The sequence below is a fragment of the Luteococcus japonicus genome, from assembly GCF_003752415.1.
Classification (GTDB): domain Bacteria; phylum Actinomycetota; class Actinomycetes; order Propionibacteriales; family Propionibacteriaceae; genus Luteococcus; species Luteococcus japonicus.
The window spans coordinates 2,546,434-2,660,524 of record NZ_RKHG01000001.1; the positions used below are offsets into that span (position 1 = coordinate 2,546,434).

105 protein-coding genes, 1 tRNA gene and 3 pseudogenes (2 of these 109 running past the window's edge) are annotated in these 114,091 nt (G+C 68.2%); 40 read left to right on the forward strand and 69 right to left on the reverse strand.

Annotated features, from left to right (window positions below; translation table 11 throughout):
- Positions 1–1,573, reverse strand: partial view of a DEAD/DEAH box helicase gene (locus tag EDD41_RS12125; protein WP_123576075.1) — the 5' portion only. The gene continues 980 nt to the left of window position 1, outside the view; only the first 1,573 of its 2,553 coding nucleotides appear in the window; the start codon lies at positions 1,571–1,573; the stop codon falls past the left edge of the window.
- A 42-nt stretch (positions 1,574–1,615) separates the two neighbouring features.
- On the opposite strand from EDD41_RS12125, the gene EDD41_RS12130 reads away from it, so the two are divergent.
- Positions 1,616–2,434: a cytochrome c biogenesis CcdA family protein gene (locus EDD41_RS12130; protein WP_123576076.1), complete on the forward strand. Its 819-nt coding sequence runs from the start codon at positions 1,616–1,618 to the stop codon at positions 2,432–2,434.
- Positions 2,435–2,438: 4 nt separating this feature from the next.
- Complete coding sequence (locus EDD41_RS12135) at positions 2,439–3,089, forward strand: beta/alpha barrel domain-containing protein (RefSeq protein ID WP_123576077.1); 651 nt, start codon at positions 2,439–2,441, stop codon at positions 3,087–3,089.
- Positions 3,090–3,104: 15 nt separating this feature from the next.
- Here EDD41_RS12135 and EDD41_RS12140 read toward each other — a convergent pair whose 3' ends face one another.
- Together EDD41_RS12140 and EDD41_RS12145 are read right to left on the reverse strand one after the other, a co-directional pair.
- The gene (locus EDD41_RS12140; protein ID WP_123577089.1) at positions 3,105–3,971 is read right to left on the reverse strand and encodes a DsbA family protein; all 867 of its coding nucleotides are present in this window, start codon (positions 3,969–3,971) and stop codon (positions 3,105–3,107) included.
- 10 nt (positions 3,972–3,981) lie between these two features.
- Positions 3,982–4,293 carry a hypothetical protein gene (locus tag EDD41_RS12145; RefSeq protein ID WP_123576078.1) on the reverse strand — a complete coding sequence of 104 codons (312 nt, stop codon included), beginning with the start codon at positions 4,291–4,293 and terminating at the stop codon, positions 3,982–3,984.
- Between the two features lie 203 nt (positions 4,294–4,496).
- Here EDD41_RS12145 and EDD41_RS12150 point away from each other — a divergent pair, with 203 nt between their 5' ends.
- Positions 4,497–5,078, forward strand: a complete 582-nt coding sequence (locus EDD41_RS12150; RefSeq protein ID WP_123576079.1) for a TetR/AcrR family transcriptional regulator — start codon at positions 4,497–4,499, stop codon at positions 5,076–5,078.
- A 127-nt stretch (positions 5,079–5,205) separates the two neighbouring features.
- On the forward strand, positions 5,206–6,444 hold the full coding sequence (locus tag EDD41_RS12155) for a VldE C-terminal domain-containing protein (protein ID WP_123576080.1): 1,239 nt from the start codon (positions 5,206–5,208) through the stop codon (positions 6,442–6,444).
- Positions 6,445–6,717: 273 nt separating this feature from the next.
- On the opposite strand, the gene EDD41_RS16610 is transcribed toward EDD41_RS12155, so the two are convergent.
- Entirely contained in the window at positions 6,718–7,074 is a 357-nt protein-coding gene (locus tag EDD41_RS16610; RefSeq protein ID WP_148060552.1) for a hypothetical protein, read from the reverse strand.
- Between the two features lie 82 nt (positions 7,075–7,156).
- On the opposite strand from EDD41_RS16610, the gene pgi reads away from it, so the two are divergent.
- The 3 genes from pgi to EDD41_RS12175 all read left to right on the forward strand — a co-directional run bounded on the left by pgi (position 7,157) and on the right by EDD41_RS12175 (position 12,729).
- Positions 7,157–8,830: a glucose-6-phosphate isomerase gene (gene pgi / locus EDD41_RS12165; RefSeq protein WP_123576082.1), complete on the forward strand. Its 1,674-nt coding sequence runs from the start codon at positions 7,157–7,159 to the stop codon at positions 8,828–8,830.
- Positions 8,831–9,076: 246 nt separating this feature from the next.
- Positions 9,077–12,031, forward strand: coding sequence for a sucrose phosphorylase (locus tag EDD41_RS12170; RefSeq protein ID WP_245995642.1), 2,955 nt, complete (start codon positions 9,077–9,079; stop codon positions 12,029–12,031).
- The gene (locus EDD41_RS12175; RefSeq protein WP_123576083.1) at positions 12,031–12,729 is read left to right on the forward strand and encodes a SanA/YdcF family protein; all 699 of its coding nucleotides are present in this window, start codon (positions 12,031–12,033) and stop codon (positions 12,727–12,729) included. Before EDD41_RS12170 ends, EDD41_RS12175 begins: the two co-directional genes overlap by 1 nt.
- 114 nt (positions 12,730–12,843) lie before the next feature.
- Here the strand turns inward: EDD41_RS12175 and EDD41_RS12180 are convergent, their stop codons facing one another.
- The 7 genes from EDD41_RS12180 to EDD41_RS12210 all read right to left on the reverse strand — a co-directional run bounded on the left by EDD41_RS12180 (position 12,844) and on the right by EDD41_RS12210 (position 20,171).
- Positions 12,844–14,250, reverse strand: coding sequence for a sugar transferase (locus tag EDD41_RS12180; protein ID WP_211336655.1), 1,407 nt, complete (start codon positions 14,248–14,250; stop codon positions 12,844–12,846).
- A 447-nt stretch (positions 14,251–14,697) separates the two neighbouring features.
- Positions 14,698–16,038, reverse strand: a complete 1,341-nt coding sequence (locus tag EDD41_RS12185; RefSeq protein ID WP_094765944.1) for a UDP-glucose dehydrogenase family protein — start codon at positions 16,036–16,038, stop codon at positions 14,698–14,700.
- 133 nt (positions 16,039–16,171) lie between these two features.
- The gene (locus EDD41_RS12190) at positions 16,172–16,993 is read right to left on the reverse strand and encodes an aldo/keto reductase (RefSeq protein WP_123576084.1); all 822 of its coding nucleotides are present in this window, start codon (positions 16,991–16,993) and stop codon (positions 16,172–16,174) included.
- Between the two features lie 64 nt (positions 16,994–17,057).
- On the reverse strand, positions 17,058–17,969 hold the full coding sequence (locus EDD41_RS12195) for an ABC transporter substrate-binding protein (protein WP_245995643.1): 912 nt from the start codon (positions 17,967–17,969) through the stop codon (positions 17,058–17,060).
- Positions 17,966–18,646, reverse strand: a complete 681-nt coding sequence (locus tag EDD41_RS12200; protein ID WP_211336656.1) for an ABC transporter permease — start codon at positions 18,644–18,646, stop codon at positions 17,966–17,968. Before EDD41_RS12200 ends, EDD41_RS12195 begins: the two co-directional genes overlap by 4 nt.
- A complete protein-coding gene (locus EDD41_RS12205) occupies positions 18,643–19,293 on the reverse strand; it encodes an ABC transporter permease (RefSeq protein WP_123576085.1) in 651 nt (216 codons plus the stop codon). The genes EDD41_RS12200 and EDD41_RS12205 overlap by 4 nt, the downstream gene beginning before the upstream one ends.
- On the reverse strand, positions 19,290–20,171 hold the full coding sequence (locus EDD41_RS12210; RefSeq protein ID WP_245995644.1) for an ABC transporter ATP-binding protein: 882 nt from the start codon (positions 20,169–20,171) through the stop codon (positions 19,290–19,292). The genes EDD41_RS12205 and EDD41_RS12210 overlap by 4 nt, the downstream gene beginning before the upstream one ends.
- A 199-nt stretch (positions 20,172–20,370) precedes the next feature.
- Between EDD41_RS12210 and EDD41_RS12215 the strand changes: the two genes are divergently transcribed.
- The 6 genes from EDD41_RS12215 to EDD41_RS12240 all read left to right on the forward strand — a co-directional run bounded on the left by EDD41_RS12215 (position 20,371) and on the right by EDD41_RS12240 (position 27,160).
- Positions 20,371–20,598, forward strand: coding sequence for a hypothetical protein (locus EDD41_RS12215; RefSeq protein ID WP_123576087.1), 228 nt, complete (start codon positions 20,371–20,373; stop codon positions 20,596–20,598).
- Between the two features lie 142 nt (positions 20,599–20,740).
- Entirely contained in the window at positions 20,741–22,378 is a 1,638-nt protein-coding gene (gene argS / locus EDD41_RS12220) for an arginine--tRNA ligase (RefSeq protein ID WP_123576088.1), read from the forward strand.
- 157 nt (positions 22,379–22,535) lie between these two features.
- Positions 22,536–23,555: a 2,3-diaminopropionate biosynthesis protein SbnA gene (sbnA, locus tag EDD41_RS12225; protein WP_245995645.1), complete on the forward strand. Its 1,020-nt coding sequence runs from the start codon at positions 22,536–22,538 to the stop codon at positions 23,553–23,555.
- Positions 23,549–25,111 (forward strand): FAD/NAD(P)-binding protein, encoded by a 1,563-nt coding sequence (locus tag EDD41_RS12230; RefSeq protein ID WP_170165365.1) that lies wholly within the window; start codon positions 23,549–23,551, stop codon positions 25,109–25,111. Before sbnA ends, EDD41_RS12230 begins: the two co-directional genes overlap by 7 nt.
- Entirely contained in the window at positions 25,108–26,481 is a 1,374-nt protein-coding gene (locus EDD41_RS12235; RefSeq protein ID WP_211336657.1) for an alanine racemase, read from the forward strand. The genes EDD41_RS12230 and EDD41_RS12235 overlap by 4 nt, the downstream gene beginning before the upstream one ends.
- Positions 26,482–26,551: 70 nt before the next feature.
- The gene (locus tag EDD41_RS12240; protein ID WP_148060553.1) at positions 26,552–27,160 is read left to right on the forward strand and encodes a YdcF family protein; all 609 of its coding nucleotides are present in this window, start codon (positions 26,552–26,554) and stop codon (positions 27,158–27,160) included.
- Between the two features lie 27 nt (positions 27,161–27,187).
- Here the strand turns inward: EDD41_RS12240 and ppgK are convergent, their stop codons facing one another.
- The 9 genes from ppgK to EDD41_RS12285 all read right to left on the reverse strand — a co-directional run bounded on the left by ppgK (position 27,188) and on the right by EDD41_RS12285 (position 36,793).
- A complete protein-coding gene (gene ppgK / locus EDD41_RS12245; RefSeq protein ID WP_123576091.1) occupies positions 27,188–27,940 on the reverse strand; it encodes a polyphosphate--glucose phosphotransferase in 753 nt (250 codons plus the stop codon).
- A gap of 64 nt (positions 27,941–28,004) precedes the next feature.
- Entirely contained in the window at positions 28,005–29,114 is a 1,110-nt protein-coding gene (locus EDD41_RS12250; protein WP_170165366.1) for a glycosyltransferase family 2 protein, read from the reverse strand.
- Between the two features lie 200 nt (positions 29,115–29,314).
- Positions 29,315–30,193: a class I SAM-dependent methyltransferase gene (locus tag EDD41_RS12255; RefSeq protein ID WP_123576093.1), complete on the reverse strand. Its 879-nt coding sequence runs from the start codon at positions 30,191–30,193 to the stop codon at positions 29,315–29,317.
- A 74-nt stretch (positions 30,194–30,267) separates the two neighbouring features.
- On the reverse strand, positions 30,268–31,062 hold the full coding sequence (locus EDD41_RS12260) for a hypothetical protein (protein ID WP_123576094.1): 795 nt from the start codon (positions 31,060–31,062) through the stop codon (positions 30,268–30,270).
- A complete protein-coding gene (wecB, locus tag EDD41_RS12265) occupies positions 31,059–32,186 on the reverse strand; it encodes a non-hydrolyzing UDP-N-acetylglucosamine 2-epimerase (RefSeq protein WP_123576095.1) in 1,128 nt (375 codons plus the stop codon). Before wecB ends, EDD41_RS12260 begins: the two co-directional genes overlap by 4 nt.
- A 13-nt stretch (positions 32,187–32,199) precedes the next feature.
- Positions 32,200–33,234, reverse strand: a complete 1,035-nt coding sequence (locus tag EDD41_RS12270) for a polysaccharide deacetylase family protein (RefSeq protein ID WP_123576096.1) — start codon at positions 33,232–33,234, stop codon at positions 32,200–32,202.
- Positions 33,231–34,538 (reverse strand): FAD-dependent oxidoreductase, encoded by a 1,308-nt coding sequence (locus EDD41_RS12275; protein WP_123576097.1) that lies wholly within the window; start codon positions 34,536–34,538, stop codon positions 33,231–33,233. Before EDD41_RS12275 ends, EDD41_RS12270 begins: the two co-directional genes overlap by 4 nt.
- Positions 34,539–34,571: 33 nt before the next feature.
- On the reverse strand, positions 34,572–35,834 hold the full coding sequence (locus EDD41_RS12280; RefSeq protein WP_123576098.1) for a glycosyltransferase family 87 protein: 1,263 nt from the start codon (positions 35,832–35,834) through the stop codon (positions 34,572–34,574).
- Positions 35,835–35,908: 74 nt separating this feature from the next.
- Positions 35,909–36,793, reverse strand: coding sequence for a glycoside hydrolase family 16 protein (locus EDD41_RS12285; RefSeq protein WP_123576099.1), 885 nt, complete (start codon positions 36,791–36,793; stop codon positions 35,909–35,911).
- A 312-nt stretch (positions 36,794–37,105) separates the two neighbouring features.
- Between EDD41_RS12285 and EDD41_RS12290 the strand changes: the two genes are divergently transcribed.
- From EDD41_RS12290 to EDD41_RS12305, 4 genes are all read left to right on the forward strand, one after another.
- Entirely contained in the window at positions 37,106–38,509 is a 1,404-nt protein-coding gene (locus tag EDD41_RS12290) for a glycoside hydrolase family 16 protein (RefSeq protein ID WP_170165367.1), read from the forward strand.
- Between the two features lie 248 nt (positions 38,510–38,757).
- Complete coding sequence (locus tag EDD41_RS12295) at positions 38,758–40,077, forward strand: nucleotide-binding protein (protein WP_170165368.1); 1,320 nt, start codon at positions 38,758–38,760, stop codon at positions 40,075–40,077.
- Positions 40,078–40,085: 8 nt separating this feature from the next.
- Positions 40,086–41,327: an O-antigen ligase family protein gene (locus tag EDD41_RS12300; protein WP_123576102.1), complete on the forward strand. Its 1,242-nt coding sequence runs from the start codon at positions 40,086–40,088 to the stop codon at positions 41,325–41,327.
- On the forward strand, positions 41,324–42,076 hold the full coding sequence (locus EDD41_RS12305) for a glycosyltransferase (RefSeq protein ID WP_123576103.1): 753 nt from the start codon (positions 41,324–41,326) through the stop codon (positions 42,074–42,076). The genes EDD41_RS12300 and EDD41_RS12305 overlap by 4 nt, the downstream gene beginning before the upstream one ends.
- Positions 42,077–42,212: 136 nt before the next feature.
- Here the strand turns inward: EDD41_RS12305 and EDD41_RS12310 are convergent, their stop codons facing one another.
- Positions 42,213–43,691, reverse strand: coding sequence for an oligosaccharide flippase family protein (locus tag EDD41_RS12310; RefSeq protein ID WP_123576104.1), 1,479 nt, complete (start codon positions 43,689–43,691; stop codon positions 42,213–42,215).
- A gap of 361 nt (positions 43,692–44,052) precedes the next feature.
- Between EDD41_RS12310 and EDD41_RS17220 the strand changes: the two genes are divergently transcribed.
- The 6 genes and pseudogenes from EDD41_RS17220 to EDD41_RS12340 all read left to right on the forward strand — a co-directional run.
- Entirely contained in the window at positions 44,053–44,388 is a 336-nt protein-coding gene (locus EDD41_RS17220; RefSeq protein WP_211336658.1) for a DapH/DapD/GlmU-related protein, read from the forward strand.
- 126 nt (positions 44,389–44,514) lie between these two features.
- Positions 44,515–45,771 (forward strand): glycosyltransferase family 4 protein, encoded by a 1,257-nt coding sequence (locus tag EDD41_RS12320; RefSeq protein WP_170165370.1) that lies wholly within the window; start codon positions 44,515–44,517, stop codon positions 45,769–45,771.
- A 3-nt stretch (positions 45,772–45,774) separates the two neighbouring features.
- Positions 45,775–46,827 carry a GDP-mannose 4,6-dehydratase gene (gmd, locus tag EDD41_RS12325; protein ID WP_123576107.1) on the forward strand — a complete coding sequence of 351 codons (1,053 nt, stop codon included), beginning with the start codon at positions 45,775–45,777 and terminating at the stop codon, positions 46,825–46,827.
- Between the two features lie 84 nt (positions 46,828–46,911).
- Positions 46,912–47,883: a GDP-L-fucose synthase family protein gene (locus EDD41_RS12330; RefSeq protein WP_123576108.1), complete on the forward strand. Its 972-nt coding sequence runs from the start codon at positions 46,912–46,914 to the stop codon at positions 47,881–47,883.
- Positions 47,884–48,083: 200 nt separating this feature from the next.
- Positions 48,084–49,433 (forward strand): glycosyltransferase 87 family protein, encoded by a 1,350-nt coding sequence (locus EDD41_RS12335; protein ID WP_123576109.1) that lies wholly within the window; start codon positions 48,084–48,086, stop codon positions 49,431–49,433.
- Between the two features lie 176 nt (positions 49,434–49,609).
- Positions 49,610–50,135, forward strand: a pseudogene (locus EDD41_RS12340) (IS110 family transposase); the annotation flags it as partial.
- Positions 50,136–50,247: 112 nt separating this feature from the next.
- Here EDD41_RS12340 and EDD41_RS12345 read toward each other — a convergent pair.
- From EDD41_RS12345 to EDD41_RS12370, 6 genes are all read right to left on the reverse strand, one after another.
- Entirely contained in the window at positions 50,248–51,639 is a 1,392-nt protein-coding gene (locus EDD41_RS12345; protein ID WP_094765885.1) for an MFS transporter, read from the reverse strand.
- 134 nt (positions 51,640–51,773) lie between these two features.
- A complete protein-coding gene (locus tag EDD41_RS12350; protein ID WP_170165371.1) occupies positions 51,774–52,907 on the reverse strand; it encodes an ABC transporter ATP-binding protein in 1,134 nt (377 codons plus the stop codon).
- The gene (locus tag EDD41_RS12355) at positions 52,907–54,514 is read right to left on the reverse strand and encodes an ABC transporter permease (protein WP_094765887.1); all 1,608 of its coding nucleotides are present in this window, start codon (positions 54,512–54,514) and stop codon (positions 52,907–52,909) included. The genes EDD41_RS12350 and EDD41_RS12355 overlap by 1 nt, the downstream gene beginning before the upstream one ends.
- Positions 54,511–55,542, reverse strand: a complete 1,032-nt coding sequence (locus tag EDD41_RS12360; RefSeq protein WP_094765888.1) for an extracellular solute-binding protein — start codon at positions 55,540–55,542, stop codon at positions 54,511–54,513. The genes EDD41_RS12355 and EDD41_RS12360 overlap by 4 nt, the downstream gene beginning before the upstream one ends.
- Positions 55,539–56,255, reverse strand: coding sequence for a response regulator transcription factor (locus EDD41_RS12365; protein WP_123576110.1), 717 nt, complete (start codon positions 56,253–56,255; stop codon positions 55,539–55,541). Before EDD41_RS12365 ends, EDD41_RS12360 begins: the two co-directional genes overlap by 4 nt.
- Positions 56,215–57,060 (reverse strand): sensor histidine kinase, encoded by an 846-nt coding sequence (locus tag EDD41_RS12370; RefSeq protein WP_148060556.1) that lies wholly within the window; start codon positions 57,058–57,060, stop codon positions 56,215–56,217. Before EDD41_RS12370 ends, EDD41_RS12365 begins: the two co-directional genes overlap by 41 nt.
- Positions 57,061–57,174: 114 nt before the next feature.
- Here EDD41_RS12370 and EDD41_RS12375 point away from each other — a divergent pair.
- Positions 57,175–57,524, forward strand: a pseudogene (locus EDD41_RS12375) (transposase); the annotation flags it as partial.
- 328 nt (positions 57,525–57,852) lie between these two features.
- Here the strand turns inward: EDD41_RS12375 and EDD41_RS12380 are convergent.
- From EDD41_RS12380 to EDD41_RS12405, 6 genes are read right to left on the reverse strand one after another with little or no spacing between them, the layout of a single operon-like run.
- Positions 57,853–58,770: a class-II aminoacyl-tRNA synthetase family protein gene (locus EDD41_RS12380; RefSeq protein ID WP_123576113.1), complete on the reverse strand. Its 918-nt coding sequence runs from the start codon at positions 58,768–58,770 to the stop codon at positions 57,853–57,855.
- A gap of 31 nt (positions 58,771–58,801) precedes the next feature.
- Positions 58,802–59,041, reverse strand: a complete 240-nt coding sequence (locus EDD41_RS12385) for an acyl carrier protein (protein ID WP_123576114.1) — start codon at positions 59,039–59,041, stop codon at positions 58,802–58,804.
- Positions 59,042–59,053: 12 nt separating this feature from the next.
- Complete coding sequence (locus tag EDD41_RS12390; RefSeq protein WP_123576115.1) at positions 59,054–59,428, reverse strand: holo-ACP synthase; 375 nt, start codon at positions 59,426–59,428, stop codon at positions 59,054–59,056.
- A 43-nt stretch (positions 59,429–59,471) separates the two neighbouring features.
- Positions 59,472–61,169 (reverse strand): alpha/beta fold hydrolase, encoded by a 1,698-nt coding sequence (locus tag EDD41_RS12395; protein WP_123576116.1) that lies wholly within the window; start codon positions 61,167–61,169, stop codon positions 59,472–59,474.
- 23 nt (positions 61,170–61,192) lie between these two features.
- The gene (locus EDD41_RS12400; RefSeq protein ID WP_123576117.1) at positions 61,193–62,545 is read right to left on the reverse strand and encodes an O-antigen ligase family protein; all 1,353 of its coding nucleotides are present in this window, start codon (positions 62,543–62,545) and stop codon (positions 61,193–61,195) included.
- Positions 62,542–63,273, reverse strand: a complete 732-nt coding sequence (locus tag EDD41_RS12405; protein WP_123576118.1) for a hypothetical protein — start codon at positions 63,271–63,273, stop codon at positions 62,542–62,544. Before EDD41_RS12405 ends, EDD41_RS12400 begins: the two co-directional genes overlap by 4 nt.
- Positions 63,274–63,425: 152 nt before the next feature.
- On the opposite strand from EDD41_RS12405, the gene EDD41_RS16615 reads away from it, so the two are divergent.
- Positions 63,426–64,121, forward strand: a complete 696-nt coding sequence (locus EDD41_RS16615) for a hypothetical protein (protein ID WP_148060557.1) — start codon at positions 63,426–63,428, stop codon at positions 64,119–64,121.
- A complete protein-coding gene (locus tag EDD41_RS12415; protein WP_123576120.1) occupies positions 64,118–65,080 on the forward strand; it encodes a glycosyltransferase in 963 nt (320 codons plus the stop codon). The genes EDD41_RS16615 and EDD41_RS12415 overlap by 4 nt, the downstream gene beginning before the upstream one ends.
- 177 nt (positions 65,081–65,257) lie before the next feature.
- On the opposite strand, the gene EDD41_RS12420 is transcribed toward EDD41_RS12415, so the two are convergent.
- From EDD41_RS12420 to EDD41_RS12435, 4 genes are all read right to left on the reverse strand, one after another.
- Entirely contained in the window at positions 65,258–67,210 is a 1,953-nt protein-coding gene (locus tag EDD41_RS12420) for a hypothetical protein (protein WP_123576121.1), read from the reverse strand.
- Between the two features lie 115 nt (positions 67,211–67,325).
- Positions 67,326–68,192, reverse strand: coding sequence for a glycosyltransferase family 2 protein (locus tag EDD41_RS12425; protein ID WP_094765901.1), 867 nt, complete (start codon positions 68,190–68,192; stop codon positions 67,326–67,328).
- A gap of 2 nt (positions 68,193–68,194) precedes the next feature.
- Positions 68,195–69,148 (reverse strand): glycosyltransferase family 2 protein, encoded by a 954-nt coding sequence (locus EDD41_RS12430; RefSeq protein WP_123576122.1) that lies wholly within the window; start codon positions 69,146–69,148, stop codon positions 68,195–68,197.
- A 15-nt stretch (positions 69,149–69,163) separates the two neighbouring features.
- Positions 69,164–70,348 carry an acyltransferase family protein gene (locus tag EDD41_RS12435; RefSeq protein ID WP_123576123.1) on the reverse strand — a complete coding sequence of 395 codons (1,185 nt, stop codon included), beginning with the start codon at positions 70,346–70,348 and terminating at the stop codon, positions 69,164–69,166.
- Positions 70,349–70,486: 138 nt separating this feature from the next.
- Here EDD41_RS12435 and EDD41_RS12440 point away from each other — a divergent pair, with 138 nt between their 5' ends.
- The gene (locus tag EDD41_RS12440) at positions 70,487–71,599 is read left to right on the forward strand and encodes a glycosyltransferase family protein (protein WP_148060558.1); all 1,113 of its coding nucleotides are present in this window, start codon (positions 70,487–70,489) and stop codon (positions 71,597–71,599) included.
- A 76-nt stretch (positions 71,600–71,675) separates the two neighbouring features.
- Here the strand turns inward: EDD41_RS12440 and EDD41_RS12445 are convergent, their stop codons facing one another.
- From EDD41_RS12445 to EDD41_RS12485, 9 genes are all read right to left on the reverse strand, one after another.
- Positions 71,676–73,220 (reverse strand): PH domain-containing protein, encoded by a 1,545-nt coding sequence (locus EDD41_RS12445; RefSeq protein ID WP_123576125.1) that lies wholly within the window; start codon positions 73,218–73,220, stop codon positions 71,676–71,678.
- Entirely contained in the window at positions 73,217–73,702 is a 486-nt protein-coding gene (locus tag EDD41_RS12450; protein WP_245995646.1) for a PH domain-containing protein, read from the reverse strand. The genes EDD41_RS12445 and EDD41_RS12450 overlap by 4 nt, the downstream gene beginning before the upstream one ends.
- A 77-nt stretch (positions 73,703–73,779) precedes the next feature.
- Entirely contained in the window at positions 73,780–74,439 is a 660-nt protein-coding gene (locus tag EDD41_RS12455; protein ID WP_123576126.1) for a DUF1707 SHOCT-like domain-containing protein, read from the reverse strand.
- 68 nt (positions 74,440–74,507) lie between these two features.
- The gene (locus tag EDD41_RS12460; RefSeq protein ID WP_281273183.1) at positions 74,508–75,116 is read right to left on the reverse strand and encodes a DUF2207 domain-containing protein; all 609 of its coding nucleotides are present in this window, start codon (positions 75,114–75,116) and stop codon (positions 74,508–74,510) included.
- A gap of 76 nt (positions 75,117–75,192) precedes the next feature.
- Positions 75,193–75,266, reverse strand: a tRNA-Gly gene (locus EDD41_RS12465).
- A gap of 66 nt (positions 75,267–75,332) precedes the next feature.
- Positions 75,333–75,866 (reverse strand): type II toxin-antitoxin system PemK/MazF family toxin, encoded by a 534-nt coding sequence (locus EDD41_RS12470; protein ID WP_123576128.1) that lies wholly within the window; start codon positions 75,864–75,866, stop codon positions 75,333–75,335.
- Positions 75,867–75,895: 29 nt separating this feature from the next.
- The gene (locus EDD41_RS12475; protein WP_123576129.1) at positions 75,896–76,468 is read right to left on the reverse strand and encodes a YccS family putative transporter; all 573 of its coding nucleotides are present in this window, start codon (positions 76,466–76,468) and stop codon (positions 75,896–75,898) included.
- A 62-nt stretch (positions 76,469–76,530) separates the two neighbouring features.
- Complete coding sequence (locus tag EDD41_RS12480) at positions 76,531–77,253, reverse strand: TetR/AcrR family transcriptional regulator (RefSeq protein ID WP_094765910.1); 723 nt, start codon at positions 77,251–77,253, stop codon at positions 76,531–76,533.
- Between the two features lie 93 nt (positions 77,254–77,346).
- Positions 77,347–77,907 carry an NUDIX hydrolase gene (locus EDD41_RS12485; protein WP_123576130.1) on the reverse strand — a complete coding sequence of 187 codons (561 nt, stop codon included), beginning with the start codon at positions 77,905–77,907 and terminating at the stop codon, positions 77,347–77,349.
- 63 nt (positions 77,908–77,970) lie between these two features.
- Between EDD41_RS12485 and EDD41_RS12490 the strand changes: the two genes are divergently transcribed.
- A complete protein-coding gene (locus tag EDD41_RS12490; RefSeq protein ID WP_123576131.1) occupies positions 77,971–78,618 on the forward strand; it encodes an HAD family hydrolase in 648 nt (215 codons plus the stop codon).
- Between the two features lie 87 nt (positions 78,619–78,705).
- On the opposite strand, the gene scpC is transcribed toward EDD41_RS12490, so the two are convergent.
- The 6 genes from scpC to EDD41_RS12520 all read right to left on the reverse strand — a co-directional run bounded on the left by scpC (position 78,706) and on the right by EDD41_RS12520 (position 84,026).
- A complete protein-coding gene (scpC, locus tag EDD41_RS12495) occupies positions 78,706–80,220 on the reverse strand; it encodes a succinyl-CoA:acetate CoA-transferase ScpC (RefSeq protein WP_094765913.1) in 1,515 nt (504 codons plus the stop codon).
- 144 nt (positions 80,221–80,364) lie between these two features.
- Positions 80,365–81,237: a phosphoserine phosphatase SerB gene (gene serB / locus EDD41_RS12500; protein ID WP_245995647.1), complete on the reverse strand. Its 873-nt coding sequence runs from the start codon at positions 81,235–81,237 to the stop codon at positions 80,365–80,367.
- A gap of 25 nt (positions 81,238–81,262) precedes the next feature.
- A complete protein-coding gene (locus EDD41_RS12505; protein WP_123576132.1) occupies positions 81,263–81,568 on the reverse strand; it encodes a hypothetical protein in 306 nt (101 codons plus the stop codon).
- Between the two features lie 93 nt (positions 81,569–81,661).
- A complete protein-coding gene (locus EDD41_RS12510; RefSeq protein ID WP_094765914.1) occupies positions 81,662–82,030 on the reverse strand; it encodes a hypothetical protein in 369 nt (122 codons plus the stop codon).
- Positions 82,031–82,139: 109 nt separating this feature from the next.
- Positions 82,140–82,922: a YwiC-like family protein gene (locus EDD41_RS12515; RefSeq protein ID WP_148060559.1), complete on the reverse strand. Its 783-nt coding sequence runs from the start codon at positions 82,920–82,922 to the stop codon at positions 82,140–82,142.
- 48 nt (positions 82,923–82,970) lie between these two features.
- Positions 82,971–84,026: a class I SAM-dependent methyltransferase gene (locus EDD41_RS12520; RefSeq protein ID WP_245995648.1), complete on the reverse strand. Its 1,056-nt coding sequence runs from the start codon at positions 84,024–84,026 to the stop codon at positions 82,971–82,973.
- 199 nt (positions 84,027–84,225) lie between these two features.
- Here EDD41_RS12520 and EDD41_RS12525 point away from each other — a divergent pair, with 199 nt between their 5' ends.
- The 4 genes and pseudogenes from EDD41_RS12525 (at position 84,226) to EDD41_RS12540 (ending at position 88,736) form a co-directional block, all read left to right on the forward strand.
- Positions 84,226–85,116, forward strand: a complete 891-nt coding sequence (locus EDD41_RS12525; RefSeq protein WP_094765408.1) for a pyruvate, water dikinase regulatory protein — start codon at positions 84,226–84,228, stop codon at positions 85,114–85,116.
- A 98-nt stretch (positions 85,117–85,214) separates the two neighbouring features.
- Positions 85,215–87,248: pseudogene (ppdK, locus tag EDD41_RS12530) on the forward strand (pyruvate, phosphate dikinase); the annotation flags it as partial.
- Positions 87,249–87,597: 349 nt separating this feature from the next.
- Positions 87,598–88,104: a hypothetical protein gene (locus EDD41_RS16620; RefSeq protein WP_148060560.1), complete on the forward strand. Its 507-nt coding sequence runs from the start codon at positions 87,598–87,600 to the stop codon at positions 88,102–88,104.
- The gene (locus tag EDD41_RS12540) at positions 88,101–88,736 is read left to right on the forward strand and encodes a hypothetical protein (RefSeq protein ID WP_123576136.1); all 636 of its coding nucleotides are present in this window, start codon (positions 88,101–88,103) and stop codon (positions 88,734–88,736) included. Before EDD41_RS16620 ends, EDD41_RS12540 begins: the two co-directional genes overlap by 4 nt.
- Positions 88,737–88,820: 84 nt before the next feature.
- Here the strand turns inward: EDD41_RS12540 and EDD41_RS12545 are convergent, their stop codons facing one another.
- Both EDD41_RS12545 and EDD41_RS12550 read right to left on the reverse strand, forming a co-directional pair.
- Complete coding sequence (locus EDD41_RS12545; protein ID WP_123576137.1) at positions 88,821–90,083, reverse strand: bifunctional glycosyltransferase family 2/GtrA family protein; 1,263 nt, start codon at positions 90,081–90,083, stop codon at positions 88,821–88,823.
- Between the two features lie 268 nt (positions 90,084–90,351).
- The gene (locus EDD41_RS12550; protein WP_123576138.1) at positions 90,352–92,337 is read right to left on the reverse strand and encodes an ArnT family glycosyltransferase; all 1,986 of its coding nucleotides are present in this window, start codon (positions 92,335–92,337) and stop codon (positions 90,352–90,354) included.
- A 209-nt stretch (positions 92,338–92,546) separates the two neighbouring features.
- On the opposite strand from EDD41_RS12550, the gene EDD41_RS12555 reads away from it, so the two are divergent.
- Positions 92,547–93,734 (forward strand): hypothetical protein, encoded by a 1,188-nt coding sequence (locus EDD41_RS12555; RefSeq protein ID WP_123576139.1) that lies wholly within the window; start codon positions 92,547–92,549, stop codon positions 93,732–93,734.
- Positions 93,735–93,742: 8 nt separating this feature from the next.
- Here EDD41_RS12555 and EDD41_RS12560 read toward each other — a convergent pair whose 3' ends face one another.
- The 3 genes from EDD41_RS12560 to EDD41_RS12570 form a co-directional block, all read right to left on the reverse strand.
- Positions 93,743–95,215, reverse strand: a complete 1,473-nt coding sequence (locus tag EDD41_RS12560) for a sensor histidine kinase (RefSeq protein ID WP_123576140.1) — start codon at positions 95,213–95,215, stop codon at positions 93,743–93,745.
- A complete protein-coding gene (locus EDD41_RS12565; RefSeq protein WP_123576141.1) occupies positions 95,215–95,949 on the reverse strand; it encodes a response regulator transcription factor in 735 nt (244 codons plus the stop codon). The genes EDD41_RS12560 and EDD41_RS12565 overlap by 1 nt, the downstream gene beginning before the upstream one ends.
- A gap of 81 nt (positions 95,950–96,030) precedes the next feature.
- Entirely contained in the window at positions 96,031–96,486 is a 456-nt protein-coding gene (locus EDD41_RS12570) for a DoxX family protein (protein WP_170165373.1), read from the reverse strand.
- Positions 96,487–96,598: 112 nt separating this feature from the next.
- Here EDD41_RS12570 and EDD41_RS12575 point away from each other — a divergent pair, with 112 nt between their 5' ends.
- Positions 96,599–97,741 (forward strand): iron-containing alcohol dehydrogenase, encoded by a 1,143-nt coding sequence (locus tag EDD41_RS12575; protein WP_123576143.1) that lies wholly within the window; start codon positions 96,599–96,601, stop codon positions 97,739–97,741.
- Entirely contained in the window at positions 97,741–98,484 is a 744-nt protein-coding gene (locus EDD41_RS12580; RefSeq protein WP_123576144.1) for a YaaA family protein, read from the forward strand. The genes EDD41_RS12575 and EDD41_RS12580 overlap by 1 nt, the downstream gene beginning before the upstream one ends.
- Here EDD41_RS12580 and EDD41_RS12585 read toward each other — a convergent pair.
- The 7 genes from EDD41_RS12585 to EDD41_RS16940 form a co-directional block, all read right to left on the reverse strand.
- Positions 98,471–99,253, reverse strand: coding sequence for a hypothetical protein (locus tag EDD41_RS12585; protein WP_123576145.1), 783 nt, complete (start codon positions 99,251–99,253; stop codon positions 98,471–98,473). The two genes, EDD41_RS12580 and EDD41_RS12585, sit on opposite strands and share 14 nt — an antisense overlap.
- A gap of 117 nt (positions 99,254–99,370) precedes the next feature.
- Positions 99,371–100,048 (reverse strand): hypothetical protein, encoded by a 678-nt coding sequence (locus EDD41_RS12590; protein ID WP_123576146.1) that lies wholly within the window; start codon positions 100,046–100,048, stop codon positions 99,371–99,373.
- A 123-nt stretch (positions 100,049–100,171) separates the two neighbouring features.
- A complete protein-coding gene (locus EDD41_RS12595; RefSeq protein WP_123576147.1) occupies positions 100,172–101,569 on the reverse strand; it encodes a threonine/serine exporter family protein in 1,398 nt (465 codons plus the stop codon).
- Between the two features lie 96 nt (positions 101,570–101,665).
- Positions 101,666–103,147, reverse strand: coding sequence for a threonine/serine exporter family protein (locus EDD41_RS12600; protein ID WP_123576148.1), 1,482 nt, complete (start codon positions 103,145–103,147; stop codon positions 101,666–101,668).
- Between the two features lie 133 nt (positions 103,148–103,280).
- Positions 103,281–104,666 carry an amino acid permease gene (locus tag EDD41_RS12605; protein ID WP_123576149.1) on the reverse strand — a complete coding sequence of 462 codons (1,386 nt, stop codon included), beginning with the start codon at positions 104,664–104,666 and terminating at the stop codon, positions 103,281–103,283.
- 37 nt (positions 104,667–104,703) lie between these two features.
- Complete coding sequence (locus EDD41_RS12610) at positions 104,704–104,967, reverse strand: metal-sensitive transcriptional regulator (RefSeq protein ID WP_123576150.1); 264 nt, start codon at positions 104,965–104,967, stop codon at positions 104,704–104,706.
- A gap of 51 nt (positions 104,968–105,018) precedes the next feature.
- On the reverse strand, positions 105,019–105,183 hold the full coding sequence (locus EDD41_RS16940) for a hypothetical protein (protein ID WP_170165374.1): 165 nt from the start codon (positions 105,181–105,183) through the stop codon (positions 105,019–105,021).
- A 139-nt stretch (positions 105,184–105,322) separates the two neighbouring features.
- Here EDD41_RS16940 and EDD41_RS12615 point away from each other — a divergent pair, with 139 nt between their 5' ends.
- From EDD41_RS12615 to EDD41_RS12625, 3 genes are all read left to right on the forward strand, one after another.
- A complete protein-coding gene (locus EDD41_RS12615) occupies positions 105,323–106,945 on the forward strand; it encodes an FAD-dependent oxidoreductase (protein WP_123576151.1) in 1,623 nt (540 codons plus the stop codon).
- A gap of 200 nt (positions 106,946–107,145) precedes the next feature.
- On the forward strand, positions 107,146–107,943 hold the full coding sequence (gene nagB, locus EDD41_RS12620) for a glucosamine-6-phosphate deaminase (protein WP_094763255.1): 798 nt from the start codon (positions 107,146–107,148) through the stop codon (positions 107,941–107,943).
- Positions 107,940–109,064, forward strand: coding sequence for an N-acetylglucosamine-6-phosphate deacetylase (locus EDD41_RS12625; RefSeq protein ID WP_123576152.1), 1,125 nt, complete (start codon positions 107,940–107,942; stop codon positions 109,062–109,064). The genes nagB and EDD41_RS12625 overlap by 4 nt, the downstream gene beginning before the upstream one ends.
- Positions 109,065–109,077: 13 nt before the next feature.
- On the opposite strand, the gene EDD41_RS12630 is transcribed toward EDD41_RS12625, so the two are convergent.
- Positions 109,078–109,881: a polysaccharide deacetylase family protein gene (locus EDD41_RS12630; RefSeq protein ID WP_123576153.1), complete on the reverse strand. Its 804-nt coding sequence runs from the start codon at positions 109,879–109,881 to the stop codon at positions 109,078–109,080.
- Positions 109,882–109,990: 109 nt separating this feature from the next.
- A complete protein-coding gene (locus EDD41_RS12635; protein ID WP_148060561.1) occupies positions 109,991–110,578 on the reverse strand; it encodes a hypothetical protein in 588 nt (195 codons plus the stop codon).
- Positions 110,579–110,745: 167 nt separating this feature from the next.
- On the opposite strand from EDD41_RS12635, the gene EDD41_RS12640 reads away from it, so the two are divergent.
- On the forward strand, positions 110,746–111,603 hold the full coding sequence (locus EDD41_RS12640) for an L-cysteine desulfidase family protein (RefSeq protein ID WP_123576155.1): 858 nt from the start codon (positions 110,746–110,748) through the stop codon (positions 111,601–111,603).
- Positions 111,604–111,643: 40 nt separating this feature from the next.
- Positions 111,644–112,192: a hypothetical protein gene (locus EDD41_RS12645; protein ID WP_148060562.1), complete on the forward strand. Its 549-nt coding sequence runs from the start codon at positions 111,644–111,646 to the stop codon at positions 112,190–112,192.
- Here the strand turns inward: EDD41_RS12645 and EDD41_RS12650 are convergent.
- The 3 genes in view from EDD41_RS12650 to EDD41_RS12660 are tightly spaced (at most 59 nt apart) and all read right to left on the reverse strand, a layout consistent with a single transcriptional unit that may run on beyond the window.
- The gene (locus EDD41_RS12650; RefSeq protein WP_245995649.1) at positions 112,182–113,273 is read right to left on the reverse strand and encodes a sensor histidine kinase; all 1,092 of its coding nucleotides are present in this window, start codon (positions 113,271–113,273) and stop codon (positions 112,182–112,184) included. The two genes, EDD41_RS12645 and EDD41_RS12650, sit on opposite strands and share 11 nt — an antisense overlap.
- Complete coding sequence (locus EDD41_RS12655; RefSeq protein WP_123576157.1) at positions 113,270–113,974, reverse strand: response regulator transcription factor; 705 nt, start codon at positions 113,972–113,974, stop codon at positions 113,270–113,272. The genes EDD41_RS12650 and EDD41_RS12655 overlap by 4 nt, the downstream gene beginning before the upstream one ends.
- 59 nt (positions 113,975–114,033) lie before the next feature.
- On the reverse strand, positions 114,034–114,091 hold the final stretch of the coding sequence (locus EDD41_RS12660; protein WP_211336659.1) for a DUF6803 family protein. It continues 599 nt past the right edge of the window; 58 of the gene's 657 nt are visible here — the last part of the coding sequence; the start codon falls outside the window, past its right edge; its stop codon occupies positions 114,034–114,036.

The window sequence follows — 114,091 nt, forward strand, 5'->3', positions numbered from 1 at the left end:
AGGCGGCCATCGCGAAGGCGCTCAGCGGCTGGTTCAGCGCGAAATTGTCCTGCAGGCTGTCCGCCAGCTCGTAACGGCGCCCCGACGGCTCCGGCGGATCCAGCCGGGTCACCACATCGGCCTGGATCAGGGAACGTCCCAGGGCGACGGCGCGGCGCTTCAGCTGCTTCTGGGTGCGCTCGTCCTTCACGGACTCCTCCACCAGGTGCACAACGGCCTGGGCCGTGTCCTGGTCGCGCTCGACGAGGTTCAGCAGCATGGCATTGGTGATCTTCATCCGGGCATGCAGCGTCTCCGGCACCGAGTCGATGAGCTTCTGGAAGCCCTCCTCGGTGTAGTTGATGAAGCCCTCCGGTGGCTTCTTGCGCTGCACCTTGCGCTGCTTCTTCACGTCGTCACCGGCCCTTGCCAGGTTCCGGGTGTTCTCCACGACGTGCTCGGGGGCCTGTGCGACGACGTAGCCGACGGTGTCGAAGCCGGCGCGCCCGGCCCGGCCGGCGATCTGGTGGAATTCGCGGCTGCGCAGGGTGCGCATCCGTCGTCCGTCGAACTTGGTCAGGGCGGTGAACAGGACGGTGCGGATCGGCACGTTGATCCCTACGCCAAGGGTGTCGGTGCCGCAGATCACCTTGAGCAGTCCCTGCTGGGCAAGGGTTTCCACCAGCCGTCGGTAGCGGGGGAGCATGCCGGCGTGGTGCACGCCGATGCCGGCCTTGACCAGCTTCTCCAGGGTCTTGCCGAAGCCGCCGGCGAAGCGGAAGTGGCCCATCGCCTCCACGATCCGGTGCCGGTCCTCGGTGCTGACCAGCTTCACGCTGAGCAGGGCCTGCGCCCGCTCCAGGGCGGCGGCCTGCGTCGAGTGCACGATGTAGACCGGCGCCTCGCCGTCGCGCACGATCTCCTCGACGGTCTCGTGGATGGGCGTCAGCGCCCAGCGGTAGACCAGCGGGACCGGCCGCACGGCGTCGGAGATCACCGCGGTCTCCCGGCCGCTGCGACGCGTCAGGTCGCGGCTCAGGTCCGTCACGTCGCCCAGCGTCGCGCTCATCAGGATCTGCTGCGCCTGCGGCAGCTCGGTGACGCCCACCTGCCAGGCCCAGCCGCGGTCGGGATCCGCGACGAAGTGGTACTCGTCCATCACCACCTGGGTGACGTCGGCGGTGCGGCCCTCGCGCAGGGCGATGTTGGCCAGGATCTCCGCCGTGCAGCAGATGATCGGTGCGTCCGCGTTCACCGAGGCGTCACCGGTGACCATGCCCACATTGGTGGCGCCGAAGACCTCGCACAGCGCGAAGAACTTCTCGCTCACCAGGGCCTTGATGGGCGCGGTGTAGAAACTGACCCCGTTGGTGGCCAAGGCGTGGAAGTGCGCTGCCAGGGCAATCAGGCTCTTGCCGGAGCCCGTCGGCGTCATCACGATGGCGTTGTTGCCGCTCAGGATCTCCAGGATCGCCTCCTCCTGGTGCGGGTAGAGCGTGATGCCGGTGGACGTCGCCCACGTGGTGAAGGCTTCGTAGATGGCGTCGGGGCCCGGGTTCGAGCCCAGGGTGGGCAACTGGTCGATGAGGCGCATGGTGGTCCCATCCTTCCACGCCCGACGGGTAGCCTTCGGGCCATGGGCCAGACCAGCTTCGCCGTCGCCTTCCTGGGCGGACTCGCCGCACTGTTCAGTCCGTGTGCTGCCATGCTGCTGCCCAGCTTCTTCGCCTTCGCCTTCACCCGCACGGGGACCATGGTGGGCCGCCTGTTGCTCTTCCTCGTCGGGCTGTTGGCCGCGATGGTCCCCCTGGGCCTGGCCGCGGGTTCCCTGGGGCAGGCGCTGCTGGCGGACACCGCGACCATGCTCCGCATCGGGGCGGTCCTGCTGCTGGTCCTCGGGCTGGTGACGGCCGCCGGTCTGAGCCTGCCGATGCCCGGACTGTCCCGCTCCGGCCGCGGGAACCCCGCCACACCCCTGGCGATCCTCGCCCTGGGCGCCAGTTACGGGCTGGCCAGCGGGTGCACCGGCCCCATCCTGGGATCGGTGCTCACTCTCGCAGCGATGGGTGGCAGCCCGGTGCTGGCCGGCGCGATGATGGCGGTCTACGCACTGGGCATGGCTCTTCCCCTGGTGCTTGTCAGCCTGTTGTGGGAGCGCCTGCGGCTGGGGGAGCGGAACTGGTTCAAGCCACGCCCCGTCACCCTCGGTCCGGTGCACACCACGCTGACCCAGCTTGTCAGCGGGATCGTCTTTGCCGCCCTGGGCCTCTTCCTGCTGGTCACCGGCGGTCAGGCCGGTGGCCTGCTGGATGCCACCACCCAGTACCGCTTGGAGAACCGGCTGGCCGCATGGGGACGGGCCGTGGGCAACATTCCGGTCCTGGTGCTGGTGGTGCTGCTGGTTGGTGGCCTGACCTGGCTGTGGCTGGCCGAACGCGAACGTGCGGCAAGATGAAGCCATGAGCACGCAGAGCCCGGATTCGCACACCCCGCTTCCGTCCCGGATGACCGACGGCAGGCTCGTCGCAACGCTGCCGGACCGGGCGATGCCGTCGCTGGTGGCCGCCGTGGAGGTGATGGTGCAGGAGGGTGTCGACGTCGTCAGCCTTCCCGTGGCGCAGGCAGAGCAGGTGGCCCGGCTGCGGGGCATCTTCGGCCCGCGGGCCTGTTTCGGCATCCATGACGTCGACGACGACGGCCAGCTGCGCGAGGCATTGGAGGCCGGTGCCGAGTTCGTGTCCCTGAGTGGCCCGGACCAGGAGCTGCTGGACCACTGTCACCAGGCGGGCATCCCGGCCCTCGTCGCGGCACTGACTCCCACGGAGATCCGGGGCGCGTGGCGGATGGGGCCCGCTGCGGTGGTGGTGGTCCCGGCAGAGGTGATGGGATCCGGCTATCCGGAGGCCGTGCTGCCGTTGGCTCCGGGCGCGGTGGTGACGGCACGCGGTGGGCTGGGCGCCTATGCCGCCCGGCGCTGGGCCGAGGCCGGGGCCGTGGCCCTGTGGCTCGACGAGGCACTGATCGGTGACGCCTTCAGGGGCGGGCCGCTCGGCAGTCTGCGGGAGCGTTGCCAGACCTTCCGGGCCGCCGTCGACGAGCCGCGGGACTGACCCTTCGACGAGTGCCTACTTCTTGCCGCCGTTGGACTCGATCACCTGGGCGAAGACCTCCGCCGGCTGGGCGCCGGACAGGGGTGTGGTGTTGACCACGAAGAAGGGGGTTCCACTGATTCCCAGGCTGCGGGCCTCGGTGTTGTCCTTGGCGACGGCCTCGCGGACGGCGGCGCTCTTGGAGTCCTTGGTGAACTTGGCGAGGTCCGGGACGCCGGCCTTCTTCGCGAAGGCCTGCAGGTCGGTGTCCTTGATCTCGGGGTGACCGTTGGTGGGCGCCGCTTGGTGCACTGCGTCGTAGAACTCCCAGTACTTGCCCTGCAGGCCGGCAGCCCGGGCCGCCAGGGACGCGTTCAGGGACTGGTCCCCGAAGAGCACCAGGTCACGGTGCTCGATGCGCAGGCTGCCGTTGTCGATGTAGGGCTGCAACTTCGGCCTGGTCTCGCGGGACCACACGGAGCAGAAGGGGCACCGGTAGTCCGACCACTCGATCATCACCACGGGTGCATCGACCCCACCCTGGGCGGTCGGGTCATTCGCGTCGCGTCGAGGCAGCTTCTTCATGGCCGCGACGGCCTCCGGGTTCTGCGACGGGGGCGCGACGCTGGCGGCCGGAGCGCTCGTGGCGCCCGCGGGCTGGGCGGAGGCCTGTGTACGCAGCCGCTTCAACTCGCTGCTCTGTGCCCCCAACATCGCCCCGAGGCCGAGGCACAGCGCGGTCAGCATCGCGACCAGTACCCACGGCAATTTCGGGGAGCCAGTGGAGGGCGCCGACGCGCTGCTGCCGTGCTGCCAGCCGGAACCGGCGGTGCTGCCGTCGGACGTCGTGGCGACGCCGTGCTGGCGGTCCTGGGGCGGCTGGGGTGCGGAGTGGCTGGCCATGACGCCCACCCTATCTGGGGGCTCCTTCGATGAACCGGTCAAAGGTCTCGTCCTCACGTTCCCGCAGGCTGGAGCTCGCCGCGCCGAGCCCGACCAGGGCACCCGTCCCGGCCAGGCCGGCGAGCCCGATCAGCAGCCCCCGTGGCAAGGGCGTGCGCTGGGCGGCGGGCAGCCGGTGGTCGGACGCCGGGAGGGGTGTGGGGGTGGGTGTGGGGGTTGGGTCAGCGGCCAGGGCGGTCGGTGCGAGACCGAGCAGCATGAGGGTCAGCAGGCCCACGGTGGCCAGGATGCGGTGGAAACCGTGGAAGGAGGCCTGGGTCATCGTCGTCGTGCTCCTGGGGTCGAGGCCGAGAGGTGTGGGTCAACCCTAGGCATCCGCCGGTCAAAGTCGCGGACGGCCGCGCCACGATGCAACACTGGATCGACTTCAGCTGTCGGCGCGGGGGCGTCGGGCGGATCGTGGCGTGCTTGGGAAGGCGTGGGCGGCCGGGCCAGGGCTGGGGTTGAACGTGGAGGATTCGGGGAATGACCAGGATGGCGCTGGCGGAACGCCGCCAGAAGTTGATCGAGGCGGCCCTGGCCGTGATCGGCCAGCAGGGCGTGTCTGCTGCAACCACGCGTGCGATCGCGTCGGAGGCCGAGATGCCGCTGGCCAGCTTCCATTACGCCTTCGAGTCCCATCAGGCCCTGATGTCCGAGGCCATGGAGGTGCTGGACAGGCTGGAACGGGAGCACTGTGAGGGGCTGGTCATCTCCGGGGCGACGCTCCCCGAGATGGTCACGGGCATGCTCGAGAACCACCTGGATGACCTCGTGGAGCGGCGTTCCGCCTACCTGAGCCGGTGGGAGTTGGCGGACCACGCCCTGCGCACTGACGCCATGCAGGAACGGCCGGCACAGTGGCGTCAACGCCGTCGCGAGCTCGTCGCCGGCAAGGTGGCGGCGCACCTGGCGTCCCACCCGGAGCTTGGAGGCCACGACGCGCGCGCCGTCACCGAGGCCATGTTGGTGATGTGCGACGGGATCGAGGCCCGCTACCTGGTCACGGCAGACGAGGCCGGGACTCGGCAGGCGATTGCGGCGTTGGCTTCGACCTTCACCCGCTGACGCGCTGGTGCGGCGGGGTGCGGGCGCGCCCCCTGGTGGCCGGTCGCTGAGAGCGTTTGGCTAATTCCTAAGAATTTCCTTACAGTTGTCTCAGGAATTGCCCAGCCACCAGTGAGGACAGATCGACGTGAGCGACCCGCGCCATGCCCAGCTCGACAGCGATGCCAACGCTACCGAGACGGATCCCGTGGTCGATGAACGCGTCGTCGAACAGGCCGAGCCCCTGGCTGTGACCGACGAGCTGCACTTCGAGGCCGAGCCCTTCTCCCTGCGTCGGGCTCTGGCGCCCCTGGCCCTGGTCGCCGGGCTCGCCGTCGCGGCCGGAGGCGCTGTGCTGCTGCCCAGCTCCGCGAACGAGGACGTGGTGGAGACCGCCACCACCACCATCACGAGCACCGAGTCGCCCGCGGCGGACGCCAAGGCGATCAGCCGCTCCACGGCGCGCCCGGCCGTTGCGACGCCGAAGCCGAGCGCATCCGTGCGTGCCAGCAGCCCCGCAGCCCGGCCCAGCACTCCCGCAGCCTCCGTCACGCCGACGAAGAAGGCCACGCCCAGCCGCACCGCGACACCCAGCGTGAGGCCTTCCGTCACCCCGTCCCGGTCGGCCAGTGCAAGCCCCTCGCCCACGACGACGGTCCCGGCGCTGGGGAAGATCACCGGGACCCGGTATGCCACCGCCACCGTCAATGTGCGTCAGGCGCCCGATCTCGAGGCCGACCGCATCGGCAGCCTGGTCGAGGGCGACGCGGTCAAGGTGACGGCGCTGCGTCAGGACGGGTGGCGTCAGGTCTCCCTCGACGGCAGGGCGGGATGGGTGCGTGCGGACTACCTGAGCCTCGCCAAGCCGAAGTCCACCGTGCGGGCCGCGACCTCCGAGGGAGCGGGGAGCTCCACCAAGAGGACCACTTCCGGCAAGCCGCAGAGCACGCAGTCCCCGAGGTCGCAGTCCTCGAGCAACCCGACCCAGAACAGGCAGACCTCCGGCGCGACGCGTCAGAGCGGCAGCGGCACGCGGAGCGGTACCTGTGCCTCGGATGCCGTGGAGTCAGGCCTGACCGCCAATGCCGTCAACGTGCACCGCGCCGTCTGTGGCAGCTTCCCGTCGATCACCAACTTCGGCGGGGCGCGCGGCAGCGACGACGCCCACGGCTCGGGCCGGGCGCTGGACATCATGGTCTCGGGCGAGACCGGCTGGCAGGTGGCCCGCTGGGCCCGTGCCAACGCGTCGAGCCTGGGGATCACCGAGGTGATCTACTCCCAGCAGATCTGGACCACGCAGCGTTCGAGCGAGGGATGGCGCTCCATGAGCGACCGCGGATCCGCCACCGCGAACCACTACGACCACGTGCACGTGACGGTGCGCTGAGGCCTCCGGCCGCCCCGTTCAGCGGTGGCGGATGCGCAGCTCGGGTGTGGCGCGGTCCGGCTCGTCCGGCGGCCGTGCGATAGGCGGCGTCGGATGCGGGCCGGGCGATGGTGCGGCCGAGGCAGTCCATTTCGTCGGGCTGCCAACCGGCCTCCCGCAGTTCCTGGGCGACCTCGTCCGGCAGGCTGTCCGTGGTGTGCAGCAGCAGGTCGTCCCCCTCGGCAGGGATGGCTGCCTGGAACCACACCTTCGGGTCGTCTGTCACCTGCACCGTCAGGTAGACGAGGTCCTCGGAGGGCGCAGGACGCTGGCGAGGCGATCGGTGAAGTCTTTCCAGGTCATGATGACCAGCTGGGCGCTCTCGAGGTAGTGCAGCACCCGAGGCTTGATCTCGGCCCCGTCGTCGGGGTGAGGCGCCGGGTCTCGTGGCGTGGCGGAGGATGAGTCGGACGCGGCCGCCGTTGGGAAGCATCCAGGTGATGGTGGGAGGCTGCGGCGGGTCTTTGTGGTGGGTTTGCCCAGCAGTTCGGTAAGCCGGGCGGCTTGTTCGGCGAAGGCGTCCTCAAGGGGCAGGACGGCCACGCCGTCGGGCCAGGTTCCCGGGCAGTATTCCACGCGCGCGGTCCGCACGAACGGACTGGGGTTCACGAGTGGACCGGCAATTGGTCTGGGGCCCCTGCGGGTGGCGGTGCAGCGCGTCTAGGGTGGAGTCATGCAGACTCCGGTTGATCCCACGTCCACGGCCGCCTGGGCCGAACTGACCAAGCTCCATGGGGGGTTCACCCCCGATCTCAAGGGCGCCTTCGCCTCCGATCCCGAGCGCGCCGCGCGCTTCACCTTCGACGCAGCCGACCTGCACGTCGACCTGTCCAAGAACTTCCTCGACGACGAGGTCCTCGCTGCCCTGGTCAAGCTCGCCGACGAGGTGAACATCCCCGAGCTCCGTGAGGCCATGTTCACCGGCGAGCACATCAATGTCACCGAGGACCGGGCCGTGCTGCACACCGCGCTGCGGCTGCCCATGGCGGAGGAGCTCACCGTCGACGGTCAGGACGTCGTCGCCGACGTGCACGAGGTGCTGGACAAGATCTACGCCTGGGCCGAGCAGATCCGCAGCGGCGAGTGGAAGGGCGTGACCGGCAAGCCGATCACCACCGTGGTCAACATCGGCATCGGCGGTTCCGACCTGGGCCCCGTCATGGTCTACGAGGCGCTCAAGCCCTACAAGACCGGCCCCGACGCCCGCTTCATCTCCAACATCGACCCCAATGACTGCGCGGAGAAGGTCGCTGACCTGGACCCCGAGCAGACCCTGTTCATCGTCGCCTCCAAGACCTTCACCACGCTGGAGACCCTCACCAATGCCCGGATGGCCCGCGACTGGCTGCTGGGCAAGCTCCAGGAGTCCGGCGCCATCGACGGTTCCGACGAGCAGGCCAAGGCTGCCATCGCCAAGCACTTCGTCGCCGTGTCCACCGCGCTCGACAAGGTGGAGGCCTTCGGGATCGACCCGAACAATGCCTTCGGCTTCTGGAACTGGGTGGGGGGCCGCTATTCGGTCAGCTCCGCCGTCGGCACCGCGGTGATCGTCGCCATCGGCAAGGAGAACTGGCAGGACTTCCTGGCCGGCATGCACGCCATGGACCTGCACTTCCGCGAGACCGAGGCCGAGCGCAATGTGCCGCTGCTGATGGGTCTGCTGAATGTCTGGTACACCAACTTCTTCAAGGCCGAGAGCCACGCCGTGCTGCCCTATGCGCAGTACCTGCACCGCTTCGCCGCCTACCTGCAGCAGCTCACCATGGAGTCCAATGGCAAGTCCGTGCGCTGGGACGGCACGCCGGTCACCACCGGCACCGGCGAGATCTTCTGGGGCGAGCCCGGCACCAATGGCCAGCACGCCTTCTACCAGCTGATCCACCAGGGCACGAAGCTCATCCCGGCAGACTTCATCGCCGTCGCCAACCCGGCGCACGCCACCAAGGACGGCGAGGTGGACGTGCACGAGCTCTTCCTGAGCAACTTCTTCGCCCAGACCGCGGCGCTGGCCTTCGGCAAGACCGCCGACGAGGTCCGCGCCGAGGGTACGGCCGAGCACATCGTCCCGGCCCGCGTCTTCGCCGGCAACAAGCCCACCACGTCGATCATGGCCCCGGCCCTGACCCCGGCCGTGGTCGGTCAGCTGATCGCGCTGTACGAGCACATCACCTTCGTGCAGGGCATCGTCTGGGGCATTGACTCCTTCGACCAGTGGGGCGTCGAACTGGGCAAGCAGCTCGCCATGAAGATCGCCCCCGCCGTCCAGGGCGACGAGGAGGCCAAGAAGCAGCAGGACGCCTCCACCCAGGCCCTGATCGACTACTACTTGGCCAAGCGCGAGAAGTAACCACGGCCCCCGCGCTTGTCGAGGGGTCCCTGCGCCCCGTCCTCCACCTGGAGGACGGGGCGCCGTCGTGTCCCCGGGCCCCGTACAAGCCACGTACCATGGGGTGCGCTCCCGGAACTGCGGGAGCCCGTCGATGGCCCGCCGCTGCCGCTCAAAAGGCGCCCCTACCTTGGCTGACTGCCCTGATCATCCCCTGTTGATCTTCCTTCCCCGCTGGGAATACCAGTGCTGTGGTGACCCCTTCGTGTGGGCGACGAGGTTCCGCTCTGCCTGCTGCCCATCTCGCCGGACCGGGTCTGGGCTCGTCGTCTTCCCACCCCCTTCGAATGGATCGGGGCGCGCCACGGGCCTTCCCAGGAGGCTGGGCGGCACGTCTTGGCGCAGGTCTTCCGCCTCTGGGAGGCCTTCGCCGACGCGGAGTACGTCGGCGGTGAGTGGCGGCTGGCCCCGTCGTCGGGCAGTCTGCGGCCCATCCTCGTGATGGACCCCCACAGGGAGACCTGGGAGGGACACCCGGTGAGGGCGCAAGAGGGCCTCCCCAAGACCAGCAGCTGGCTAGGCTGGTGGCCACAGCACCACAGAACGGGGATCCTCATGACCGCCGCCGGCTTCAGCCTGCCCACCATCACCGACGCCTCCACCATTCCCACCGGGGACATGCCCGGTGACAAGGTGCAGATCGGGCAGGACCACCTGTCCAAGGCAGCCACCATCTTCCCCGTCCTGTGGCCGCAGCTGCAGGAGGTCCTCGCCGCGTCGCCGCACCGTCGCGCCATCATCTCCGTGCACGGGGGTTCCGGCGTCGGCAAGTCCGAGACCGCCTCGGTGCTCGCCGCCTTCCTGCGCCACAACGGCCTGGGCGCCTATGTGATGAGCGGCGACAACTATCCCCGTCGCATCCCGCGTGACAACGACGCCGAGCGCCTGCGCACCTTCCGCAGCGAGGGACTCAAGGCCCTGGTGGCCTCCGGCGGCTACGACGAGGGCGTGAAGGCGACGCTGGCCGAGCTGCAGGCCGCGGACCGCGATGCCGATCCCGCTGTGTGCGTCGAGCACCCGTGGCTGGCCGCCTACCAGGCCGGTGGGGCGGTTGCCCTGGAGCGGTACCTGGGCAGCCCGCAGGAGATCGACTTCGACGAGGTCAGTGCCATCCTCGCCGCCTTCCACGACGGCGCCGAGACGCTGCGACTGAAGCGGATGGGTCGTGAGCTGGACGAGCTCTGGTATGCCGACGTCGACATGCGCGATGTCCAGGTGCTGGTCATCGAGTGGACCCACGGCAATTCCGGGAACCTGCGCGGCGTCGACATCCCGATCCTGCTGAACTCCACCCCGGAGGAGACGCTGGCCCACCGTCGCTCCCGGGCCCGCGACGGCGCCACCGACAGCCCCTTCACCACCATGGTGCTGGGCATCGAGCAGGCCCACCTCCACGAGCAGGCGCACCGGGCCAAGATCATCGTCAACAAGGCCGGGCAGATCATCAGCCACGCGGACTACCTGAAGAGCATGGGGGCTGACCTGCCTGAGCCCGGTGCCATGATCAACTTCTACCCGGACAGCATGGGCGGCAGCCTGGGCGACGAGGTGGACTTCCTCACCTCACCCGAGGTGGCCGGTGCCTTCACCAGCGCCTACGTGCTCCCCAGCATCTTCAACACCGACCTCGACCGCGGCTTCTCCGTGATCGACTACGACCTGTCCACCACCTACACCCGTCCCGGTGACCTGGAGGCGCTGCGCGCGGCCGGCATCAAGCTGAAGTTCGACTTCATCCTCAACCACGCCTCCGTGCTCAGCCCGCAGTTCCAGGACCTGCTCGCCAAGGGCGCGCGCAGTGAGTACGCCGACTTCTTCATCGACTGGAATGCCTTCTGGGAAGGGCATGGCGAGATGACCCCCGAGGGGTACGTCCAGCCCGACGCAGAGCTTGTCAAGGACATGTTCTTCCGCAAGCCGGGCCTGCCGATCCTGATGGTCCGGATGCCCGACGGTACGGAGAAGCCCTACTGGAACACCTTCTACCAGGAGGTTCGCTACACCGCTCCGGATGCGCAGACGCTGATGGAGGTGGCCGGGCTGCAGTACCAGACCGCGGTGCGGCTGGCCGAGAGCATCAAGGGAGCCCTAGACGAAGGGATGACCCCGTCGGAGATGGCATTTGATCTTGGTGCCGATGTTGATCTTGAGCAGTGGAATGCGGTCGTCGAGCACCTCGAGGCCGGCCGACGCTACCTGGGCCAGATGGACCTCAACATCAAGAGCGACCTGGTCTGGGACTTCTACGCCGACGTGCTGGACAAGCTGTCGGGCTACGGGGCGGAGATCGTGCGGCTGGACGCCTTCGCCTATGCCCCCAAGGAGCCGGGCGAGAAGAACTTCCTCAATGATCCCGGCACCTGGGATCTGCTGGACCAGGTCAACCAGCTGGCCACCGAGCGCGGCCTCAAGCTGCTGCCGGAGATCCACTCCCGCTATGAGGAGAAGATCCACGAGCTGATCAGCTCCAAGGGCTACCTCACCTACGACTTCTTCCTGCCCGGCCTGGTGATCGACGCCTTCGAGAGCAAGGACGCCGGCCACCTCAAGGCCTGGATTGCAGACATCCTGGCCAAGCAGCTGCGCACCGTGAACATGCTCGGCTGTCACGACGGCATCCCGCTGCTCGACCTCAAGGGCCTGCTCTCCGATGAGCAGATCGACGCCCTGATCGAGACCGTGAAGGGGCGCGGCGGCTACGTGAAGGACCTGCACGGCGAGAAGAAGATGTACTACCAGGTCAACGCCACCTACTACTCGGCACTGGGGGAGAGCGACGACGCGATGCTGCTGGCACGCGCCATCCAGCTCTTCATGCCCGGCAAGCCGCAGGTCTGGTACCTGGACCTGTTCGGTGGGCGCAATGACCATGCCGCCGTCGAGCGTGCCGGCGCCGGCGGCCACAAGGAGATCAACCGCACCAACCTGACCGTCGACGAGCTGCGCGACGGGCTGGCGACGCCGCTGGTGCAGCGCCAGCTCGAACTGCTCCGCTTCCGCAACAGCTTCGGCGCCTTCGGCTGGGATGCCGAGTGCACCGTCGCCGAGACACCCGCCAGCCAGCTGCAGATCACCTGGCGCAAGGGCGAGCACGTCGCGGAGCTGGTGGCAGACCTGGCCAGCAAGCAGTTCACGATCACCGCGGACGGCCAGGCAGTCTGATGCACCGGCCCGGCTGGAAGACCCTCACCGCAGTGGCCGTCGGCGCCGTGATCGTCGGCGTTGGGGCGCCACTGGCTGTCACGAGTGTCGGTTCGGCCGGGCGGGTGCACACCGTCGACGAGTTCGCAGAGCAGGGCAACGCCGCCGACGTGGCCGTGGTGCTGGGGGCGCAGGTGTATCCCGACGGCCGCCCGTCGCGCTATCTGCGTGCTCGGCTGGACCGGGCGGTGGAGTTGCAGCGTCGCGGCCTGGTGAAGGTGATCCTGGTCAGCGGCGACAACAGCACCAGCCACTACGACGAGCCCACCGCCATGAAGCGATATCTGGTGGAAGCAGGCATGCCCGAGGGCAAGGTGGTCATCGACTACGCCGGCTTCGACACCTATGACACCTGCGTGCGGGCCAAGCGCATCTTCGGCCTCGAGCGAGTGGTCCTGGTGAGCCAGGGCTACCACCTGCCCCGCGCGGTGACGACCTGCCGCATGGTGGGCGTCGACGCCGTGGGAGTGGGCGACTGGAGCGTGCAGCGGATCGGGCCCATGGATGGGGTTCCCGTGCTCTGGCGGCTGGGCTGGAGCCGTTTCGCCGGCCGCGAGCTGCCCGCCAACGTCAAGATGCTGTGGGACGTGGCGTCTCGTCGCACCCCGACCCTGGGGGAGCCTGAGACCGGCGTGAGCGACGCCCTGGCCAGCTCCTGACCCCGGGCGCGGGGCCACCAGGGCGATCCGACGGAGAACGAACCACGCCGCCACCCCGAAGGGTGACGGCGTGTCCAGTTGGGTGGAGCTGGTTCGTGGGGGAGGGGCTGAAGGTCAGTAGGCCCCGTCGGAGGCGAAGACGGCCTTGACCGTCATCGCGAGGATGGAGAGGTCCTGCGTCATGGACCAGTTGTCCACGTAGTAGAGGTCCAGGCGGACGGTGTCGTCCCAGCTCAGGTTCGAGCGGCCGGAGACCTGCCACAGGCCCGTCATGCCGGGGCGCACCCCGAGGCGACGGTTGACGTGCGGCGCGTACATGGCCACCTCCTTGGGGAGGGCGGGGCGCGGACCGATCAGCGACATGTCGCCGCGCACCACATTCCACAGCTGCGGCAGCTCGTCGATGGAGTAGCGACGGATGAAGTGGCCGATCTTGGTGATGCGCGGGTCGTTCTCCATCTTGAACATCACCGCATTGGGGCCTTCGTTCTGCAGGCTCGTGAGGATCTCCTCGGCATTGGTCACCATCGAACGGAACTTCAGGCACTCGAAGTGCTCGCCGTTCTTGCCGACGCGGACCTGCTTGAAGATGACGGGGCCGTGGTCATCGAGCCAGATGCCGATGGCCGTGGCAATCATGATGGGGCTGATCGCAATCAGGATCAGCGACGCGAAGATGATGTCGAACAGGCGCTTGGCCCAGCGGCCGGCCTGCTGTGTGGTGGGTGGCTCGACGAGGACCAGCGGGATGCCGGCGACGGGGCGCACCTGGATGCGCTGGCTGGCGACGTCGGTGAGTGCCGGCGCCACCACCATCTGTGCGTGGTGGGATTCCAGCGCCCACGCCATCCGTCGGAAGTTCCGGGAGGAAGGGAAGGAGCCATCGGCGAAGATCACGATGTCGATGTCGCGGGCATCAACCACCTCGAGGGCGTCCTCGACGGTGCCCAGGACCGGCAGGTCCAGGTCTCCGCGGGCCGTGCCCTCGGGCAACAGGGCGCCGACGACGTAGTAGCCCAGCCAGGTCTCGCGCTGGGCGACGGCCAGGATCTCCTTGATGTTCTGCGGATTGCCGGCCAGGATGACGCGACGGGTGAGCCAGTTGCGGCGCCGCAGGATGTGGATCACCCGTCGGGCCATCCAGCGGGTGAGGACCAGCAGTGGGGTGCCCACCGCGAAGAGCAGGATGTAGAAGCCGCGCGAGAGGTCGAACCGGGTCAGGTAGCAGCAGATGCCGATGAAGGCGGCCGCCATCAGGCTCGAGTGCATGGTGCGGGCATACTCATCGGTGCCTGCGCCCAGGTTCTTGTCCGAATAGGCGCCGACGCTGTAGAGGCAGGCCAGCCAGATCACGACGGCCAGTGGCCACAGCTTGGAGACGCTGTAGTTGACGTGCACGGGATCCTGGAATCCCGGGACGATATTGCGGAAGGCCAGGGCGATCAGCGTCGCGAGCAGCACGGTCAGTGCATCGACGGCAACCAGGATCCACGGGGCAACGACCCGTGACCGGTGCGTCACGCGACGCGGAATCCGTAGCCTGCTAGGGCTGACGTTGTTCTTCAAAAGCATTGCTCCACCCCTGGAGACGGGTGGGTGTCGAAGGACTCCAGCCGTGGTGCGGGCCAGCGTTCTTTGACTCCCCCGAGTTCAAATCACGTCCTGGATCAGGATGCCCCTGCCAGGTGCATGTCGGGTGTGCACTCGCGTTCCTGCGCGCTCCCCCCCGAGACGCACCCTGAACTCTACCGGGCATGCCGTCCTTCCGCAGGTCCACGCAAACACGGCCTCCGCCACCTGGTATGCCCCTTGTGGGAGAGATACCTAGTCAGAGATACCTAGTCAAAGCAGATTATGAAATCCGTCATAACGACTCAGTCGTTGATGCGTCAACTCGCCGTCGGCTCAGGGACTTCACAGCATGTCGGTCGGTTGTCTGGAAACCTTTACCGTCCGGGCGGCAAACATTCACCAGGTGGAGACGCCGCGTCCCATGCCTTGGTAGTGCCAGCCCGCCTGCTGCCAGGCCTTGGGGTCGAGGACATTGCGTCCGTCGATGATGTGGGCCTCACGAACCCGGGGGCGCATCTCCTCGGGGTCGAGCTCGGTGAAGTGCTTCCATTCGGTGAGCACCATCACGACGTCGGCGTTCTTCACTGCCTGCTCGACGGTGTCGACGACGTGCAGGTCCGGCCGGGCCCTGCGCAACGCGTCGCCGGCGGCGGGGTCGGTGATCACGACGTCCGCGCCGCGTGCCCACAGGCGGGTGGCGATGTCCAGGGCCGGGGAGTCACGCAGGTCGTCGCTGTCCGGCTTGAAGGCCGCGCCCAGCACCGCGACCTTGCGGCCCACCAGGCGTCCGCCGAACAGGTCGGCTGCCATGTCGACGGCGGTCTCCCGGCGGCGCAGGTTGATGGCGTCCACCTCGCGCAGGAAGGTCAGGGCCTGGTCGACGCCGAGTTCGCCGGCGCGGGCCATGAAGGCGCGGATGTCCTTGGGCAGGCAGCCGCCGCCGAAGCCGATGCCGGCGCGCAGGAACTTCTTGCCGATCCGGTCGTCGTGGCCGATGGCCTCGGCGAGCTTGGTGACGTCGGCGCCGGTGGCGTCGCACAGTTCGGCCATGGCATTGATGAAGCTGATCTTGGTGGCCAGGAAGGAGTTCGCGGCCACCTTGACCAGTTCGGCGGTGGGGTAGTTGGTCAACAGTCGGGGAATGTCCTCGGACAGCAGCTGGGCGTAGCACTCGTCGAGGATGTCGCGCAGCTGGGCGCCGACCTCGCGGTCCTCGGGCAGGCCGTAGACGATCCGGTCCGGGTGCAGGGTGTCCTGGACGGCGAAGCCCTCGCGCAGGAATTCGGGATTCCAGGCCACGGCGATGTCCTTGCCGGAGGCAGCGCAGCGTCCGGCGATGCGTTCGGCGGTGCCGACCGGGACGGTGGACTTTCCGGCGATCAGCACGGGACGCTCACCCTGCGGGTGGGCGTGGGTGAGGACTGTTTCGATGGCCGCGTCGACATAGGTCATGTCCGCGGCATAGCGGCCCTGCATCTGGGGAGTGCCGACGCCGATGAAGTGGATCTGGCAGTCGGCGATCTCGGTGGGGTCGGTGGTGAAGCGCAGGCGTCCGGACTCCACATTGCGGGCGAGTACCTCGGGGAAGCCGGGTTCGTGGAAGGGGCTCTCGCCGCGGGCGAGTTTGTCGACCTTGCCCTGGTCGACGTCGAGGCCGATCACCTCGTGGCCGAGCTCGGCCATGCACGCAGCGTGCACGGCACCCAGGTATCCGCAACCAATCGTGGACAGACGCATGGAGACACCCTAGCCACGCACGGTTGCCGGACGGTGAACTGCTGGGGTGCGTCGTGGTGCGTCCCGGCCAGGACGGCGACGGCCGCGCCCCCGCATGGGGGACGCGGCCGTCGACGCGGGACTACCGGATGGCTCAGAAATCGGCCTCGGCGGGGTTGGCGCCCAGGCGGTTGTCCGAGGGGATCGTGGCGATCGCCTCCATGTCGGCGTCGGTGAGCTCGAAGCGGAAGACGTCGAAATTGCTCTCGATGCGTTCCGGGGTCACGGACTTGGGGATCACCACATTGCCCAGCTGAAGGTGCCAGCGAATGATCACCTGGGCGGGGGTGGCCAGGTGCTTCTCGGCGATCTTGGTGATGACCTCGTGCTGCAGGTCCTTCGCCTGGCCCAGGGGGCTCCACGCCTCGGTGAGGATGCCACGCTCTGCGTGCACGGCGCGCAGGTCTGCCTGCTGCCAGGTGGGGTGCAGCTCCACCTGGTTGATCACCGGCGTCTCGCCGTTCAGCTTGTCCAGGTGCTCGACGTTGTGGTTGCTGACACCGATGCTCGTCGCCAGCCCCTCGGCCTTGAACTGCTGCATGGTGTCCCACGCCTCGATGAAGGCGTCGCCGTACTTCACGGTGGCGGGCCAGTGGATCAGGTAGAGGTCCACGTGGTCCAGGCCCAGCTTCTCCAGGCTGGTCTCGATCGCCTTGCGCGCATCGTCGGCCTTGTGGGCGTCATTCCACAGCTTGGTGGTGATGAAGAGCTCCTCACGGGCGATGCCGGAGTCCTTGATGGCCTTGCCGACGCCTTCCTCGTTGCCGTAGATGGCGGCGGTGTCGATGTGGCGGTAGCCCACCTCCAGGGCCTTCGCGACGGCGGGGGTGGCCTGCTCGTTCTCCACCTGCCAGACGCCGAAGCCCAGCTGCGGGATCTTCTTGCCGTCGTGGAATTCAAGTTTGGGAACGGTCACGGTTCTCCTTCTTCCTTCTGGTTGGTTGCCTCGACAGGCTCGGCCACCGGGTATGTGGGGTCTGTCACCGTGCGGGCACGATGCCCTGCTTTGCCAGCCATTGCTTCGCGATGACGGCGGACGACTGCTGCTTCTCCACGCTCAGCCTATTGAGTTCGATCAGCTCATCGGTGCTCAGGCGATACGTCACGAGCGAAATCACCGAGGCGGCGTCCGCCCCGACGCGGGAACTGGCGACGGGGACGACGTTCTGCGGCAGCACCAGGTTCTTGGGGTCATCCAACGTGACGAGGTCCTTCGCCTTGATGGATGGGTCGGCGGAGTAGATGTCGGCCACCTGCACCTTGCCGTCGGTGAGGGCCTTGACGGTCAGCGGGCCGCCGGAGTCCTCCACCGGCAGGACCGTCGCATCCACGTCGTAGGCACTCTTGAGGCCCGCCGGACCGTACGGGCGCTTGGTGAGCTCCGAGTTGCCCGCCACCTTCACGGCCCCTACCTTGGACAGGTCTGCCAGCGACGAGAGGCCATACTTCTCTGCCGTGGTCCGGGTGACGTTGTAGGAGTCCTGGTCACTTGCCTCCGCCGGTTCGAGCACCATCAGGCCAGCGGGCAGCTTCTCCCGCAGTGCCTCGGTGATCTCGCCGGTGGCCTTCGCCGTGGCCTGCTTGTCGTAGTACTGCAACAGGTTCCCGACGTACTCGGGCATCAGGTCGATCCGGCCGGCCTGCAATTCGGGCAGGTAGACCTCGCGCTGGCCAATCTGGTAGCTGCGCTCGATCGTCCACCCGCGGGACTCCAACGCCTGGGCGAACAGCTCGGCAATGATCTCGTTGGAGTAGTACTGCTGGGAGCCGACCACCAACTGCTTCGACGCCGGCCCGGCATCACCGGCCGCTGAGGTGCCCAGGGGGTCGCTGCTGGCGCAGCCGGTCAGCAGGACGAGCCCCATCATCAGGGCGAGGATTCTTCTGGTCACGGGATCTCCCGGGGATCGGGGGTGGTCTGGCGGTGTTGCAGCAGCCGCTCGGTCAGTTCGAAGGCCAGCTCCAGCGCGACGGCCAGGGTCAGCACCAGCAGCGAGGCCGCCAGCATCTGCGGGTAGTCCTGGGTCTTGAGCCCCAGGAAGAGGTCACGGCCAAGACCTCCGGCCCCCACATAGGCGGCGAGGGTGGCCGTCGAGACCACCTGCAGCATGGCCGAACGCAAGCCGCCCAGCAGCAGCGGGAAGCCCAGGGGGGCCTCCACCTGGGCCAGCACCTGCCACTCGGTCATTCCCTGTGCCCGGGCGGCGTCGACGGTCGCGGGGTTCACGGCCTCGATGCCGGAGTAGGCGCCGGCGAGCACGGAGGGGACGGCGAGCAGGACCAGGGCGATCATCGGAGCTCCCAGCCCGACGCCGATCCACAGGCCGAAGAGGGTCACCAGTCCAAGACTGGGCAGGGCCCGGGCGGCGCCGGACAGGCCGACGGCCAGGTTGCGACCCCTGCCGGTGTGGCCGACGAAGTAGCCGAGCGGCACCGCGATGGCGCTCGCGATGGCCACCGCAAGCAATGAATAGCCCAGGTGCTGCAGCAGGTGCATCGGCCAGCTCTCGGGGCCGTGGAGGTTGGTGGGATCCACGATCCAGGCAAGGGCATCGCGCACGAAGTTCACGTCGCCGCCCCCTTCTGCCTGCGGGTCCAGGGGAGGAGCAGCCAGCCCAGGGCCTGCAGGAGTGCGTCGAGCAGCCAGGCCACCAGGACGGTGGCCAGAATGCCCGTCAGCACCTCCGCGAGGATGCCGCGCTGGAAGCCGTCGGTGAACAACTGGCCCAGGCTGGCCACGCCGAGCAGGGCGCTGACCGTGACCAGGCTGACGGTGCTGACCGCCACCACGCGAAGGCCGGCCAGCAGGGCGGGCCCGGCCAGCGGCAGTTCGACGGTGACGAAGCGTCGCAGGGCGCCGTAGCCCATGGCCATTGCCGACAGGCGCGGCCCGTCCCCGACGGCGTCCAGCCCGTCGGTTGCCGAGCGCACCATCAGGGCGAAACCGTAGAGGGTCAGGGCCGCGATCACATTCCACCGGTCACGCACCGTGGTGCCGATCAGCATGGGCAGCACGACGAACAGTGGAAGTGAGGGGATGGCATAGACCAGGCCGGACAGGGCGACGAGCCCCGCCCGTCCCGGGCGCCAGCGGGTCGCCAGCCACGCCACCGGGAGGGCGAACAGGAAGCTGAGGGCGACGGCCGGAAGTGTCATCGACAGGTGGGCGAGGCTCAGGCGGCCCACCAGGCCGAGGTTCTCCCCGAGCCACCTCATCCGCGGCCCCCGCTGCCGGGGACAGAGGCTCCCGAGGGCGCCAACCGTCCGGCGGGGCGTCCCAGTGAGTCCACCACCAGGGTCCCGTGCGGTCCCTCCTGCAGGTGCAGGTCCAGCTCCCCGCGGTCCAGGCCCAGGAAGGAGGCGACGAAGTCGTTGGCGGGGTTGGCGACGAGTTCCGCGGGCGTCCCCGCCTGGGCCACCTGGCCACCCTTCTGGAGCAGCACGATCTGGTCGCCCAGGGCGATGGCCTCGGCAATGTCATGGGTGACGAACAGGACGGTCTTGTGCAGGTCCTGCTGAATCTTCCGCATCCACGCCTGCAGTTCGGCTCTGACGAGGGGGTCGACGGCTCCGAAGGGCTCGTCCATCAGCAGGATGTTCGGGTCGCTGGCAAGGGCTCTGGCCACGCCCACCCGCTGTTGCTGGCCGCCGGACAGTTGCGCGGGCCAGCGGTGCGCCATTGCGCGGTCCAGGCCCACCAGGTCCATCAGCTCCAGGGCCTTGGCCTGTGCCTCCCGCTTGGCGACGCCGTTGAGGCGGGGCACCGTCGCGATGTTGTCCACCACTCGACGATGGGGGAGCAGGCCGGAGTTCTGCATCACGTAGCCGATCCGTCGGCGCAGCTTCACGGCGTCCTGGCCCGCGATGTCCTCGTCGTCGATCAGCACCCGGCCATCCGTGGGTGCCACCATCCGGTTGACCATCCGCAGCAGCGTCGTCTTGCCGCAGCCCGATGACCCCACCAGCACCGTGGTGCGGCCGGTGGGGACCGTGAGGCTGAAGTCCTCCACCGCCATGGTGCCGTCTGGGTACTGCTTCGAGACGTGCTCGAACTCGATGCCCATGCCACTCCCGTCGTTGGCTGCTGTTCCCATGAAACCTTGCCCCTGCGACAAAAATTCCACCCGAAGGAAGGGAATTCCCCCCGGGAGCCCCGAACCCGGTGCGCTTGGGGGAGGTGGAGGGGGGAGGAGAATGGGTTCTCCTCGCCTGACGGCGGCCCTGGTGCGCTGGGTGGAGCCGCACGCGGAGGGGAGCGGCATCCCGCGCATCTAGGCCATCGTCGACGGCCGCATGGCCCTGGGCCGGGCCAGGATCCTGCCGGTCAAGCGCTTCGAGCACCGCTCCGCCCTGGCCCAGGCGCCCAGTGTGGTGCTGGTCGGGCTGCTGTGCGGCCTGGTGGGACTGGTCCACAATCGCGGCATGCTGGCCGGTCTCGCCTGGGCGGACCGTTCCCGTATCCCGCGGGAGCTCCGGGGCCTGCGCAGTGGCGATGCTGGTCTCCACGGTGCTGCGCAATGAGCCCATCTACGACATGCTCGCTGCTCGTGCGGCGCACGCCGCCCGGCTCAACGAGGCGCAGGTGGCGCCAGGCGGGTCCGCCGGGTCCGCTGGGGCATGAGGAGTGCGCCGGCCGGTGTGCGCCGCATGAAAGAATGAGCGCATGTCTTCACTGCCCTCACAGCTCACCGAGCGGGTCCAGGCCGTCACCGGCACCGATCCGGAGATGCGTCCCGCCACCAAGCCGCAGTTCGGTCACTTCCAGTCGAATGTCGCGTTGCGCCTGGCCAAGACCGAGGGCAAGCCGCCGCGAGAGGTGGCCGCCGCCATCGTCGAGAAGCTTGATCTTGAAGACCTGTGTGAGCCGCTGGAGATCGCCGGGCCCGGCTTCATCAACTTCCGGATCAAGGCCGACGTCCTGGCCTCCACGGCCAGTGAGCTGCTGGCCGACGAGCACGCCGGCATCGCCCAGGTTGCCAACCCGCAGCGCGTCGTCATCGACTACTCGGCGCCCAATGCCGCCAAGCAGATGCACGTCGGCCACCTGCGCAGCACCATCATCGGCGACTGCTTCAACCGGGTGCTGAGCGCGCAGGGCAATGTCGTCATCCCGCAGAACCACATCGGCGACTGGGGCCGGCAGTTCGGCATGCTCGTCGAGCAGACCATCGACGAGGGTCTTGATCTCGATGCTCTTGATCTTGCTGGCGCTGAGGCGCTGTACATGCGCGCCAATGCGCACCTCAAGAGCGACGAGGCCTTCGCCACCCGTTCGCGTGACCGCGTGGTCAAGCTGCAGGCGGGTGACCCGGAGACCCTGGCCATGTGGGAGAAGTTGATCGCCATCTCCAAGGCCGGCTTCGAGCACACCTACCAGCGGTTGGGTGTCCTGCTGCAGCCCAAGGACTACGCGGGGGAGAGCATGTACAACAACATGCTTCCCGCCGTCTGCGAGGACCTGGAGGCCCGCGGGATCGCCAAGGTGGACCAGGGCGCGCTGGCCGTCTTCGTCGACGGCTACGAGGCCCCCGCCATCATGCGCAATTCCCAGGGTGGCTATGGCTATGACGTCACCGACGTGGCGGCGCTGCGCTATCGCGTCGGGGAGCTCCACGCGAACCGGTTGATCTACGTCGTGGGCTCCGAGCAGACCCACCACTTCAAGTTGATCTTCGGTGTCTGCCGCAAGGCCGGCTACCTGCCCGACGAGGTCCGGGCCGAGCACGTCGGCTACGGCATGGTGCTGGGTACCGACGGCAAGAAGTTCTCCACCCGTGAGGGCACCGCCGTGCACCTGGACGACCTGCTGGACGAGGCCGAGCAGCAGGCCGCGCCCAACATTGCCCTGGCCGCCATCAAGTACGCGGACCTGTCCTCCGGCCTGCAGAAGGACTACACCTTCGACGCCGAGCGGATGACCGCCACCACCGGCGACACCGGCCCCTACCTGCAGTACGCGCACGCGCGGATCTGCCAGATCATGCGCAAGGCCGAGGCGGAGCAGGTGGAGGTCCCGGATACCATCACCACCCTCGACGAGCCGGCCGAACAGCAGCTCGCACTGCTGCTGAGCCGCTTCGGGGAGGTCGTCGCCGACGTTGCGGAGACCCTGCAGCCCCACAAGCTGTGCGGCTACCTCTACGAGCTGGCCGGCGCCTACTCCACCTTCTACGAGCAGTGCCCGGTGATGAAGAGCGAGGGTGAGGTGCGCGCCTCGCGCCTGGCCCTGTGCTCCGCCACCCGCAAGGTGTTGGCCAAGGGGCTCTACCTGCTGGGAATGGACGCGCCCGAGCGGATGTGACCCTCCCGGGCGCCGTGAGCGCCCGGCAGGAATCCGTGACAGATGCAGATCCGCTCCCCAGTGCAGTCATGACATCGGGGAGCGGATCTGCATCTGTTTCCACTACCCACTCCTGAGGGTGGATCGTCCGCGGCCAAGGCTGCCTATATTGGTGTGGGTGACCCCTGAACCCCGCGACGACCTGTCCCAGTTGGTCGGCAACACCCCCGTGCTGCGGCTGCACCGTATCTACGAGGCCCCGCATGCCGCACTGTTTGCGAAGTTGGAGCAGTTCAACCCCGGAGGCAGTGCGAAGGACCGCTCGGCACAGTCCATGCTCGACGATGCGCTGGCCAGCGGCCGGTTGCAGCCCGGCGGTACGGTGGTGGAGTCCAGTTCCGGAAATCTGGGCGTTGCCCTGGCCCGGGCGTGCACCTTGGCGGACATCCATTTCGTGTGCGTGGTGGACAGCCGCGCGAATCGTGCGACGGTGGACACGATCCGCGCCTTGGGCGGCCGGATCAGCCTGGTCACCGAGCCGGATCCTCGCACTGGTGACCTCTTGACGGCCCGGCACCAACGCGTCGCGGACCTGGTGGAGGAGATCCCGGGGGCCGTGAACCTCAACCAGTACGGCAATCCGGCCAACCCTGCCGCGCACCGGAAGGGGACCATGCGTGAGCTGGCGGAAAGCCTCGGCCACCGGATCGACGTGCTCCTGGTGGCGACGAGCACGACGGGCACCATCGGCGGCTGTGAGCAGTACGTGCGTGAGCACGGCATGGACACCCGGGTGGTGGCGGTGGATGCCGCGGGCAGCGTGCTCTTCGGCGGCACCGCGGGTGCGCGGTTGCTGCCCGGCATGGGTGCCGGGCTGGTCACCGAGCTGTCGTCGGCCGTGGAACCCGACGAGGTGGTGCGGGTCACGGACCTGCAGTGCGTGGCCGGCTGCCGTGCCCTGGCCCGCCGCGAGGGAGTGCTGGCGGGGGCTTCCAGCGGTGGTGTGGTCTGGGCGCTGGGGCAGATCCTGCCTGGCCTGCCCGACGGAACCAGAGTGGCGGCCATTCTCCACGACGGCGGAGGGCCCTACCTGGAGACCGTGCACCGCGATGAGTGGGTGCTGCAGAACCTGGGCGCGTCGGCGGCCGACGTCGAGGACCTGGTGGCCAGCCTCCCGCCGAAGGGGCGCCCGTGCTGAGGGTGGCCGTGGTCGGAGCCGGCCCCAAGGGCCTGCACGCCATCGCCGCGTTGCTTCGTGGTTCGTGGCGCGGCAAGGACCTGCGGGTCGACTGCTTCGACGCGAACCCGCCCGGCCAGGGCGCGGCCTATGCCTGCGGCCAGCCGGACTGGTTGCGGCTCAACGTGCATCCGCGGGTGCTGCATTTGCCCCCACATCCACCCCTCGACGAGTGGCTCGCGGCGCGCGGCACTGACCCGTCGGGTGATGTTCCACGTCACGAGGTGGGCCGATACCTGCGGGCTGCAGCCGACGGCCTGCGGCGCGAGGCGGGGGAGACGCTCGCCTTCCATCCGCACGCCGTCCGCGCCCTGGAGCGGCGGGGCGATGCGTGGCTGGTCCGTCACGACGGCGGGAGCGTGCTGGCCGACGAGGTGCTGCTGGCCACCGGACACGCCCCGGACCACGACCATGCCCTGCGGCACGCGTGGCGGCCGGCCCCCGGCGTCTTGATGGTGCCGGGGGTCTACCCGGTGGCGGACAGCCTGTCGCAGGCCCAGGTTCCGGCCGGCTCGGTGGTGGCGGTGCGGGGTGCGGCCCTGACCTTCATCGACTGTGTGCTGGCCTTGACCGAGGGCCGTCCGCGGGCCGAGTGGCCGCGGCGGATCCTGCCGGTCTCGCGCTCCGGTGCCCTGCTGCTGGCCAAGCCCGCCGTGCCCATGCGGGCCGATCTGGCGGAGCTGCTGGCCCGTCATGCCGCTCAGTTGCCCGGCCTGCTGGCCGATGCCGCGGCGCCCTTCGAGGCCGCCACACGGGCCACGCGGGCTGCGGCGGCTGAGCTGTTGACCAGTCAGGGGCAGGCGCACCAGGAGGCAGTGGCCGCCGTCGATGCCGCGCTGACCACGGGTTTCGACCCGGACCTTGCGCCCCAGGGAAGGGCCCGGGCAGCCCTGCAACGCTCCAACCTGCTGGCCGAACAGGACCATGCGAGTTCACCGTCATGGGCCCTCGGGCGTGCCTGGGCAGCCCTGTACGCACCGATGGTCGCGGGCCTGGCCCATCGCAGTCCGGAAACCGTCGAGTGGCGTCGGTTCTCTGCGGCCAGCGCGGTGCTCGAACGCTTCACCTACGGCCCACCGCTGCCCAATGCGCGTCGGCTGGAGGCCCTGATCTGCCAGCACGATGGCCCCCACGCCTCCTGCACCGCACCGGTCTGCCTGGAGTGGCTCGAGCGCGGCGTCGGGATCGCAGAAGGGATCACCGGGGTCGGTGACGACGAACGACCGGACGTGGTGGTGGACGCGGTCCTGCCCCCGCCTGGTGCGCAGACGGCCCGCACGCCGCTGGTCGACGCCCTGATGGTCGACGGTTGGGTCCGGACCGCCATGCCGCGTCGCGGGCTGGAGGTGACTCCGCACGCCCAGTGCGTCGGGCAGGACGGGTCTTTGACGCCGGGGCTGTCCGCCATCGGACGGCTCACGGAGGACGTGGTCATCGGGCATGACACGCTGTCGGTACGGATGCACGACGAGATCGAACGCTGGGCCGCGCGCCTGGCGTCGGAACTGGAGGCATGATGCGCCAACCTCACGGGGTCGCCCCGCTGACCGCCCGGCTGGAGCCGTGGATGGAGCAGGTCCTCGCCGACGCGGACGGGTGCTCTGCACTGCTGGAGGAATACGGCTCGCCGGTCAACCTGCTGGACCTGGCCGCCCTGCGACGCAATGCCGAGGAGCTCGCAGAGCCGGCCCGGCGCCACGGTGTCGACCTGTTGATCCAGGTGGCCCGCAAGGCCAACAAGGCCCTGGCCGTGGTGGATGCCGCCCGCGAGCTGGGCTTGGGCATCGACGTCGGCGGCCAGGACGAGTTGCTGCAGGTGCTCGGGCGCGGCGTCGACCCGCGCCGGGTGGTGCTGACCGCCGCCGTGAAACCCATCAGCCTGTTGCGGCTGTGCCTCGAGCACGACGTGCTGTGCGCCCTGGACAACCTGGACGAGGCCGAGGAGTTGTCCGGGCTGGCACGGCAGCAGGGTGTGCGGGCCAGGGTGGCGCTCCGGATCCCACCGGACCCGGACAGCGGGCTGCCCCCGTCGCGCTTCGGACTCCTTGCGGAGCAGTGGCTCCAGTGGCTGGCCGGAGCACCGGCGGTGGAGGTTGAAGGGATCCACTTCCACCTGCACGGCTATGCGGCGCTGGACCGGGTGACGATGCTGGGCCGGGCCCTGGTTCTGGTGGACGAGTTGCGGGCCCGGGGACATCACCCGTCGAACATCGACATCGGTGGGGGCGTGCCGATGAGCTACCTCGACGACGGACAGCAGTGGCAGGACTTCTGGACTGCGCACCACGCGGCGCTGGAGACTGGGCAGCCGATCACGTGGCGTGGACACCCGTTGTCGAATGTCTACCCCTACCACCAGGCCCCGGTGCGGGGTGTCTGGCTGGACGAGGTCCTGGGCGCCGGTCTGCTCGGGGGCAGCGTTGCCGAGCAGCTGCGTGGCCGTGGGCTGCAGCTGCGGTGCGAGCCGGGACGGGCCATGCTCGACGGCTGTGGAATGACGCTGGCGCGGGTGGTGATGCGCAAGCAGACCAGCGACGGGCTGGACCTGGTGGGTCTGGAGATGAACCGCACGCAGTGCCGCTCCACGTCCGACGACTTCATGGTGGATCCGCTGCTGGCGCGCCCCGGAACCGCGGGGGCACCCTCGGATCCGGTGGAGGCCTGGCTTGTGGGCGCCTACTGCATCGAGGCGGAGTTGATCTTGCAACGTCGGATCGCCTTCCCCGATGGGGTGGCGGTGGGTGATGTCATCGCCCTGCCCAATACCGGCGGCTACCTGATGCACATCCTGGAGAGCGCCAGCCACCAGATGCCTCTGGCCCGCAACCTGGTGCGTGGCACGGACGGCGGATTCCGGCTCGACGCGATCGATCTCGGCGGGACGTGACAGGCGTGGGTCTGTCAGCGGGCTCTCAGGGATTCACGGCCTCGTCACCGGGCGCCGTTAGCCTGTGGATGTGACCGATCCCACCTCCAATGTGCCCGACGAGCAGCACGCACCGCAGCGCCGCCGCACCCCGCCCGAGCACATCCTGGCCCGGGTGGTGACCGGCATCGTGCTGGCGGCGGTGCTCTTCGTTGCGGTCTTCGCCTGGCGGGTGGTCTATCGCCCGCACCTCGACCAGATGCCCGAGGAGCAGGTCGACGCGCTGCTGGTGCTGGGGCCGTTGAATCCCTGGCGGATCGAGATGGCCGAGGACCTGATGCGGCAGGGCAAGGCCAAGAACCTGGTGCTCTCGACGCCGAACATGCCGTGGGATGCCATGTACTGCGACGAGAAGCACGACTGGCCGGCGTACTGCTTCCCGCCCAACCCGTCGACCACTCGCGGGGAGGCGATCGGCCTGAGAGACCTGGCTGAACTGCACGGGTGGATGAGTTTCGCCGTGCTCACGGTGGACTTCCACGCCGCCCGGAGCCGCTTCATCTTCGAGCGCTGTCTGGGCCAGCCGGTCCCTGTCGTCGGGCGCAACATCTCCGAATGGGATCACCAAAGGCCATACCAGGTGGCCTACCAACTGGGCGGCTACCTCAAGGAGATCAAGCTGGGCCGCTGCCCAGCCTGACCCCCTTGCGGCGGTGCCGGTGAAGGCTCAGTGCTTGCGCTGCTCGGCCAGCCAGGCCGCGCCGATGATGCCAGCCTTGTTCTGCAGCTGGGCGGGCACGATCGGTGTGTCCAGCTCGAGCAGGGGCAGGAACTTGGCGTGCTTCTTGCTCACGCCACCGCCGACGACGAACAGGTCCGGCCAGAAGAGCATCTCCATGGTCTCGTAGTAGCGCTGGAGGCGCTCGGCCCACTCGCTCCAGGAGAGGTCCTTGGCTTCCTTGACGCTCGTCGCGGCGCGGGTCTCGGCGTCGTGGCCGTCCACCTCGATGTGCCCCAGCTCCGTGTTGGGCAGCAGGATGCCGTCGTTGATGATGGCGGTGCCGATGCCGGTGCCAAGGGTGGTGAGGATGACCACGCCCTCGGTGCCCTTGGCGGCGCCGTACTGCACCTCGGCCAGTCCGGCGGCGTCGGCGTCGTTGACGATGGTGACATTGCGTCCGAGCTTGTCCTCGAAGAATTTCTCCGCTTCCAGGCCCTCCCAGCTGTCGTCCAGGTTGGCCATCATCGGGATCTTGCCGTGCCGCACCGGTGCGGGAACGGTGATGCCCACGGGGGCGTCGCCGATGGCCTCGGCGAAGTGCTCGATGATCTGCCCGACGACGTCGACGACGGCCTCGGGGGTGGCTGGCTGCGGGGTGTCGATGCGGAAGCGGTCGGCGGCGAACTCGCCCTTGTCGAGGTCGACGGGTGCGCCCTTGACGCCCGAGCCGCCGATGTCAATGCCCAGAACAGTGCTCATTGCTCCAGCCTAGTGGCCCCGAGCCTGTCGGCCCTGCGTTCCCCGAGCCTGTCGAGGGGCCGCCTCAGTCCTTCGGCGTCGACGCGGTGTTGAAGGAGACCTCGTCGGCGGGTTCCGGTGCGCTGGCCTCGTCCCGATGCCGCAGGGCGCCGTCGTAGTGCGAGGCATAACGGGCATCCACCTGCTGGTCCCCGATGGGAGATGCGGGACGGTTCTGGCCATCCAGCAGGATCTCGACGCTGGGGGTGCGGATCGGCTCGACGGGCTGGACGGCGCGCAGGCCGAAGCCCAGGTTGTACAGCTCCTCGAAGTAGCGCTTGGCCTGCAGGCTCATCAAGGAGAGCACCAGCAGCACGGGGAAGAGCACGGCGCAGGCCAGGGCGAGCCCGTTCCAGCCCAGGTGGCCGGTGAAGGTGAGGATGGTGCCCACCAGCCCGAAGAGCAGGGCGGGAATCAGCGGCACCCAGAAGGGGCGCCACAGGTAGCCGTTGATCAGCTGGCGGTAGGTGGTCATCTGGCTGGTGGTGCTGGTCAGTGCGGAGCGGCTGACGCGCTGCTCCAGACCGGCCCAGCTCAGCGTCGCGGGGATCTCCACGATGCGGGCGCGCAGGATCTGGGCCTTGTAGATGATCTCCACCATGATGTCCGGGCCTTCGGCCTTCAGGGACATGGCGCGGATGAAGGGGCCGTCGTAGGCGCGCACCATGCCGGTGAGCGTCTTGACGTCGTGGTAGCTGGTGAAGTTCAGGAACTTGTTCGCGGCCTGGCTGCGCACCGCCAGCGGCTTGGGCACCTTCACCGAGGCGCCGCCCTCCATGTACGGGGAGGCGATCACGACGTGCGGGTGGGTTTCTGCCCAGGTGTCGATCAGGCGGCCGATGTCCTCGATGGAGTAGCTGAGGTCGCAGTCGACGGCCAGCACCACGTCGCCGCGGCTTGCCTGGATGCCGGTGCGCATTCCCGCGCCCAGTCCGGCATTGCGACGGTGGGAGAGGATCCGCACCGGGGTGGACATCTCCTGCGCGGCACGGGTGGCCTCGCCCAGGGTGTCGTCATCGGAGCCGTCGTTGACGACGATGATCTCCCAGTCGAAGGTGGCCTTCTGCTTCGCCAGCTCGTCGAGTGCGTGCAGCGTGCGTGCGACGGTTGCCTCTTCGCGGAAGCAGGGGATCACGAATGATCCCGTGGCGCGCGTGTGAGTGGCACCGGTCCCCTGAACGGTGGTCATATGTTTCTTTCCCCCATGATGGAATTTCCCCCAAATTCGCTTCTCAACCTATGTGAGGCGTCGTGCAGGAGACCTGTCGATCCCCAGCGCGTGGAGATTTCCTCAACAAGCGCACAGGTTCGACGTCGAGAGTTCTCAGCAAGTCCTTAATCGGCACTCCTTGACATGTCACGTTTGACCAAGGTGAATGTGACAAGGTCATCCAGCGGATAGCGCACCGCCGCCCAGCGGCCCGCGGTACGCAGCGCTCGCCCCGCCCGGCCGCGGCCGACGATGGGCACGCTCTGGCCCAGCACGGTGGCCACGCTCACCCACTTCGTGGTGGTCCGCCAATTCACCATTTCGAGCCCGGTCTCGCGGGCCAGGTGTGACATTGCGTCGCGATTGAAGAGCCACAGCACGGACGGGGGACTCAGCTGCTGCCATCGGGCCCCGGCACGGCGGGCAGTCGCGGAGTTCACGTCCCACGTCTCGCAGAGGACCACACCACCGGGACGCAGCCGTCGGGCTGCCTCCCGCAGGGCTCCGGCGGGATCGGGCATGTGCTCCAGGACCTGGAAGAAGCAGACGGCGTCCACGGGGTCCACATCCAGTGTGGCCAGCTGGTCGGTCACGTCATGCCCCTTGTCGCGGGCTCGTCGTGCGGCCCAGGTGGAGGCTTCGACGCCGTGGGTCTGCCAACCCGCCTCGCGGGCGACGTCGAGGAAGAATCCGGTGGCGCTGCCCACCTCCACCAGTCGCCCCGGGATGTGGGCCAGGCCCAGGGCATGGTGCAGCCGTCGCAGGCGAGCCCGGGCATTGATCCGGTGCCAGCGTTCGTCGGCCTCGTAGTCCACATAGCCCGCCAATTCGCCACCCTCGACGAAGTAGTCCTCGGTGTAGAGGTCCTCGGGCCGTTCGGGGGCATGCTCCAGGTGGCCGGTTCCGCACCCGTCGCACAGCAGGTAGCGGTGGGACGGGTGGGCGGCGGGCACGAGGGGGCGGGCGGTGGTCTGCCGCGAGCAGACCGGGCAGGTGATCTCCATGTGGTGGCTCCTCAAGCGAGTGTTGTGGGGCGGGTGTCTCCACCGTAGGCGGCGAGGGAGCCGGAGAACAGGGCTCAGTCCGCTTCGCGGCGCACCAGGTAGCCGGTGGCCAGCAGGGCTAGGGCGAGTCCGGCGGCCACCAGGGGCGCGGAGCCGGGCCGGGGGTGCTCGGCCATCAGCCAGACGCCGACGCCTGCGGGGAGCAGCGTCTCCAGCACGTACATCGGCCCCAGGACGGGCGTCGCGTCGTGGGCGGCCAGGCCGCGGGTCATGTGCACCTGGCCCAGCACGATCCCGATGCCGGTCAGCACCCCGGTGGCCCAGTTGGCCAGCGGCAGCTGCCAGAAGAACCACAGGGGGTGCGCGGGGTCACCGATCAGCAGGCGCGCCCCGATGGCCCCGAAGGAGAAGCACAGGCCGGCCAGCAGGCCATTGGTCAGCGGCTTGACCGGCATGGCCAGCCCGGCGATGCCGAGGACGGCCAGGGCGGCCATCACCAGCAGCAGGTCTCGGCTGATCGCTGCAGCCGGGCCGGGCAGGGTGGTGCCGGCCAGCAGCGCCAGGCCGCCCAGCAGGGCACTCAGGGCGAGCCAGTCCCGGCCGCGCATCCGGCGAACACCGGCAACGTGCTGCAGCAGGGCGGTGACGCCCAGACCCAGGGTCGCGGTGCTCTGCACGATCAACAGCGGCAGGCTGTGCCGGGCCACCAGCGTCGCGAGGAAGCCGAGCGCCTGCAGAACGGTGCCGCTCCACCACGCGACGGAGCGCAGTGCACCGCCCTCGTGGCGGGATCCGCTGTGCAGTTGGGCTCCGGCGAAGCCGTAGGCCAGCACGCCGAGCAGCAGCGCGGCGATGCTGAGCAGGATCATGCGTCGTGCTCGTGCCCGTGGTGGGCGGCGGGCCAGCGGCTGTTGATCTGGTCGACGATCCCCGCGCTGACCTCATCGGTGCGGTACGGGAAATCCCGGTTCGCCAGCTGCTCACGCCATCCGGCGGAGACGTCCCACGCCTGCACCATGGCCGTGGTCGGGTCCTCGTCACCCAGCAGGCGGCACCAGCCGTCGAGCAGTTCGGGACGCTCGGTGGAGTCACGCACCACCAGCAGCGGACGGCGGAAGAGGCAGGCCTCCTCCTGGACGCCGCCGGAGTCGCTGATGATCAGGCCGGCGTGGGCCTCCAGGGTGACGAATTCCTTGGGAGGCAGCGGCTCGATCACGGTGATCTTGCCCAGCTCCGCCTCAAGTCCCCAGCTGGCGATGTTCTTGCGGGTGTGCGGGTGCAGCGGCAGCAGCACGGTGGTGCGCTCGGCGACGGCCGCCAGCCCCTTGAGCAGGGCGGTCAGCTTCTCCCGGTCGTCGACGGTGCCGGCGCGGTGGATGGTGGACAGCACATAGCCGTCGCTCTCCACGCCGTAGCGGGCCATCAGGTGGGTGCGCTCGGCCTCGTCGATCTGCAGGGTGGACAGGGCATCGGACAGGGTGTTGCCGGTGACGGCAATCCGGTCCTCGCTGACGCCTTCGGTGCGCAGCTGCTCCGCATTGGGCTCGACGGGCGCGCAGCACAGCTCGGCCACCTGGTCCACGAGGATGCGGTTGATCTCCTCCGGCATGGTCCGGTCGTGGCTGCGCAGGCCGGCCTCGACGTGGATGACGGGGATGCCCAGCATGTTGGCGGCGAGCGCCCCGGCCAGGGTGGAGTTGGTGTCCCCCTGGACGACGACGGCGCGGGCCGGGTGCTGCACCAGGTAGCGGGTCAGCTCCTGGGTGGCCAGGCCCACCTGTTCGCCGCGGGTGCGGCCGCCGATGGCGATGTGGTCGGTGACGCTGACGCCGGCGAGGTCATTGAGGACCCGGCCCCACATGTTCTCGTCGTAGTGCTGGCCGGTGTGGATGACGGCGGCGTCCTCGCCCAGGGCGCGGATCACGCCGGCCAGCTTGATGGCCTCGGGGCGGGTGCCCAGGACCACCAGGACCTTTTCGCTGATGTGGTTCACGGTTGCTCAGTCCTCAGTTCTTCGGCTGGGCGGGGTTGACCTCGCGGCCGCGGGCCAGGACGTCGATGCCGCGTTCGCGCACCGGGATGCCCTTGATGCTCTCGGCGTGCTCGGCCAGGTTCACCAGGCGGTACTGCTTGGCGAAGGCCTCCAGGATGAAGTCGAGCATCTCCTGCTTCTTGCCCAGCGGCATGTTCATGCCGGGGAAGAACTCCAGGCCGGGGGCGTCCGAGCCGTCGAGCAGGTCCAGCGGGTGCAGCAGCAGCGACGGCTGGGTCCCGGTGACCTTGCAGAAGGCCAGGGCGGTCTTGATGTAGGCCTTGGCGACGGGCACCGAGTAGCCGGACAGGTAGATGACGTAGGAGGCGTGGATCGGCACGCGGGCCATCGGGAAGACGGTGACGGGCACCTCGGTCAGCTGGACCGCGGGCAAGGTCCGGCCGTCGACCTCGCAGCACGGGGCCTTCCAGGTGAAGGGCTTGTTGGGCAGCCCGGCGTCCCACAGCGAGCCGAACAGGGCCTTGCGGTCCTCGCGCTCGGACTTGGTCAGGGTCTTGTTGGTGCGCAGGTAGTACTGGCGAGCGACGGGGCCGATCCAGGTGGCCAGCACCGAGCAGTCGTAGTCGTAGTCGAGTTCCACCAGCGCGCGCATCAGGTCCGGGCTCATCGCGAAGCCGGGGGCGCGGAAGCCGCGGGGCTTGGGTGCACCGGCGGCCTGCAGGGCATCCTCGGTGCGCTTCAGCTCGTCGCGCAGCTCCTGTGGGCTGTACAGGTGCAGCCATGGCTCATGCTCGTAGGAGTGGGAGCCGATTTCGCAGCCGTACTCGGTCAGGGCCTGGACGAAGTCGGGGCCGTCCGCGGCGGCGGCGTCGGCGCCGACGACGAAGACCGACGGCTTGATCTGGTGCTTGGAGAAGCTGGTGATCATCCGCTCGGTCAGCACGGGCAGGTAGCTGGGCCGCTCCACCCAGTCGGCATCGCCGTGGGTGCGCTTGTAGCTCCAGAAATTGTCTGCGTCGAGGCCGATGCTGGCCAGTGGCTTGTTCACTTGGTTCCCCCGTTGATCTGCGCCATTGCCTCGTTGGCCATGGCGAGGGAGCCCTCGACATTCAGGGTTCCCGTGGTGTTCTGGGCCGTGCTCACGACGTGGATGCCGGGCACGGACGTCTGGTACGCCAAGGGTTTCCCCGCCCCCGGCAGAGGCAGCGGCACGACGTGCCGCGCGCGGTTGATGCTCGAGGCCAGTACATCGAAGCTCTGGTTCGGGAAGCACTGCTGGAGGCCGTCCAGCAGGCGTTGCTTCAGCTGGTCATCAGTCTCGTCGAACCACGGATCGTCGCTGGCGCAGTAGTGCGGCAGGTAGACCAGCTTGCCGCCGCCGGTTGCGTCCTCGGCCATCAGGGCGTGCATGCCGATGACGCCGGTCAGGCCAAGATCGTCGATCAGGTAGGTGATGTAGGAGTCGTTGGGGGCGTGGTCCAGCACGAAGCTGCCGCACACGACACCCAGGTAGGGCGCCTCGGTGAGCTGTCCGTGCTCCGTCGCGGTGAGCTGGGGGAGGAGCTTGGAGGCGATGGGGCCCGGCGCGGTGACGAAGACGCGGTCCCCGGTCAGCGTGCGGCCGTCCTCCAGCGTGACCGTCGCGATGCCGTCGGCCTGGTTGATCGCGGTGGCATTGGCGCCCGTGAGCACCTGGCCGCCCAGTTTCTCGACGCGTTCCTGCATCGCGGCGAAGACGGGGCCGTAGCCGTGGGGGAGGATGCCGAAGCGGTCGCCGGCGCCCTTGAGGCGGGCCTGCACGAGGCGACGGAAGGTGCTCACCATGAAGGTGGCCGAGACCTTGTCTGCCTGGGTGCCGAGCTTGGCGCGCAGGATGGGGCCCCAGAAGGCGTCCAACGCGCTCTTGCCGGCGGTGCGGCCCAGCCAGCTGATGGCCGTCATCCGGTCCGCGAGCTTCATCGGGAGGGCCAGCGAGGCGGCGATGGATGCGCCGATGCGCGCCCGGTCAGTGAGCTTCAGCATGGGCAGGGTTGCCATCTGGCCGAGGCTGCTGGCGGGGTACTGCTTGCCCTGCTCGATGATCTCGGCGGGGGCGCTGGTCCAGCGGATGGTGTCCTTGAGGCGCAGCTCGCCGAGCAGGCCGAGCACCAACTCGTCGGACTCCAGGATCACGTGGTAGAACCGGTCCACCTCGAAGCTGGACCCGTTGACCGTGAAGGTCTCCGTGGCGGTCAGGCCGCCCAGGCCGGGATTCTTGTCGACGAGGGTCACCTGGTGCCCCTGCTTGGCGCCCTCGAGCGCCAGGTGGCTGCCCGTGGCGCCTCCCCCGATGACGATCCATTTCTCGGTCATGCGTTCCCCCTTCGATCGGCAGACATCACGATGCTATCGACCGGTGAGGGCTGCGCGTCGGGGCGGTGTCGTCTGGGGTTTGTAGTGTGACGAGTGCTCGTGAATCACTGCCAGGATCGCGGCGATGCAGAGCGCCAGCAGGTCGATGGTGTCTCCGAGGGCGTTTCCGATGCCCAAGGCCCTGGTCACCCGATGGATGTGCAGAACGGGCAGCGCCGCACAGATGGCGACGACGGCTGTCCCGGCTTCGCGGGTCCCTCTCCAAAGTCGGATACCGCAGACGGCCGTCACGACTGCTAGCAAGATGTCATAGCTCGCGTGGACGGGCAGCAGGAGCGCAACGGGGACGGTGACCAACCAGAAGACCTCATGCTGGGGGCGAACCCGCCAGATCCACGCCGCTGCGACGAGGGCGATCACGGCTGGGACCACCAAGGTCCAGCTGGGAGCTGCCGAGTCGTTCAGCCTCATGAAGAGGCCGGCGAAATCGGAGCGCCAGCTTTCGCTGCCGACCAGCCCGGTTGGTGACGCTTCGCTGGAAGCGTGCTCGATGTCCCGCTTGATGGAGTCGAGGAACTGGAGGAAACCTCCGGCACTCACACTGCACGCAATGACGGCGGGCAGGGCCAGCACGAGTTCGAGGGCCAAGCCTCGCAGCACGACACGCCAAGCGCCCCATGCGAGCAACAGGAGGCACACCCAGAGCCCAATCTGGGGCTTGAGGAGCGAGAATGCGAGGCCAGCCGCGGGCACCCAGGATGAGCTCGTGCGCAGGGAACTTCCACAGCGGAGCATCAGGATCAGCCCCATCGTGCAGAGGAAGGTCGAGCCCATCACGCGCGACGGGTACCAGACCAGCATCCACAGGGCGACTGCTGGGGCCACGACATCGGCCCAACGGGGGAGCACCAAACTGACCAGCTGGTGGGCTGACCAAGCAAGCAACAGGGTGGTACCCGCAAGATAGATGGCTGCCGAGACAGGCATCGGCAGGGGAGCGAGTGGGGCGGCTAGCAGGAACCATGCTGGAGAATAGGGGTCGAACTCCTGCGCCCATGGGTGGGCGGTCAGATAGGTGTCCGGGTCGTAGGGATTCCCGCCCTGCAAGAGGAAGCGGCCTGGTGCGACGATGGTGTCCCTGAAGTCCAGCAAGACGACGTTGGACTCGCGCCACGGCTGACCCCAAGGGGTCTGCTTCGCCAAGCAAAGGGCGATGTGCGCGATACCGACAGCGGCAACGGTCAGCCACAGTACGGTGCTGGCGCGTCGGAGGTCAGTGGTCCTGTCGCTTGTCATGAGGCGGCGCTCCTGGGCATGGCGGGGATCCCGCACCCCCGCGCGTCCCACCACTGTATGGGCTGTGAGTCCCGTCACTGCCAGACGCGGACCCAGTCAACCTCCATCGGGTTGTCTCTACCGGTCCCCAGGACCAGAGCCTGTCCGCCAGTGTCCCCGTCGAGGGCACGGCTCGCCTGCGAGTTGGCTGCGTAACTGTGTCTCAGGACCTCGCGTCCATCCATGAACCACACCACTTCACCGGGTGTCCACACGCATGAGTAGGTGTGCCATGCGCTCCAGTCAGTGTCTACGTGCTTGGAGTGATGCCTGTTGATGCGGGTGTTGACCTGCGCACCGGTGTGCGTCCAGATGGAACCGCTGAATCCGGATTTGAACGCCTCGCGGGGTTCATGGTGGAGTTCCACGATGTCGATCTCACCCCAGAGATCGTTGCGCGTCCCCTTGAAGTGATCGGCGCTCATCATCCAGAAGGACGGCCAGCCCGTCGACCGCGGAGCGTTGGCCGGGTTGAAGCGGATGCGTGCCTCGAACCACCCATACCTGAAGGTCTGTCCCTCCCCAGTCAGTGAGGACACGGAGCTGATTGCGAGGTTGGGGCCCTCGTTGTCGCTTTGGTCGAGGGTCAGGACCGAGTCGTGCACGCTGAGGTCATCGGCCGCGAGCTTGGGGCTGAACGGCCTGTCCACGAACCATGACTTGCCCTTCGTTCCGCGTCCGGTCAGATCCACTTGGGTGAGGTCGTCGAAGTCGGTGGAGAACGACAGGGTGTCGAATCCGGCAGCCTGTGCCGCCTCCTGCGCGGCCATGGGCTCCGGTGTCTCATGGAGGGCGGATCTGGCCAAGGATGCAGCGATCACCAGCGTGACGGCGACACCGGCGACCGCAATCGGGGCGCGACGGACATGCGGGGACGCAGGCTCGGCGCCGGGGCTGCCGTGTGGAGGCTGGGCGGACATCGCTGAAGCTCCTGTTTGGGGCGGTGGCTGTGGTGGGGCAGCGAAGCCCCAGTTGGGAAATGAGGGCTGAGCAGGGAAATGAAGCCCTAGTTTGACATTGCTGAGAGCGCACACGGAAACTTAAGGCGTTTCTCAGATCTGAACTCCACCCCCACATCAGGAGACTTCACCATGTCAACACACCCTCTTTCAAGAGGCCGCAGGTCAGCGCGGCTTGGTGCGAGGGCGCTTGCAGTCACGTCCTGCGCTCTGCTCAGCACCACCGGCGCGCTCTACTCGGCCGAGCAGGCGGACGCTGCAACGGCCTACACGATGTTCGCTGCTTCCGACACCTACGCCTCCAAGGCCCAGCCAACGCGTACCAATGATGGCAACCGCGTGATGTTGGCCACGGCCACGGGTGCCTCGAACGCGTCTTCCGACACCCTCGCCTACATGGACTTCGACACCACGGGTATCGCGCCGGACGCTCGAGTCGAGAGCGTCTCCCTGCGTGTCTACGTCCAGCGGAACGACCGCGCGGGCGTTGGCAGCCCGGTGGTCTGGTCTGCGCCGAACGGTTGGGACCCCACGAAGCTGACCTGGGGCAACAAGCCAGCGTACGATCCGACGGTGCTCAACCCCGCCGTGCAAGCGCGAGCTGGCAGCTGGGTGACGATTCGACTGTCCCCCACTCGTTCCATCAACCGCGGGGGGCACACCGCCCTGACGATGGGCTACAACGCTGAAGGCTCCCGATTCACCGTGGACTCGATTGAGGCCGGCAATGCTCCCCAGCTGATCGTCCAGGTCGCTGGCTCGTCGGACATGGCCCGGACCCAGACCGTTCAGGCGCTTTCTGCTCCGGCACCCACCAGTGCTCCTGCGCCACAGCCAGCAGCTGGTTCGGAGCCGACCAACGCACCGGCACCGGCGCCGGCGCCGGCGCAGCCCGCGGCAGCCAGTGCCCCCGCGCCCGCGACGCAGGGAGGATTCGGCACGCTCACCTTCCAGGACGAGTTCCAGGACCTGAGCTCCATCGATCTCACCGGCAATGGTGACACTTCCAAGAAGTGGTTCACGGACCGGCCGTTCGGCTTCCCGAAGATGCCGGCCAGCGACCTGTCGGTCTCCGACGGAGTCCTGAACCTGAACCAGTCCTTCGACAACCTCAACTTCGGAATCTCGACGTATTCCAAGAAGGCAAAGGCGGGCAAGTCCTTCAAGTACGGCTACTACGAGGCACGGATCGCCTTTGACCAGACCAACGATGCGGCCGTCTCCCAGGTTCGCGGATTCCCGTCCTTCTGGGGAATCTCCCGCGACCACCTTCTGGGGACTGAGCTCAGCCGTTACGGCGAGTTCGACGTGATGGAGGCATGGCACCCGCCGTACGCGCGCTACGACAAGCCGATCATTGCTGGCACCATCCACGACTGGTTCGGGGGTAGCGACCACATGACCGTTGGCAACAACGTCCATTACGCCAACGACGCCAACATGACCGAGTTCCACACCTACGGGGCGCTGTGGACTCCTGGCCGGGTCACGTGGTACATGGACGGCAAGCAGATCTTGACCCAGAAGTACTCTGCCAACGCCGCACCGGAGCCCAACTACCTGGGTCATCCCGTCGGCACATACAGTGTGCTGGACAACGAGGTGGGTCAGGTGATGATCCTGGGCAGTGCGCCTGGCATCCCCATGAAGGTGGACTACGTGAGGATTTGGCAGTGACCCATCGCAATCAGTGAGGTGGGAAGCGGGGTGGGGTGGCCTTCAGGCCACCCCACCTGCCTGATCAGGAGCTGAGAGACCGCCGTGAGTCCACGGGGGGTCCCGCACTCCGGCTGCTAGAGTCGCCGCCGGGATTGTGCCGTGCAATCCGGGGGAATTCACGACAGCAAAGTAGGTCCTTTCTGATGAAGAGTGGTGGAATTCTCAGCACCTTGAAGAGCCGTTGGCGGTGGTTCGTCGGCACTTCAATGACGGTATTGCTCCTCGTGGGCCTGTACACCGCCCTCGCACCGAAGCAGTACATGACGGAGGCCCAGGACTACTTCACCGTCGCTGGTGGGGGTACTGACTCCGACATGTACCAAGGGTCCATCTATGTGAGCAGTCAGATGGGCTCATACCGCTCGCTCGCGGCATCGCCCCTGATCCTGGACCCGGTGATCAAGGAACTCGGGCTGGACATGCAGTCCGAGGATCTTGCGGGCAAGCTCGCAATCACGTCGCCGGAGGACACGTCCATCGTGATCATCCAGGCGCATGACACGGATCCCAAGCGAGCGCAGGACATTTGCAATTCCGTGGCCAAGCACCTCGCGCAGGCCGCCGTGGATCTTTCTCCGCGTCGCGCGTCAGGCAAGCACATGGCGGACGCCCAGGTCTTGATGCCGGCGGCCCTGCCCACCGTTGCCAGCGCACCCAATCCGTACAACAACGCCATCATGGGGATCGCGGCGGCCCTGGCTGCCGGTCTGGCCGCGGCACTCCTGCGTGGCCTCCTCGATCCGAAGATTCGAACTTCGCGACAGTTGGTCCGGTCCCGAGACACTGGAGCCCTTCTTGCGGTGCTCCCCAAGGACGACGCGGTCCAGGGGGGCGGGCGGTTCGATCCGAGCCACTCCGTGGCCTTGGAGCAGCTGCCGGCGAACTTCCTGCAGGGACGCATCGATGATGATCGACGACCGATTGCCGTGGTCACCTCCGGCGACCGGGGTGAGGGCAAGACCACGGTCAGCCTCGAGCTTGCGCGTGGTCTTGCCGCCAGCGGCCTGAGCGTGGCTTTGGTGGACGCCGCAGTCAACAGCGGAGGCCTGGGGGAGAAGCTTGGTGTCAAGTCCGGCGCCCCCGGTCTGTCGGAGGTGCTGGCCGGCAGTATCCCGTTGCCCAAGGCGCTGCACAGGCCTCAGGCCGAGCCCGGCCTGTCCGTCCTGCCCGTGGGTTCTGGTGGACTGCCCGCTGTCGCCATGATCGGTTCTGCGGCGATGCGGCGGCTTCTCGTGGAGCTTGGCGGCACGTACGACGCCATCGTCATCGACACCCCGGGGCTCGGAGAGTCCACCTTGGCAAAGACGCTGTCTGATCTTGCCACCGACGCCATCGTCGTGGCGACGCCGCAGACCACCCGCGAGGAACTGGCTGCTGTGATGGAGCGTATCCAGGCGCACGATGGCCTGGCGGTGTCCAAGGTCCTGAACAAGGCCAGTGCGTCAGACCCAGCTCAAGGCCTGGAGGGGCGTCATGCCTCTGTGACTCCCCTGGAACTGCCCCCCCGCGCCAGATTCGGCAGCTGAGGTCAGGGATGTCCGTACAGGAATCTGGGGGTGAGCCGAAAGCTGGCCTCCACGTATCCCTGCTGACTGCGCTCCTGGTCTTCGTGGGGGTGATCTTCCAGCACTTCGAAATCGTGGCGGTGGTGGGCTATCCCCTGACGCTGGGGGCCTTGGCGGCGTTCGTGCTGCTGTATGCCTTGACATCGCGCATCAATCGCCCGCTCTTTGGGGTCGTCATCTCCTTGATCGTCTCGATGACGGCCTTGGCCGCCATCTTCGACCCCTTTCACGCCACGCCACTGGGATACGTCAAGACGTTGGGGCTGTGCCTCGTCACCGTTGTCTTCTGGTTGTCGGCCCTGTCTGGTCTGGAGCCCCGGTGGCCAGGGCGTATCGACGTGGCTGCCGTACTCTTCTTGGCGCTGACGATCATCGTGGTCTTGTGCGCGCTCCAGTCCGTGCTGGGCTTCTTTGGAATCGAGACATTCTTCAATCCGTGGGGGCCGTTCCAGTACCTGTACCACTACAAGGTATGGATGGTTCCAGGTTCAATGCCCCGAGCACAGGGCTTCTACTTGGAGCCCTCATATGTGGCGCTGACGATGACCTTCCTCTGTGGCGCCCTGCTGCGGCTGCGGCACAAGGAGATTGCCACTGTCGTGATCACGGCCATCGGCTTGTTGTTGGCGGGCTCGGCGACGGGCTTGGCGGTGTTCATGCTGATGGTGTTGGCGTGGGGCCTTGGAAAGCGTGGTCGCACTGTAGTCATCAGCCTCTTGGCCGCGGGGGCAATGGTCGTCTTCGCTGGGGGCTACCTGATCAGCAGGCTTTCGTCCGCTGGGGATTCCCACAGTTCGGCAAACTATCGATTGATCGCTCCACTTCCTCTGCTGAAGTATGTTCTTTTCCATCTGCCTCTCGGGCGTCCGATGGGTTCCGTGGAACAGGTGACCCTGGAGGCCAGTCTGGTCAATGGCACCGACGTTGGTACCACGATTGACAATGGTCTATTTCTTCTGGTCTTCTATTTTGGCTGGATCGGTTTGATTGCCAGTCTCACCATTGTCATCGGTGGTTTCTACTGGGTCTATCGGGCGATCAGGAGCAAGAACGCGAGTGCCCCGTTACTGGTCTGGTTGACCATGTGCATGCATTTCAACGGGGGGATCTTCCTCCCTGAGTTTGCGATGATGATGTGGCTCGCGTTGGCGCTCGTCCTCACCCGAAATCTTGATCCATCCACACCCCACGTCCCAGGAGACTCTTCATGAGCACCGATCGTCCACTGCTGTCTGTCCTCACCGTCACGTTCCGTGACCTTCCCGGCCTCAAGGCCACTCTTGACTCGTTGGTTCCGATCATGGACACCGCGGGGGACCGGGTGGAGGTCCTGGTCCAGGACGGGGGTACCGAGGGGGTGGAGCATGTGGTGTCGGACTACCCGTGGGCGGTCTTGGAATCTGCACCTGACGGTGGGATCTACGACGGCATGAACCATGCCATTGCACGAAGCCGTGGTGAATTCGGTTGGTTCTTGAACGGCGGGGACGTGAGTGTCATCGAGGATTTTGCCCCGATCGAGCGGTTCCTGACGGACAACCGGGGCGCCCTGTGTCTTTTCGACTACGAGCTGGACATGGGTGACCACAATGTCAGCCGCTCGGCTCGTGATGCCAAGTACATCGCCCATGCACTGCCCACTTCTCACCAGGCGATCATGTACCCGGCGGACGAGTTGCGACGCGAAGGATATGACCTGTCCTTCAAGGTCACGGGGGACTACGCCATCACGGCTCGGATGTTGGCGGCTGGCATGCAGACAGCGACCCTTCACCGGCCGGTTGCCCGTTTCGTCACGGGAGGCACGTCACAGCAGCACGCCAAGCGCTTGGCGGCCGAGGCGGGCCGGGTCCAGCGCGAGATCCTGGGCAGCCCGATGCCCCTGCGTCTGGCGAGCCAAGCTCTTCATGCCGTGAGCCGGATCCGTCGTGATCGCGCTACTCGAACCTCCCAGGGCTGAACACAGCTCGCCCCGGTGCGCCCCGCTGACTCCGTCGGCGGGGCGCTCCGCTGTGTAGGTACCCGTTCTGGTGCCGCGCTGCCCCGGGTCTGACTCCGGAGCCCGTTGGTCCCCGGGTCAGAGGCGGTTCTCCGGGTCAGAGATGGGCGTCAGGATCTATCGCACGGCGTGGGATGACAGGCTCGGGGGGCATTGGTACTGGGAGGTGCGCGCGGTGAGCCAACCGGGCCATGAACCCCAGGACGTTGAGCCAGTCATTGTGGCGTGGCACGACCAAGGTCTGGATGCGACCGCCGAAGAGGTGGTGGAAGATGCCCACCGCCACGGCAGAGTGGACCAAGCTGCTGAGCACCATGCACCACGCCGCTCCGGTGGCGCCGAATCGCGGGACCAAGAGGATCAGTCCCACCAGATTGGCAATGCATGCAATGGCGAGGGCCAGGCTGCGGAGGCCTGGTCGGAAGCGGGCAGCGAGCCCTGCGCCGACCACGGCCCCTGGGACGTTGAGCGTGGCGGCCAGGACCAGGATGAATGCCGTGGCCACTGCTGATTTGAACTCGCGCCCGAAGAGGAGCGGAATGATGAGAGGGCTGGCGGCAGCTAAGCCCAGGCTCAACAGCCCATTGGCCAAGAGGCCCAGACGGGAAGTCTCTCCGAGCGTGCGTAGCTGCGGATCCTCGGACTGCTTGGCCAGAGTGACATTCTGGATTGAAGTGGTGAGGATGCCGGGGATCTCGCCGATGGCGGCGGCCACCACATAGAGGCCGAGCTCCTCGGTGCTGGACAGGGGGGTCATCAGGGTCTGGTCAAGGCGGAAGATCAGGATTCCCGAGATCGCACCGAGCCATGTCATTGATCCATATCGGAACAGACGTGCCAGGGAAGCCGGCTCCCTGATTGTTCGGGGGTAGTCCAACGAAGAACCCAGAAGTGGTAGGTACGCCAGCCCTCCCATGATGGGGCTCACGACGAACACGATGGTCGCGGTGAGTACATCGAGATGTCCTGCGCCCAGCAGACCGACGATGAACATGAGGCGGCTTACCGCGAAGATCGCCTGCTCTCGTGCCACGAGGTTCCATCGGTTCAGGCCTTGGGCGATGCCTCGCACGACACCCAGGCAGAGATAGAGCGGCAGTGGGATGGCGGCGATGCGTACCAGGCCTGCCAGGGCAGTGTCCCCGCCAGCCAACCAGCCGCTCGCCAGGGCGATGCCTGCGCTGGCCAACAACCCCAGTGCAGCCGCGATGCCCATCACACCGCCCACGATCGTCCGCATCCTCACCGAACGGCTTGCGACGAAGTAGGTGACCGCATCGGGAAGGCCAAGGCTGGCCACTACAGACATCAGCAGGAACGGCGCCGTGGCGCTGGCAACCTCGCCTCGTCCGAGGACGCCCAAGCTTTGTGCCAGAACCGGGGCGGTGACGAAAGCCACCAGAGGAAGCAGCATGGCACCTGCGGCATTGATGAGAAATCCGCGATTTCCGTTCGGTGCGGCGCCCGGCTCTTCCGTCGTCCCTGAAGGATGGGACGTGGGTCCCTCTGGAGCCCTCCTCGACTCGTGACTGGGCACAGCACACCTCTTCCCCCGGGATCTGACTTGCCCGTTCATACTAGGCGAGCTACCTGAGCGTCAGATTTGGATTCTTGCGCAGGGGGCCTTGTGGCCAGAACAACTGTGGCAGCATGGGCACCAAGGGTCGGACTCACGCAACGGGTCCCGGCACCGAATCACGGGGGGGGACAACACAATGCAGAACACGACCGGTGTCGGCGGACACCTGCGACGGCTTTCCAGCTTCACGGGACGCGGGTATGACAAGGGGCGCAGTCCCTTGGTGTGCGCTGCTTGGGCCTTGGTCGCGGAACCGGTGCAGCGATCGGTCCTGTGCCCCCCGTCGGTGCGGGCGCGGATCCTGCGTGGCTTCGGGGCGAGGATCGGTGAAGGAACCCTCATTCGGCACGATGTCCGCGTGCACTGGCCGTGGAAACTCGTGGTCGGTGAGAACTGCTGGATCGGTGTGGGTGCCTGGTTGCTCAATCTGGAACCGATCACCATTGGCGATGACGTGTGCGTCTCGCAGGGTGCGCTGCTGTGCACCGGGAGCCATGACGCGAACGACCCGGCCTTTGAGTTCGACAATGGCCCGATTGTGCTTCAGGACGGTAGCTGGGTGGCCACGAGGGCCACGGTCCTCCGCGGAGTGACGGTGGGCACGGACGCCATCGTCGGGGCTACTGCCTTGGTCGCCAAGGATGTGCCAGCGGGGGCACGCATCGTTGCGCCACTTGGTCGACCGGTTGGCTGACGTAGATTCAGCGGAGTCTCAGGCAGGATTGACGTTGTCAGTGACTTTCGTCGGTAGGGTGACACTGGTTTAAGGGCTGCTGCAATCAGGATGCCTAGTCGGGGGACGGGCCAAGATCCTTGGCCCATGAAGGAGAACAAGGCAGTGATAATTCTGCTTATTGGGGTGAACTATGCGCCGGAGATTTCTGGCATCGCCCCCTACACGGCAGCCATGGCCGAGGGGTTGGTGGCGCAGGGGCATCAGGTCCAGGTGATCACTGGCATTCCCCACTACCCGCAGTGGAGCAACTACACCAACTTCAAGGGTCTGACCAGCACTGAGACCATCAACGGTGTCCGCGTTCGCCGTGTTCGCCACGTGATTGGTTCCGGCGGCATGGGCCTGAGCCGCATCCTGCAGGAAGTCACCTTCGGCCTCGGCGCTGCACTCAGCCCCTGGCACAAGCCCGACGTGGTGCTCTGCGTGAGCCCGGCCCTGATCAGCACCGGCATCCAGGTTGTCCGCGGGCGCTTCGGGAAGGCCCCGGTCACCGTGTGGGTCCAGGACCTCTACAGCAACGGCGCCCGGGAGATCGGCGGCAGCAACGTCAAGGGCAGGCTGCTGGAGAAGGTGGAATCCACCATTCTCAAGGCTGCCTCCGGCGTGCTGGTGATCCACGACCGCTTCCGTCGGCACGTCGTCGACGACCTGGGCGTCAAGGACGAGAACGTGTGTGTCTCCCGCAACTGGAGCCACATCAAGATTGACCTTGCTGCTGACCCGGCGGACGTGCGCCAGAAGTACTTCGGTGACGCCGAGCTCGTCGCCATCCACACCGGCAACATGGGCGCCAAGCAGTACCTCGAGAACATCGTCGAGGCTGGTCGCTTGGCCGACCAGCGAGGTTCCAAGGTGGTCTTCGGCCTGGTGGGCAATGGCTCCCGCCGCGAGGCCCTCGAGGAACTGGGTCAGGGAATCGAGCACCTGGTCTTCGTGCCCTCCCTCGACGACGCCGAGTACGCGGCCATGCTGCAGTGCGCGGACGTCCTGCTGGTCAATGAGAAGCCGGGCCTGCGTGAGTCGGCCGTGCCCAGTAAGCTGACCAGCTATTTCATCCAGGGCAAGCCGGTGGTTGCCGCCACCGAGACCGACAGCGCCACCTCCGACGAGGTGCGAGCCGCCGGTGCAGGCCCGATCATCAGCCCCGGCGATCCGGCAGCCCTGCTGGACGCCGTTGAAGACATGGCGGGTTCGGTCAACCGAGCCGGCCAGTACGGTGCCAGCGCTCGCCGCTTCGCGGAAGAGCACCTGTCGGCAGATTCGGCATTCCAGCGAGTCGGTTCATGGCTCGCCGGGCTGTCGGCCGTGCGATCCCGCGTCACCACCAAGGAAATGGAGTAACCCATGGCCAAGAAGGCCTTCATCACCGGTATCACCGGACAGGACGGTTCCTACCTGGCCGAGCTGCTGCTTGGCAAGGGCTACGAGGTGCACGGCCTGATTCGCCGCGCCTCCACCTTCAACACCCACCGCATCGACCACCTCTACGAGGATCCGCACGAGAAGGACGTCAAGCTCACCCTGCACTACGGTGACCTGTCCGACGGTGCACGCCTGGTCACCCTGATGGACGACATCCGTCCCGACGAGGTCTACAACCTGGCCGCCCAGAGCCACGTGCGCGTCTCCTTCGACGAGCCGGAGCACACCGCCGACACCACCGGCACCGGCACCGTCCGCCTGCTCGAGGCCGTCCGCCAGGCTGGCATCAGCCCGCGCTTCTACCAGGCCTCCACCTCCGAGCTCTTCGGCGCCACCCCGCCGCCGCAGGCCGAGGACACCCCGATGTACCCGCGTTCGCCCTACGGCGCCGCGAAGATGTACTCCTACTGGATCACCAAGAACTACCGCGAGGCCTACAACCTGCACGCGGTCAACGGCATCCTGTTCAACCACGAGTCGCCCCGTCGCGGCGAGACCTTCGTGACCCGCAAGATCACCCGCGCCGTCGCCGCCATCAAGGCCGGCAAGCAGGACAAGCTCTACATGGGCAACATCGACTCGATCCGTGACTGGGGCTACGCGCCCGAGTACGTCGAGGGCATGTGGCGCATGCTGCAGGTCGACGAGCCCGAGGACTTCGTGCTCGCCACCGGCGTCGGCTACACCGTGCGTGACTTCCTGAAGTTCGCCTTCGAGGCCGCGGACATGGAATGGGAGAAGTACGTCGAGTTCGACGAGCGCTACCTGCGCCCCACCGAGGTCGACGCCCTGATCGGCGACCCGCGCAAGGCCGAGGAGAAGCTGGGCTGGAAGGCCAGCGTGCTGACCCCGCAGCTGGCCAAGATCATGGTCGAGAACGACATGAAGCAGGTCGAGGTCGGTGGCAAGATCTGGATTGACGCTGCCGTCAACGGCAAGGGCGAGCCCCTCGAGGGCTTCAAGACCTGGGCGTGATCGCATGACGGGACGGCGCTGGGAATGCCCCGGCGCCGTCCCGTGTTTCGTCGACAACATCTACCGCATCCGGGGGATCACCGCATGACCGAGAACACCTACACGCCCACCGCCCTTGACCGCTCCGCCACCGTCTACGTCGCGGGACACCGCGGCCTTGTCGGCGGAGCCATCCTGCGCAAGCTGCAGGACGAGGGCTTCACCAACATCGTCACCCGCACCCACGCCGAGCTGGACCTGACCGACCGCAAGGCCGTCTTCGACTTCTTCGCCGAGACCAAGCCGGTCTACGTCTTCCTGGCAGCGGCCAAGGTGGGCGGCATCCTGGCCAACAACACCTACCCGTACGACTTCATCAGCAAGAACCTGCAGATCCAGGTCAACGTGATGGACGCCGCTCTGGAGCAGGGTGTCGACCGTCTGCTCTTCCTGGGCAGCTCCTGCATCTACCCGAAGCTCGCCGACCAGCCGATCACCGAGGACGCCCTGCTGACGGGTTACCTCGAGGAGACCAACGACGCCTACGCGATCGCCAAGATCGCCGGCATCCTGCAGGTGCAGGCGGCCCGTCGCCAGCACGGTGTGCACTGGATCAGCGCCATGCCCACCAACCTGTACGGCCCCGGCGACAACTTCTCGCCCAAGGGCTCGCACGTGCTGCCCGCCCTGATCCGTCGCTACGACGAGGCCGTCGCCAACGGCACCGAGGTCGTGACCAACTGGGGTACCGGCAGCCCGCGACGCGAGTTCCTGCACGTCGACGACATGGCCGCCGCCTGCCTGCACCTGATGGAGCACTACGACGGCCCCCAGCAGGTCAACGTGGGCACTGGCACGGACACCACCATCAAGGAGGTGGCCGAGACCATCGCCGACATCGTGGGCTACACCGGCAAGGTCGAGTGGGACACCACCAAGCCCGACGGCACCCCGCAGAAGCTGCTCGACGTCAGCAAGCTCAAGGGCGAGGGCTTCGAGCCGAAGTACGACCTGCGTTCGGGTCTGGAGCACACCATCGAGTGGTTCCACCAGAACAAGGACAACATCCGCGAGTGATCCTCGCCAAGCGTCGCGGCGCCGATCTCCCCTGGAGGTCGGCGCCGTTGTCATTCCACGACGGGAGTGCACCTGATGGTGTGCTTTGGAGATGTCGGCGCCACCCGCGTCTTTGCTAGTCACGATGTCTTCTCGATGCTTCTGTCGAATATTCTCAGGTGAACGCTGCTCGGGGGAGCGGCTCGGGGAAGGTCTGATCCATGAGCATCGCCATGCCATTGCGCAGCGTGCACGTCCGTCGTTGCGGCTCCACCGCGTGGTCCGTTGCCACCGCCATGGGCCTGTGGCTCGTGCTCGGCACGCTGGTTGCGGTGCGCGCCACCGGACCGGACGACGTGATCAGCTTCCACCCCTTCAGCCTGGTGGACTTCCGGGACTCGGTCTGGCTTCCGGTGCTCCACTTCATGAACGGTGGCATTCCGTGGGACCGGTCCACCTTCACGGGTACCTACCCGGAGGTGCAGTTCTACCCGCTCTACGTCCCCAGCTACTGGTGGCTCACGGCACCACTGCTCCTGCTGCCCTACCGTGCCGCCGCGGTGCTGTGGACGGGACTCCTGGTGGCCTGTCTCGTGTGGATGGTGCACCGCAGCCTCACCCTGTGGTTCGAGGACACCCTCTCCCGGTTTCCCTGGCTGGTGGCCGCTGTGACCGCCGCCACACTGGTGCTGCGTCCCGTCCAGACCTCGCTGTCCCAGGGGAACTATGCCTTGCTGTGCGCCGCGGGCACCATGCTGGCCCTGGTCGGCAATCACGGTCTGCCGGGCCGTTGCCTCGGCATCGAGCGCTGGTTCTCACCCGTCGTGCTGGGTACCTGCGTGGCCATCGTTAAACCCAACGTCGGGCTACCACTGCTGCTGGCCTTGGCCCTCACCGGCCGCGCTCGCGAGGCCTGCCGCGCACTGGGGCTGACAACCCTGCTCGGCCTCCCGATCGGACTCATCATCGCCCAACGGGCGGGGGGAGTTCCGCAGGCCACCCACATCCTGCTCAACACCCTGCGGGATGGCGACGGCGCCCAACCAGGCGACACCCACTACACACGCCTGGACCTCGCGGCCACCATCGGCCGCCTCCTCGACAACCCGTACCACCCCGCCGTCGCCCTGGGCGGCATCGCGCTGGCGTCGGTCCTCACATTGGGCTTTGGGGCCATCGCCGTGCGTCGCTGGGGCTTCCTGGATGCCCGTGCCGTCACTCTGCTCGCGCTGGCAACCGCGGTGGTGACTCCCAACCTGCACTACGCCCTGCTGGCGGCCCTGCCAGCACTCGTCGCCCTGTGCGCCGCCTCGCTGCGTCTGCTGCGGGCAGGGCGCAGCCGGCTGGCTGCGGTGCCGGCAGTTGACGCGGGTCTCGTGGGCCTCGTGATGCTCAGCCCCGTGCGTGGAGGATCCCGAGCCGGTCTGACCCCTCAGCTGGCCAACATGACCTACGGCGTCGCACTCCTGCTTGCCGTGCTCCTCGCGGCTGTCTGGGTGGCCGAAGGGCTACGCCGGGCAGCACTGGTGCCAGCGACGTCGCCGGGGTCACGGTCGCCGGGCCCGGCATGACTTTTCTGAACCAGTCGTAGGCATGATCCTCGAGGTTCTGTCACCGGGCCTGGTGGCGCCAGCCGACCGCTGATAGGGACATGGCCGTAGTCAGGTCTGACGTAACGTGGGTGCCGGCAGCTGACGCATCACCAGTGATCGACGAGCGTTCCTTCGAAACAAGGATGGTGATCGGCATGAGCGAAAACACCGGTTTCGAGATCTGGTGCGGGCTGGACGTGGGCAAACAAAAGCCCACTACGCCTGCGCACTCGATGCTGCCGGGAAGAAGGTCTTCGACAAGCCCCTGCCCCAGGACCAGACCATGCTGGAAGACCTGTTCCACGCCCTGACCGAGCACGGACGAGTCTTGGTGATTGTCGACCAGCCGAACACGAGCGGCGCCCTGCCGATCGCCGTGGCCGAGTCGATGGGCATCCAGGTGGCCTACCTGCCGGGCTGGCGATGCGCCGCGCCGCCGACCTCTACCCAGGATCAGCGAAGACCGACGCCCGGGATGCCTTCGTCATCGCCGACACAGCCCGGACCATGCCCCACACCCTGCGCCGCGTCGACGCCGGTGAGGACACCCTCGCCGAACTCAAGGTCCTGGTCGGCTTCGACGAAGACTCGTCCACTGAGGCAACCCGCCTGTCCAACCGTATCCGAGGCCTGCTGACCCAGATCGATCCTGCACTGGAACGCGTTGTCGGACCGCGGTTGACCACCAAGAGGAACATAGGGACACCCCCGATCGGGACAGGTACTGCGAGGGGTTGGTCCCACCACCCCGTGATGGGACCCCGCCCGCTATGTCCAGAGGCACCGGGATACCTCAACGATGGCTGGCGACCCGGTGCGCCTCCATCAGGCGCTTCTCCTCCGGGCCCACCAGGGCGATCAGTGCGACCGCGGCAACGACACATCCGGTCAGCACCGCGAAGGTGGTGGCCCAGCCGTAGTGGTGCACCACCCAGCCCACGCCGGTGGAGGCCATCGTCGCGCCGATCACGTAGCCGAACAGGCCGGTGAATCCGGCGGCCGTACCGGCGACGTGCTTGGCGGACATGTCGAGCGCCTGCAGGCCGATCAGCATGACGGGGCCATAGATGAAGGCGCCAATGAAGAACAGGTAGACCATCAGCAACCAGTACGGGGTGCCGACGGGGCTCAGCCAGTAGGCCACCAGGAAGACGCCGACACCTGCCAGGAAGGTGATGCCGGTGCGGGTGCGGTTGCCCTTGAAGACCTTGTCAGAGACCCAGCCACAGGCGAGGGTGCCGAAGATTCCCGCCAGCTCGAAGAGGCTGAAGCCGGCGATCCCCTTGGTGACCGAGACCTTGTGCACCTCGGACAGGTAGGTGGGCGTCCAGGACAGCACGCCATAGCGCAGGGCGTAGACGAAGACATTCGCCAGGGCCAGGTAGATCATCGTCGGACGCAGCAGGACATGCTTGACGATCGTCTGCCAGTAGCCGAGTTGTTCGGTGGAGACGTCGGCGGCCTCCACCTTGGCGGGGTCATTCCGGAACTCCTCGATGGGTGCCAGACCGATCGACTCCGGGGTGTCGCGGATCAGGATGAAGGCGGCCGCCGCCACGATGAGGGCGAAGATGGCGGGCAGCCAGAAGGCGGCCTGCCACTTGCCGCCGCTGATCGCCAGACCCCAGGCGGCGAGCGCACCCACGGTCATGCCGCCGACGTTGTGGGCGCAGTTCCAGATGGCGGTCTTCCAGCCGCGCTCATTGGTGCTGAACCAGTGCACGAGCACGCGACCACACGGCGGCCAGCCCATGCCCTGGAACCAGCCGTTGATGAACATCACGATGGCGAAGACCGTCAGTGACGCGGAGATGGCCGGGATGAAGGCGATGCACAGGTTGGCCACGGCCGACAGCGCCAGGCCGATGGGCAGGAAGTAGCGGGCATTGGAGCGGTCGGAGATCGTCGCGGAGAAGAACTTGCTCAGGCCGTAGGCGATCAGCGCGGCATTGGCGATCAGGCCGACGCCCACCTTGTCCATCCGACCCTCGTCGAGCAGGATCTTGGCGACCAGCGGGATGTTGTTGCGGATCAGGTAGAAGCCGGCGTAGCCGAAGAAGATGCCGATGAAGACCTTCAGGCGCCACGAGGGGTACTCGGCGGCCTGTTCGGTGTCGCTCAGGCGTGGGGCGGGCTGCGGCGCCGCGAGCCAGCCACGACGCGGCTGGTCAACTGTGTGGGACATGATGTGCTCCGGATCAGGGGAAGAGGAGGCCCGCGGGCGACCTCACTGTCAGCCTCATTCTGCCGACCCGCCTGCACGACGTGACGGCATCTTCGGTGACGATCGGTGACAAGCCCGTTACCGAGACCTTCCACTCAGCAGGACCTACCCTGGCCGGGCAACAACCAGCACTCGTCGAGGATCAGACGCAGGCGCACGGTGCTCCCTTCCAACAGTGTCTGTCCCAGGGGCGAACGCACTGTCACCGTGCCTCGCTCGGTCTCCACAACGTGGAGCAGGTGATCGCCTTGGAAGATCTCCTGCTGCAGCAAGCCGACATTGTCGTAGACCTCGTCCGTACGCCACGGCTGGCCCGGGGCAAGGAGGCCGCGTTCCTCGACGGCCAGCGCATGGGGACGAACCAGCAACCGCGCTTGACGAGACCCCTCCAGCAGCCCGTCGTGGGCATCCACCCAGCCGGTGGCGCCGAGAGCTCGCACCCGAGCGCGGAGGGCACCGGGTGTACCGCGCAACTCGTCGACGTCGACCTCCAGGAAGTTCGAACGCCCCAGCAATGCCGCCACCTCGGCCGAGGAGGGACGGGCATGCACATCTTGCGGGGTGCCCTGTTGCAGGACTCGCCCGTGTGAGAGCACCAGGAGTCGATCAGAGCTGCCCAGCGCTTCAGCCTGGTCATGTGTGACATGGATCATCGCAGTGCCGGTCCGTTGTCGCACCTGACGCAATTGCCGCGCGAAATCCAGGCGCATCCGGTCATCCAGAGCTGCCATCGGCTCGTCGAGCAGCAGCACGCGGGGACGGGTGACGAGCGCCCTGGCAAGGCTGACGCGTCGTCGCTGACCACCGGAGAGCTGGTGAGGCAGCCGGTCCTCCAGACCAGCCAAGCCCAGGCGCAACATTGTCACTCTCACCCACTCGTCGTGACGGGCAGCCCGCGAGCGCTGCCCTCCCAAGCCGAAGGCGATGTTTTCCGCCACGTCCAGGTCCCCAAAAAGGTCTGCGTCCTGGAAGACCATCGCAATGCCGCGCCGGTGAGGTGGCGCAAGAGTAAGATCTCGTCCATCAACGAGGACCTGGCCGGAGTCCAGCGGATCGAGGCCGGCCAGAGCCCGCAGCAGGGTGCTCTTGCCGCTGCCCGATGGACCGATCACGCACAGTGACTGGCCGGTGGCCACCTCGAGACCGACATCGGCCAGGACAGCGTGCCCGCCAATCCGACGAGCGATTCCGTGCGCCCTCAGCGCTGGCGTTGCCTGCTCGTCGCGCATCAGTCCTCCTCCCTGGCGCCCAGCACGGGATGGCAGACGGCCAGCACCAGGCATCCGACGGCCGCCAACCAGACCGCCATCGCGCAGGCCGCCCCAACCCGCCCCGCATCCACCTCGGTGAGTGCTCGCACGCTGAGAAGTCCGACATGCGAATTGGTCAGGAAAACCACTGAACCCACTGCACCAAGGGTGCGCAGCAGGCTGGTACACAGGCCGCGGCCAAGCTCCGGCGCCAGCTGCGGCCACCAGTGCACACGCAACCGTCTCCACAGGCCGACGCCGTGCAGCCGGGCGGCATCCCTCGTGACTCGCGGTTCGAGGTCCAGGCGTGCAAGCAGGGCAGTCACCACCGCAGGAAGGCTGCGCAACACGTGCACCATGATGATGGCGACGGCGGTCACCCAGCCGAAGGGGCCTCCCGACCACTTGTGTCCCTGTGCCGTGTGCACGACCAGCATGACCGACAGGCCTACCAAGAGACCGGGCAGTGCCCCCAGCGACCAAGCCGCCATCCGCACCAAACGGGCCAGTCGTCCCCGGCCATGAGCTGCAAGGGCGATGACCATCGCTGCCGTTCCCGTGACGGGCAGGGCCAGCAATGCCAACAGGAGGCCGTAGCCGAAGGCCTCGCCATGGGCACCGCGCAAGGCCTGACGAAGGTATGCCGTGGTGGGTTGTGCATCCACCCCAATGCTGGACGCGACACTTCCGAGCAGGACGGCACCCAGGACCAGGACCTGTACCAGCCCCACGAGACCGGCCAAGAAGACCATTGACCACTCTCCCGGCGACGGGACATGTCGAGGTGCCGGGGTGCCGGAACGAAGCAGCCGGAACCGTCCCCGGCCACCGAGCGGTCGGGCCGCCAGGTGGAGGAGCAGGGCTGGGACTGCGAGCAAAAGCGCCAGCATGGCAGCTCCCGCCAGGTCATACTCCGCAGAAACTGCCAGGTGCACACGGGAGGCCAGCACCGGGTACCCACCACCCAGCACGGCCGGGTTGGCGAGGTCGGTGATGGCCTCGACGAAGACCACCAGCGCCGTCGCAGCAGTCGCGGGCAGCAGGCGGGGCCACGCCACCTGCCGTCTCGCTCGCTTCTGGTCCAGGCCCAGCATCCGAGCCTGGTCCAGGAGTTGGGCATCAACGGAGCGTTCGGCCGCGAGCATCGCCAGGTAGGCGAAGGGGAGCACCTGGAGGGAGCCGGCCAACACCAGTCCGGGCAGCCCGTAGACATCGAGCCCGCCAGGCATCAAGCTCCTCAACAATCCGCTGTTGCCCAGCAGCATCACCAGGCCCAATGCCATCGTCCAGGCCGGGGTCACCAGTGGCGTGAGCACGACAATGTGCAGCAACCGGCGGCCCGGGAAGCAGAGGTTCTGGACCGCCGCCAGCAGTCCCGCCAGCCAGGTCACCAGAACTGCCTGACCAACCCCCAGTACGAGGGTGTTACCCAGCACCGGAGCCTGCCAGGCTGTGGTGGACAGCATCGCCCGCCGGCCCTCGTCGCCCATTGCCCAGCGCAGGCAGGGACCCAGCGCCAAGGTCAAAAGTCCTCCCAGCACGCCAAGCGCAAGCACTCGGAGGGTGCCGGGGACCGTCGCCCTCATGGTCCCACTCGCCGTACGAATTCGGCCACCAGACCGGCCCGCCGCCGAGCCGCCTGGTCACCGGAGGCCTCCAGTTCCCGGGTTCCAGCAGGCAGCTCAAGGCGCGGATCCGTGTAAGCACCGGGCAGGGTGGGCAGCTGGCGCGGGGAGGTCTGTCCCCCAGCCTCCTGCGCCTGCTGGCCAACGGCGTGGTCCACGTAGCGACGCGCCAGATCAGAATGTCGGGCAGCCGCCAGCACGGCGACGGCGCCCGTCTCCGCCCCGGTGACTCCTCTCGGGTACCCGACGATGAGGTCATCGAGGCCCTGGTCGTGGGCATTCACGCAGTGTTGGGTGAAGGTGACAGCCACGGCGGCCTCGCCCCGAGCCGCGATGCCACTGGGTGCCATTCCGGAACTGGTGAACTGCAACACATTTGGACGAAGCCGCTCGAACCACTCCATCGCCTCTTCTAGACCGCCAGTTCGCTGCACTATGGTCCACAACATCGTGTATCCCGTACCCGAGGTGCGTGGATCTGGCAGCGTTACCTGTCCGCGCAGCCGCGGATCCAGCAGGTCCTCCCAGCCCTCGGGAGGTGAGACACCAAGACGTCGCAGTACCCGCTGATTGGAGCAAAAGCCCAGCATCCCCCGGTAGACCCCGATCCAGCTACCGTCGCTGGCTTTGTAACGCGACGGGATGGTGGCAGCCGCGGAACTGGCATGTGGCATCAACAGACCCCGGGAGCGCGCCACCTCGTAAAGGTCCGAGGTACCCCCGTGCCAGACGTCGAACTCCCCATCGGAGCGCTGCACGGCCGCCAGCGCCTGCCCAGAGCTCATCCGCACCATGTCCACGCTGACCCCAGTGGCCTCGGTGAAGTCATGCGCCCACTGCTGGCAGATGTCCTCAATGGAACTGCACACCACGGCCAACCGAGGCCCTGTCCCAGGCGTCGCCCCCACCATCAGGACCGAGACCGTCACCAGTGCCAGCCAAGCGGCCAGTGCATTTCTGGTCCAGCCCCGGCGTACCCCGGCGGTCATCGCTGGTCCAGCCGTCGTTGCTCATCGAGACGGGTCATCAGGTAGCCGGTGCCACGCACCGCAGTGATCCATTCACGCTCCGCACCGAGGTGCTGTCGCAGCCGGTAGATGGTGGTCTTGATCATGTCCCGGCCGCCACGCTGTTCACCCGTCGCCCAGACCTCGTTGAGCAGGTCCGCCCAAGTGACCACCTGGCCTGCGCGACGAGTCAGGGCCACCAGCAGCCGTAGTTCCACCTCGCTGAGTTGCACACGTCGCTGTCCCACCCTGACCTCACGGCGAGTCGGGTCGATGTAGAGCGGGCCATTGACCAACACCTGCTCTCCAGACGGTGCCCCGTGACGGGTTCGACGCACGATCGCTTGGGCACGCAGCGCCAGTTCTCGGGGAGAGAAGGGCTTAGTCACGTAGTCGTCGGCACCAGCCAACAGGCCCGCAATCCGGTCTTGCTCCGTTGTGCGGGCGGTGAGCATGATGATGGGCACGTCGCTGGTAGCCCGCACCCGCTCACACAACTGCACACCGGAGGCCCCGGGGAGGGTCACGTCGAGCACCAGCAGGTCAAAATGCTCGGCGCGCAGTCTGGCTCCTGCCTGCTCCGCATTGTGGACGCAGACGGCCTCAAACCCCTGGGTCTCCAGCGCGAATGCGACGATGCCCAGCATTTGCGTTTCATCGTCCACCACCAACGCGCGAGGTGCCGCCTCGTTCATCGTGCCCTCCTACCCGGTCTTCATCTAACGATCTCTGCAGAGGCAGCGCCAGAAGTATCGCGGTCCCCTGCCCTGGCAGGCTGTCCACCAGGATGCGCCCTCCATGTCGGGTGATGATCTGCCGCGTGATCATCATCCCCAGGCCGGTACCGGGTCGCCGGGACTGCCCTACCATGTAGGGCTCGAAGAGCCGCCCACACTGTTCGGCACTCATGCCCTGCCCCTCATCGCTGACCTGAAGGACAGCCTCGTCTTCACTGGCGGAGACCTCGATGGTGACTCGGCCAGGCTCTCCAGCATGTCTCACGGCATTGTTCACCAGATTCCACAGTGCCTGGCGCAACAGGTCCGGGTCCGCCCATACCTCGATGGGGGGGCCTTGGTCGACCAGAACGATGGGAATGGAGTTGATCCGCCGCACCTCCCGAACCGTGGCGCGCACCAGTGAGCGCAACTCGACGCTGACCGGGCGCAGTTCGAAGATCTCCGCCTCAATCTGGGCCTCCACCAACAGGTCCTCCGCCATCGCCACCACCTGCCGAGAGTTCGACGCGATGATCTGCACGAACTCCAACTGGCGATCGTTGAGCGGGCCAGGGCTCTGCTCAGCCAAGAGTTCAGCAGCACCACTGATCAGCGCCAGAGGCGTACGCACCTCGTGACCGAGGACATTGGGCCGCTCCACACGCTGCTCGACCAGCTCAGCCAATCGACGCTGGGAACGGTTCATCTGTGACAAGGCGCTGTGTTCCCGCCACCACAACAGGGCGAAGACAACACTGGTCAGCAGCGCCGTCGATGCCACCAAAAACCCAGGACCCACTAGCCAATCCTTGCACGTGGGGCCCTGAGGGACTGCCCCGGGTTGGTTGACACTGACATCTCAGGTCCGTGAGGGCCTGGTGAGAGGATGCATGTCATGCCCAAGCCCCATCCCCAGGAGTTCCGCGACGACGTGATTGTGGTGGCCCGCAAGGGCGAGGCGCCGAATGGCCAGATCGCCAAGGACTTCGGGATCAGTGAGTCCTGCCTGCGCAACTGGCTGGCCAAGGCCGACCGCGCTGATGCCCCGGCCGGCGACAACCGCTCGGCTGCCGAACTGCGGGAGGCCAAGAAACGCATCAGGCTGCTGGAACGGGAAAACGAGGTCCTGCGTCGCGCCGCGGCCTATCTGTCTCGTGACATCAACCCAGAATGATGTACCCCTTGGTTACCGACTTGGCCCAGGCCAAGGGGGCGCAGGTTCGGGTGCCGGTGGCGGTCTCGTGCGCTCACCCCAGTAGATTTCGAACTGGTCCAACAGACGGTCACACAGGCCGCCTGACCAGCCCCTAGAAATCTGTCAACCAAACTGGGGGCAGTCCCGACACCGCCAAGTTCATCGAGAAGATCTCAGGGCACCAAAGAGGTCCAATTCAGGCCTGACAGGCCGAGAACACCCGGCCCTCCCGGCCAAATCAGAGAGCAAAGGAAGGGGCTTGCTGCCGTAGTGGCAGCAAACCCCTTCGATCGCTCTCTGTTTTGGCTGGCCCCTCGACAGACTCGGGGGCGAGGGATCCCGCTCGGGGAGCGGGGGTGTCCGCTCGGGGAGCATCGGTCAAAGACCCAGACGGTCCCTCACGTCGGCGGGCCAGGCCGAGACATCCATGCCGTGGCGGACCAGCAGGGCGATCGTCGCGCGCTCCATGCCCATCCCGGCGCACGACGAGTGGGCGAGCGTTCCGTCGGGCAGGGTGATGCCGAAGTTCTCGCCGAAGTGCGTGCGGTGGGCATTGCCCGAGGCGATGGCGGTCTGCTTGTCGTCGTAGATGTCGGTGAGCACCTCGAACTTCAAGGCCTCGCTCTTCTGGCCGACGGCCAGCATGCGGCCCGCGCGCCCGAAGAAGGGGTCATTGGCGACGTCGGTGGTCACGCCCAGACCCAGGTCCTTGAACAGCGCGACGTAGTTGTTCATCCACACGTCGCGGTGCTCCTGCGCCCCGTCGGCGGTGCCTATGTAGACCTGCTCGTAGATCCGGAAGCAGACCATCCGCATCGGGTCCACCTCGGGCTCGTGGCGGAAACACCAGCTACGGGCCTCCACGCGCACCGGCTCGGGCAGCTCCCCGGCATAGCGCGGGTACACGTTGTGGCAGGTGGCGGGAACCATCATCAGGCCCGACGGCACCAGGGTGTCGGCCCATTCGCCACCCTCCTCGTAGACCTTCAGCAGCGCCTTGTGGTCCTTGTCATTGCCCGTGAAGGTGTCGACGGCGCCGGTCAGCTGCGGGAAGCTGGCCAGGTAGTCGGTCTTCAGGTAGGCAGCGCGGGGCTCCAGCGGCGGGAAGAACATCCGCTGCACCGTCTCGTCGGGCTTCTCGAGGGCCACCAGTGCCTTGGCGAGACCGTCGATGACGGCCTCGAAATCGGCGCCACGGCCGTAGATGCCATGACTGCCACTGGGGCTCTGGTGCCCCGCCTGCTCAAGCTGCTTCGCGAGCTCGACGCGGGCCTGTTCTCCACTGCCGACCGGCATGGTGGTTCCTCTCGTTGGAGCTGTGTAGGGGTCAGTCCTGCAGGGACTCGACGGCCGCGACGATCCGGCCGATGGTGCCGAAGGTCTCGCGGTTGAGCATCTCGTCGGGGAATTCGACGTCCAGCTCGTCCTCCAGCCCCAGCATCACGTTGACGCTGGCGTGCGAGGTCATGCCCACCGCGTACAGGTCATCGTCGAGGCCGATGGTGTTGGCATCGGTGCTCATCCGGCCGTGCTCGGCGAGCACCTGGCGAACGGTCTGTTCGGTCATGGTCTTCTTCCTTCAAACTGCGACGGCGAAGGCCATCGCCATCGTGCGGTCATGGGTGATGGACAGCTCCACCTGGGAGATGCCCTGGCTGGAGGCCCACGTCCGGGCCCGGTCATGGAGCACCACACCCGGCCAGCCACCGGGAGTGGAGATGATCTGGATGTCCGTCCAGGGCAGTGCCCGGTCCGACGGAAAGTGCAGTGCCTTGAAGACGGCCTCCTTGGCGGCGAAGCGCCCGGCGAAGTGCTGGGCCCGGCGTGCGGGGGAGTGGCCGTCGTGGCCGGTCAACTCCTCGGCCCGGTGGATGCGACGCAGGTAGCGCTCGCCGAAATGCTCCAGCGCGTCGGCGACCTCGCCGACGTCGACCAGATCGACCCCCGTGTTCATTGGCACCCCCTTGCCATTCCTCACGATAGTGACCAAAGCCCGCTCAAGAGCCGAGAGTGGCCCGCAGCCTGCGCGAACGCAGCAGCTCGTCGCGGATCAACTGGCAGCTGCGCCGACGGGCCCGCACCCCGAACAGGGCATGGTCCAGCTCTGGGTCCACGATGGCCTGGAAGGGCGCTCCGGTACGGCGGGCCCACGCAATTGCCGCCTCGCCGCGCTGTGCCGCCAGGGCGCCGAAGTCCTCCGGGCTGAAGGCCAGCACCAGCTCCGTGTCCAGGGCGGCCTCCCGCAGGAAGTCATCAGGCGCGTGCGCCTTGCCGAGCCGGCCCAGGGTGCGCCACAGCGGCTGCGGCATGTTCGTCTTCAGACCGGCGCGCAGGCGCTGCTTCCGAGTGGCGCCGGGCGCCGCGCCCTCCTCGCCGGTGTGGTCCAGGTGGCTCGGATCCGTGGCCATTGCCACCTCGTCCGGGATGTCGGCCGGATTGCGGTCGAAGGCCAACAGGTTGATGCCCACCACCTTGCTGAAAAGCAGTCCGTTGGGCCGCACGATCTCGAAGTAGACGCTGGAACACATCCCCACCCCGATCGGCTTGGTCCCGGTGTGTGCCGCCAGCCAACGGGCAGCGGTGGCGACGTCGTCGACGAAGGCCGGCATGTAGGGCATCGGGTCCGTGGGCAGCGGACCGCCCAGTTCACCGGTGCCGTGCTTGTCCACGCGCAGCCCGCAACCGCCCAGCGCGGCCACCTCACGGGCACTGATCGCCCACAACCCGCTCGGCCCGTCCAGGGGTTCGCTGGAGGCGGCGACGTAGAGCACCGACTGGTCGGGCTCCTGGTCCACGGGTTCGGTGAGGATGCCCAGCAGCCCCGTCGACAGCTCGACGACGCTCTCCCGCACGCGCACCATCGCCGCATGACGCCCCTGCCCGGGGGCGGGGACGTGGAACTCGGCCACGGGCCGGGGTTCGAGGTGCAGCTCCTGGTCCGCTTCGCCGGCGATGGAGGAATACCAGGAGGTGATGGCGGCCACCGTGCGCGTCGGCACCGCTGCCGTCATGGACGAGGTCTCCAACATGGCAATCTGCTCGTCGCTGCTCCACACACCGTCGTTGCCCGGGTAGGCCCCCGGATCCGACGCCCCGCCGGCCCGCACGATGGTGGCTGTGGGCACCTCGGGCAGCGTCAGCCCCTTCAGCTTCAGTGCCCGCAATTCTTCGCCATCGGCCTTGCGCAGGGTGTAGCCCAGACCGTGGAAGTCCTCCGAGCCGTCACCGGACAAGCCGTCGGAGGCGTACATCGCCTGCTCATAGCGCAGGAAGTGGCGGCCGCTGGGAACGGCATCCCACAGCAGCAGGGAGGCGATGTCCAGCTCGGCAGCCTGGGCTGCGGCCAGCAGCGCACCCAACCGCAGACCGGCCAGGTGGACTCGCTCGACGCCGGCGCCACGCAACTGCTCGACGACGGCCGCCAGGTCCGCACGCCAGTTGTCCAGCAGGTTCAGCGACGGATCCATCGGGGCCGAATCCGACTGGCCCGTCCAGGTGAAGCGCACGGCGAGCAGGCCATTGCGGGCCAGCGCGTCACCCAGCTGGCGCAGCGTGCGGTAGCTGGCCACCTGTTCGCGGCCCAACGGCGGGCAGAGCACCACCGCGCCCTTGACTGGGCCCTGTGGTGCATGCAGATGGGCCAGGACCGGGAAGTCAGGCCGCCCCATCCATGTGGTGATGTTCCCCCGAAGCATCGCCATCTCCTTGCTCTAGATCATCAGGCGCGCGGAGCGGCCTGCTCCTCGGTGATGGGCGCCGCGGTTGCGTCGCCGCTCGTACGGGCCAGACGCAGCGACGCCCCGGCCAGCCCGAAGATCATCATCAGGCATCCAGCCGACTGCGGGAAACCGAAGGCGTCGAAGAAGAACAGTGAAACAGACCCGGCCACCACCGCAGCCAGCAGCGAGCGAGCCATCAGGGCATCGGCAGGGTTGCGGAAACGCAGCTGGGCCAGGCGGGCGCTGCGGCCGGCGCAGAAGATCAGCACGAACAAGGCTCCCAGGCCGATGAATCCGCACCCGATCAGTACCTGCAGGTAGGCATTGTCCAGGATCCAGTACTGCGGCAGGAAGGTGCTGAAGCCACGTCCCAGGAAGGGATGGCGTTCGATGTAGCTCCACGCCACGCCATAGCTCTGGGTACGGGAACTGACGCTGGAGTCCTCGCCGGCGCCCAGGAAGAGGCCGCGCAGGGTGCCCAGCAGGCCTGGCACCGCCACGCCGGCCAGCGCCACCGCGACGGGGGTCGCGAGGAGGGTCTGGATCTGCGCCCTGCGGGACCAGGCCGGCACCAGGATGGCCATCCCGATGGCGACGCAGATGATGGCGGTCCGGCTCAGCGAGACCAGGGCGGCAAAGCCCATCAGCCCCACCGGTACCCAGTTCCACAGCTTGTGGCGCACCGCGGTCTGCGCGTTGGTGAAGGCGATGGGCAGGAACATCGACAACACGGCGCCGAACTCGATGGCATTGGTGGCCGTCGCGCTGGGGCGGGTGAACTGTCCGCGCGTGCCCACGCCGTCGGGCATCACGGGCGGGGTGAGGCCGGGGATGCTGATCCGGTCCACCCAGAGTTGCCCCGTGAAGAACTGCAGGATGGCCAGCACGGCGATCACGGCGCCGGCGATGGACAGCCGCTGCAGCATGGTGCGCCAGCGCTCGACGGAGTTGATGCCGTCGTTCAGGACCAGCATGATGCCCAGCATGCCCAGGATCCGCAGCAGCGCGGAGTCCGCATTGGTGACCTCGGCGCCCGGGATGAAGGTGGTCATCGCGTGCCCGTAGACGACCAGCATCACGACGCCGAAGAGCAGGCCGCCGCGACGTACCGGCGAGTCACCGCCCAGCACGGGCTCGGCGCGGTGCAGGTGGTACCAGAGGTACCAGACCAGTCCGAGCAGGGACAGGATCGTCGCGGGCGCGCCCAGCGTGCCGAGCTGCGCGACGATCATGGTCGCCGGGATGGCGAACAAGAAGAACAGGTAGCCGGTGAAGACGGCCGTCACATCGAGACCGGCCCGGCTGCCCCAGCCCGAGGCAGCGGCTCGGCGGGGCTCGACGGGGGTGCTCACGCCCGCTTGCCCGCCTTGACGGCACGCTGGGTGCGCACGGCGGTGCTCCCGGCCTTCTTGGCCTCGTCGGCGGTGCGCGTCGTGTCGTCCGGCTCGTCGCCGCCCAGACGGCGGTTGCGGCGCTGGTCCAGCACGGCAATGGTGGCCAGGCCCAGCAGCGTGACACCGGCGAAACCGACGGCACCGGACATGATCTGCTTCTTGCTCTCGGGCGTCGCCTTGGTGTCCTCGGTCACCTCGAGCGAGTTGATCCGCTGCAGGTCCGCGATCTTCATCTCGTCCTGCAGGGACTTCAGGGTGCCGGGCACCATGTCGTCGACGGCCTTCATGCCGTCCAGGGCGGCCTTCTCCGTGGGGCCCTCGGACTTCACCAGGATCAGCGGCGATCCCGAGGTGAGGTCACCGGTGACGGTCAGCGTCGCGTCGGGGGCCTTCTTGGTCAGCTCCTGCGTGACGTCGGTGCTGCTCAGGTGACGCACCAGCACGTCGCGGGCGTCGGTCAGCGAGGACAGGTAGAGCAGCGGGTTGTTCGGCGCATAGTTCTTCTTGTCCGCCTGCGCCTGGATCAGGACGGCCTTGGGCGGGAGCAGCAACACCGTGCTGTTCGCGGTGTAGGTGGGCCCGGTGGCCTTGTACATGCCCAGGCCAGCCCCGATCGCCAGCAGCAGTGTGGCAAGTGCCAGGTACCACCAACGGGCCAGTGTCGTTCCGAAGTCGCGCAGGTCCATCGAGAGCGCCTTTCAAGTCGTTCTTCCCCGAGCTTCAATTATCGCAGGCCCCGGGGGCATGCCATAATCGAAACGTGTTCGCTGGTGCGCGGGGGCAAACCGGTCAGCGCGTGTTACGGCGGCCCAAATGAACACGAAACACGGGGAAAGCGATGACTTCTGTCGAATTTCTGAAGGTCTGCGCGCGACGCTGGTATGTCGTACTGCTCGGCCTGGTCGCCACGGCTGCCGTCGCTGTGCTCGCCGCGGGACCCAATGCCGTCTTCTTCGCGCGGACTACGGTGAACATTCTTGAACCGGATCGCGGGAAGGTTCGAATTGTCGGCTTCCATTCGCCCGATTCAATTGCGGTGGCCCATATTCTTGCGGCCCGCGTGAATAGCGGCGTCCACACCCCTTTGGCGGCAAATCCTGATGTTTCCCTGTATGCCATGGGAATTACCCAGGGCACCCACGCACAGGTGCGAAATGTCGGTGGACAGTGGCTCAGCCAAGTCACAGAACCCGTGGTCGATGTTCAGGTGGTGGACCCGGACCGTTCAGCTGTCGAGAAGAACATGGATGCCGAGGTGGCCCGGATCAAGGCGGAGCTCGTCTCCCTTGAGAAGGAGCTGAAGGTGCCCGCCGGCGAGAACGTCGAGCTGAGCCTCAACCCGGAACGCCCGGCCATTGAGATGGTGGTCACGCAGAACCGTCGCGCGCAGCTGGCCTACGGGCTCGCCGGCCTCGGTCTCACCTTCGCCGCCACCTACTGGTTCGACCGCCTCATGCGGGCCCGTGGCGCGCGTCGCCAGCCCGCCACGAACGCTCCCCACCCCGCGACCAACCGTGAGGAAAACCACGCATGACCGAGCACCACGACGGCCACACCACCCCGGCCCACGTCTTCCTGACCCGCTACAACCTGCCCAGTGAGGGCGTCGAGAGCCTGATCCGCGCCAAGGACGGCTGGTTGCGCGAGCGCACCGAACTCTTCGAGCGCTACACCGTTCCGTCGGTGCGCGCCCAGCTGGGTGAGGACATCCACTGGATCGTCTACGTGGACAACGAGACCCCGCAGTGGTTGCTGGACAAGATGTACGCCTGGCGCGACGAGGGCCTCCTGACCCCCCTGCTGCGCACCAGCGTCAGCCCTGAGGACCGGGCCGGGGACATCCGTGAGGTCGTCGGCCGTGAGGCCGGCCCGGTCATCACCTCCAATCTGGACAATGACGACGGCCTGGCCATCGACTTCGTCCAGCGCCTGCGCGAGGCCCCCGTGACGGCCCCGCGCACCGCCCTGTACATCGCCCACGGCCTGATCACCAATGGATCGCGCTGCTTCCTGCAGGAGGACCGGACCAATGCCTTCTGCGCCGTGCGGGAGGACCTGGCGGACCTGGAGACCTGCTGGATGGACTGGCACAACCGCCTGGGCCTGCACATGGACGTCGTCGAGGTGGAGGGCGAGCCCGGCTGGCAGCAGGTCATCCACGGCACCAATGTGAGCAACAGGGTGCGCGGCACCATGGTGGACCCGGCCCCCTACCGCCGGACCTTCCCCACGCTGGGCGACGAGATCCAGGCCCCCACCCAGGCAGAGGTTCTCAAGGACCGGTATGTCGAGGCGCCCACGCGCTGGCTGCGTGACTCCGCCCGCGGCAATGCCCGTGCGGGCCTGGTGAAGGTGCTGGGCAAGGAACGCTTCGACGCTGTGAAGTACCACGGTGGCAAGGTGGCCCGCGGCGCCGTCGGGGCGGCCAAGCGGGGTGCGGGTGCCGCCAAGCAGGGCGTGGCCAAGGCCAAGGAGGCCCGGAACAAGGGCTGATCCCATGGTCTGACCTCGAAAGCGTGGGTCTGACCTCAAAAGTGTGGATGGTGGCCACCGAGCTCGGTGGCTACCATCCACACTTTTTGGGTGGCGCATCGCCCACGACATGGCACTGCGCCGGCCCCTGGGGAGGGGCCGGCGCAGCGGTGGGGTGGGGTTGGGGGAGCTTGTGGGTCAGCTCACCTTGTACACGTGGTAGGTGGACTCCGACGCGAAGTTGTCGGTGAAGGTGCCGTTGGCATTCGGGGTGATCGAACGGTTCTCGTCCACCACCTCGATCTTCTTGCCCTTCAGCTCCGACGGGAGGGTGAAGGTGCGGCTGCCGGCATGGTCATTGCCGTCGATCATCGCGAAGATGTAGGCATTGCCGTCCTTGCTCTTCAGCATGGTGTCCAGGCCCTTGCCGAAGTCCCACTTGTAGGACTGGGTGTTGAGCACGGGAGCCATCTTGTGGAGGAAGTTGTTGACCTCGCCCATGGCCTCCACCTGCTCCTTGGCGCAGAAGATCTTGTCGTACTGGTTCTGGCGCACCAGGGAGCCGGCCGAGCAGTTGCCGTAGTCCTGGTTGTAGTAGATGAGGCCGCGGGCCTCGTTGATCACCGAGCTCATGGCGGCGCCCTTGATCTGGGCCGGCTTGATGGGTCCGTAGGACTTCTGGCCGGGCAGGTTCGGATCGCTCAGCTCGATGAAGTTCCACAGCGGCTGCAGCTTGCCGTCGGCGGCGTCGCGGGTGCGCATGCCCTCCACGACCTTGCCGTAGCTGGCGGAGGTGCGGCAGTGGGCCTGCGGCACCTTGAAGATGTAGTAGTCCTCGTTGTAGTTGTCCCAGTTGCAGAAGGGGACCGTGTACCAGTACATGTCCATGCTGGCGGCATCAGTGGTGGCCATGTAGGCCTCCGCGTCAGCCTTCTTGAAGTAGCTGGAGACCATCAGGCCGGTGAAGTTCGCGTAGTTGAAGCGTGGGCCCTGCTTGCCCTTGGCCTGGCCGGCGCGCATCTGCGCCAGGCCCTCGGCCGGCTCGAAGCGACCGTCGACCTCGTCGCCCAGGAAGTTGCCCACCCAGTTGGTCGAGTCATCGGTGAAGGTCTCGTTGAGCTTCGGTCCGATCCAGAACATGCCGTTCTTCTCGAAGTTCTTGTAGTTGGCGCTGGGGTCCATCTCCACATAGGTGTTGATGCCGAGCGACTTGTCGTACTGCGCCTCCGCGTCATTGCTGAAGCCGTTCCACCAGACGGCGACGGGGAAGAAGTCATCCTTCGCCCAGCCGGCCTTGTTGGCATTGCGGAACTGACCCCAGTACTTGGAGCCGCCCTCCCACGGGATGCGGGGGAGGTCCAGATCGCCGACGGTGCCGTCGGTGTCGGCCAGCGGGGCTGCCTCGGGTGCGGGCGTGGCGCTCGCGGCGGGGGTGGTGCTGGCCGCGGCCGAGGCGGTGCTGGTGGCAGAGGCGCTGGCCGCGGGAGTGCTCGTGGCGGGGGTGCTCGTGGCGGGGGTGCTCGTGGCGGGGGTGCTCGTGGCGGGGGTGCTCGTGGCGGAGGCGTCGGCCGACGGGGTGGTGCTGGCCGTCGGGGTGGCACTGGCTGAGGGGCTTGCCGTCAGAGTGGCGGCGACAGGCGTGCTCGCGGTGACCGGGCGGGCGGCCCGGGTGCGGGCCAGCTTGGCGCGGGCTGCGGCGCGGGCCTTGGCCTGGCTGCGCAGCAGGGCGCTCTCGCGGGCCGCGGCGGTGCGGGCCGCCTTCTGGGCAGCCACTCGCTTGGCGGCTGCCTTCTTCTTGGCGGCCAGCGCGGCGGCGCGCTTCTTGGCGGCGGTCTGGGCGGCCTTGCGCTTGGCGACGGCCTTCTTCGCGGCTGCCTTCTTGGCAGCTGCCTTGCGGGCTGCGGCCTTCTTCGCTGCGGCCTTCTTCGCTGCGGCCTTCTTGGCAGCGGCCTTCTTGACGGCTGCCTTCTGTGCGGGAGTGCTGGCCTTGGCGGCCGGCTTCAGGTTCGAGGCGGCAAGAGCCACGTTCCCAGGCTGGGAGGGCGCGGCGCTGCTACCGGCGCTACCGGCCGTGGTGAAGGCCACGGTGGCGGCTGCGGCCATGGCGACGGCACTGAGGGCGGCGCGGGGCCGGCGATGGTTCGAAGTCATCTGTCCTTGCTCCAGGTGTGGGGGGCGCCCGCGGTGATCAGGCGATTGGAGCATAACCGGCACTCAGCAAATCTTCACAATTGCTTCAGGTTTCTCAGGTAGGCGTCATAGCAGCTCAACGGCTGGTCTCGTCGCGTTCCCAGTCGTCGCCGGAATGGCCCTTCCCACCGCGCGAAGCCTTGTTCGCCACCCTCGCCGCCACGGCCAGACCCACGTAGCACAAGGCATCGACGGCATGGCGAGGGCTGCGGGAATTGGCCACCAACAGCGCCTTCAGCGTGTTTCCTGAGGAGGCCGCGGTCTGCTCACCCTGCTCCTGGACGTGCGCCGAGGGCCGGTACACGCGCTTGAGGGTCTTGAACAGGGCGGCGGTTGTGCGGGGCACCTCCACCGGTACCGGTGGGCAGTCCACGACCCGCTTCTCGTCGTCCGTGAAGAGCGAATCGACATAGAGGTCGTCGGGGGCCTCGGCGGGGAAGTCCTGCCAGCGTCGTCGGCCCTCCGCGCAGACGGCATAGATGCCGGCGCCCCACAGGGCCCCCAGCACCTCAGGGGTGCGGGAGCGCGCGTCGTAGTAGGCCTTCACCGGTGCCTCGGCAAGCCCCGTGCGGTACTCCAGTGGGGGGCGCGAGGCCAGCCACTCGCCAGACTCCAGCACCTCCAGCACCGCATTGATCGAGACCGACGGGGCCGCGATGTCCGCATCCAGGAAGACCCGCGGGAAGTCGTCCTCCTCGCCGATGGAGGCCAGATGGGCCTCGGCACCGTTCAGGGCCGCCTGCTTGGAGCGGACCGGCAGGTCCAGCACCGTGATCCGCAGCCTGTGGGAGAAGCTCTCGGCGATGGTCATCGTGTCGTCGGTGCAGCCATTGCAGGCCACGACGACGTGGACTCCCGGGCGCAGCTGGCCATCGGCCAATGCCTCCAGGGTGCGCCCGATCACCATGGCCTCGTTGTGGGCCGGGATGATGATGCTCGCCATGCTCAGGCCTCCGAGCCTGTCGAGGGGCGCGGGTCACCCTTCGGCAGGGTGCTCCAGGCGTCGCGGTGCAGCAGGTGGTGCAGCGCCGCCTCGGAGCCCGGGCGCTTCTTGGCCCGCACCGCGTGCTGGGCGGCCAGGATGCCGCGGAAGAGCGTAGAGGAGGCCCGGCCATGGTGTCCCTCGTAGTCGCGCAGCTTGTTGACCTCCATCAGGGCCTCCAGCTGCGGCGACGAACCCGAGGCCCCCCCGATGTGCAGGCACTTCGCCTCAGGGACATAGCGGATCCGGTAACCGGCCTGACGGGCACGACGGGCGAAGTCCGTCTCCTCGGAGTACAGGAAGAAGTCCTCCCGCCACTCACCGACGGCCTGGTCGCAGGCGCGGCTGATCAGCAGGGCGGCACCACTGGCCCACTGAACGTCGCGCGCCGTCTGGTACTTGTCCGGGGTGCGCAGCGTGTCACCCAGGACCACGGGCCGCCTGGCCCAGCTGGCGCCGAAGGTGGCCTCGCCCAGCTGCGAGAGCAGGTTCGGCTCGCGGCGCAGCGAGTGGAAGGGGGTGCCGTCGGAATTGGAGATGAAGGGCACCGTGACGCCCACGGTGCGGTCCTTGGCCAGCGGCTCGGCGAGCCGACGAAGGCTGCCGGGATCCATCACCAGGTCCGGGTTCAGGATGGCGATGGCGTCGGTGTCCTCGTCGAGGTTCTCCCGCCCGACGTTGATGCCGGCCGCGTAACCGACATTGCCGCCGGCGTGCACCACCCGGGCGTCGCCACGGGCCTCCACCTTGGCGACGGTGTCATCGGAGGAGGAGTTGTCCACCACCAGCACGCGCAGGTCCAGGCCGTCTGCCGCCGCGGGCAACGAGTCGAGCAGGTTTTCGATCTCGTCCGACGAGTTGTACGTCACCACCAGGGCGGTCACCACCATGGCGTCGAAGGGAGCATTCTGGGTCATCACGATCTCCTCGGATCAAGAGTCAAGGGCTGTGCGGGAGCTGCCGCCGCGCAGGCGCGCGGCCAGGTCCTGCGGCCACTTCGGGTTCATGCAGGGACGCTCGACGAGCAGGTAGAAGACGGCGGCCGCCGCCAGGATCAGCAGCGAGTTGATGGCCAGCTGCACCAGATAGCGCATCAGGTAGCTGCCGCCCGGATCGATCATGCTGGTCAGGTTGAGGGTGAAGCCCAGCATCGGATTGTGGATCAGGTAGATCGTGTAGCACATGCCGCCGATGGCCGTCACCGGGTGCAGTGTCACCAGCTTGTTGGTCCACGTCCCGCGGAAGGCGGCGATGAACAGCGGCAGCATCACCGCGGTCATCCCGAGGATGCCCCAACGGCCCCAGCCGGGCTCCCCGAGGTTGCCGACGAAGAAGATGAACAGCGGCCAGCCCAGCAGCGTCGCCAGGTCCCACAGTGGGGTCTTGGGCCGGGAGAGTTCGCCCTCCACGTGCATGTCCGCCAGCAGGGAGCCCAGCAGGAAGTACTGCAGGTAGGCGGCCAGCGTCAGGGCCAGCCGGGAGTCCGTCGGGATCACGAAGCCGGCAAGGACCGCGAACAGCGCGGTGGTGGCGATGATGATGGCGCGACGAAGGCGCTTGTCGGCAATGCGGAAGACCATCGTCAGCAGCGGCACCAGGATGTAGAACTGGATCTCGATCTCCAGGCTCCACGCAACATTGTTGATCAGGCTCTCGGTGCCATAGGTCAGGTTGTGCAGGTAGAAGATGCTGGCCAGCCAGTGTCTCAGCAGCGTGCCGACGGTCTCCGCATGGGTGAGGATGAGCAGCGCCAACAGGCCCGTCATCACCAGGATGTAGGGGGGTTCCAGGCGCGTGATGCGGCGCCAGAAGTAGCGCCCCAGGTCAACCTTCTTGCCCTTGCCGCGCGCGTGCCGGACGAAGGGGAGCGCCAGCACCATGCCGGAGATCACGAAGAAGAGCTGGACGCCGAAGGCACCGGTGCCCAGGACGAAACCCACCAGGTCATCCGGCATCGCCCACGTCTGCGGGTACTTCGTCGCCAGGTCGATGGCGACGTGGAAGGCCACCACCGAACCGATGGCGCCGAACCTCAGCCCGTCGATCTCCGGGATGAAGCGGCCATTGGCCACCACCCGTGTGAAGGCGCTGAACAGCGTCTTTTCCCCCGATTGCATGGGCCGATCCTAACTGGGCATGGCCTGATGAACAGCCCGCTGCGCTGTGAGTCAGCTGTACGGCACCACTATCGTCAGGGGCACATGACGACGCGTCCGAGGGGGTGTTCGGGCGCAAATCGAGAGGCGGGGGCCTGGATGGTTGGCAGGAAGCTTGTGGTGCTCTGGGCGGGCAATCCCTGGGATGGTCTGCCCGCCACCGATCACCACCTGGCAAGGGCTCTTGCCGCCTTCGTCGATGTCATCTGGGTTGACCCGCCGCTGTCGGTGCTGAACACCCGTCGGGTGGTGCCCGGGTTGGACCAGGTGGCCGATGGGCTGCAGGTGCTGCGGGTGAGCACCGTCCCAGGTGCCTCCCGCTCGGGACTTCGTCAGGTCGCCGAGGCCTCCCAGCGTGCCGCCCTGGCCGCCGTCTCCAAGGGGCGCAGGCCGTGGGCCAGTATCGCCGCCTCGCCCCGGGTCAGCCTGCCGTCGCGTGGCGCGGGGGTGCGGGTGCTGCATGTCACCGACGACTGGGTGGCAGGTGCCCCGATGATGGGGCTGGACGCCGGCTGGATCGAGCAGGTGCTGCGCCGCAATGTGCGCGCCGCCGAGGTGGTCAGCGCCGTCTCCGTGGACCTCGCCCAGCTGCTGCAGCGGATGAACCCGCGGCACCTGGTCCAGATCATCCCCAATGCCGCCACCGTCCCGGACGAGGTCCCGACGGTGCAGCGCGAGCGGGTGGCCGTCCTGGTGGGCCAGCTCAACGAGCGGCTCGACGTGGACCTGCTGGACGCCATCGTCGACGCCGGGGTGCCGCTGCGCATCCTTGGCCCCCGCACCGAGCGGGAGCCGGAGCAGAAGGCGCGCCTCGACGCGCTGCTTGCCCGGCCCGAGGTGGACTGGCGCGGACCCGTGGCCCATGCGGAGGTGGTGGGCTTGCTGGCCTCATCCGCCGTCGGGATCACGCCCTATGCCGTCAACGACTTCAACAGGGCCAGTTTCCCGCTCAAGACGCTGGAGTACCTGGCCCTGGGACTGCCGGCGGTCTCCACCCGGCTGGACTCCCTGGACTGGTTGGGCACGGACCTGGTGGACGTCGCAGATTCCCCGTCGGACTTCGCCGAACTGGTCCGTCGCCGTGCCGACGAGCCCCGTGACGAGGCTCTGGAGGCCCGCCGTCGGGCCTTCGCCGACGAGCACTCCTGGCGCGCCCGGGCCGAGCAGCTGGTCGCCGTGATCGAGCAGCGGAGCCCAGGCGCTCCTGTGTGAGGGCCCCGGGGACCAAAACTGAGAGGATTTCCGGCCCTTTGAAGGTGCCAATCCAATCCTGGTGCCCACTGGGCTCTCAGTTTTCGACCCGGACCCCCACGACGGGAGCGGGGAGGGCGTCCAGGGCGGTGCGCTCGGCATCGCGGCGGCGGGATTCGCGGCAGATGTCCATCTCCTCCAGCACCAGCCGACGGGCGAGCTGCTCGTCGAGTTCGAAGAGGTGGCAGGTGCTCAGCAGGCCGGCGGTGGTGTCCAGCTTCACGTCGGCCAGGCCCATCCGACGCTGGATGGGGCCCGCCATCAGGTGCACCGACTGCACCCTGGCGTGGTGCACGATCTTCGTCTCGAGGACGAAGCCGCCATTGGTGGCCACCATCACGTCGTCATTGCGGCCCCAGCGGTAGCTCTTCCAGATGAAGGGGTGCAGCTTTCGCACCTTGCGGTCCACACCGTGCAGCTCGATGTCGGCCAGCCGGAAACCGGGCCAGACCGCGTCGATCGCCAGCTCCACCTCCGGCCAGGTGCCGGCGGGCAACAGGATGTCGCTGGCCCCCTCGTCGGCATCGCCGGAGCCGTAACCCAGCACATCCATCTTCACGCGGTAGAGGCCGAAGGGACGCCAGGCCTGGTGCTGGACGATCTGCAGGCCCTGGATCCGGTTGGTGGGCAGTGTCTGGCTGACCAGGCTCGTCATGCCGCGGCTCACCTTCAAGGCCTGGCCGGAGCGCACCAGCGAGTAGTTCCACTGCTTCACGACGTCACGGCTGATGATCCCGAAGAGCCCGGTGACCAGTGGGATCAGGCCCACCATGCCGCCGAACTGCCGGAACCAGGTCAGGCCGCCGAGGGTCAGCAGGCTCAGCACCAGCGTGACCAGGAAGCCCGACGACAGCACGGCCGCAAGCACCAGTCGCTGCACGGGCACACGCAGCAGGACGCGCTCGTCGGCAGCCAGGTCATGAAGCGCATTGGAGGTGGCCCGCCTTGCGACGGACTCCTGGACGGTGACCTGTTGGCCGTGGGCACGCGAGATGAGGTAGTCGCGCATCTGGTAGGCGCGGGCGCGGCCCAGGTACTCGATGGTCTTCCCGGCGCCGGAGCCGACGTCGATCCGCAGCTGCGCCAGCCCCAGCAGGCGGGCGGCGAAGGGCTGCACCACGTCGACGGACTGGATCTTGGTGAAGGGCACCTTGTCCGAATTGTGCTGGATGAAGTTGTGCTCGATCCGCACCTGCCGGTCGTCGATGACGAAGCGGGTGAAACGCCAGCTGAAGAAGCCGAAGATGCCGGTGACCAGCACATAGAGGCCCAGCGCGCCGCCGACGAAGCCCAGATTGCGCACCGAGAAGGCCTCGCCGCGGTTGTCCAGGTTCTCCAGCACGTCGCGGCCCATCACGAAGACCAGACCGACCAGTGCCATCCAGCCCTTGATGATCGGCGTGGCCGGGTGCGGCCGCTCCATCACCGTCTCGACGGGTTGCCCCTCGGCAGGCTCGGGGTGCGGGGGCTGGGCCTCGGGAGCCGCGTCACCCATCACGCTGGCCGAGCGTGTCGAGGTCTCCACTGTGTCGGCCGAGCCTGTCGAGGCCTCGGGGCCGACGAAGTCCGGGGTCTCGGTCACAGGCCGACCGCCTGCTGCTCGCCGAGTTCGCTGAGCCGCTCGCGCAGGGCATCGGCCTCCGCGACGGGCAGCCCGGGGATGGTGGCGTCGGTTCCCGACGAGGCGGTCTCCAGGGTCACCGTCGCCAGGCCGTACTTGCGTTCGATGGGGCCGGAGTTCACGGTGACCACCTGCATCCGGCCGTAGGGGACGACGGTCAGGCGTCGCTGCCACAGGCCCTCACGGATGTAGAGGTCCGTCTCCCGCTCGGCATAACCCCAGATCCGGTAGACCCGCCCCTGACGATGCCAGCGGTAGAAGATCCACCCCAGCCCGACGACGGCGAGCGCACCCGCGGCCCACCAGCGGTAGGCGAAGCCCAGGGCCACGACGGCGGCCACCAGCTCGATGCCCCAGACCAGCAGCACCATCAGCCGCTTCATCCGCAGGTAGTTGGGGGACAGCGGCTTGAAGACGTCGACAGGGGCGGCGAAGGTATCCACTCCGCCAATCTACGGGGCAATGGGGTATCCACGCATGACAGGCTGTCCACCCGGGGTGGGCCATACCGTGCCGGGGATCAGCTGGTCAGACCCAGGCGCTTGGTCAACGGCACGAATCCGGGGCCGTTGACCTTCACGTCGCCCATCAGCACCATGCCGCGCAGCACGATCGTCGGGGCACCCGCGGGGACCGGTGCCAGCCCACGGATCTTCGTGTCGCCGAGGATGGTGGTGGTCTCGTTGCGCACGTTCACCCCGTCGGGAACGGTGATGGTCACGTCGCCCATGATGCAGGGGATGGCGATGGTGCACTCTGCCGCCTCCATCACCGCCTCGGTGAGGTCAAGCTTCACGTCACCCATCAGCACCAGGCCGGTGGTCCGCCGGCGCAGGCGCCAGTGGCCCTGGCGCTTCACGTCGCCCATGACGCACGTGATGCTGTCCGGGTTCTGATTGGCATTGCTGGGGTCCACCACCAGGCCGGCGCCCTGCCCGTTGACGGGAGCCGGGAGGTGGTGGATCGGGCCGTGGGGCATCAGGTCCTCGGTCAGTGGGGTGAGTTCGCCGAAGGTCTTGGCCTGCCACAGGGCATCCATCCGCTCCGAGTGCTCGTCCTGGGTGATGCGGCCCTCCGCGAAGGCGGCATTCAGGACCTCGGCGACGAGATCGCGGTCCGAATCGGCGCAGCGCATCTGGGACGGCCGGGAGGGCTGGGGCAAGGTCAGGGGAGTACTCATGCCCCGAGCCTATGAAGCGATGGGTCCCGCCGACAGGCCCGATGGCCACGGTCAGGGGTGATTCCGGGTCACCTACTGCCGAACGAGCCGCCGGACCCGCCGGAACCCCCTCCGTCACCCGACCCGAAGCTGCTCCCGCCGCCCGCTCCGCCACTGCCCGAGCCCGATCCGCCGGAGAACCAGGAGGCCGGACCGCTGGTGGGCGTCGGCGGTGTCCAGTCCCGGTCCACCTGCAGGTTCGCGAAGGTGCTGGCCAGGCCGCGGTCAAGGTCGGCAGAGGGGCCGGACCACAGCCGGGGGCCACCGACATTGATCGAGAATTCCACGTCGCCGTCGACCGAAGGCCGCACCAGTCCCCGCCAGGTGTACTCCAACACGTAGCGGGCAGTGGGATCGTCGATCGTGTGCAGGGAATTGCCCAGCCGGATCCACAGCATCTGGGTGCGACCGTCCCGGCTCATCGCCAGATCGGTGTGGACGGTGGCGGCGTGTCCGGAGGGTGAGCCGGCGGTGATCTTCTCGACGGGCCAGCGGGCGTCGTGCGTCCTGCTCACCGGGCTCTGGACGAGGATCTTGCGGGCCAGTCCGTGCCGGCCGGAGCGGGCGCCGAAGCGGAGGGTGATCTCTTCTCGGACCTTGGCGCTGCCATCGGGCTGCACGGTGCAGGTGACCCGCAGAGCGGGTCACCGTGGATGTTTCGGGCGGCAATGGCGAAGGGCCTCGCCAACTGTGTGTTGGCAAGGCCCTTCAGTGTGGAGCGGGCGACGGGAATCGAACCCGCGTGTCCAGCTTGGGAAGCTGGCGCTCTACCATTGAGCTACGCCCGCGCGCCCCGGAATTGCTCGGGGCAAGGGACACTCTAGCGCACTTCCAGCGGGGCTCCATCAGCCGGGTCAGTGGGCGCCGCGTACGGCGTCGGCCACCTGCTGGAAGACCTGATGGTCCATCGCCGAGCCGGTGCGGCGCACGCCGTCGGGGCTGATTCGCACGATCCGGTCCACGCGCGCCTCGCTCGGGCGTCCCCTGCGGTCCCAGGCACCGGTTCCGACGTCGATCCAGTGCCGTCCGGCCCGCGCCTCCTGTGCGGCGTCGCGGTCGTGGTCCTTGCTCGTCAACGGCAGGCCCAACAGCCAACCACCGTCGCGGCCGATCAGCAGGATGGGTCGGTCCTTGCCCTGCGCGTGGTCCTCCTCGAACGGCACCCACCCCCACACCACCTCGCCCGGGTCCGGGGTGGGGGAATCGCTGGGCGAGTACTCAATGGACGGGTTGCCGGTGAAGTCACCGGGGTAGCTCGTGGTACCCGATGACGAGGGCCGCTGCGCGGGGGAGCGGGACGGGCGCCGCGACGAGGTCTTCTGCCGCAGCAGGTCCCGCAGCACGGTGCTTGCGACGTCGGTCAGCAGGGTCTTCCAGGAGAAGGCCATCGGGTCACATCCTCACGAGGCGCGAGGCCTCACAGATAGCGGGGCAGGGGGCCGTAGACGACGGGTTCGTCCGGGGCGAGAGGCACGGGGTCACCACCGCGGAAACGGTCCCAGTGGCCGAAGTAGCGGGTCACCGGAGCGGTCCAGAGCAACACCGTGCCCACCAGGCTGAGGACGGGGGGCGCCCACGCGATCGGGTTCAGCAGGTAACCCAGGCAGCCCAGCAGCACGGCGACGAGGCCGGCGATCCGGCTCCACCGGTGCCCATTCCACGAGTTCAGGGCGGCGACGGCTGGTGCGGCGGTCATCACCGCACCGATCACGCACATCAAGGTCACCGCCACCACGGAACGCCAACCACCAGGGCGGGGCTGCCACAGCTCCACGAGCTTCGACGAATGGGCGAAGGTGGCCATGTGGATGGCCGTCCACCAGGACCAGGCCAGTGCCACGGCGGAGACGACGCTGGCCAGGTAGAACAGCACATTGGCGGCCACCATCACCTTGGCGCGACGGGGCTGGCCGGTGTTTTGGCTGATCGGGATACCGGCCTCCAGCTCGTCGAGCGGCGGCAGCGTCGCGATCTCCTGTGGCTGACCCACGGCAACCCCTCCCGGCTCTTCTCGGACGAACGACGCCAGACTACCCGGCGGTTCGGGGACGGTCAGGACAGTTGCCCCAGGGGCTGCTCGTAGTAACGCTGCAGCGTCGGGCCGACCCAGGCGACGAGGTCTTCTGTGCTGGCCGCCGCCAACGCCGGCAGGCGCAGCATGTACCGGGTCAGCCCCAAGCCCATCAGTTGGCTGGCCATCAGCTGGGCGCGGCGCGGGTCGAGAACACCATCGGGGCCACTGGCGGGCAGCTTGCCCAGCACCTCGGCCACCAGGAATTCCCGCACCGGGCGCAGGCTCTCCTCAGGAGACATGCCCAGTTGCAACAACGTGCGCACCCCACTGCGTGCCTCGGGGTCATCCCACAGGTCCAGGAAGAGCCGCACGACGGTGGCGCCCACCTCCTCGTGCGGGGCCTGGAGGATGACCGCGAGCCGACGCGCAGGATTGACCTGGGCGGTGAGCATGCTGGCGGTGAAGACAGCCGGCTTCCCCTCGAAGTAGTGGTGCACCAGGGCAGGGTCGACGTCGGCGTCGCGTGCGATGGCCCGCAGCGAGACGGCGTCATAGCCACGCTCGGCGAACAACTTGCGGGCGCTGGCCAGGATTTGCGCGCGGGTGTCCGCGCCAGCCGGGCGACGTCCCCGTCGCCGGCGGCTCGGGGACCCGGGGCTGGTGGGGCTGTCGGCCGACGTCGCGGACGGCTCGGGAACAGGGGTCACAGGGACCGGACCGGCGGTGGTGCTGGCCTGTGCGGCCTTGTCTTCCAATGACATGTCTTCTCGGGATTTCTGCTGAACAAGATGGTGTGGGGGCTGGGCGAGATCGCGGCCGGGGACGAGCGATGTGGTGGTGCGTGTCACGGCGGGTCAGGTCGGATTCAGTCGGCGAAGCCTTTCGCGCCCCAGTTCGATGAGCTCGTGGACCTCGTCGAAGAGTTCCGGAAGGTCATCGACGTCGAACCATTGCACATCATGGGACTCGCCGCTGACCAGCGGTCTCACGCGGTCCGCGAGGGCCAGGAAGCGCACGTCGAAGTGCCGGGTTGGCCCGGCGGACCCGCGGCAGGTAATGGGGTGCACGTCCAGGTGCAAGGGAGTGGGGTCGATCTCCAGGCCCGACAGACCGGTCTCCTCCGTGGCCTCGCGCAGCGCGGCCGCCGCCAGCGAGTCATCCTCCGCCTCGAGGTGGCCACCGGGCTGGAGCCAGGCATCGACGATCCTGTGGTGCACCAGGCAGGTGGAGCGACCGTCGCGGCTCAGGACCGCAGCCGATGCGGTCAGGTGTCCGGGAAGGCAGGTGCGTTCGCACGCGTCCTCGCGGGCCGCGAGCAGCCCCAGAAAGGCCTCGCGTAGTGCCCGCTGGCCCGAGCCGCTGGGCGTCCACGAACTCAGCGTGGCTTCGGCAGCGCCGCGAAGGTCCATGGGCATGGAGCAAATCTACCCCAACGGGTGAGGCCGGTACCCCACGAGAAGGTCGCCTAAGGTGGTGGGGTGACACCCTCTCCTCGCTGGAAGACCGTCGTCTTCGACCTCGACGGCACGCTCTGCAACACGATCGACCTGATCCTGGCCTCCTTCGCCCACGCCCACCGGGCGGTACTGGGTGAGGAGCTGGACGAGACCGTGGCCCGGAGCTGGATTGGCCGCACCCTGCATGACATCTACCAACCGTGGGGTGACAAGGCCGAAGAGCTGCGACTGGCCTATCTCGACTTCAACCTGGCCAATCTCGAGCGGCTGCAGACCAGCTTCGACGGGATCGACCGGCTACTCGCGGACCTGGGCGTGGCCGAGGTGCAGTTGGGCATCGTCACCAGCAAGCAGCGCACCTCCGCGGAACGCAGCCTGGCCGCCTCCGGGCTGACCGGCCTGGTGCCCGTCGTGTGTGCCATGGGGGAGACCGAGCACCACAAGCCCCATCCCGAGCCGATCCTGCACGCGGTGCAGGAACTGCAGGCCGATCCGGCCTCGTCGGTCTACATCGGGGATGCGGTGGTGGACGTGCGTGCGGCGCAGGCGGCCGGGATCGACCAGATTGCGGTGACCTGGGGTGCGGGCGACCGCACCGAACTACTGCTCACCCAGCCCACCGCCGTCTGCGACAGCGTCGACGAGCTGGCCCGGGTGTTGCTGGGCTGACCCCTCGACGGGCTCGAGGACCTGACCACGAGGAACGCCTCGCACCGGGATCCGGTGCGAGGCGTTCTGGCGTCAAACAGGTGGAGATCAGGCCTTCATCGTGCCGTCAGCGAGGAACTTCGAGTGCCAGCTGAGCGACTTGGTGAGGTCGTGCGGGGTGTGCTGGCCGTTGGCGACCTTCTGGGCCTGCTCGAAGTAGTCGAGGAGCTGGTCCTTGTAGTCGGGGTGGGCGCAGTTCTCGATGACCTTCTTGGCGCGCTGGCGAGGAGCCAGGCCACGCAGGTCGGCAAGGCCCTGCTCGGTGATGATGACCGACACGTCGTGCTCGGTGTGGTCGACGTGGTTGACCATCGGGACGATCGCCGAGATGGCGCCCCCCTTGGCCGTCGACGGCGAGACGAAGCAACTGAAGATGGCGTTGCGGGTGAAGTCGCCCGAGCCACCGATGCCGTTCATCATGCGCGAGCCCATGACGTGGGTCGAGTTCACGTTGCCGTAGATGTCCGCCTCGATCATGCCGTTGCAGGCGATGACACCCATGCGGCGAATGGCCTCGGGGTGGTTCGAGACGTCCTGCGGGCGCAGGATGATCTTCTTGGCGTACTCGGCCGCGTTGTCGTTCATCTTCTCGGCGTAGGTGGGCGACAGCGAGAAGGCGGTGGCCGAGGCGACGGTCAGCTTGCCCGAGTCGAGCAGGTCGACCATGCCGTCCTGGATCACCTCGGTGTAGCTGGTCATGTTCTCGTAGTCGCTCTCGAGCAGACCGGCGAGCACGGCATTGGCGATGTTGCCGACGCCCGACTGCAGCGGGTTCAGGTGCTCGTTGAGACGGCCGGCCTTGACCTCCTGGTCGAAGAAGTCCAGCAAGTAGCCGGCGATCTTCTTGGAGTCCTCGTCGAGCGGCTTGAAGGGCGAGTTGCGGTCGGGACCCTCGGTCTCGATCACGGCGACGACCTTCGACGGGTCGATCGTGTAGACCTTGTCGCCGATGCGGTCACCGGGGTGGGTGATGGGCAGCGGCGGACGGTTCGGCGGCAGGGTGGCGATGTCGTAGTAGATGTCGTGCATGCCGTACAGGTCCTCGGACTGCCAGGCGTTGACCTCGATGATGATCTTCTTGGCCAGCGTCAGGTAGGTGCGGTTCATGCCGACCGAGGAGGAGGGGACGACCGAGCCGTCGGCCAGGACCTGGCTGGCCTCGATGACGGCGTAGTCCAGGTCGCCGAAGAAGCCGTAGGCCAGCTGGTTGGCCAGGTGGCTCAGGTGGATGTCCGAGTAATAGGTCGAACCATCGTTGATCTTGTTCCGCAGGACCGGGTCCGACTGGTAGGGGGTGCGGAAGCCGATGCCGTCGGCGCCGGCCAGCTCACCGTCGAGCTCGGGAGCGGTCGAGGCGCCGGTGAACGAGTCGACACGGAAGTCGACGCCCTTGGCGCGCTCCTCCTTGATGCGTGCGGCCAGGGCGACGGGGAATTCCTTCGGGTAACCCGAACCGGTGAATCCGGCGAAGCCGATCTTGCTGCCGGGCTCGATCAGGGCAGCCGCGTCAGCGGCCGACATGACCTTGCTGCGGAACTGCTCGTTGGCGATCCGTCCTGCCATCTTTCCTCCTTGAAGACATGGCCCCTTTGTCACCCGTGGGCGCCGCCTTCATTGGCGGTCAGGGTCTGTGCACGTCAGGTTACCCTGACCCGCCCCACTTCTGGGAGGGGGATTCCGCGTGGCGGTCGAGGTGGTGTCCGGGCCCTACAGGCACAGGTAGGCGCGCACCGCATCCAGGCGAGGGAAGCTGATCGTCGCATCGGCCTGGGTGGCGGCGACCGGCTTGGCGCAGTAGGCCACTCCCAGCCCTGCGGCGCCCAGCATGTCCAGGTCGTTGGCCCCATCACCCACGGCAACCACGCCCTCTGGCGTGCATCCGGCCAGTTCCGCGCAGCGCAGCATGTGGCGACGCTTCGCGGCCCGGTCGACCACCTCACCGCGGGTCAGGCCGGTGAGCAGTCCGTCGCGGACCTCGAAGTGGTTTGCGGTCACATGGTCGATGCCCAGCCCTGCCACGAGCGGCTCCACGACCTCGGTGAAACCACCCGAGACGAGACCCACCTGCCCGCCGGCGGCCTTCACCGCGGCGATCAGGTCCAGCGCTCCCGGGCTGAACTCCAAGCTCTCCCGTACCTCGTCGAGCACGCCGACGGGGGTCCCCGCCAGCGTCGCGACCCGGGCACGCAGTGAGTCCGCGAAATCCAGTTCGCCGCGCATGGCACGCTCCGTGATGGCGGCCACCTGTTCGCCGGTGCCGGCACGCGCGGCCACCTCGTCGATCACCTCGGAGGTGATCAGGGTGGAGTCGACATCCATCATCAACAGGCCTGGCGCCCGGGTGGCCAGGGGCTGCTCGACGACGGCGGCATCCACCCCCACTCGATTGGCGGCGCCACGCAGCAGGGAGCGGGCGCGCACCCGGTCCTCCAACTCACCCAGCACGCTCACCACGTGGCCCCACTCGGTGGCCTCGGCGCGCTGCTCGCGGGCATCGGTGACCTGTTCGGTCATCAGCAGGACGAGGGCCTCCGGGATCCGGGAGGCGGCGGTCAGGACGAGGCGGACGGTCTGCGGCACGGCCACAGCCTAGGACACGCCTCACTCAGGCGGGCCATTCTCCCACCCGGTGGATCCGCCCGTCGGAGTGCACCAGCCGTGCCGCCGCCTGGTGGGAGGACAACCACCGGTGCTCCGTGGCCGCGGACCACCGAGGTCGTGGCCAGCGTGTTGGCGAGCACACAGGTGGGGCAACCGCCGTCACGCTGGCCCAGACCGGTGCGGCGGGCATCAGGGTGCGCGGATCGAGGATGTGGTGGGCGGCAACCTGCCAGCCTCCCTGGGGCGACCTACCGGCCGTGGCGATGTCCCCTCTGAGGCTGACCAGTGCCGCACCACCGAACTCCTGCATCACCGAACTCCTGCACCACGGCCCGCGCCGCCCAGTCCGCGGTGAGTGCCTCCGCGGTGGCCCCAAGATCCAGCAGGATTCCCGGTGGCATGGTCAGCCGATCACCCTCGAGCGGCACCTGGTGCCAGGCGGGCTCCCGTCGGGTGATGCTGACGGCCGGAGTGTCCCCATGGCGCCAGACTGGGCGGAGTGGGCCCTGAGCTGCGCAATGTCCACCGGATAGCCGTTGCGTTGCATGGCACGGCCCAGCGTCGGATCCACGTCACCGTCGGTGAAGCGGGCCGCCGCCAGGGCCTCCCACACGAGTGCCGCCAGCAGCGGGTCGATGAGCTCGTCGTCGGCACCGGTCATCCGGGTGCGTCGGCCAGGTCCTGGCGCCGCGGCCGGGTCCTGGGGCGTGGTGCTCTGCGCCGTCGGCTCAGGGCCAGGGCCCTGTTGAGGCTGGATCAGCTGCTCGCTCATCGGTCTTCCTTGTCGTCGTGTGGATGCCCGTCGGGGACGTCTTCGACGCTAGGAAGCGACGCTGTGCCGAGCCTGTGCGCCACCTTGGTGTTGGCTGCCAGTAGTGGGCTCAGGCCAGGCAGAGGGCCAGGGCTACCAGGCTCATCAGTACTTCCAGCATTCCCACCTGGCCGGGGCGGATGGTGCGGCCACGCCGCGGACCGAACCATGGCAGGGCCCAGGCGCGGGCGGCGCCCACGAGGAAGAAGGCGGCCCAGCCCCAGCCGGCGACCCCCTGCTGCCGAGCGGCCACGCTGATCACCGCCCAGACCAGGTGCCACAGGACGGAGGCCAGCACCCACCCGGGCTTGTTGCGCTCCCGGATCAAGGTCTTGACGACGAAGACGGTGCCGAAGAAGTAGCCGAACAGGGCCGGAGCGAGCCAGGACGTGCGGTCAGGGCCGGCGTCGATGAGCTCCTGGGGGGTGCGGAAGGGCAGGATCCACGCCAACAGGCAGGCGGCGAGGACGGTGCACAGGCCCGACCACAGGGAGCGTTCACGACGGTGGGCCGTCAGCCAGAGGGCCGCGCCCAGCAGGGGGATGTAGACAGGCACCCACCACAGCAGGGGCAGCCCGCCGAGGGCCAGGGTGGTCACGCCCGCCAGGCCTGCGATGGCACCATGGGTGAGCAGCGGGGGCAGGAATGAGGCGCGGCGCGTGGGTGCTGCCTTGAGCCACAGGCCCGCCGCGTTGAAGCAGAAGTAGCCCACCAACCAGGTGACGGCCAGCGGCCAGGCCCAGCCGGGCAGACCCTCGCGGCCGCGGACCACCAGTCCCACGGCCAGCGGGACGACGAGCATCGCCCACGCCCCGTGTTGCTGCGGAATCCAGCCGCCCCTCTTGCTCGCCATGGCCACAGCTTAACCCCGGGATGCTCCGTACAAATGCTGTGGCTGGAGTCAGCGGACCTCGGTGCGGGTCAGCGTGTACTTCGGGTTCTGGTCGATCACCTTGGTGGTGCCCACCAGCTCGTTGAGGCGTGCCCGCCAGGGCAGGTGGGAGTTGTAGACGCACCACAGCTCGCCGCCCTTGCGCAGCACCCGCGAGGCCTCCGTGAACATCTCCAGTGCCGGCGTGGAGTCCTTGGTGTTGCCGATGTGGAAGGGCGGGTTGGTGACGATGATGTCCAGCGAATTGTCCGCGAAATCCGTCAGGCCGTCACGCCACAGGACGTCCACCCGCACCTTGTTCGCGGCGGCCGTGAGCCTCGTCGCCTCCACTGCGGCCCACGAGACGTCGGAGGCCATGACATTGGCGGTGCGGAAGCGCTTGGCCAGCAGCGTGGCCAGGATGCCGTTGCCGCAACCCATGTCCAGGATCTGCAGTGCGCCGCCCTCGGTTGCCGCCGTCGAGGGGCCGCCACCCACCAGCTTGCCCACCTGGCCGAGCTTGTCCACCATCACGCGGGTGCCAGCGTCGACCTTCGTCGTCGCGAACGTGTTGCCGTGCGCCCACAACTCGATGTCGAGGTCCGCGTGCTTCTTGCCACGCGGCCAGGTGGGATCGGCAGGGTACGGGAGGCGAGCGTGCAGGACGCGCGACTTCTGCCGTCCACGCGAGGCGTTGACGCTGCCGAAGTGGGCCTGCAGCACCTCGTTCATGCTCAGGGTCATGTGCTTGACGCGGCCACCTGCCACGAGGCGCACCTCGGGGTCCGCGTGGGTGGCAACCAGCTCGGCGTACTCGTCGAGGGCGCCAAGGCTCTTGGGCAGCCGCAACCAGACCAGGTCCACGCCGGTCAGGGCCTCGGACAGGTCCTTGACAAGCACTTCCGCGGGTACCAGCTCGCGTTCGCGGAGGTCGTCGCACCAGACGATGACCTCGTCGGCCACCTCACGGGCGCGCTCGACGAGCGCGGGGGCGTCCAGGAGCAGCACCTTGCGGGCGCGGGCCCCCTCGGCCACCTCCAGGGACTCGTCGGCAATCAGCAGGTCAACGGGATCGGTCTCAAGCACGACTCCATCCTCCCAGCAGCGGGCCCGAAAGCTCGCATCCTGCGGGTCGGGACTCCCTCGGGCCCAAGACTGAGAGCCCAGGAGCAACCTTGCACGTTCCAATTTCCCCGACGGGTCGTGTGGGCTCTCAGTTTTGGGCGGACCGGCTGGCAATACCCCGAATGGGGTCCTGACAACCGGGGGCTGTAGGTTGTGGGACATGGCAATGGAGCCGCTGCAGATCCACGTGATCGCCGACTCGACGGGTGAGACGGCGGCCCGCCTGGCGCGTGCTGCCCAGGCCCAGTTCACCGAGACCTCCTTCACCATCGTCCGCCATCCGCGGATCAGCACGCCCGAGGCGCTGATCGCCGTCTTCGAGCAGCTGCGCGCCGCCGTCGAGGATGCCCCGCAGGCTCGACGTGTGGTGCTGTACACCCTTGTCAACGAGCACATGCGGGAGCTGGTGGCCACCGCCTGCGAGGAGCTGGGCGTGCCCAGCTCGGACATCCTGGGCGGGACGATCGACGCCTTTGAGGCCGCCACCGGTGCCGAGGCCGACGAGGTGGTGCGTCGCCCCGTCGCCGTCGAGGCCGACTACTTCGAGCGGATCAGCGCCATGGAGTTCGCCGTCCGCAATGACGACGGTGCGATGCCCGCCGCCCTGCGCGAGTGCGACATCTGCTTGGTGGGGGCCTCTCGCTCCGGCAAGACGCCGCTGAGCATCTACCTGGGCTACTGCGGCTACAAGACCGTCAACGTCCCACTGGTTCCCGGCATCGCGCCTCCCCAGGAGCTGATGGGTCTGGAGCGCTGGCGGATCGTCGGGCTGACCATCGACGCGGAACGCCTGCTGCAGATCCGCAACCGCCGGGTGCGGGGTCTGGGTGGCTTCGGCACCAAGGACGGTTACGCGGACCTGGGCCGGATCTACGACGAGCTCGACGAGGTCGGGCGGGTCCAGCGACGCCTCGGCTGCCCCGTGATCGACACCACCGGTCTGGCGCTGGAGGAGGCGGCGGCCCGGGTCATCGACATCGTCGACGAGCGAGCGAAGAAGGCCGGCGCCCAGCTGCGTCGCCCCGCCGGAAGCCTGAAGATCAGGCCATAGACCTCCCGTGGCCGCGGCCTCGGGCACAACTGAACAGCATGACCACATTCGTGGCCGCTGCGGCGGGAAACCATGAGGAACCAAAGGAGATTCCACACATGAGCGAGAAGTACATCTACGACCTGCACGAGGGCGACGCCACCATGCGCAACCTGCTCGGTGGCAAGGGCGCCGGCGTGGCCGAGATGGCGAGGGTCGGGGTGCCCGTCCCGGACGCGTTCACCGTGACCACCACCGCGAGCGTCGAGACGATGAAGCGCGGCGGCGAATGGCCCGAGGAACTGGCCCCACAGGTGGCCGAGGGCCTCAAGCGCCTGGAGGAGCGCACCGGCAAGGTGCTGGGTGGCAAGGACAACCCGCTGCTGCTCAGTGTGCGCTCCGGTGCCGTCGTCTCCATGCCCGGCATGATGGACACCATCCTCAACCTCGGCATCAGCGACGAGACCGTTCCCGCCATCGTCGCCGAGTCCGGCAACGAGCGCTTCGCCTGGGACTGCTACCGCCGTTTCATCCAGATGTACGGCGAGGTCGTGGAGGGCATCGACGCCCACGCCTACGAGGATGCGCTGACCAACATGAAGGCCCGCAAGGGCGCCACCCTGGACACCGACCTGAGCGCCGAGGACCTCAAGGAACTGGTTCAGGAGTTCAAGCAGATCAGCAATGACGCGCTGGGTGGGGAGTGGACCTCGGACCCCGTCGAGCAGCTCAACCGCGCCATCAACGCCGTCTTCAAGTCCTGGCTGAACCCGCGCGCCGACGTCTACCGCAAGGCCAACGGCATCTCCGCCGACTACGGCACCGCCGTCAACGTGATGCAGATGGTCTTCGGCAACCGCGGCGAGACCTCCGCGACGGGCGTCTGCTTCACTCGCAACCCGTCGACCGGCGCCAAGGAGCTCTACGGGGAGTTCCTCACCAATGCCCAGGGCGAGGACGTCGTCGCCGGCATCCGCACCCCGCGTCCGCTGGCGGAGATGTCCGAGGTGCTCCCCGAGGCCTACAAGCAGCTCATCGACACGATGAAGAAGATGGAGCTGCACTACAAGGACATGCAGGACATGGAGTTCACCATCGAGAATGGCAAGCTCTACCTGCTGCAGACCCGCAACGGCAAGCGCACCGCGGCCGCCGCGCTGAAGGTGGCCAGCGACCTGGTCGACGAAGGCATCATCGACAAGACCGAAGCACTCAAGCGCATCGAGCCGTCCCAGCTGGACCAGCTGCTGCACCCCGCCATCGACCCGCACCATGGCACCGAGGCCATCGCTCGTGGCCTTCCCGCCAGCCCCGGTGCCGCCGTAGGTGAGGTCGTCTTCGATGCCGACGTCGCCGCCGAGCGCGGCGGCAATGGTGAGCCCGTCGTGCTGGTGCGCTTCGAGACCACCCCCGACGACATCGCCGGCGTCATCGTCTGCCAAGGCATCCTGACCGCCCACGGCGGCATGACCTCGCACGCCGCCGTCGTGGCCCGCGGCATGGGCAAGCCCTGCGTCGCCGGTGCAGCCGGGATCAAGATCGACCCCGTCGGCAAGACCCTCACCATTGGCGACAGGGTCTTCAAGGAGGGCGACGTCATCACCCTCAACGGCTCGACCGGTGAGGTCTTCGGAAAGGCCCTCGAGCTCATACCGCCGCAGATCAACGAGGACTTCAAGAAGGTCGTCGGCTGGGCCGACGAGGTCCGCACCATGGGTGTGCGCGCCAATGCCGAGAACTTCGAGGACGCGTCGAAGGCCCGCGAGCTGGGTGCCGAGGGCATCGGCCTGTGCCGCACCGAGCACATGTTCTTCGGCGCCGACCGGCTGCCCGCCGTGCGGGAGATGATCACCGCCGAGAACTCCGAGCAGCGCGCCGCCGCCCTGGAGAAGATCCTGCCGATGCAGCAGGCCGATTTCGAGCAGGTCTTCACCGCGATGAAGGGCCTGCCCGTCACCGTCCGTCTCCTCGACCCGCCGCTGCACGAGTTCCTGCCCAACCTGGTTGAGCAGAGCCTGCTGGTGCAGAAGCTGGAGCTGACCAATGCTCCCGCGGTGCAGCTGGAGGAGGCTCGCCGGACCCTCGCGCAGGTGAAGAAGCTGCACGAGCAGAACCCGATGCTCGGTGGACGCCATCGGAGAGGGCAAGGCGTCTGCCGCCCTCACGGAACTGGGAACCGCTGCTCCCGAGGGATCACAGCTGCTGCTCTCCGACGACGTCTATGGATCTGTCCCCAACGGGCTGAGTTCCTACACCCTGGGCGAAGTGGACAAGGACGGCAAGGACGCCACCATCACCGTGCAGACCAAGCAGGGAGACCTGGCCAGCGAGAACGTCATCCACCTGCGCCGCACCGGCAAGCAGATGGGGCTCTTCGACAAGTGGAGCATCCAGGGGATGGATCTTGGCAGCGTCCAGGTCCAGGTACCCAGCACCGCCAGCAGCATCGAGGTCAACGGCAAGAGCATCGACGTCTCCCAGGAGGCAGGTGCCGGCCAGACCGTGCGGCTGCCCGCCTTCCCCGGCACCTACACCATCAAGCTGCCGGACCAGGGCAAGTACCTCACCGGCGCCAGCGTCGAACAGCCCATCTCCTGGTCCTCGGCCGGGGAGTCGGCCCAGCTGACCACCACCTACAACGAGGCCTTCCGGACCGACGTCGAGGCCCAGGTCAAGGCCAGGATCGACGAGTGCATCAAGCAGGCGACGAATGAGGTCCCCAGCGACTGCCCCTTCAGCTCGCCCCTCTACTACCCCGCCAGTAGCTACCGCAAGGTCGCGTGGAAGGTGGACAACTACCCGAAGATCACCGTGGGGGAGCCCGGCTACGAAGGCGGGGTCCAGATCAGCACGGAGCAGGATGGCAAGGCCTCGGTCGGCTATGAACACGACGAGGGCTTCCTGGAACCGGATTGGAAGGCTGGCCGGCAGGAGACCACCATCTCCCCCAGCGGGAGCGCAACGATCACCGGCGAGAAGCTGGACGCCGTGGAGGTGACGCTGTCATGACCCGCACCACTCGTGCCGCCGTCGCGCTGCTCGCCCTTGCCCTGCCCGTGGGGTTCGCGGGCTGCTCGGAGGACTCCAAGTCCTTCGAACGGGCCGTCCCCGCACCGGCCACCTCGGCCTCCTCCTCGGCGCCCGCGGCAGCTTCGACGGCTCCGTCGGCGCAGACCAGGCCCACCTCGGACCAGACCGGTGCCAGTGCGCCCCGGGTGACAACGGTCGCCCCGCAGGCGCCGGCGCCCGTGACGGTGACGGTCCAGGCATCATCAGGTTCCGGGACAGGAGACCAGGGAAGCGAGGGGGCCGACAACGGGACCTGGTACCGGAGTTCCAGTGGCCTCTACCGCTCCCGCCAGAAGATCTGCGTGCAGCTGGAGGAGACCTGGCAGGCCGCGGTCAGTGCCCGCAAGAAGGCCGCCTCCGTCAAGGCGCATGACGACGCGATCCGGGCGGGTTGTGACCCGGCCGTGTGGACCCCGAACGGCGTCGAGCACCGCACGGTCTACGAGTCCCACTACGACAAGGAGTCCTGCTCGTCGAGCGAGGCGGGCACCGTGGCGGTCTTCGACGACACCTATGCGGTGTGCACCCAGCAGGTGGAGGACGTCTGGACCTGGGAGGTCGCCGAGAGCTGATCCTCGTCCGCAGACCGCAAGAGGGGCCGACGCCCCCACGACGTCGGCCCTTCCGGTCTGTGTGTGCCCGCTGCCCCCCTCGGCTCAGCCGCGCGGGGTGTCGTGGTGCATCAGGCGACGCAGGACCACGAAGCGGAAGGCGGTGGCGACGGCACTCGCCGCGGCCAGCACGATGACCTCCATCGCCTTGCCGCCGGGGCGCCCGCCCGCGTGCAGCAGCCACAGCGAACCCGAGGTCAGGCCCGTCGCCACGCCAAAGGCCAGCAGGCCGCCGACATGGTCACGCAGCACCCCCTTGCGGCTGGTGACACCGAAGGTCAGGCGACGGTTCACCGCGGTGTTGGCGACGGCGGTGACCAGGTTCGCCACCAGGTTGGAGGCCTGCGGGCCCAGGCCCAACCGCAGCAGCAGGTAGAGGCCGAAGTAGGCACCCGTCGAGGCGGCGCCCACGGCGGCGAAGCGGACCATCTGCCCGAACAGGGCATTGGTCCCGGCCGGGGCGGCCGGACGGTGCAGCGCCTGGCGCACCTCGCGCAGCGGGATGGCGCCGGTGGTCAGCCCGCGCATCAGGCGGGCCACACCCTTGAGGTCCTCGGTCGCGGTGCTGACGATGTGGACCGTGGTGCCCGGGTCATCGGTCCAGTCCACCGGCACCTCGTGGGTGCGCAGCCCGGCGCGTTGGGCCAGGACCAGCATCTCCGTGTCGAAGAACCAGTTGTTGTCCTCCACCAAGGGCAGCAGCTCCTGCGCCACGTCGCGACGGATCGCCTTGAATCCACACTGGGCGTCGGAGAAGCTCGCCCGCAGGCTGGTGCGCAGGATCAGGTTGTAGGAGCGGCTGATGAACTCGCGTTTGGGGCCCCGCACGACGTGGGCACCCGACGCCAGGCGGGAGCCGATGGCCAGGTCCGAATGGCCGCTGACCAGCGGGGAGACCAGGGGCAGCAGGGCCCGCAGGTCCGTCGAGAGGTCCACGTCCATGTAGGCCAGGATGTCCGCGGTGCTGGCCAGCCAGACCTGGCGCAGCGCCCGGCCGCGGCCCTTCTGGTCCAGGTGGACGGCGTGCACGTGGGGCAGCTGGCGGGTCAGCCGGGTGGCGATGGCCCAGGTCTCGTCGACCGACGCATTGTCCGCGATGGTGATCTGCCAGGCGTGCGGGAAGTCGCTGGTGAGGTAGTGGTGCAGCCGGCGGATGGAGCGCTCGAGGTCCTGGGCCTCGTTGTAGACGGGGATCACCACGTCGACGGTGGCGGTGTGGGCCAGGTTGCTGGTGCCGACGGCCTCGGCGGTGCCCAGGATGGCGTCGGTGTCGTCGAGCACGGTGGTCTTCTCGGGAGCGATGGTCATGGTCTGTCGCCTTCACTGGTGGGAGGTGGTGGGCGTCTGCCCTTGATGAGGACCACATTTGTGTTCTGCCTTGTGGTGGCCCTGTTTCGTGCCTGTGGTGAGGCTGTGGGATCTGGAGCGCGAGGGGCGGCCCGCCCTCTGGCGCGAGCGGGCGCCGTCATGTGCCCAGACGCTCGGGTTCCTGCGGTCCGCGTGCGTTGCAACACGAGCGGATCACCAGGAACCACGCGGCTGTCGGGAACCCGAGCGGATCGTGGGGGCGCGCGGGTCAGCTGGCCGTCAGGTCGTAGACGGTGGTGCCGTCGACGGTCTGGGCCGTGAAGTTCTCCGCAACCCAGGCGACAATCTCGCTGGCGTCGGAGGCGCCGCTGGAGGCCTGCCCGGGCATCCCGGTGGATCCGGAAGCGATGAACCAGTGCACCTGACCGGCCGCGACCATCGCCGTGAACTGCGCCAGCGTGGGAGCCGGGTCCGTCCCGTTGAAGCCGCCCAGGGCGATCACGGGGGACTCGGTGGCCAGCTGGTAGCTCGCAGCATTCTGGGCGCCGGTGGTGGCCGCCACCCAGGTGTAGGAATCGGAGTCCTGGGTGAGCAGGGCCTTCAGCTCGTCGCTGACCGTGGCTCCGCCCAAGAGCCCGCCCATGCCACCGGCCTGGCCGCCCGCGCCGCCAGGTGGGGGTCCACCCATGCCGCCGCGGCCCCCGCCGCCACCGCCACCGCCCATGCCGCCGCTGACCGGGCCCGCGGTCACGATGGAACCGGTATGGGCGGTCTGCGCCGTGTTGATCGAGTAGCTGGTGGGTCCGGCCAGCGCGGCGACGACGGCCAGCACCAGACTGACCCGGGCCACCTCATCGGGCAGCAGGTCTGCGAAGAGCAGGCCGAGCGCGGCGACGGTGGCACCGACGGCGATGAAGCCACCGAAGGAGGTCCAGGCACCGCCGGCGCGCATCAGCAGCCGGACCGCCCAGACACCCGTCGCGCTGACGGCCAACGCCAGCCCGATGCGGGCCGCCAGCAGCTCGCGCCGCTGCCACAGCACCGCGGCGCCCACGGCCACGGCACCGGCGATCCCGGGAGCGAGGGCGACGACGTAGTAGTCGTGGTAGATGCCGGACATCGAGCTGAAGACCGCCGCGGTGACCACCAGCCAGCCCAGCCAGACCACCAGGCCAGCATTCGCCTGGGTGGCAGGGGTGGCGTTGAAACCGTCGGGGGAGGTGCGCGGGTTGAGATTGGCCCAGGCACGGCGCCCCAGGACGGCGCAGGCGAAGGCACCCAGCACCAGGGCCGCCGGCACCAGCCAGCTGATCATGCCGCCGGAGACGGACTGGAAGATGCGGAGGACTCCGACGCCGGAGCTGGAGCCGCCATTGCCCAGCCCACCGGTCTCCTCCCCGGTGATCCGGCCCAGACCGTTGTAGCCGAAGGCCAGTTCCAGCAGCGAGTTCTTCTGCGAGCCGCCCATGTAGGGCCGCCAGGACTCGGGCACCAGCTCGAAGAGGGCGACATACCAGCCGAAGCTCGCCACCATCGCCCCCAGCGCGGCGAACAGGTCAACCACCTTGCGCTTCCAGGTGGTCGGGGCCGCGACGGCATAGGCGACGACGAAGGCCGGCAGCACCAGGAAGGCCTGGAGCATCTTGGTCAGGAAGCCCAGCCCGATCATCACGCCCGCGAGCGCCAGGTGCTTGCGGGAGGCGGTCTGGGTGGCGCGCACCACGAACCAGGCGGCCGCCACCTCGAGGAAGACCAGCAGCGCGTCGGGATTGTTGAAGCGGAACATCAGCGTCGCGGCGGGGGTCAGTGCCAGGGTCGCGGCGCCACCCAGTGCGGCCCAGTGGGCCAGGTTGCTGTGGGCCAAGGAGCCGTCGGCGCGCCCGGCCAGGCTGCGTCGCACAGTGGCGTACAGCACCGCCACCGACGCAACGCCCAGCAGGGCCTCCGGCACCAGGATGCTCCACGAGCTCAGCCCGAAGATGCGCACCGACAGGCCCATCAGCCACAACGCAGCCGGGGGCTTGTCGACGGTGATGGCACTGCCTGCGTCGAGGGAGCCGAAGAACCACGCCTTCCAGGACTCTCCACCGGCCTGTGCCGCGGCCGAGTAGAAGGAGTTGGCATAGCCGGAGGCGCTCAGGCCGACGAGGTAGAGCGCGGTCGTGGCCACCAGGAGCAGCGCCAGACTGAGGCGGTGCCACGACGGGCGGCCCGGTGGGGCCGAGGAGGTGCGAGGAGAGCTGGTGAGCAACATGCTGACCAGTCAAGGACCGGGCTCTGTGGCACCTGTGTGGCGCGGCTGTGTCCTGCCTGTGCAGACCAGCGGCAGTGCGGCACTAGGCTGGCCCAGTGACTGACAAGGGACCGATCCCGCAGGGATCACACGCAGCCGGCCAACCGGATGCGGCCCCTCGTCCACGCAGGGCATTCATCGAGTCCGAACCGAACCAGACTACCGAGCCCATGCGCCATGACGCCTACCGGCGGCCATCGTCCGAGGCGGAAGTGCCCGCGCACCGTGGCCCCGAGGAACTGGCCGCCACCGCCCGTCGCCGTGCTCTTGACGAGGAGGCCGTCACCCCGAAGGAAGGCCCGGCCAGTGCCAGTGCCGGTGCCGTCGACCACATCGACGACCCCGCACCCCGACGTCATTGGCCCCTGTTGGTGGCCGCTCCGCTGGTGCTGGCCCTGGCCGGCGGCGGCTGGTGGCTGGGCCGCGGCGGATCCGGCGCCCAGCCGGCCCCCGCGGCCAGTGCCTCCACCCCCGCGTCCACACCCACCGTCCAGCCCTCGCAGGCGAACACCCAGGGGCTGTCCATCGAGGCGCCCGGCAGGGGAACCGTCGCCAGCATCAAACAGCGGCTGGTCAAGGAGGGCTTCCGGTGCGAGTCCGAGGGGCAACCCGGCATGGACTCCTGGGTGTGCACCCACTACACCAAGGACCCGGCGATGATGGCCTACATCGGAGGGGCCACCGGCAAGCGGTTGGGACGCGTCGCGCTCAGCGTGCAGGACGGCCCCGGAGGCAAGGATCCCGGCGCGCTGGGCCTACAGGAATGGATGGCCTCGCAGTTCATCGGGGACCAGGCCCGCAGCAAGCGGGTGCTGGCCAAGACCCGCACCGGCACCGAGGACAAGTACGCCGAGACCACCGACGGTCCGATCAATGCCCGCGGCAGCTCCGACGGGTCCCTCGTGCTCTTCGTGGAAGGGTGGGTGCCCAACCGGGCCCAGTCCGAACGGCTGCTGCCGGGCAAGCCACTGGATCAGGAACTCAAGGCCCGCGGTTATGAGTGCACCGACGGCGACGAGGTGAAGTGCCAGCGCACCGCGGCCGACTTCCGCTACACGCTCGACTACCGCGTCGAGGAGATGCAGGTCACCTATCTGAAGCTGCGCACCGAGGCCACCGGCCAGAAGCCCGTCGTCGGTGCGGCCGCCGCGGAGGTCCAGGCCGTCACCTCCCTCTTCCAGCAGGGGCCCAAGATCCAGACCTGGCTGGGCAAGCACCGCAATGATGCCGCCGGCGCCACCGGCTTCCAGGACGGGCTGGCGCTCGACTGGTATCCGGGATCGGCGCAGAAGGGTGGGGCGGCCTCGGTCTTCTACCTGCGGGAGTCGTGCTGGACGGACACGGTGGAACCCTGCTGAAGGAGCCGTCAGGCGAGCGGGATCTTCAGGGTGAAGCAGGTGTGGCCGGGGTGGGAGTCGAGCTCCGCCGAACCGCCGTGGGCTTCCATCACGGCCGCGACGATGGCCAGGCCCAGGCCCGTCGAGCCTTCGGTGGTGTGGGCGCGGGCAGTGTCGGCACGGGCGAAGCGCTCGAAGGCGTGGTGCTTGATGCTCTCGTCGACGCCGGGGCCATCGTCGACGACCGTGACCACGGCAAAACCGGAGTCCCGGCCGACGCTGGTCTCCACATGGGTGCCCTCGGGGGTGTGCTTGCGGGCATTGGCCAGCAGATTGGCCACCACCTGGTGCAGCTTGAGGGCATCGGCCCTGGCCAGCACCGGGCCCTCTGGCAGATCCACGCTCCACTCGTGGGTGGGGCCGGCCACCTGTGCGTCGCTGACGGCATTGAGCACCACCTCGACGACGTCGGTCTCCGCCAGGTCCAGCGTGGGGTCATTGTCCAGCCGGGCCAGCAGCAGCATGTCCTCCACCAAGCGGCTCATCCGGGTACTCTCCGCCTCGATCCGGCCCATGGCGAAGGCCATGTCCTGCGGCATCTCGTCGCGGCTCCGGCGGGTCAGTTCCGAGTAGCCACGGATGGCGGCCAGCGGGTTGCGGAGTTCATGGGAGGCGTCGGCGACGAACTGACGCACCTTGGTCTCCGAGTCCTGGCGGGTGGCCAGCGCCCCCTCCACGTTCTCCAGCATGTGGTTGAAGGCGTAACCCACTCGGCCCACCTCGTTGGCGGGGTTGGCGTCTTCGTCCGCGACGCGCTGCGGCAGGGCCACCTCGCCCCGGCCCAGGGACAGGTTGGAGACCTCGGTGGCGGTGGCGGCCAGCCGGTTCAGCGGCTTCAGGGCGCTGCTGACCAGGGCACGGGCGGCCGCGATGGCACCCAGCAGGGCGGCGGCGGTGAGCGCCAGCTCGGTCAGGATCAGCTGCTTGAGCGAGTGGTTCACCAGGTCGAGCGGCAGCGCCACGATCTGGCTGCCCGACGAGGTGGCCCGGCTCTGGACCCGGTACTGCTGGTCCAGGCCGTCCAGGTGGATGGTCGTCGGTTCGGTGGAGGCCTCCGACATCAGTTGCTGGGCCACTGCCGGGGCAAGGTCCTCCTTGCCGTTCTCGATCCAGATGACCGCCGGTTGGGAGGATTCCGAGGTCACCATCGTGATCTGGCCGATCTCGGTACCGGGCGGCGGGCGGTCCCCGAAGCCCTCGTGGTCGTCATCCATGAACCGGTCCGAGCGCACCAGCGCGGACTGCAGCTTGCCGTCGACGGTGTTGATCAGCTGGTGGCGCACCGCGATGGTGGAGGCGGTGCCCAGCAGCAGCGCCAGCAGCATCACCAGGCCGGCGACGCGCAGGACGAGCTTGCGGGACAGGGTGCCCTTGCCCATCGGGTTGAGGTCCATCGGTGCCAGGGCGCGCGTGGAGCCGCCGGGCACCGCCAGATCGCTCATCAGGCGGCGGGGCGCAGCACGTAGCCGGCGCCGCGCATGGTGTGGATCATCGGCGCGCGGTCGTGGTCGATCTTCTTGCGCAGGTAGCTGATGTAGAGCTCGACGACATTGGCCTGTCCGCCGAAGTCGTAGTTCCACACCCGGTCCAGGATCTGCGCCTTGGAGAGCACGCGCTTGGGATTGCGCATCAGGTAGCGCAGCAGCTCGAACTCGGTCGCGGTCAGGTTGATCTCGTCCCCACCGCGGGTCACTTCGTGGGAGTCCTCGTCCAGGGTCAGGTCACCGACCACCAGCAGCGAGTCGTTCTGTGGGGCGGTGGCGCCGCTTCGGCGCAGCAGGGCGCGCAGCCGGGCGATCACCTCCTCCAGGCTGAAGGGCTTGGTGACGTAGTCGTCTCCGCCGGCGGTCAGTCCGCCGATCCGGTCCGCGACGGCGTCCTTGGCGGTGAGGAAGATCACCGGCACGTCGGGCTGTTCGGTGCGGATCCGGCGCATCACCTCGAGGCCGTCGAAGTCCGGGAGCATCATGTCCAGCACGATGGCGTCGGGGTGCACCTCGCGGGCGGTCTTCACCGCGGCGGTGCCGGTGGCGGCGGTGGAGACGTCCCAGCCCTCGTAGCGCATCGCCATGCTGAGCAGCTCGGTGAGGCTGGGTTCGTCGTCGACGGTCAGCACCCGGATGGGGGAGCCGTCGGAGCGGGTGAGCTGTTCGGAGTTCGGGTCAAAGCGTGCCATGGCAAGTACTCTCCTCCGCCAGCCCCTGCGCTGGCTGTGTCATTCCTGTGCGCAGTCTGTGAGGCTCGCCGGCCATGGGGCTCAGGGGACCTCGCGGACCGCGATCCGCTCGTTGTCCTCGCGGCGGCGACGGAAGATGAGCGCATCCAATCCGGCACGTCCGGAGCCGAAGGTGAGCAGCAGCAGGGCCAGCAGGCCCAGCAGGAGGTTGTTCTCGAAACCGTCGTCGTGCGGGAAGACCCCATTGGCCCACTTGATCCACACGATGGTGAGCACCTGCTGCGCCAGCAGGAAGGCCGCCACCAGCGGAACCAGCAGCCCGAAGACCAGCATCACACCGCCAACAGCCTCCAGCACGACGCTTCCCCAGGCCAACAGGTAGGGCTGTGGCACGTGGTGGGCCTGCAGGTGGCTGATCTCACTGGCCATCCCCACCTCGCGCCACCGGTGCCAGGCGTGCAGCACGAGCAGACAGCCCAGGGCGAGCCTGACCAACAGCAGGCTGATGCCCTGCAGGAAGCCGACGAAGGATTTCATGGCGTGCCTCGTTCCAGTGGGGTGACCTGCCGCCAACTCTAGGGGTGAGGGGGGACAGTTTTCGGGAAGCGGACCGGTTGTGCCCCGCGCGCGTGGCGGCTTTGATGGACCCATGAGTGCCCCCTTCACCTTTGCCACGGCAGGATCCATCCGCTTCGGAGCCGGCGTCGCCGGACAGCTCGGGGAGGTCGTCGCCGGGCTCGGCAGCAGGGTGATGCTGGTCACCGGCGGCAGCCCGGAGCGGACCGCGGCCGTGCACGGGGGCCTCGACGTGGTGGCCCAGCACCGCGTCGGACACGAGCCGACGATGGACGACGCCCGCACCGCCACGGCCGCAGCCCGGGAGGCGCAGGTCGACGTGGTGGTGGCCGTCGGCGGAGGTTCGGCCGTGGACCTGGCCAAGGCCGTCGGCATCCTGCTGGTCAGCGGCCGCGACCCGCTGGACCACGCCGAGGTGATCGGCAAGGGCGAACCGCTGCCTGCCACGTCGGTTCCCGTCGTCGCCGTCCCCACCACCGCCGGAACCGGCGCGGAGGTCACCGCCAATGCCGTCCTGGCCAGCCACCAGCACCAGGTGAAGGTGAGCCTGCGCAGCCCCGCGATGCTGCCCCGCGTCGCCCTGGTGGACCCCGAGCTGACCCTGGACTGCCCGCCGCAGGTGACGGCCTCCTCGGGGATGGACGCGCTGACCCAGTGTCTGGAGCCGCTGGTCTCGCCGATGGCCACCCCGCTGACTGACGGCTTCTGCCGCACCGGCCTGGAGGCCGCTTCCCGTGGCCTGCGCGACGCCTTCCTGCACGGTGCGAACCTGGAGGCACGCACGGACATGGCGCTGTGCTCCCTGATGGGTGGCCTGGCGCTGGCCAATGCCAAGCTCGGTGCCGTCCACGGCCTGGCCGGGCCGCTCGGCGGGATGACCGGGGCTCCCCATGGCGCCATCTGCGCCGCCCTGCTGCCCGGGATCACCGCCGCCAATGTCGCGGCCCTGGAGGCGCGCGACCCGCAGAACCCTGCCCTGGGCCGTTACCGCGAGGCGGCCCGGATCATCACCGGCGTCGACGAGACCGAGGCACTGATCGGCTGGCTGAACGAGACGCTGCGGGTGCTGGAGATCGGTGGCCTGGCGGAGATGGGCCTGACCACCGGCCGGATCGACGAGCTGTGCGACAAGGCCGCCAGGTCCAGTTCCATGAAGGGCAATCCCGTCGTCCTGATGCCGGAGGAGCTGGCCTTCGTCGTGCGCGGCTCCCTCTGATGCTGATCCTGCTGCCGCCCAGTGAGGGCAAGGCCACCGCCCGTCGCGGCCGCCCGATGGACCTCGACGCCCTCAGCCTCCCGTCGCTGAACCCCGCGCGCAGTCGGGTGCTGGGCGCCCTGGCCCAGCTCAGTGCACGCGAGAACGCGATGAGCGTGCTGAAGGTGGGCGCCTCGCTGGCCGAGGACGTCGAGGCCAATACCCGGCTGATGACGGCGCCTGCGCTGCGCGCCCGGGACCTGTACACCGGGGTGCTCTACGACGCGCTGGACCTCACGTCCCTGTCCGGAGCGGACTCCCGGCGAGCCACGGCACGCCTGCTGGTGACCAGCGCCGCCCACGGGGCGCTGCGGATGAACGACCGGGTCAGCCCCTACCGGCTGGCGATGGACGTCGACCTGCCCGGGGTGGGGCCGCTGGCCCGGCACTGGGCGCCGCTGCTGGCGGCCGTACTGCCCGGCGAAGTGGGCACCGGGATCGTCGTCGACTGCCGCTCCACCAGCTACCGCAATGCGTGGAAGCCGACGCCGGAGCTGGCCGACCGCTGGGTGGTCGTCGACGTGCCCGGCGCCTCGCACTGGGCCAAGCACACCCGCGGACTGGTGGCGCGGCGGCTCTGCCAGAGCGACGTCGTCAAGCTCGTCACGGACCTGCCCGTGGCACTGGGGGATGGCTTCGACGTGGAACTGGTGATGCCCACGCGGCCGTCGAAGCCGTGGACGGCGCTGGTCACCGCCCGCTGATCAACTGCCAGATGCCGCCCATGGTGACGATGGCCATCTGCGCCACGACGTGGGCCAGGAAGCACAGGCCCAGCCCGTACCAGCCGCAGACGCGACGGCGACGCCCCCACCGGCCGCGGTGCAACACCTCGGACCAGATGTAGAGCGGCAGGCCCGCGTCCAGTGGCAGGCCGGGGACCAGCAGCAGCCAGAACCAGAACCAGCGGGTGCCGCGGCGCGCGGTCCCGGCAATCACCAGGCCGAACTCCATCAATCCCAGCGCCAGCGCGGGCAGGTATTCCCAGCTGACATGGGAGGAGTGGGCATGTTCGCTGAACTGGAGGAAGGTCAGTTCCTGGCCGGCGGCCGCTGTGTCTGAGGAGTCCGTGCCGTACTGGACGTCGGGATTCGCGTGCCTGGCCGCCACCTGACGCACCTCGTCGAGCGGGATCCAGTGGTGACGGTGCTGCCGGTCCGTCCACTGGAGGTACTCGCCCTGGTCGGAGGTCTCGTCGGCGCCGACCTGGAAGCTGGTGCCCAGCAATCGGGTGAGCAGGTCCGCCGGCGGGTTGGTGCTGCGCTCGGTGGAGATGATCCGGTTGCCGGTGATCGCGGCCTCCGCGTCGGCGACGCTGGCCCGCTGCGGCGCGGACCACAGGTTCAGCAGGATGTTCATCAGCCACAAGGTGATCAGGAGGCCGGTGATGATCCGCTCGCCGAGCCCGAGGTCTTTCCAGGACAGCCCGTCCCGGCGACGAGTGGCGGTGCGCGGGGTGGCGGTCTCGGACATGGAGCCCATTGTGGGGCTGGAAAGGGGCAGTTCACCCACGTCGCGATGGCTGTTCGACGTCGCTGACCTCGCGGGGTCCGCGACGTCGAACAGGTGTCGCGACGTGCGAAGAGGGCGTCAGCGCTGGCCGGGGCCGCCAGTGCGCACCTCGATGGTCTTGAGGTCCTTGGAGACCTCCACCATCACCTTGCTGCCGGACTTGGTGCCCTGCACGTCGTAGGAGCCGTCGGGATCCTTCTGCACGCTCTCCACCGTCACGGCGGAGTCCTTGGCCTTCACCGCGGCCTTGACCTTGGCGGTCTCGTCCGCAGTGGCGGCGGTGTGGCTGTGGCCGGCCTGACCGCCGGGGCCACCCTTGCCGTCGCGGTCACCCATGGTGTGGGCGGTGATGGTCTTGAGGTCCTTGCTGACCTCATAGCCCGCGCGATTGCCGGACGTGGTGCCCATCACGTGGTAGGCGCCGTCGGAGTCCTTCATCACGTGCTCGACGGTGAAGGTCTTGTCCTTGGCCTTGACGGCGTCGGTGACCTTGGTGAGTTCGGAGCCGGTCACCTCGGTGCCCATCATGTGACCACCGCGGCCGTGACCACCGCGGCCGTCCTGGTCTCCCTGGTTCTGGCCGGTCTGGGTGCCCTTGCCCTGCTGCCCGTAGCTGGCGGGGGCCCCGTAGCTGGAGCCGTTGTTGCCGGTGGTGGTCTCGGCATTCGCGTTGAGGGCCGCCGTGGCGCCGCCGGCGACGATCAGTCCTGCAACCGCGACGCTGGCAAAGGTTGCCGTCTTCTTCTTGTCGGTCATCGGATACCTCCTGGTTGTCGGCGGACCTTCCACCGGACACCAGTCAGCGTGCCGACGCACTCTGGGGTACCCCTGTCGCGGACCTGTCAGGAGGCTGTGAACCGGAGCCGGAGGGGCACGGGTTCAGCCGTGTGCCTGTTCCACCAGGGCGAACCGCTCGGTCGTGTCCACATCGCGGCGCCGGTAGAGCAGCAGTGCCGCCAGCATGGCGCCGAAGCTGGTGCCGGCCGCCAGACCCACGGCCACATAGGTGGCCCCCAGCAGGAGCCATGTGGCGTCGACCGGGGTCTCGTCGGTGATGGCGAAGACGCCGCGGTAGAGCATCACGCCGGGCATCAGGGCCGCGACGGCCGTCGAGGTCAGGGCCACCAGGGGGATGTGCAGCCGGTGCACCAGCAGGCGCGCGACGAAGCCCACAGCCAGGGCGGCGATCGCCACCCGCGCCGGGTGGGATCCGGTGACCCAGGCCGCCGCCAGATAGCTGGTCCACAGCAGCAGGCCGAGCACCGTGGTGGTCGCCAGGGTCTTGGCGCGCATCATGAAGCGCACCCCGAAGCACAGCGCCACCAGCCCGGAGCAGGCCAGCTGGAGCAGGTGGTTCGGAGTCTGGCTGGCGGTTGGCTCCAACTGCGTCGTGACCCCGAGCGCGCGCCCCAGCCACAACGTCGTCACCAGTCCCAGCACGATCCCACCGGTCGTGACCACCACCTCCATGGTGCGGGCTCCGGCGCCCAGGAAGCTGCCGTCGATGGCGTCACCGGCAGCGGCGACGGTGCCCATTCCGGCCAGCAGCGAGACCATGCCGGCCGCGATCACCAGGGAGGGATCCATCCGGGGCAGCCAGGTGGGGGCCCAGTGCTGCACTGCCAGGGCAAGCACCGCCAGGGTCGTGGGGATCGCCGCGCAGACCGCGGTCGTGAAGAAGCTGCCCAGGCTCCAGCGCTCCAGCCGGCGGCGGGCCTCGTCGACCAGCAGTGTGGACACGGCACCGACGGCCATGTCGGCTCCATTGCCGCCGATCAACAGGGCGATGGTGGCGCCCAGCAGGCAGGCCGCGAGCCGCGTGAACCAACGCGGGTGCGAGAAGGGGGCGGCCACGATGTGGTTCAGGCGGGCGGTGGCGGTCTCCACGTCGACCTCCCCGTGCCGGACGAGGGTCACCAGGCCCTCCACTCGTTCCAGCCGGTCATAGTCCGTCTGGTTGGAGGCCACGGAGCGCATGATGGTGATCGGGGTGGCGGCGCCCAGCGGTTCATAGCTGAGCAGGATCCGCGAATAGGTGACGTCGAGCTGCACCGGCAGCCCGTAGGCATGTGCCACCCGGCGGACCAGGGACTCGGTGCGGGCGGCGCTCGATCCCGACGAGAGGGCGAGTTCCCCCACCCGCACCGCCAGCTCCGTGATCGCCCTGGCCCTGCCGGCGGCCACGTCGACGTCGGGCAGCAGGTCCATCTCGTCCCGTGCCGTCTCGGCGGCATTGGAGGCAGGGCCCCGGCCCTGTGAGGCGGCTGACTCTGACACTGGTCCTCCTGGCGGTCACCGGCGCGCGCTGCGCACGGCCGCACAGTCTGTCACCGCCCCGGGCAGCGGGAAACCACCCACGCGGGTGGGGGCGGGTCAGGAGGTCTGGGCCCGCTCGGCGGGGTGGAGTGGGCGTCGGCGACGGAAGCCGGAGCCGTCGCCATTGGCACGGATCGGGCGACGGACGGTGCCCTTGGTGGCCAGCCGCAGGGCGGTATTGCCCAGGGCGGCACCGAAGCTCGACCCGACGGCCAGCGCGGCCCCGGTGAGCAGGCATTTCAGGAGCAGGGTCTGGGCATCCTGTCCCGGAACGGGGATGCCCACCGCAGCCTCGGGGACCTCGGAGACGAGCACGAAGATGCCGCGGTAGAGCAGCAGGCCCGGCATCAGCGGCGCGATGCCGGTGCTGATCAGGGCGACGACGGGGATGCGCAAGGGCGTGGTCACCAACCGGGCCAGCAGCCCCACCAGCAGCGCGGCCAGGCCGGAGCGGGCCGGGGATGAGGTGGTGAGAGCCGTCGTGGTCAGGAAGACGCACTGGGCGACGATGCCCACGGCGGTCGCCGCGAGGGCGGAGCGCGGGCCCATGTTGCAGAGCAGGCCGAAACTGGCGGCGATGATGCCGGCCGAGGCGAGTTGCGCGGGGAGTGATGCGGTGAAGCCGCCGATGGGAGCCAGGTAGCTGGGGACGTCCAGCCAGATCCCGCAGGCGAGCACGGAGATCAGTCCCAGCACGATCCCGGAGGTGAGGACGAAGACCTCCACCGCCCGGCTGCCGGCGCTCATGTAGTAGGCGTCGATGGCGTCCCCGGCCGTGGTGACGATGCCCAGGCCGGCAAGCAGCGGCACCATCCCGGCGGCCACCACCAGGCCGGGGGAGGCCTGCGGAAGCGATTCGGGCAGGTGGGCGCGCCCGGTCATCACGAGCAGCCCGATCACCGCCGCCATCGCAGCGGAGGAGGCCTGGGTGAAGAAGGTGTTCATGCCCCGGCGGGCCATGTTGTTGCGGACGAACTCGGCGGCGAAGGTGGCGAACATGGACAGCAGGACGTCGGAGCGGTTGCCGCCCATCAGCATCGCGACGCCGCCGCCCATCGCCGCGGCAGCACCATAGACCACCCACAGGCGGTAGCTGCGCGGCTCATGGCGGATGTTGCGCAGCCGGCTGTACATCACGTGGATGTCCAGGTCCTCGTCGGACATGGTCTGGATCAGGTTCTCCACGCGGCTCAGCCGGTCATAGTCCACGAGGCCGGGGTTGACCATCCTCATCACCGTGATCGGGTCGCTGGCCGAGGAGGGCTCGTAGCTGATCAGGATGCGGGTGTAGGTGATGTCCACCTGGGCCGGCAGCCCGAAGTGCCGGCAGATGGACAGGACGAGGCGCGTCGAGCGGGCGGCCGTGGCTCCTGAGGAGAGCATCATCTCCGCGGCGCGCATGGACAGCGCCACGATGGCCCGGGCCCGGGCCGCCTCGACGTCGTTCTCGACGACCTGTGCCTCTTCGCGCCGCTTGGCACGGTAGGCGTGGGCCATGGAACGGGAGGCCTGGGCGAGGCGGGTGCTCGCAGGTGACATGCGTGCTCCTGGACACGGTGGTGGGATGCGCGTCGGGCCCCGGCGGAGGTGCACCGCGCGGGGCCCGACAAGGCCATTCTTGCAGTTGCCGACCCAGTGCCAAACCAGGTCCGCCGAGCGGGGAATGCGCTGGTCAGCGGGTGCGTCGACGCAGGCTGTGGGCCAGCGCCAGCAGGGCGATCCAGGCGGGACCGACGTAGAGGGCCACCCGGTAGTCCGGGATGAAGGCCATCAGCACGACGACGCCCGCCAGACAGGCCAGCACCAGGTAGTTGGACCACGGGGACCACGGCATCCGGAAGCCCAACCGGGAGACCTCGTCGGCGCCGAGCCGCTGGCGGAACTTGAGCTGGGTGACCACGATCATCGCCCAGTTGAAGATGCCCGCGATGAGCGCGACGGAGATCACGTAGAGGAAGACCTTGCCGGGCAGCAGGAAGTTGAGCAGCACCGCCAGGGCGGTGACGGCGGAGCTGGCCAGCACGCCCACCCAGGGGCTGCCGGCCTTGTTCAGCCGCCCCAGCACGGCGGGGGCATTGCCCTGCCGGGCCAGCGAGTACAGCATCCGCCCATTGGAGTAGAGGCCGGAGTTGTAGGCGGAGACGGCGGCGGTGAGCACGACGACGTTGAGGATGGTGGCGGCGCTGCCGATGCCCAGCTTGCTGAAGATGGTCACGAAGGGCGAACCCTCCTTGCCCACCTGGTTCCACGGGAACAGGCACAGCATCACGAAGATGGCACCGACGTAGAAGATCAGGATCCGGGCCACCACCTGGTTGATGGCCTTGGGGATGGAGCGACGGGGGTCGTCGGCCTCACCGGCGGTGATGCCGATCAGCTCGACTCCGCCGAAGCTGAACAGTACGACGACCATCGCCATCGTCAGGCCCGAGATGCCGGTGGGGAAGAAGCCGCCGTGGGCCCACAGGTTGGAGATGCCGGTGGCGTCACCGCCATTGCCCCAGCCGAAGCAGATGATGCCCAGGCCGAAGAGGATCATCGCGACGATGGCGGTCACCTTGATGATGGCGAACCAGAACTCGAACTCCCCGAAGGCCCGCACGCTGACCAGGTTGATCGCCGTGACCAGCACCAGGAAGACGGCGCTGGAGACCCATTCGGGCACGCCCGGGAACCAGAACTGGACGTAGCTGCCCACCACGACCAGTTCCGCCATGGAGACGGCGATGTAGTTGAACCAGTAGTTCCAACCGGAGAAGAAGCCGGGGAAGGCGCCCCAGTTCTCGTAGGCGTAGTGACTGAAGGCGCCCGAGACCGGAGTGTGGACACTCATCTCGCCCAGCGCCCGCATGATCAGGAAGATCACGGCGCCGCCCAGCAGATAGGCCAGCAGGATGGCGGGCCCGGCCATGGTGATGGAGGCGCTGGAGCCGTAGAACAGGCCGGTGCCGATGGCGCCGCCCAGGGCGATCAGCTGGATGTGCCGGTTCTTCAAGGAGCGTTGCAACCCCCGGTCATGGGTGGCGACGGGGGATGGTGGTTGGCTGGGCGCGCTCATGGGCGACGAGTGTAGACCCGCGCGCCCAGCGCGCCGCTCAGGCGAGCGAGAGGAAGAGCTTCTCCATGGCGGCGAGGTCCTCGTCACGCGAGGGGTTCTCGTCGGTGAGGCAGCGCTGCATGCCGGTGGAGATCAGGGAGAAGCCGGCCCGGTCGAGGGCCTTGGAGCAGGCCGACAGCTGGGTGAGGACCTCGCGGCAGTCGCGTTCCTCCTCGATCATCCGGATCACGGCGCCGAGCTGGCCCTGCGCGCGGCGCAGGCGCTTGAGGACGGCATCGAGGTCTTCGGCAGGAATCTCCACGGCAGCTCCTTGGCTGGTCTCACCGACGGGTGTCGGTTGGGCGGGCAAGGTTCACCTTCCCATGATTCGGCTGAACAGGCCGCCCGTCTTCTTCTGGTCGGGATGACCGTTGCACCACTGGCTGGCGGGCACGGAGGCCTTGACCTGCGCGACGTGCTGGCCGCAGCCGGCCCAGGTGGTCTTGCCGCAGGACTTGCAGGTGACGGGACGGCACATGGTTTTCTCCTCTGTCGGGTCTGGACCTGTTCGGGTCCGGACCTGTTCGGGCGAGCGCCGGGGGACGATGATGGTGATGTCCCCGGCAGAACGTGTTGATGGACTTCACTTTATACCCCCGGGGGTATAGGATCAAGACATGGACATCGTGATCATTGGAGGCGTCGCGGCAGGTATGTCGGCGGCCGCCCGTCTTCGCCGCCTCGACGGCACAGCCCGCATCACCGTCATCGAGCGAAGCGGCAACATCTCCTTCGCCAACTGCGGCCTGCCCTACCACGTCGGCGGGGTGATCGAGCAGCGCGACGCCCTGCTGCTGCAGACCCCGCAGGCCATCAAGGCCCGCTTCGACATCGACGTCTTCGTCGGCACCGAGGCCACCGCCATCAACCGCGAGGCGCACACCGTCACCGTGCGTGAGGTCTCCTCCGGCGCCACCCGCGAGCTGCACTACGACAAGCTCGTCCTGGCTCCCGGCGCCAGCCCCGTGCGGCCTCCGCTGCCCGGCATCGAGCGCGCCCTGGGCCTGCGCAATGTGGAGGACGTCGACGCCATCGTCGCCGCCGTTCCCGCCGCGAAGAGCGCCGTCGTGATCGGCGGTGGCTTCATCGGTGTCGAGATGGCCGAGAACCTGGTGCACCGCGGGCTGCGGGTCTCCCTGGTGGAGGCCACCGCCCAGGTGATGGCCCCGCTGGACCCGGAGATGGTCGCTCCCGTGCACGCCGTGCTGCGCGAGAACGGCGTCGACCTGCGGCTGGGGGTGGCCGTCACCTCCATCGGAGAGGGCGAGGTCACCCTGGCCGACGGCAGCACCCTGCCCGGTGACCTGGTGATCGCCGCCATCGGTGTGAAGCCGGAGTCCGGGCTGGCCAGGGATGCCGGCCTGGACCTCAACGAGCGCGGCGGCATCGTCGTCGACGAGACCTTCCACACCAGCGATCCCGACGTCTTCGCCGTCGGTGACGCCGTGGTCAAGCGCGATGCCCTGGACGGCTCGGCCACCCTGGTGCCGCTGGCCCAGACCGCCAACCTGCAGGGCCGGCGCGTCGCCGATGTCATCGCCGGGCGCGACGTGCAGGACCGCCCCGTGCTGGGTACCGCCATCGTCGGGATCTTCGGGCTGCAGGTGGCCTCCACCGGCTGGAACGAGAAGCGTCTGGTGGCCGCGGGCCGCAAGCACCGCATCATCCACACCCACCCCGCCCAGCACGCCGGCTACTACCCGGGAGCGCAGCAGATGGCGCTCAAGCTGCTCATCGACGCAGAGACCGACGAGATCCTGGGCGCGCAGGGCGTCGGCCCGGACGGCGTCGACAAGCGGATCGACGTGATCGCCACGGCGATGACCGGCGGTCTGGCGGCCAGCGACCTGGCCGAGCTGGAACTGGCCTACGCTCCGCAGTTCGGTTCCGCGAAGGACCCGGTGAACATGCTCGGCTTCGTCGCCGAGAACCTGGCCACGGGCCTGAGCCGCAACATCCAGTGGCACGAGCTGGCGGCCGCGCAGGAGGCCGGGGCCACGCTGCTGGACGTGCGGACCCCCGAGGAGTACGAGGCCGGGAAGATCCCCGGCGCCGTGCTGCTGCCCGTCGACGAGCTGCGTGACCGGATCGACGAGCTGCCCGAGGGTGAGCTGGTGGTGCACTGCGCCGTCGGGATCCGTGCGCACATCGCCGCGCAGATCCTGGCGGCCGCCGGGCGCCCCGGGGCGCGCAACCTCGATGGCGGCTACAAGACCTGGCTCGCGGGCACCGGCCAGTGATTCTGGTCAGGTGACCCATCTTCCCGATCGAGCGTTGGAGAGTCTTTGACACGTTCAAAGTGCACTGGGGGTGCGGCCAGCGCTCGATCGGGACGGAGCCGGCGGGTGGGCCCCGGAAAACTGATCACACCGGCTGCGCATTCGCGCACTCCGACTGCGTGATTCTGGCCCTGACAAGGCGTGGGGGAAATGATCAGGGCATGGAGATCATCATTTGTCCCGACGTCGATTCCGTGGGCCGCGTGGCCGCTGCCAAAGTGGCGCAGGTGGTGGCCGATGCAGGCCCCCAGGCAGTGCTCGGTGTGGCGACGGGGTCGTCGCCCCTGGCCACCTATGAGCACCTCGCCAAGCTCGTCGAGGCGGGCAGCCTGGACCTGACGCAGGCCCGTGCCTTCGCCCTGGACGAGTACGTCGGCCTGCCCGAGGGGCACCCGGAGAGCTATGCCGCGGTGGTGCGCCGCACCGTCACCGAACCGCTGCGGATGGACCCGGCGCGCGTCCAGACCCCGGACGGCTGTGCTGCGGACATCGCCCAGGCGGCCAAGGACTATGAGCGGCAGATCCGCGACGCCGGTGGGGTGGACGTGCAGGTCCTGGGAATCGGGGGCAATGGCCACATCGGCTTCAACGAACCGGGCTCCTCCTTCGCCTCCCGGACCCGGATCAAGACCCTGGCCGCGGCCACCCGCGCCGCGAATGCCCGCTTCTTCCCCCGCGCGGACGACGTCCCTCGCCACTGCCTGACCCAGGGGCTGGGCACCATCATGGATGCCCGTGAGGTGGTCCTCGTCGCCCAGGGCGCCCAGAAGGCCGACGCGGTGGCAGCGATGGTGGAGGGCCCCGTCACCGCCTCCTGCCCGGGCAGCCTGCTGCAGTTCCACGAGCACGCCACGATCGTCGTCGACGAGGACGCCGCAGTGCACCTGGCCCGGGCTGACTACTACCGTGAGTCCTACCGGAACAAGCCGGCCTGGCAAGGATTTGAGGACAAGCTGTGATCATCAGCGCCCACCGTCTGTTCACCGGCACCGAACTGACCGGCCCGGGATGGGTGCGCACTGCGGGTGACCAGATCGTTCAGGTGGGGCAGGGCAGTGCCCCCGAGGCGCCCGACCTGGCCCTGGAGGAGGACGAGATCCTCGCGCCCGGCTTCGTCGACGCCCACTCCCATGGCGGTGGCGGAGCCTCCTTCTCCACCACCAGCGACGCCGACATCGACACCGTGCTGGCCCTGCACGCGAGCCACGGCACCACCACGATGATGGCCAGCCTGGTCACCGGCACCATCGACGAACTGTGTGAGCAGGTGCGGGTGCTCTCCCGTCGTGTGCACGCCGGGGACCTGATCGGGATCCACCTCGAGGGGCCGTGGCTCAGCCCGGACCGCAAGGGTGCCCACGACGAGGGCCTGCTGCTGGCGCCCCGGCCGGATGACATCTCCCGGATCCTGCTGGCCGGCGAGGGAACGGTGGGGATGGTCACCCTGGCACCGGAGCTGGAGGGGGCGCCGGAGGCCATTGCGCACTTCCTGTCCGCCGGGACCCTGGTTGCCGTAGGGCACACCTCCTGCGACTACGACACGGCACGCCGGGCCATCGAGCTGGGCGCCACCGGTGCCACCCACCTGCTCAACGCCATGCCCGGCCTGGGCCACCGCGAACCGGGCCCGGTGCTGGCCCTGCTGAGCGATCGTCGCGTCTTCCTGGAGTTCATCCTCGATGGCGTGCACGTCCACCCGGACCTGGTGTCGATGTGGGTCTCCCAGTACCCGGAGCGGGCCGTGCTGATCACCGATGCGATGGCCGCCACCGGGCAACCCGACGGTGACTACGTGCTCGGGGCCCTGCCGGTGAGCGTCGTCGACGGCGTCGCCCGGATTGCGGGCACCGACACCATCGCCGGTTCCACCCTCACCCTGGACCGGGCGGTGGCCCTGGCCGTCGCCTCCGGGGTGGACCGGGCCGTTGCCCTGCGTGCCGCGACCTCCAACCCCGCCCGCTATGTCGGCTGCGCCGACCGGGGCTTCCTGGAGGCGGACTGTCGGGCGGACCTCGTGGTGCTCGACGACGCCATGGCCGTACGGCGCGTGATGCTGCGCGGCGAGTGGTTCAGCGCCTGACGGTGGAGCTGTATTAGGCCTTCTTCGCGCTCATCGGGCCCAGTAGTTCCGGCACGGTCACCAGCGTGTAACCCCTGCCCTGCAAGGCCTTCAACAGGCCAGGCAGGGCCCGGGCCGTTGACGGGTGGATGTCGTGCATCAGGATGATGGCACCGGGGTGAGCGCCGGCCAGGGCTCGCTGGGTGGTCACCGCGCTGCTGTGGTTCTTCCAGTCCTCGGTGTCCACGTCCCACAGGACGAAGGGCAGCCCGGTGTGGGGCGTGGCCTGGACGAAGGAGCCATAGGGCGGCCGAACGGAGAAGGGCCCCTGCCCGGAGGCCCGCCGGATGGCATTGCTGGTGCGGGTCAGCTCCCGGGTGGCGGGGGCCTGACCCATGCGGGCGAGGTCCGCGTGCGTCCACGAGTGGTTCCCGATCTCCATTCCCAGCTCCCGTGCGCGCCGCATGATGGCGGGGTGGGCCTGCACTCGTGGCCCCATCACGAAGAAGGTGGCGTGGGCCTTGGCTGCCTTCAGGGCATCCAGGATGCCCGCCGTCAGCGGTCCTGGTCCGTCGTCGAAGGTCAATGCGATGTACCTGGCCTTGTGGCAGTCGGTCCGTGGGGCGGGTGATGCGACGCGGGCCGGCGTGCCGACCGTGGCTGGGGATGTCGCGCGGATGGGCGCCCCGGGCCGAGGTGCGGGGATGGCGCCGTCCTGCGTGGCGCTCGCGGGGCGTGCCAGGGCGTTGCTGCTGGTTGCTGGTGGATGGCTGATGCAGCCGGACAGCACGGTTAGCAGGGGGAGCAGGAGGCACGGGGTGAGGCGGCTGGATGGCATGGCTCCACAGCTACCAGCGGGGCCGGGTCACACTATTGGTCCTGTCTGGTTTGAATACTTTTTCTTGGAGGGTTCTCGGCGGTCTCTCATGTGCGCCGCTCATGCTGTCTCAACATGAGCGCAACCCTGGGTTGGGGATGGGGCCATCAGCGCCCAGATGCAGGGTGCGCTGGACCCCGTCGACGGTGAGCTGGAGCTTGTCCGACGATGACCAGTGCACGTCCCGCACGGAGCCGGTGTCCCCACTGATGCACCCGACGTCCCAGTAGCGGCTGCGTGCTCCGTGGGTCTCCTGCAGTCGCAGGCTCTGTTGGAGCTCACCCGCCGACGGCACTTTGGTGACGTGGAATTCGAGGCGGCCGTCGGGCGAGCGGTAGGAACCACCGTCGTAGGTCCCGCCCAGGACCTGCCCCACCAAGGTCAGCCCGATCACCGCCAGCAGCGTGCCGATGCTCACCACCAGCGCGCCGCGGACGCGGTTGTGTCGCAGGAACATGCCGGTGGCCCCGGCCCCGAAGGCCAGTAGTGCGAAGTGAGTGGACGAGGGCAGCGCCTCGGCCGCCAGGATCCCCTGGTGGCCGCCGTAGCGGTGGGAGACCCACCCCAGTGCCAGGCAGAGGACGGCCAGCACAGCGCCTGTCAGCTCGGGCAGCAGTGGGCGCGTGGTGGGGCGCACGCGGACTGCTTGACTGGACATGTGTCCCAGAATCTCGTCCCATCGGCCCGTTTCCGGCCGTGAGGCGATTCCCGTCAGGTGGTCAACAGGCTGGCCGGATGGAGGGGGCATGATGTGGACATGAGCGATCCTCGACGACGAGCCCGCGTCATCGACGCCCTGCGCAGCGGCGTGGTGCCCGCCACCGGATGCACCGAACCCGCCCGTCGCCGTCCCAGACGAGCCCCAGCACGGAACTGCTGCGCACCCTCACACTGCGGGAGGTGTACGAGATCGCCACCACCGCGCCGTTGGAGCAGATCGACTTCATGCTGGAGGCCGAACGGATGAACCGGGAGCTGGTCGAGGCCGGACTGGCCGGTCACTACGGCCTGGACCTGGGCGCCACGATGATGCGGGCCGCCAGCGCCGGTCTGGGCTCGGATGACCTGACCACCCGGATGACGGCCCTCACCGCGGCCGCCTCGGACGCCCGGATGGGCGGCGCGCCCCTGCCGGCGATGACCAATGCCGGATCCGGCAACCAGGGGATCACCGCGACGGTGCCGGTGACGATGGCAGCGGACCATGTCGGCGCGACGGACGAACAGCGCATCCGGGCGCTGACGCTCAGCCATCTCACGGCGCTGTACATCCACGCCGGTCTGCCCGTGCTGAGCGCCTTCTGCGCCGCGGCCACGGCGGGGATGGGCAGTGCGGCAGGCGTCGCCTACCTGCTGGACGGGCGCTACGAGACCGTCGAGCGGGCGGTGTCGACGATGTGCGGGGACACCGTCGGGATGGTCTGCGACGGGGCGGCGCCCAGCTGCACGCTGAAGGTGGCGTCGTCCGTGGGTTCCGCGTCGCGGGCCGTGGTGCTGGCCCTGGCGGAGCAGCGTGTGGACGGCAGCAATGGGATCGTCTGTGACGACGTCGACGAGACGATCCGTGGCCTGGGACGGCTGGCCACGACGTCCAGCGTCGCCACGGATCCGCAGATCCTGCAGATCATGCTGGGCAAGACCCGGCGGGAACCGGGTGCAACCACGCAGGGCGGTGGGGCGTAGTCAGGGTGAAGGCCAGTGGGGCCGGGTTCGAGGAGGAGCCATGAGGAGTCATCGTCTGTCCGTCGTTGCCGCATCCGCTCTGATGCTTGCCGGTGCCGCCTGCGGCACCGAGGAGTCGACTCCCGCCGCTCCCACGTCCACGCCGGCGGCCGAGCCACCCACGACGTCCACGCCCGCCACGACGTCCACCTCGGCCGAGCCCGTCGGGGCCAAGGACTACACCACCACGGGCGGCGCGGGCGAGGGTCTCTACTTCACCGCCGGGGCCCTGCACTGCGGCATCACGCGGAGCATCACTGGTTGTCAGTCGGAGGCGCTGGTGAAGAATCTCCCCGAATGTGATGACCCGGACACCAAGGCCCCCTTCGTGGCGCTGGTGGCCAGCGAGCCCAGCGGCACCTGCACCACCCAGGGCGTCTTCCTCGCCGACCCCTCCGGCGGCAAGGTCAAGGAGCTTCCCGTCGGCCAGACCTTGAGCTCCCATGGGGCCACCTGCGAGGTCGTCGCCGTGGGCTCGGTGCGCTGTTCGTCGCCGCTGGGCTCGTTGGTTGCCAATCCGCAGCAGTTCACCCTGAAGGTCAAGGCCTGACCGGCAGGCGCAGCATCATCCGGGTGCCGCTGCCGGGACCCTCGCTGGCCGCCTCCAGGCTGCCGCCGTGGGCGCGGGTCAGGGCGCGGGCGATGGACAGTCCGACACCCGTGCCCCCGTCGTCGGCATGGCGTCGGGAACCGTCGGCCCGGTAGAAGCGCTCGAAGACGTGCGGCAGGTGGTCGGGGCTGATCCCGTCCCCGTCATCCTCCACGCGCAGCACCAGGGCGTCGCCGTCCCGTGCGGTGGCCACGCGCACGTGGCCACCGGCCGGGGTGTGTTGCAGGGCATTGCGGACCAGGTTGTCCAGCACCTGCCCCAGGCGCACCGGGTCGACGGTGGCGCCGAGCCCCGGTGGGCAGTCCGTCTCCAGCGCGACGCCCTTGGCCTCCGCGGCCGGGGCGAAGGCGCTGAGTGTCGCGCGGACCAGGTCCTCGATCCGGATGTCCTGCAGGTCCAGGGAGACCTGCCCCTCCTCCACGGCCGAGACCCGGGCGATGTCATCGGCCAGCCGGGTGAGGCGCTCGGCCTGCCGGGTGATGGTCTGGATGGCCTCGGCCTGGCCGACCATCTCGTCCTGCAGGGCCTCCACGGTGACTCCGATGGCTGCCAACGGCGTGCGCATCTCGTGCGAAAGGTCCGTCAGCATCCGACGGCGGGTGGTCTCGGTCTGCTCGATCCTCTCGGACATGGCGTTGAAGGCCTCGCCCACCTGCCGCAGTTCGCGGTCGCTCCGGTCGAGGCGGACGGGCCGGGCGTGGTCACCGCGGCTGACCCGGCGGGCGGCCGTCGCGAGTTCCGCCAGGCTGGCGGACATCCTGCGGGCCAGCAGCACGGAGGCGGCCAGCGCTCCGATGATGGCGACACCCAGCCCCACGGCCAGCGAGGTGAGTCCCGCCGAACGGAAGGCCTGCTCGGCATGCTCGAGGACGTGCGGCTGGTTCCCGTGGCCCGCCTGGTGCATGTGCTGGGCAAAGATCCCGGGGCCCAGCAGGGCGGCGGTCATCAGGACGGTCAGTCCGAGCGCCGCCAGAACCACCACCTGGGTGAGCACCAGGCGCCGGGCCAGGCTGGAGCTCACGAGCCCGACCCCATCCGGTGCCCGACGCCGCGCACGGTGGTGATGTAGCGCGGGCTGGCGGGGTCGTCGCCCAGTTTGCGACGCAGGTTGGCCACGTGCACGTCCACCAGGTGGTCATCCCCGCCGCGGTCTCCTCCCCACACCTCTGTGGTCAGCTGGTGCCGGGTGAGCACGGTGCGGGGCCTGCGGGCCAGGGCCTGCAGCAGGTCGAACTCGGTGCGGGTGAGGTCCACCGGATTCCCGTCCACCAGCGCCTCCCGGGAGTCGGGCAGCACGACGAGGTCTCCGAAGACCCAGCGGGTGGGGGCGGCGTGGGGTGCATCGCGGCGGGGACGGCGGAGCAGCACCTGCACCCGGGCCACCAGTTCGCGGGCGCTGAAGGGTTTGGTCATGTAGTCGTCGGCGCCGACCGAGAGCCCCACCAGGGTGTCCAGCTCCTCGGCGCGCGCGGTGAGCATCAGGACATAGCAGTCGCTGAAGGTGCGGATCCGGCGGCACACCTCGATCCCGTCGAGACCGGGCAGCCCCAGGTCCAGGACCACGACCTCGGGCTGCCAGTCGCGGGCCGTGTCCACCGCCTCCAGTCCGTCGGCGATGCCTCGGCAGGTCAGGCCGGCGCGCTCCAGGTAGTTGACCACGGTGCCACGAAGCACCGGCTCGTCCTCCACAACCAGGACGCGGATGGGCTGGGGATCAGTCATGACCACCAGTCCACCACGCGTCGAGCAGGGCCAGCCAGCACAGCCCGGGGCATGGGCCGTCAGGGCATGTGGTGGCCACTGTGGTCCATCGGGGTACTGGCCGGGGCGGACGGGGAG

Bases quoted from the DNA above. Each gene is read 5' to 3' on its own strand.
- nagB (WP_094763255.1), top strand. From the start codon at position 107,146: ATGGAGATCATCATTTGTCCCGACGTCGATTCCGTGGGCCGCGTGGCC.
- EDD41_RS12430 (WP_123576122.1), bottom strand. From the start codon at position 69,148: ATGACCCAGAATGCTCCCTTCGACGCCATGGTGGTGACCGCCCTGGTG.
- EDD41_RS12575 (WP_123576143.1), top strand. From the start codon at position 96,599: ATGAGTGCCCCCTTCACCTTTGCCACGGCAGGATCCATCCGCTTCGGA.
- EDD41_RS12600 (WP_123576148.1), bottom strand. From the start codon at position 103,147: ATGTCACCTGCGAGCACCCGCCTCGCCCAGGCCTCCCGTTCCATGGCC.
- EDD41_RS12480 (WP_094765910.1), bottom strand. From the start codon at position 77,253: ATGTCATTGGAAGACAAGGCCGCACAGGCCAGCACCACCGCCGGTCCG.
- EDD41_RS12640 (WP_123576155.1), top strand. From the start codon at position 110,746: ATGCACCGAACCCGCCCGTCGCCGTCCCAGACGAGCCCCAGCACGGAA.
- EDD41_RS12210 (WP_245995644.1), bottom strand. From the start codon at position 20,171: ATGGGAACAGCAGCCAACGACGGGAGTGGCATGGGCATCGAGTTCGAG.
- EDD41_RS12540 (WP_123576136.1), top strand. From the start codon at position 88,101: ATGACCCGCACCACTCGTGCCGCCGTCGCGCTGCTCGCCCTTGCCCTG.
- EDD41_RS12565 (WP_123576141.1), bottom strand. From the start codon at position 95,949: ATGGCACGCTTTGACCCGAACTCCGAACAGCTCACCCGCTCCGACGGC.
- EDD41_RS16615 (WP_148060557.1), top strand. From the start codon at position 63,426: ATGACTTCTGTCGAATTTCTGAAGGTCTGCGCGCGACGCTGGTATGTC.
- EDD41_RS12350 (WP_170165371.1), bottom strand. From the start codon at position 52,907: ATGCGCGACGAGCAGGCAACGCCAGCGCTGAGGGCGCACGGAATCGCT.
- gmd (WP_123576107.1), top strand. From the start codon at position 45,775: ATGGCCAAGAAGGCCTTCATCACCGGTATCACCGGACAGGACGGTTCC.
- EDD41_RS12590 (WP_123576146.1), bottom strand. From the start codon at position 100,048: ATGACCGACAAGAAGAAGACGGCAACCTTTGCCAGCGTCGCGGTTGCA.
- EDD41_RS12205 (WP_123576085.1), bottom strand. From the start codon at position 19,293: ATGAGGTGGCTCGGGGAGAACCTCGGCCTGGTGGGCCGCCTGAGCCTC.
- EDD41_RS12290 (WP_170165367.1), top strand. From the start codon at position 37,106: ATGTTCGCTGCTTCCGACACCTACGCCTCCAAGGCCCAGCCAACGCGT.
- EDD41_RS12300 (WP_123576102.1), top strand. From the start codon at position 40,086: ATGTCCGTACAGGAATCTGGGGGTGAGCCGAAAGCTGGCCTCCACGTA.
- EDD41_RS12385 (WP_123576114.1), bottom strand. From the start codon at position 59,041: ATGACCGAACAGACCGTTCGCCAGGTGCTCGCCGAGCACGGCCGGATG.
- EDD41_RS12635 (WP_148060561.1), bottom strand. From the start codon at position 110,578: ATGTCCAGTCAAGCAGTCCGCGTGCGCCCCACCACGCGCCCACTGCTG.
- EDD41_RS12280 (WP_123576098.1), bottom strand. From the start codon at position 35,834: ATGACAAGCGACAGGACCACTGACCTCCGACGCGCCAGCACCGTACTG.
- EDD41_RS12390 (WP_123576115.1), bottom strand. From the start codon at position 59,428: ATGAACACGGGGGTCGATCTGGTCGACGTCGGCGAGGTCGCCGACGCG.
- EDD41_RS12295 (WP_170165368.1), top strand. From the start codon at position 38,758: ATGACGGTATTGCTCCTCGTGGGCCTGTACACCGCCCTCGCACCGAAG.
- EDD41_RS12285 (WP_123576099.1), bottom strand. From the start codon at position 36,793: ATGTCCGCCCAGCCTCCACACGGCAGCCCCGGCGCCGAGCCTGCGTCC.
- EDD41_RS12655 (WP_123576157.1), bottom strand. From the start codon at position 113,974: ATGACTGATCCCCAGCCCATCCGCGTCCTGGTTGTGGAGGACGAGCCG.
- EDD41_RS12255 (WP_123576093.1), bottom strand. From the start codon at position 30,193: ATGGAGATCACCTGCCCGGTCTGCTCGCGGCAGACCACCGCCCGCCCC.
- EDD41_RS12615 (WP_123576151.1), top strand. From the start codon at position 105,323: ATGGACATCGTGATCATTGGAGGCGTCGCGGCAGGTATGTCGGCGGCC.
- EDD41_RS12150 (WP_123576079.1), top strand. From the start codon at position 4,497: ATGACCAGGATGGCGCTGGCGGAACGCCGCCAGAAGTTGATCGAGGCG.
- EDD41_RS12140 (WP_123577089.1), bottom strand. From the start codon at position 3,971: ATGGCCAGCCACTCCGCACCCCAGCCGCCCCAGGACCGCCAGCACGGC.
- EDD41_RS12335 (WP_123576109.1), top strand. From the start codon at position 48,084: ATGAGCATCGCCATGCCATTGCGCAGCGTGCACGTCCGTCGTTGCGGC.
- EDD41_RS12645 (WP_148060562.1), top strand. From the start codon at position 111,644: ATGAGGAGTCATCGTCTGTCCGTCGTTGCCGCATCCGCTCTGATGCTT.
- EDD41_RS12605 (WP_123576149.1), bottom strand. From the start codon at position 104,666: ATGAGCGCGCCCAGCCAACCACCATCCCCCGTCGCCACCCATGACCGG.
- EDD41_RS12395 (WP_123576116.1), bottom strand. From the start codon at position 61,169: ATGCTTCGGGGGAACATCACCACATGGATGGGGCGGCCTGACTTCCCG.
- EDD41_RS12405 (WP_123576118.1), bottom strand. From the start codon at position 63,273: ATGGACCTGCGCGACTTCGGAACGACACTGGCCCGTTGGTGGTACCTG.
- ppgK (WP_123576091.1), bottom strand. From the start codon at position 27,940: ATGAGCACTGTTCTGGGCATTGACATCGGCGGCTCGGGCGTCAAGGGC.
- EDD41_RS12560 (WP_123576140.1), bottom strand. From the start codon at position 95,215: ATGAGCGATCTGGCGGTGCCCGGCGGCTCCACGCGCGCCCTGGCACCG.
- EDD41_RS12345 (WP_094765885.1), bottom strand. From the start codon at position 51,639: ATGTCCCACACAGTTGACCAGCCGCGTCGTGGCTGGCTCGCGGCGCCG.
- EDD41_RS12555 (WP_123576139.1), top strand. From the start codon at position 92,547: ATGCGCCATGACGCCTACCGGCGGCCATCGTCCGAGGCGGAAGTGCCC.
- EDD41_RS12360 (WP_094765888.1), bottom strand. From the start codon at position 55,542: ATGACCGCCGGGGTACGCCGGGGCTGGACCAGAAATGCACTGGCCGCT.
- EDD41_RS12435 (WP_123576123.1), bottom strand. From the start codon at position 70,348: ATGCAATCGGGGGAAAAGACGCTGTTCAGCGCCTTCACACGGGTGGTG.
- EDD41_RS12355 (WP_094765887.1), bottom strand. From the start codon at position 54,514: ATGAGGGCGACGGTCCCCGGCACCCTCCGAGTGCTTGCGCTTGGCGTG.
- EDD41_RS12145 (WP_123576078.1), bottom strand. From the start codon at position 4,293: ATGACCCAGGCCTCCTTCCACGGTTTCCACCGCATCCTGGCCACCGTG.
- EDD41_RS12425 (WP_094765901.1), bottom strand. From the start codon at position 68,192: ATGGCGAGCATCATCATCCCGGCCCACAACGAGGCCATGGTGATCGGG.
- scpC (WP_094765913.1), bottom strand. From the start codon at position 80,220: ATGGCAGGACGGATCGCCAACGAGCAGTTCCGCAGCAAGGTCATGTCG.
- EDD41_RS12580 (WP_123576144.1), top strand. From the start codon at position 97,741: ATGCTGATCCTGCTGCCGCCCAGTGAGGGCAAGGCCACCGCCCGTCGC.
- EDD41_RS12455 (WP_123576126.1), bottom strand. From the start codon at position 74,439: ATGAGTACTCCCCTGACCTTGCCCCAGCCCTCCCGGCCGTCCCAGATG.
- EDD41_RS12420 (WP_123576121.1), bottom strand. From the start codon at position 67,210: ATGACTTCGAACCATCGCCGGCCCCGCGCCGCCCTCAGTGCCGTCGCC.
- EDD41_RS12215 (WP_123576087.1), top strand. From the start codon at position 20,371: ATGGCCCTGGGCCGGGCCAGGATCCTGCCGGTCAAGCGCTTCGAGCAC.
- EDD41_RS12365 (WP_123576110.1), bottom strand. From the start codon at position 56,255: ATGAACGAGGCGGCACCTCGCGCGTTGGTGGTGGACGATGAAACGCAA.
- pgi (WP_123576082.1), top strand. From the start codon at position 7,157: ATGCAGACTCCGGTTGATCCCACGTCCACGGCCGCCTGGGCCGAACTG.
- EDD41_RS12275 (WP_123576097.1), bottom strand. From the start codon at position 34,538: ATGACCGAGAAATGGATCGTCATCGGGGGAGGCGCCACGGGCAGCCAC.
- EDD41_RS12415 (WP_123576120.1), top strand. From the start codon at position 64,118: ATGACCGAGCACCACGACGGCCACACCACCCCGGCCCACGTCTTCCTG.
- EDD41_RS12585 (WP_123576145.1), bottom strand. From the start codon at position 99,253: ATGTCCGAGACCGCCACCCCGCGCACCGCCACTCGTCGCCGGGACGGG.
- EDD41_RS12510 (WP_094765914.1), bottom strand. From the start codon at position 82,030: ATGAGCGAGCAGCTGATCCAGCCTCAACAGGGCCCTGGCCCTGAGCCG.
- EDD41_RS12485 (WP_123576130.1), bottom strand. From the start codon at position 77,907: ATGCCCATGGACCTTCGCGGCGCTGCCGAAGCCACGCTGAGTTCGTGG.
- EDD41_RS12320 (WP_170165370.1), top strand. From the start codon at position 44,515: ATGAAGGAGAACAAGGCAGTGATAATTCTGCTTATTGGGGTGAACTAT.
- EDD41_RS12175 (WP_123576083.1), top strand. From the start codon at position 12,031: ATGCACCGGCCCGGCTGGAAGACCCTCACCGCAGTGGCCGTCGGCGCC.
- EDD41_RS12135 (WP_123576077.1), top strand. From the start codon at position 2,439: ATGAGCACGCAGAGCCCGGATTCGCACACCCCGCTTCCGTCCCGGATG.
- EDD41_RS12630 (WP_123576153.1), bottom strand. From the start codon at position 109,881: ATGCCATCCAGCCGCCTCACCCCGTGCCTCCTGCTCCCCCTGCTAACC.
- EDD41_RS12185 (WP_094765944.1), bottom strand. From the start codon at position 16,038: ATGCGTCTGTCCACGATTGGTTGCGGATACCTGGGTGCCGTGCACGCT.
- EDD41_RS12330 (WP_123576108.1), top strand. From the start codon at position 46,912: ATGACCGAGAACACCTACACGCCCACCGCCCTTGACCGCTCCGCCACC.
- EDD41_RS12570 (WP_170165373.1), bottom strand. From the start codon at position 96,486: ATGAAATCCTTCGTCGGCTTCCTGCAGGGCATCAGCCTGCTGTTGGTC.
- EDD41_RS12525 (WP_094765408.1), top strand. From the start codon at position 84,226: ATGGCAATGGAGCCGCTGCAGATCCACGTGATCGCCGACTCGACGGGT.
- EDD41_RS12310 (WP_123576104.1), bottom strand. From the start codon at position 43,691: ATGAACGGGCAAGTCAGATCCCGGGGGAAGAGGTGTGCTGTGCCCAGT.
- EDD41_RS12550 (WP_123576138.1), bottom strand. From the start codon at position 92,337: ATGTTGCTCACCAGCTCTCCTCGCACCTCCTCGGCCCCACCGGGCCGC.
- EDD41_RS12260 (WP_123576094.1), bottom strand. From the start codon at position 31,062: ATGATCCTGCTCAGCATCGCCGCGCTGCTGCTCGGCGTGCTGGCCTAC.
- EDD41_RS12505 (WP_123576132.1), bottom strand. From the start codon at position 81,568: ATGCAGGAGTTCGGTGGTGCGGCACTGGTCAGCCTCAGAGGGGACATC.
- argS (WP_123576088.1), top strand. From the start codon at position 20,741: ATGTCTTCACTGCCCTCACAGCTCACCGAGCGGGTCCAGGCCGTCACC.
- EDD41_RS12440 (WP_148060558.1), top strand. From the start codon at position 70,487: ATGGTTGGCAGGAAGCTTGTGGTGCTCTGGGCGGGCAATCCCTGGGAT.
- EDD41_RS12130 (WP_123576076.1), top strand. From the start codon at position 1,616: ATGGGCCAGACCAGCTTCGCCGTCGCCTTCCTGGGCGGACTCGCCGCA.
- EDD41_RS12515 (WP_148060559.1), bottom strand. From the start codon at position 82,922: ATGGCGAGCAAGAGGGGCGGCTGGATTCCGCAGCAACACGGGGCGTGG.
- EDD41_RS16940 (WP_170165374.1), bottom strand. From the start codon at position 105,183: ATGTGCCGTCCCGTCACCTGCAAGTCCTGCGGCAAGACCACCTGGGCC.
- EDD41_RS12305 (WP_123576103.1), top strand. From the start codon at position 41,324: ATGAGCACCGATCGTCCACTGCTGTCTGTCCTCACCGTCACGTTCCGT.
- EDD41_RS12470 (WP_123576128.1), bottom strand. From the start codon at position 75,866: ATGGCCTTCTCCTGGAAGACCCTGCTGACCGACGTCGCAAGCACCGTG.
- EDD41_RS12545 (WP_123576137.1), bottom strand. From the start codon at position 90,083: ATGACCATCGCTCCCGAGAAGACCACCGTGCTCGACGACACCGACGCC.
- EDD41_RS12235 (WP_211336657.1), top strand. From the start codon at position 25,108: ATGATGCGCCAACCTCACGGGGTCGCCCCGCTGACCGCCCGGCTGGAG.
- EDD41_RS12380 (WP_123576113.1), bottom strand. From the start codon at position 58,770: ATGCCGGTCGGCAGTGGAGAACAGGCCCGCGTCGAGCTCGCGAAGCAG.